At 49.9% G+C, this 115,343-nt stretch carries 102 protein-coding genes, 2 pseudogenes, 1 riboswitch and 1 other annotated feature (1 of these 106 cut by a window edge); of the genes and pseudogenes, 92 read left to right on the top strand and 12 right to left on the bottom strand.

Annotation, left to right across the window (positions count from 1 at the left end; translation table 11 throughout):
• The first annotated feature begins 1,016 nt into the window (after positions 1-1,016).
• From pflB to WH45_RS13640, 9 genes are all read left to right on the top strand, one after another.
• Positions 1,017-3,284: a formate C-acetyltransferase gene (gene pflB / locus WH45_RS13600; protein ID WP_046214929.1), complete on the top strand. Its 2,268-nt coding sequence runs from the start codon at positions 1,017-1,019 to the stop codon at positions 3,282-3,284.
• Positions 3,285-3,568: 284 nt separating this feature from the next.
• Positions 3,569-4,306: a pyruvate formate-lyase-activating protein gene (gene pflA, locus WH45_RS13605; RefSeq protein ID WP_046214930.1), complete on the top strand. Its 738-nt coding sequence runs from the start codon at positions 3,569-3,571 to the stop codon at positions 4,304-4,306.
• A gap of 424 nt (positions 4,307-4,730) precedes the next feature.
• Positions 4,731-6,353, top strand: coding sequence for a glycoside hydrolase family 3 protein (locus WH45_RS13610; protein ID WP_046214931.1), 1,623 nt, complete (start codon positions 4,731-4,733; stop codon positions 6,351-6,353).
• A 430-nt stretch (positions 6,354-6,783) separates the two neighbouring features.
• Positions 6,784-9,009, top strand: a complete 2,226-nt coding sequence (locus WH45_RS13615; RefSeq protein WP_046214932.1) for a stalk domain-containing protein — start codon at positions 6,784-6,786, stop codon at positions 9,007-9,009.
• Positions 9,010-9,289: 280 nt separating this feature from the next.
• Positions 9,290-9,835, top strand: a complete 546-nt coding sequence (locus WH45_RS13620) for a Fur family transcriptional regulator (RefSeq protein ID WP_046214933.1) — start codon at positions 9,290-9,292, stop codon at positions 9,833-9,835.
• On the top strand, positions 9,832-10,152 hold the full coding sequence (gene yidD, locus WH45_RS13625) for a membrane protein insertion efficiency factor YidD (protein ID WP_046214934.1): 321 nt from the start codon (positions 9,832-9,834) through the stop codon (positions 10,150-10,152). The genes WH45_RS13620 and yidD overlap by 4 nt, the downstream gene beginning before the upstream one ends.
• 434 nt (positions 10,153-10,586) lie before the next feature.
• A complete protein-coding gene (metG, locus tag WH45_RS13630; RefSeq protein ID WP_046214935.1) occupies positions 10,587-12,614 on the top strand; it encodes a methionine--tRNA ligase in 2,028 nt (675 codons plus the stop codon).
• Positions 12,615-12,834: 220 nt separating this feature from the next.
• Positions 12,835-13,260 carry a transcriptional regulator MntR gene (mntR, locus tag WH45_RS13635; RefSeq protein ID WP_017815291.1) on the top strand — a complete coding sequence of 142 codons (426 nt, stop codon included), beginning with the start codon at positions 12,835-12,837 and terminating at the stop codon, positions 13,258-13,260.
• A 179-nt stretch (positions 13,261-13,439) separates the two neighbouring features.
• Positions 13,440-15,068: a family 10 glycosylhydrolase gene (locus tag WH45_RS13640; protein WP_046214936.1), complete on the top strand. Its 1,629-nt coding sequence runs from the start codon at positions 13,440-13,442 to the stop codon at positions 15,066-15,068.
• A 244-nt stretch (positions 15,069-15,312) separates the two neighbouring features.
• Here WH45_RS13640 and WH45_RS13645 read toward each other — a convergent pair whose 3' ends face one another.
• Positions 15,313-15,732 (bottom strand): hypothetical protein, encoded by a 420-nt coding sequence (locus tag WH45_RS13645; RefSeq protein ID WP_046214937.1) that lies wholly within the window; start codon positions 15,730-15,732, stop codon positions 15,313-15,315.
• A 5-nt stretch (positions 15,733-15,737) separates the two neighbouring features.
• On the bottom strand, positions 15,738-16,730 hold the full coding sequence (locus tag WH45_RS13650; protein WP_046214938.1) for a DUF1385 domain-containing protein: 993 nt from the start codon (positions 16,728-16,730) through the stop codon (positions 15,738-15,740).
• Positions 16,731-17,006: 276 nt separating this feature from the next.
• Between WH45_RS13650 and WH45_RS13655 the strand changes: the two genes are divergently transcribed.
• The 20 genes from WH45_RS13655 to WH45_RS13750 all read left to right on the top strand — a co-directional run bounded on the left by WH45_RS13655 (position 17,007) and on the right by WH45_RS13750 (position 37,240).
• Positions 17,007-18,083, top strand: a complete 1,077-nt coding sequence (locus WH45_RS13655; RefSeq protein ID WP_046214939.1) for a M24 family metallopeptidase — start codon at positions 17,007-17,009, stop codon at positions 18,081-18,083.
• A gap of 293 nt (positions 18,084-18,376) precedes the next feature.
• Positions 18,377-18,934 (top strand): elongation factor P, encoded by a 558-nt coding sequence (efp, locus tag WH45_RS13660; protein WP_046214940.1) that lies wholly within the window; start codon positions 18,377-18,379, stop codon positions 18,932-18,934.
• A gap of 254 nt (positions 18,935-19,188) precedes the next feature.
• Positions 19,189-20,442, top strand: a complete 1,254-nt coding sequence (locus WH45_RS13665) for an aspartate kinase (RefSeq protein ID WP_046215189.1) — start codon at positions 19,189-19,191, stop codon at positions 20,440-20,442.
• Between the two features lie 184 nt (positions 20,443-20,626).
• Entirely contained in the window at positions 20,627-21,109 is a 483-nt protein-coding gene (accB, locus tag WH45_RS13670) for an acetyl-CoA carboxylase biotin carboxyl carrier protein (RefSeq protein WP_046214941.1), read from the top strand.
• A 41-nt stretch (positions 21,110-21,150) separates the two neighbouring features.
• Positions 21,151-22,494, top strand: coding sequence for an acetyl-CoA carboxylase biotin carboxylase subunit (gene accC / locus WH45_RS13675; protein ID WP_046214942.1), 1,344 nt, complete (start codon positions 21,151-21,153; stop codon positions 22,492-22,494).
• 62 nt (positions 22,495-22,556) lie between these two features.
• Positions 22,557-22,964: an Asp23/Gls24 family envelope stress response protein gene (locus WH45_RS13680; RefSeq protein ID WP_017815282.1), complete on the top strand. Its 408-nt coding sequence runs from the start codon at positions 22,557-22,559 to the stop codon at positions 22,962-22,964.
• Positions 22,965-23,046: 82 nt separating this feature from the next.
• Entirely contained in the window at positions 23,047-23,586 is a 540-nt protein-coding gene (gene amaP / locus WH45_RS13685; protein ID WP_046214943.1) for an alkaline shock response membrane anchor protein AmaP, read from the top strand.
• A gap of 15 nt (positions 23,587-23,601) precedes the next feature.
• Positions 23,602-23,835: a DUF2273 domain-containing protein gene (locus WH45_RS13690; RefSeq protein ID WP_046214944.1), complete on the top strand. Its 234-nt coding sequence runs from the start codon at positions 23,602-23,604 to the stop codon at positions 23,833-23,835.
• Between the two features lie 262 nt (positions 23,836-24,097).
• On the top strand, positions 24,098-24,550 hold the full coding sequence (gene nusB, locus WH45_RS13695; protein WP_046214945.1) for a transcription antitermination factor NusB: 453 nt from the start codon (positions 24,098-24,100) through the stop codon (positions 24,548-24,550).
• 130 nt (positions 24,551-24,680) lie between these two features.
• Positions 24,681-25,538 (top strand): bifunctional methylenetetrahydrofolate dehydrogenase/methenyltetrahydrofolate cyclohydrolase FolD, encoded by an 858-nt coding sequence (gene folD, locus WH45_RS13700; protein WP_046214946.1) that lies wholly within the window; start codon positions 24,681-24,683, stop codon positions 25,536-25,538.
• Positions 25,539-25,551: 13 nt separating this feature from the next.
• The gene (gene xseA / locus WH45_RS13705; protein WP_046214947.1) at positions 25,552-26,937 is read left to right on the top strand and encodes an exodeoxyribonuclease VII large subunit; all 1,386 of its coding nucleotides are present in this window, start codon (positions 25,552-25,554) and stop codon (positions 26,935-26,937) included.
• Complete coding sequence (xseB, locus tag WH45_RS13710; protein ID WP_046214948.1) at positions 26,906-27,166, top strand: exodeoxyribonuclease VII small subunit; 261 nt, start codon at positions 26,906-26,908, stop codon at positions 27,164-27,166. Before xseA ends, xseB begins: the two co-directional genes overlap by 32 nt.
• Entirely contained in the window at positions 27,135-28,061 is a 927-nt protein-coding gene (locus WH45_RS13715; RefSeq protein WP_200897697.1) for a polyprenyl synthetase family protein, read from the top strand. Before xseB ends, WH45_RS13715 begins: the two co-directional genes overlap by 32 nt.
• Before the next feature lie 184 nt (positions 28,062-28,245).
• The gene (dxs, locus tag WH45_RS13720; RefSeq protein ID WP_046215191.1) at positions 28,246-30,147 is read left to right on the top strand and encodes a 1-deoxy-D-xylulose-5-phosphate synthase; all 1,902 of its coding nucleotides are present in this window, start codon (positions 28,246-28,248) and stop codon (positions 30,145-30,147) included.
• Between the two features lie 362 nt (positions 30,148-30,509).
• Positions 30,510-31,370 carry a TlyA family RNA methyltransferase gene (locus WH45_RS13725; protein ID WP_046214949.1) on the top strand — a complete coding sequence of 287 codons (861 nt, stop codon included), beginning with the start codon at positions 30,510-30,512 and terminating at the stop codon, positions 31,368-31,370.
• Between the two features lie 489 nt (positions 31,371-31,859).
• A complete protein-coding gene (ahrC, locus tag WH45_RS13730; protein ID WP_046214950.1) occupies positions 31,860-32,309 on the top strand; it encodes a transcriptional regulator AhrC/ArgR in 450 nt (149 codons plus the stop codon).
• A 141-nt stretch (positions 32,310-32,450) separates the two neighbouring features.
• Positions 32,451-34,190, top strand: a complete 1,740-nt coding sequence (gene recN / locus WH45_RS13735) for a DNA repair protein RecN (protein ID WP_046214951.1) — start codon at positions 32,451-32,453, stop codon at positions 34,188-34,190.
• Between the two features lie 449 nt (positions 34,191-34,639).
• A complete protein-coding gene (gene spo0A, locus WH45_RS13740) occupies positions 34,640-35,464 on the top strand; it encodes a sporulation transcription factor Spo0A (RefSeq protein ID WP_046214952.1) in 825 nt (274 codons plus the stop codon).
• 389 nt (positions 35,465-35,853) lie between these two features.
• A complete protein-coding gene (locus tag WH45_RS13745) occupies positions 35,854-36,717 on the top strand; it encodes a pentapeptide repeat-containing protein (RefSeq protein ID WP_046215192.1) in 864 nt (287 codons plus the stop codon).
• 1 nt (position 36,718) lies between these two features.
• Complete coding sequence (locus WH45_RS13750; RefSeq protein WP_046214953.1) at positions 36,719-37,240, top strand: GNAT family N-acetyltransferase; 522 nt, start codon at positions 36,719-36,721, stop codon at positions 37,238-37,240.
• 506 nt (positions 37,241-37,746) lie between these two features.
• Here the strand turns inward: WH45_RS13750 and WH45_RS13755 are convergent.
• The gene (locus tag WH45_RS13755; protein ID WP_052723778.1) at positions 37,747-38,613 is read right to left on the bottom strand and encodes an AraC family transcriptional regulator; all 867 of its coding nucleotides are present in this window, start codon (positions 38,611-38,613) and stop codon (positions 37,747-37,749) included.
• Positions 38,614-38,957: 344 nt separating this feature from the next.
• Positions 38,958-39,425, bottom strand: coding sequence for a hypothetical protein (locus WH45_RS13760; protein ID WP_046214954.1), 468 nt, complete (start codon positions 39,423-39,425; stop codon positions 38,958-38,960).
• An 854-nt stretch (positions 39,426-40,279) separates the two neighbouring features.
• Between WH45_RS13760 and WH45_RS13765 the strand changes: the two genes are divergently transcribed.
• The 14 genes from WH45_RS13765 (at position 40,280) to lipB (ending at position 56,254) form a co-directional block, all read left to right on the top strand.
• Positions 40,280-40,744: an HNH endonuclease gene (locus WH45_RS13765; RefSeq protein ID WP_046214955.1), complete on the top strand. Its 465-nt coding sequence runs from the start codon at positions 40,280-40,282 to the stop codon at positions 40,742-40,744.
• Between the two features lie 368 nt (positions 40,745-41,112).
• Complete coding sequence (locus WH45_RS13775; protein ID WP_046214957.1) at positions 41,113-41,598, top strand: hypothetical protein; 486 nt, start codon at positions 41,113-41,115, stop codon at positions 41,596-41,598.
• A gap of 447 nt (positions 41,599-42,045) precedes the next feature.
• Positions 42,046-42,585 carry a VanZ family protein gene (locus WH45_RS13780; protein WP_052723779.1) on the top strand — a complete coding sequence of 180 codons (540 nt, stop codon included), beginning with the start codon at positions 42,046-42,048 and terminating at the stop codon, positions 42,583-42,585.
• A gap of 186 nt (positions 42,586-42,771) precedes the next feature.
• On the top strand, positions 42,772-44,970 hold the full coding sequence (locus tag WH45_RS13785; protein ID WP_052723780.1) for a heparinase II/III domain-containing protein: 2,199 nt from the start codon (positions 42,772-42,774) through the stop codon (positions 44,968-44,970).
• 141 nt (positions 44,971-45,111) lie between these two features.
• Positions 45,112-47,142: a hypothetical protein gene (locus tag WH45_RS13790; RefSeq protein WP_052723781.1), complete on the top strand. Its 2,031-nt coding sequence runs from the start codon at positions 45,112-45,114 to the stop codon at positions 47,140-47,142.
• A complete protein-coding gene (locus tag WH45_RS24095) occupies positions 47,139-47,270 on the top strand; it encodes a hypothetical protein (RefSeq protein WP_268748572.1) in 132 nt (43 codons plus the stop codon). Before WH45_RS13790 ends, WH45_RS24095 begins: the two co-directional genes overlap by 4 nt.
• Positions 47,267-48,559 carry a glycoside hydrolase family protein gene (locus tag WH45_RS13795; RefSeq protein ID WP_046214958.1) on the top strand — a complete coding sequence of 431 codons (1,293 nt, stop codon included), beginning with the start codon at positions 47,267-47,269 and terminating at the stop codon, positions 48,557-48,559. The genes WH45_RS24095 and WH45_RS13795 overlap by 4 nt, the downstream gene beginning before the upstream one ends.
• A 323-nt stretch (positions 48,560-48,882) precedes the next feature.
• A complete protein-coding gene (locus WH45_RS13800) occupies positions 48,883-49,098 on the top strand; it encodes a hypothetical protein (RefSeq protein WP_046214959.1) in 216 nt (71 codons plus the stop codon).
• Positions 49,099-49,247: 149 nt separating this feature from the next.
• On the top strand, positions 49,248-50,039 hold the full coding sequence (locus WH45_RS13805) for a class I SAM-dependent methyltransferase (RefSeq protein WP_052723782.1): 792 nt from the start codon (positions 49,248-49,250) through the stop codon (positions 50,037-50,039).
• Between the two features lie 49 nt (positions 50,040-50,088).
• Positions 50,089-51,507 carry a dihydrolipoyl dehydrogenase gene (gene lpdA / locus WH45_RS13810; protein WP_046214960.1) on the top strand — a complete coding sequence of 473 codons (1,419 nt, stop codon included), beginning with the start codon at positions 50,089-50,091 and terminating at the stop codon, positions 51,505-51,507.
• A gap of 343 nt (positions 51,508-51,850) precedes the next feature.
• Entirely contained in the window at positions 51,851-52,879 is a 1,029-nt protein-coding gene (locus WH45_RS13815) for a thiamine pyrophosphate-dependent dehydrogenase E1 component subunit alpha (RefSeq protein ID WP_046214961.1), read from the top strand.
• Positions 52,879-53,862 carry an alpha-ketoacid dehydrogenase subunit beta gene (locus tag WH45_RS13820; RefSeq protein ID WP_046214962.1) on the top strand — a complete coding sequence of 328 codons (984 nt, stop codon included), beginning with the start codon at positions 52,879-52,881 and terminating at the stop codon, positions 53,860-53,862. Before WH45_RS13815 ends, WH45_RS13820 begins: the two co-directional genes overlap by 1 nt.
• 72 nt (positions 53,863-53,934) lie before the next feature.
• Positions 53,935-55,350 carry a dihydrolipoamide acetyltransferase family protein gene (locus WH45_RS13825; protein ID WP_046214963.1) on the top strand — a complete coding sequence of 472 codons (1,416 nt, stop codon included), beginning with the start codon at positions 53,935-53,937 and terminating at the stop codon, positions 55,348-55,350.
• Positions 55,351-55,543: 193 nt separating this feature from the next.
• Positions 55,544-56,254 (top strand): lipoyl(octanoyl) transferase LipB, encoded by a 711-nt coding sequence (gene lipB, locus WH45_RS13830; RefSeq protein WP_046214964.1) that lies wholly within the window; start codon positions 55,544-55,546, stop codon positions 56,252-56,254.
• On the opposite strand, the gene prli42 is transcribed toward lipB, so the two are convergent.
• Entirely contained in the window at positions 56,231-56,326 is a 96-nt protein-coding gene (gene prli42, locus WH45_RS23440; protein ID WP_152663557.1) for a stressosome-associated protein Prli42, read from the bottom strand. The genes lipB and prli42 overlap by 24 nt on opposite strands.
• 166 nt (positions 56,327-56,492) lie before the next feature.
• On the opposite strand from prli42, the gene WH45_RS13835 reads away from it, so the two are divergent.
• From WH45_RS13835 to WH45_RS13865, 7 genes are all read left to right on the top strand, one after another.
• Positions 56,493-57,620, top strand: coding sequence for a M20/M25/M40 family metallo-hydrolase (locus tag WH45_RS13835; RefSeq protein ID WP_046214965.1), 1,128 nt, complete (start codon positions 56,493-56,495; stop codon positions 57,618-57,620).
• Between the two features lie 217 nt (positions 57,621-57,837).
• Positions 57,838-58,404 (top strand): NUDIX domain-containing protein, encoded by a 567-nt coding sequence (locus WH45_RS13840; protein ID WP_046214966.1) that lies wholly within the window; start codon positions 57,838-57,840, stop codon positions 58,402-58,404.
• Complete coding sequence (locus tag WH45_RS13845; RefSeq protein WP_046214967.1) at positions 58,401-59,585, top strand: endonuclease Q family protein; 1,185 nt, start codon at positions 58,401-58,403, stop codon at positions 59,583-59,585. Before WH45_RS13840 ends, WH45_RS13845 begins: the two co-directional genes overlap by 4 nt.
• Positions 59,586-59,854: 269 nt before the next feature.
• Positions 59,855-60,319 carry a ferric iron uptake transcriptional regulator gene (gene fur / locus WH45_RS13850; RefSeq protein WP_046214968.1) on the top strand — a complete coding sequence of 155 codons (465 nt, stop codon included), beginning with the start codon at positions 59,855-59,857 and terminating at the stop codon, positions 60,317-60,319.
• 122 nt (positions 60,320-60,441) lie between these two features.
• A complete protein-coding gene (gene xerD / locus WH45_RS13855) occupies positions 60,442-61,341 on the top strand; it encodes a site-specific tyrosine recombinase XerD (RefSeq protein ID WP_046214969.1) in 900 nt (299 codons plus the stop codon).
• Between the two features lie 28 nt (positions 61,342-61,369).
• Positions 61,370-62,566, top strand: coding sequence for a phosphopentomutase (deoB, locus tag WH45_RS13860; protein WP_046214970.1), 1,197 nt, complete (start codon positions 61,370-61,372; stop codon positions 62,564-62,566).
• Between the two features lie 33 nt (positions 62,567-62,599).
• On the top strand, positions 62,600-63,424 hold the full coding sequence (locus tag WH45_RS13865; protein ID WP_046214971.1) for a purine-nucleoside phosphorylase: 825 nt from the start codon (positions 62,600-62,602) through the stop codon (positions 63,422-63,424).
• A 244-nt stretch (positions 63,425-63,668) separates the two neighbouring features.
• Here WH45_RS13865 and WH45_RS13870 read toward each other — a convergent pair whose 3' ends face one another.
• Together WH45_RS13870 and WH45_RS23190 are read right to left on the bottom strand one after the other, a co-directional pair.
• On the bottom strand, positions 63,669-64,544 hold the full coding sequence (locus WH45_RS13870; RefSeq protein ID WP_046214972.1) for a DNA/RNA non-specific endonuclease: 876 nt from the start codon (positions 64,542-64,544) through the stop codon (positions 63,669-63,671).
• Positions 64,545-64,630: 86 nt separating this feature from the next.
• Complete coding sequence (locus tag WH45_RS23190) at positions 64,631-66,139, bottom strand: M14 family zinc carboxypeptidase (RefSeq protein ID WP_082096786.1); 1,509 nt, start codon at positions 66,137-66,139, stop codon at positions 64,631-64,633.
• Positions 66,140-66,360: 221 nt separating this feature from the next.
• On the opposite strand from WH45_RS23190, the pseudogene WH45_RS23940 reads away from it, so the two are divergent.
• The 8 genes and pseudogenes from WH45_RS23940 to WH45_RS13910 all read left to right on the top strand — a co-directional run.
• Positions 66,361-66,504 (top strand): annotated as a pseudogene (locus WH45_RS23940) (transcriptional regulator); the annotation flags it as partial.
• 279 nt (positions 66,505-66,783) lie between these two features.
• On the top strand, positions 66,784-68,181 hold the full coding sequence (locus WH45_RS13880) for a TldD/PmbA family protein (RefSeq protein WP_046214973.1): 1,398 nt from the start codon (positions 66,784-66,786) through the stop codon (positions 68,179-68,181).
• Positions 68,178-69,521, top strand: a complete 1,344-nt coding sequence (locus tag WH45_RS13885) for a TldD/PmbA family protein (RefSeq protein ID WP_046214974.1) — start codon at positions 68,178-68,180, stop codon at positions 69,519-69,521. The genes WH45_RS13880 and WH45_RS13885 overlap by 4 nt, the downstream gene beginning before the upstream one ends.
• 405 nt (positions 69,522-69,926) lie before the next feature.
• Positions 69,927-70,262: a PadR family transcriptional regulator gene (locus tag WH45_RS13890; protein ID WP_046214975.1), complete on the top strand. Its 336-nt coding sequence runs from the start codon at positions 69,927-69,929 to the stop codon at positions 70,260-70,262.
• Positions 70,259-71,617, top strand: coding sequence for an FtsW/RodA/SpoVE family cell cycle protein (locus WH45_RS13895; RefSeq protein WP_046214976.1), 1,359 nt, complete (start codon positions 70,259-70,261; stop codon positions 71,615-71,617). Before WH45_RS13890 ends, WH45_RS13895 begins: the two co-directional genes overlap by 4 nt.
• A 319-nt stretch (positions 71,618-71,936) precedes the next feature.
• Positions 71,937-73,271: a diaminopimelate decarboxylase gene (gene lysA / locus WH45_RS13900; RefSeq protein WP_046214977.1), complete on the top strand. Its 1,335-nt coding sequence runs from the start codon at positions 71,937-71,939 to the stop codon at positions 73,269-73,271.
• Between the two features lie 187 nt (positions 73,272-73,458).
• Positions 73,459-73,890 carry a peptidylprolyl isomerase gene (locus WH45_RS13905; RefSeq protein ID WP_046214978.1) on the top strand — a complete coding sequence of 144 codons (432 nt, stop codon included), beginning with the start codon at positions 73,459-73,461 and terminating at the stop codon, positions 73,888-73,890.
• A gap of 146 nt (positions 73,891-74,036) precedes the next feature.
• Complete coding sequence (locus WH45_RS13910; protein WP_082096788.1) at positions 74,037-75,209, top strand: PTS transporter subunit EIIC; 1,173 nt, start codon at positions 74,037-74,039, stop codon at positions 75,207-75,209.
• A gap of 98 nt (positions 75,210-75,307) precedes the next feature.
• Here WH45_RS13910 and WH45_RS13915 read toward each other — a convergent pair whose 3' ends face one another.
• Together WH45_RS13915 and WH45_RS13920 are read right to left on the bottom strand one after the other, a co-directional pair.
• The gene (locus WH45_RS13915) at positions 75,308-75,748 is read right to left on the bottom strand and encodes a hypothetical protein (protein ID WP_046214979.1); all 441 of its coding nucleotides are present in this window, start codon (positions 75,746-75,748) and stop codon (positions 75,308-75,310) included.
• A 3-nt stretch (positions 75,749-75,751) separates the two neighbouring features.
• Positions 75,752-75,952, bottom strand: coding sequence for a helix-turn-helix transcriptional regulator (locus WH45_RS13920; protein ID WP_046214980.1), 201 nt, complete (start codon positions 75,950-75,952; stop codon positions 75,752-75,754).
• A gap of 209 nt (positions 75,953-76,161) precedes the next feature.
• Between WH45_RS13920 and WH45_RS13925 the strand changes: the two genes are divergently transcribed.
• The 5 genes from WH45_RS13925 to WH45_RS13945 are packed head-to-tail and all read left to right on the top strand — an operon-like array spanning position 76,162 to position 80,921.
• A complete protein-coding gene (locus tag WH45_RS13925) occupies positions 76,162-77,322 on the top strand; it encodes an amidohydrolase/deacetylase family metallohydrolase (RefSeq protein WP_046214981.1) in 1,161 nt (386 codons plus the stop codon).
• Positions 77,276-78,379 carry a DgaE family pyridoxal phosphate-dependent ammonia lyase gene (locus WH45_RS13930; RefSeq protein WP_046214982.1) on the top strand — a complete coding sequence of 368 codons (1,104 nt, stop codon included), beginning with the start codon at positions 77,276-77,278 and terminating at the stop codon, positions 78,377-78,379. The genes WH45_RS13925 and WH45_RS13930 overlap by 47 nt, the downstream gene beginning before the upstream one ends.
• A 3-nt stretch (positions 78,380-78,382) precedes the next feature.
• Positions 78,383-79,138: a 2-dehydro-3-deoxy-phosphogluconate aldolase gene (gene dagF / locus WH45_RS13935; protein ID WP_046214983.1), complete on the top strand. Its 756-nt coding sequence runs from the start codon at positions 78,383-78,385 to the stop codon at positions 79,136-79,138.
• Positions 79,131-80,180 (top strand): sugar kinase, encoded by a 1,050-nt coding sequence (locus WH45_RS13940; protein WP_082096790.1) that lies wholly within the window; start codon positions 79,131-79,133, stop codon positions 80,178-80,180. Before dagF ends, WH45_RS13940 begins: the two co-directional genes overlap by 8 nt.
• A gap of 24 nt (positions 80,181-80,204) precedes the next feature.
• Complete coding sequence (locus WH45_RS13945) at positions 80,205-80,921, top strand: GntR family transcriptional regulator (RefSeq protein WP_046214984.1); 717 nt, start codon at positions 80,205-80,207, stop codon at positions 80,919-80,921.
• 161 nt (positions 80,922-81,082) lie between these two features.
• On the opposite strand, the gene WH45_RS13950 is transcribed toward WH45_RS13945, so the two are convergent.
• Positions 81,083-82,678, bottom strand: coding sequence for a choice-of-anchor I domain-containing protein (locus WH45_RS13950; RefSeq protein ID WP_046214985.1), 1,596 nt, complete (start codon positions 82,676-82,678; stop codon positions 81,083-81,085).
• A 458-nt stretch (positions 82,679-83,136) separates the two neighbouring features.
• Here WH45_RS13950 and WH45_RS13960 point away from each other — a divergent pair, with 458 nt between their 5' ends.
• The 11 genes and pseudogenes from WH45_RS13960 to WH45_RS14010 all read left to right on the top strand — a co-directional run bounded on the left by WH45_RS13960 (position 83,137) and on the right by WH45_RS14010 (position 97,353).
• Positions 83,137-84,738: an amidohydrolase gene (locus WH45_RS13960; protein ID WP_046214987.1), complete on the top strand. Its 1,602-nt coding sequence runs from the start codon at positions 83,137-83,139 to the stop codon at positions 84,736-84,738.
• Positions 84,739-85,229: 491 nt separating this feature from the next.
• Positions 85,230-85,424: riboswitch (FMN riboswitch) on the top strand.
• 496 nt (positions 85,425-85,920) lie between these two features.
• Positions 85,921-87,024, top strand: a complete 1,104-nt coding sequence (gene ribD / locus WH45_RS13965) for a bifunctional diaminohydroxyphosphoribosylaminopyrimidine deaminase/5-amino-6-(5-phosphoribosylamino)uracil reductase RibD (protein ID WP_046214988.1) — start codon at positions 85,921-85,923, stop codon at positions 87,022-87,024.
• A 50-nt stretch (positions 87,025-87,074) separates the two neighbouring features.
• Entirely contained in the window at positions 87,075-87,746 is a 672-nt protein-coding gene (gene ribE, locus WH45_RS13970) for a riboflavin synthase (RefSeq protein WP_046214989.1), read from the top strand.
• Between the two features lie 57 nt (positions 87,747-87,803).
• Positions 87,804-88,421 (top strand): annotated as a pseudogene (gene ribB, locus WH45_RS13975) (3,4-dihydroxy-2-butanone-4-phosphate synthase); the annotation flags it as partial.
• A 435-nt stretch (positions 88,422-88,856) separates the two neighbouring features.
• Positions 88,857-89,324: a 6,7-dimethyl-8-ribityllumazine synthase gene (ribH, locus tag WH45_RS13980; protein ID WP_046214991.1), complete on the top strand. Its 468-nt coding sequence runs from the start codon at positions 88,857-88,859 to the stop codon at positions 89,322-89,324.
• Positions 89,325-89,545: 221 nt separating this feature from the next.
• A complete protein-coding gene (locus WH45_RS13985) occupies positions 89,546-90,337 on the top strand; it encodes a segregation and condensation protein A (protein ID WP_046214992.1) in 792 nt (263 codons plus the stop codon).
• Complete coding sequence (gene scpB, locus WH45_RS13990; RefSeq protein WP_046214993.1) at positions 90,306-91,010, top strand: SMC-Scp complex subunit ScpB; 705 nt, start codon at positions 90,306-90,308, stop codon at positions 91,008-91,010. Before WH45_RS13985 ends, scpB begins: the two co-directional genes overlap by 32 nt.
• A gap of 319 nt (positions 91,011-91,329) precedes the next feature.
• Positions 91,330-93,939, top strand: a complete 2,610-nt coding sequence (locus WH45_RS13995; protein ID WP_052723784.1) for a beta-mannosidase — start codon at positions 91,330-91,332, stop codon at positions 93,937-93,939.
• A gap of 389 nt (positions 93,940-94,328) precedes the next feature.
• A complete protein-coding gene (locus WH45_RS14000) occupies positions 94,329-95,048 on the top strand; it encodes a pseudouridine synthase (protein ID WP_046214994.1) in 720 nt (239 codons plus the stop codon).
• A 166-nt stretch (positions 95,049-95,214) separates the two neighbouring features.
• Positions 95,215-95,931 (top strand): response regulator transcription factor, encoded by a 717-nt coding sequence (locus tag WH45_RS14005; protein WP_046214995.1) that lies wholly within the window; start codon positions 95,215-95,217, stop codon positions 95,929-95,931.
• Complete coding sequence (locus WH45_RS14010; RefSeq protein ID WP_046214996.1) at positions 95,932-97,353, top strand: HAMP domain-containing sensor histidine kinase; 1,422 nt, start codon at positions 95,932-95,934, stop codon at positions 97,351-97,353. It abuts the gene before it with no gap.
• A gap of 95 nt (positions 97,354-97,448) precedes the next feature.
• Here the strand turns inward: WH45_RS14010 and serA are convergent, their stop codons facing one another.
• The gene (serA, locus tag WH45_RS14015) at positions 97,449-99,041 is read right to left on the bottom strand and encodes a phosphoglycerate dehydrogenase (RefSeq protein WP_046214997.1); all 1,593 of its coding nucleotides are present in this window, start codon (positions 99,039-99,041) and stop codon (positions 97,449-97,451) included.
• A gap of 232 nt (positions 99,042-99,273) precedes the next feature.
• Positions 99,274-99,505, bottom strand: a binding site (T-box leader).
• A 342-nt stretch (positions 99,506-99,847) separates the two neighbouring features.
• Between serA and WH45_RS14020 the strand changes: the two genes are divergently transcribed.
• Together WH45_RS14020 and WH45_RS22885 are read left to right on the top strand one after the other, a co-directional pair.
• Complete coding sequence (locus tag WH45_RS14020; protein ID WP_046214998.1) at positions 99,848-100,441, top strand: CPBP family intramembrane glutamic endopeptidase; 594 nt, start codon at positions 99,848-99,850, stop codon at positions 100,439-100,441.
• Positions 100,438-100,854, top strand: a complete 417-nt coding sequence (locus tag WH45_RS22885; protein WP_052723785.1) for a hypothetical protein — start codon at positions 100,438-100,440, stop codon at positions 100,852-100,854. Before WH45_RS14020 ends, WH45_RS22885 begins: the two co-directional genes overlap by 4 nt.
• 116 nt (positions 100,855-100,970) lie before the next feature.
• Here the strand turns inward: WH45_RS22885 and WH45_RS14030 are convergent, their stop codons facing one another.
• A complete protein-coding gene (locus WH45_RS14030) occupies positions 100,971-101,864 on the bottom strand; it encodes a polysaccharide deacetylase family protein (protein ID WP_046214999.1) in 894 nt (297 codons plus the stop codon).
• A 398-nt stretch (positions 101,865-102,262) separates the two neighbouring features.
• Between WH45_RS14030 and WH45_RS14035 the strand changes: the two genes are divergently transcribed.
• From WH45_RS14035 to WH45_RS14110, 16 genes are all read left to right on the top strand, one after another.
• Entirely contained in the window at positions 102,263-102,874 is a 612-nt protein-coding gene (locus WH45_RS14035; protein WP_046215000.1) for a genetic competence negative regulator, read from the top strand.
• 137 nt (positions 102,875-103,011) lie between these two features.
• The gene (gene prsW, locus WH45_RS14040) at positions 103,012-103,710 is read left to right on the top strand and encodes a glutamic-type intramembrane protease PrsW (RefSeq protein ID WP_046215001.1); all 699 of its coding nucleotides are present in this window, start codon (positions 103,012-103,014) and stop codon (positions 103,708-103,710) included.
• 425 nt (positions 103,711-104,135) lie between these two features.
• Positions 104,136-104,840: a (d)CMP kinase gene (gene cmk, locus WH45_RS14045; RefSeq protein ID WP_407668027.1), complete on the top strand. Its 705-nt coding sequence runs from the start codon at positions 104,136-104,138 to the stop codon at positions 104,838-104,840.
• A complete protein-coding gene (locus tag WH45_RS14050; RefSeq protein WP_046215002.1) occupies positions 104,840-105,418 on the top strand; it encodes a lysophospholipid acyltransferase family protein in 579 nt (192 codons plus the stop codon). Before cmk ends, WH45_RS14050 begins: the two co-directional genes overlap by 1 nt.
• Positions 105,419-105,485: 67 nt before the next feature.
• Positions 105,486-106,724 carry a 30S ribosomal protein S1 gene (gene rpsA, locus WH45_RS14055; RefSeq protein WP_046215003.1) on the top strand — a complete coding sequence of 413 codons (1,239 nt, stop codon included), beginning with the start codon at positions 105,486-105,488 and terminating at the stop codon, positions 106,722-106,724.
• Positions 106,725-107,207: 483 nt separating this feature from the next.
• Positions 107,208-108,530, top strand: a complete 1,323-nt coding sequence (gene der, locus WH45_RS14060; protein WP_046215004.1) for a ribosome biogenesis GTPase Der — start codon at positions 107,208-107,210, stop codon at positions 108,528-108,530.
• A 12-nt stretch (positions 108,531-108,542) separates the two neighbouring features.
• A complete protein-coding gene (gene plsY / locus WH45_RS14065; RefSeq protein ID WP_046215005.1) occupies positions 108,543-109,166 on the top strand; it encodes a glycerol-3-phosphate 1-O-acyltransferase PlsY in 624 nt (207 codons plus the stop codon).
• On the top strand, positions 109,159-110,202 hold the full coding sequence (locus tag WH45_RS14070) for an NAD(P)H-dependent glycerol-3-phosphate dehydrogenase (RefSeq protein ID WP_046215006.1): 1,044 nt from the start codon (positions 109,159-109,161) through the stop codon (positions 110,200-110,202). The genes plsY and WH45_RS14070 overlap by 8 nt, the downstream gene beginning before the upstream one ends.
• Before the next feature lie 88 nt (positions 110,203-110,290).
• On the top strand, positions 110,291-110,908 hold the full coding sequence (locus WH45_RS14075; protein ID WP_046215007.1) for a hypothetical protein: 618 nt from the start codon (positions 110,291-110,293) through the stop codon (positions 110,906-110,908).
• A 14-nt stretch (positions 110,909-110,922) separates the two neighbouring features.
• The gene (locus WH45_RS14080) at positions 110,923-111,297 is read left to right on the top strand and encodes a 2Fe-2S iron-sulfur cluster-binding protein (protein ID WP_046215008.1); all 375 of its coding nucleotides are present in this window, start codon (positions 110,923-110,925) and stop codon (positions 111,295-111,297) included.
• Positions 111,298-111,508: 211 nt separating this feature from the next.
• Positions 111,509-111,781 carry an HU family DNA-binding protein gene (locus WH45_RS14085; protein WP_017814387.1) on the top strand — a complete coding sequence of 91 codons (273 nt, stop codon included), beginning with the start codon at positions 111,509-111,511 and terminating at the stop codon, positions 111,779-111,781.
• 111 nt (positions 111,782-111,892) lie between these two features.
• A complete protein-coding gene (gene mtrB / locus WH45_RS14090; protein ID WP_017814388.1) occupies positions 111,893-112,129 on the top strand; it encodes a trp RNA-binding attenuation protein MtrB in 237 nt (78 codons plus the stop codon).
• A gap of 247 nt (positions 112,130-112,376) precedes the next feature.
• Positions 112,377-113,228, top strand: coding sequence for a heptaprenyl diphosphate synthase component 1 (locus WH45_RS14095; RefSeq protein WP_046215009.1), 852 nt, complete (start codon positions 112,377-112,379; stop codon positions 113,226-113,228).
• A 38-nt stretch (positions 113,229-113,266) separates the two neighbouring features.
• The gene (locus tag WH45_RS14100; RefSeq protein WP_046215010.1) at positions 113,267-113,989 is read left to right on the top strand and encodes a demethylmenaquinone methyltransferase; all 723 of its coding nucleotides are present in this window, start codon (positions 113,267-113,269) and stop codon (positions 113,987-113,989) included.
• Position 113,990: 1 nt separating this feature from the next.
• Complete coding sequence (locus WH45_RS14105) at positions 113,991-114,866, top strand: UbiA-like polyprenyltransferase (RefSeq protein WP_046215011.1); 876 nt, start codon at positions 113,991-113,993, stop codon at positions 114,864-114,866.
• On the top strand, positions 114,857-115,343 hold the 5' portion of the coding sequence (locus tag WH45_RS14110) for a UbiX family flavin prenyltransferase (protein WP_235338376.1). Its footprint extends 188 nt past the window's final position; the window shows 487 of its 675 coding nt (coding positions 1-487); the start codon lies at positions 114,857-114,859; its stop codon lies off the right edge, out of view. Before WH45_RS14105 ends, WH45_RS14110 begins: the two co-directional genes overlap by 10 nt.

Here is a 115,343-nt window from a genome sequence, read left to right on the forward strand (position 1 = left end):
TTTTAATTAGACATAGTGGAAGGCAATGGGATAAATATAAGTACCGATGAGTGGAAGAGTGCGAGCATAACAAGTTAAGAATAGAAGTATGGAGGAATACAGGAGTATAGGAATGCAGAAGTGGAAGAAGATTAGCAATAATTTTGGATTTGCTTGATTAATGTTTAGCATGGCTGATTACAATTAAAAAGCAGTAAGCAGTAAGCAGTAAGCAGTAAGCAGTAAGCAGTAAGCAGTAAGCAGTAAGCAGTAAGCAGTAAGCAGTAAGCAGTAAGCAGTAAGCAGTAAGCAGTAAGCAGTAAGCAGTAAGCAGTAAGCAGTAAGCAGTAAGCAGTAAGCAGTAAGCAGTAAGCAGTAAGCAAATCGTTGGAGAAACAACTACTTGTACGCTGATCAAGCCCAAGCTTTAACAAAGTAATATTCAACTTACGAATTACACGAGAACAAAGCGCTGCATACAAAATTGGCTAATTGCATGCAATATGAAATGATGCACCCTGCATGGAACGCAAGAAAGGAAATAAGGGCAACCGACGATATTTAAGCCTGGAGATTCTCTGCTTCTCCCAACAATTCAGAATCTCCAGGCTTAACCGGAGGAGGGGCCCTTATTCCTTTCTGGAGTGGTTGATGCCCCAATCCGCAAATCATCATTTGCTTTAAATTGGATTCACATCAATTTGAACAGTCCAAACTTACAGCAACTGTATCTTTAATCCATTGTCATCTGTATTGATAATCGGAAGAAGCTTGGAATAAAACATAACTGTATTGTCCTGAACCCGCTTAATTCGACTGGTAAACTGTTATACATTTTGATGAATGCTGTATCAATGACAGAAAGTGATAAAAATCATAATTAGCATCTTATTTTGTGATATATATCACATCTTGAAACAGCTCTGTCCGTCATAATAAAGACATAGCCGGAGCACAAGTAACCGGCGCCATGTTTAGTCAAGGCATAGCCACAAAATCATTTGTGATTAAATTCACAAATATTGGAGGGATTATCAATGTCGGTAATCGAAAGAAACGTAATGGACCAGTCACAACAGGATGCATGGAGAGGTTTTAACAAAGGCAAATGGACCAACCATGTTGACACTAAGAACTTTATTGATGAGAATATCAACCCTTACCTTGGAAATGAATCGTTCCTGGCAGGCCCTACTCAAAATACAAATGATCTCTGGAAAATCGTATCCCAGCTCTCCAAAGAAGAACGTGAAAGAGGCGGCGTATGGGACGTTGACGTAAATACACCAGGTTCGATCACATCGCACGGTCCTGGTTATCTGGACAAAGATAAAGAACAGATCGTCGGTGTACAAACAGACGAACCGTTCAAACGCTCCATTCAGCCTTATGGCGGTATCCGGATGGTTATTGATGCTTGTAAAGCTTATGGCTTTGAAGTTCCACAATCGATCGTCGATACATTCACCAACATCCGCAAAACACATAATCAGGGTGTATTTGATGCCTACACAGCCGAGATTCGCGCAGCCCGCAAATCCGGTATTGTAACCGGTCTGCCGGATGCTTATGGCCGCGGCCGTATCATTGGTGACTATCGCCGGGTAGCACTGTACGGTGTAGACTTCCTGATGAAACAAAAACAAAAAGAGCATGATGAGACAATTGGCGAAGGCATGGATGAATCCACAATCCGCCTGCGCGAAGAAATCAGCGAACAGTATCGTGCACTGAACGAACTGAAACAAATGGCTGCTGCTCACGGTATGGACATTTCCAAACCGGCTCAAAATGCCAAAGAAGCTTTCCAATGGTTGTACTTCGGTTATCTAGCTGCTGTCAAAGAACAAAACGGTGCAGCAATGTCTCTGGGACGCGTATCTTCTTTCTTGGATATTTACATCCAGCGCGACCTGCAGGAAGGTACTCTGACTGAAGAGCAAGCTCAAGAACTGGTTGACCATTTTGTAATGAAACTGCGTATTGTCAAATTCCTGCGTACACCGGATTACAACGAATTGTTCAGTGGTGACCCAACATGGGTAACCGAGTCCATCGGTGGTATGGCTGTAGACGGAACAACAAGAGTAACGAAGAGCAGTTTCCGCTTCCTGCACACCCTGTACAATCTGGGACCTGCACCGGAACCGAACCTGACTGTTCTCTGGTCCGAAAAACTGCCGGAGGGCTTCAAAAAATACTGTGCCAAAGTATCGATTGAGACCAGCTCTATCCAGTATGAAAATGATGATCTGATGCGTCCATTCTACGGCGATGATTATGGTATTGCCTGCTGTGTATCCGCAATGCGTATCGGTAAGCAAATGCAGTTCTTCGGTGCCCGTGCCAACCTGGCCAAAACACTGTTGTATGCAATCAACGGTGGTAAAGACGAGAAATCCGGTGCTCAGGTAGGTCCTGAATTCCCGGCCATCACTTCCGAATATCTGGACTATGATGAAGTCATCGCACGCTACAAACCAATGATGCAGTGGCTGTCCAAAGTGTATATGGATGCACTGAACATCATTCACTATATGCATGACAAATACAGCTATGAACGTATCGAGATGGCGCTGCATGACCGTGACATTCTGCGTACAATGGCTTGCGGTATCGCCGGTCTGTCGGTAGCAGCTGACTCCCTGAGCGCAATCAAATATGCCAAAGTCAAACCAATCCGCAACGAACAGGGTATTGCTGTAGACTTTGAAATCGAAGGCGACTTCCCTTGCTACGGTAACAACGATGACCGTGTTGACCAGATCGCTGTTGAGCTGGTAGAGACATTCATGGGCATGATTCGCCAGCACAAAACGTATCGTGAAGCTGTACCGACTCAATCCGTACTGACTATTACTTCCAACGTGGTATATGGCAAGAAAACAGGTACTACACCAGACGGACGTAAAGCCGGCGAACCATTTGCACCTGGTGCGAACCCAATGCATGGTCGCGACAAAAAAGGTGCCCTGGCATCCCTGAGCTCTGTTGCCAAACTGCCTTATGAACACAGCCTGGATGGTATCTCCAACACCTTCTCCATCGTGCCAAAAGCACTCGGCAAAGAAGAAGAGATCCGCAAAGCCAATCTGGTAGCCATGCTGGACGGATACTTCGGTAGCGACGCTCACCATCTGAACGTCAACGTCTTCGATCGTGAACAACTGATCGACGCTATGGATCATCCGGAAAACTATCCACAACTGACCATCCGCGTATCCGGATATGCCGTTAACTTCATCAAGCTGACCCGCGAACAACAGCTCGATGTCATCAACCGCACATTCCACAACGCAATGTAATAGAAAGTACAAAATGTATTCAAATTACCGCACCAATGCTTGCCAACCGCATTTCTTTTAGAAATTAAATGGTCTCTTTGCACAGAGCGAAGAAGGAGATGGATTGCTCTGACGCCGCCTTTGTGCCAGGATATCGACTGCTTCAGCAGTCATTCCAGATATCCTGCCACAACAAGCGGCAGAAGAGCAATCCACTCCTTCTGAGCGGTGCATCTACAGAGCAGATTTAATTTCTAACATAAAAGCAGTGGCAAATCACACCAAAAGAAAGGGGCTGAATGATCATGGTAACAGGCCGTGTTCACTCGCTGGAAACATTCGGTACTGTCGATGGTCCAGGTATTCGTTTCGTACTATTTATGCAGGGGTGTCTGATGAAATGCCAGTATTGTCATAATCCCGATACCTGGAATCTGGACGGAGGCAAGGTGATGCAGCTGGAAGAAGTACTGGCTGAGATTGAGCCTTACCTGAATTACTACCGCAGCTCTGGCGGTGGACTCACCGTATCGGGCGGCGAACCGACACTTCAGGCTCCTTTTGTCAAAGCATTGTTCAAAGCGGTAAAAGAACGCTGGAATCTGCATACTACTCTTGATAGCAACGGCTACAATGATGGGGAAAAGATTCACGAACTGCTGGAAGTTACGGATCTGGTTATGCTGGATCTGAAGCATATCAATAATGAAAAGCACAAAAAACTGACCGGAGTATCCAATGAGCGTACGCTGAAACTGGCACAGTGGTTATCGGATCATGATCGCAAAATGTGGATACGACATGTATTTGTACCCGGCATTCATGATGCTGAAGAAGATCTGATTGCACTGGGAGAATTTATCGGAACTCTCAAAGGGGTAGAGAAATTCGAGATCCTTCCTTATCATCAGATGGGCATTTATAAATGGCAGTCGCTGGGCCGCATCTATCCGCTGGATGGCGTGCCTTCACCGACTGATGAAGAAGTGGAACGTGCCTATCGCCTGATCGAACAAGGACGCCGCCAGGCGACCTGCGTATAATCCATATATACTTCAATATACTTCAATATACGCACAAGAGTAGTACAATTAATATACATGGTCATACTGCAGAGATCTTGAAAAAGACTATCTGCCGCAGATGATTGGGTCGGAACGCATTCGGGGGGATGCGGGATGAGAATCATCATAATGAACATGTATCTGAATCAGCCTTTCTGTCCATTGCGACAGGAGGGCTTTTTCACGTTTTTAGCAAATATAAGAATTGTGTTAGGAATAATTATACGAAGAAGTATAGAAGTGTATCGAGAGAAATGTATTCTGCGGGTAAGCTATTTGGAAAGTTTAGTGATGAGGGAGATATCGAAACCGGAAGAGATGGTTAGGGTTGATCCTTGTTGTCATTATGGCTGGCTCGTATACTGAAGGGGTATGATACATCCAACACACAGGGAGGATACACATGCATCGTATTCAGTTATCGGATCTGACGCTTGAACAGAAAATCGGACAATTATTTATAGGCGGTTTTCATAATGTTACGCCGGATGAGCAGGTGCGGATATTGATCGAACAGTACCACACAGGTGGAGTGATTTACTTTCGCCGCAACATTGGTACTCCGCGCCAGATTACAGAGCTGTCTGCTCAGCTGCAGCAGGTGGCGAAGCACAGCGGGCTGCCGCCTTTATTCATTGCGATTGACCAGGAAGGCGGGATGGTCAGCAGGATTGACCGCGAAGAGCTTAGTCTGATTCCCGGGAATATGTCTCTTGGAGCTGCAGACGATCCTGATCTGACCGGGCAAGTGGCTGCGATCAGTGCACGTGAGCTTCGTGCGCTGGGCATTAATCTGAATCTGGCTCCCTGTATAGATGTGAATAATAATCCCCGCAATCCGGTTATCGGGGTGCGCTCCTATTCCGAGAAGCCGGATAAGGTGGCTGAGCATGGAGCAGCCGCGATTATTGCCATGCAGACCGAACAGGTAGCTGCGACGGCCAAGCATTTTCCGGGACATGGCGATACGGAGGTTGATTCACATTATGGACTGGCATCAATACCTCATGACCGGACCAGACTGGAGCTGGTGGAGCTGCTTCCTTTCCGGCGGGCAATTGAAGCTGAAGTGGATCTGATCATGTCGGCTCATGTGATATTTCCTGCATTTGAACCAGAGTCGATTCCGGCTACGCTGTCTCATGCAGTGCTGACCGGTCTGCTGCGGGAGCAGATGGGATTTGAAGGTCTGATTATTACGGATTGTCTGGAGATGCATGCGATTGCCCGGCATTTTCCGATTCCCGAAGCAGCGGTTAGGTCGCTGCAGGCAGGTGCCGATTTGCTGCTGGTTAGTCATACGCTGAAAGACCAGATCGCTGCAATAAAGGCTGTACGTACAGCGGTAGCGGAAGGACGTCTGACAGAAGAACGTATTAATGAATCGGTTGAACGCATACTGGCCCTCAAAGCCAAACGCGCAATGGAGCAGAGTGTTTTGGAGTGGCAAGATGAGAGACTTCATCTGCATATTGCTGAGTCGGGAGCTGTACTACGTGAAGCTGCAATACGCAGCATTACGGTTGTCAAGGATACCGGGCAGCTGCCGCTGAAGCCGGGACAGCATGGGCTGGTCGTCTGGCCACATGTGACTCGTGAGACGGAGGTTGATGAACCTGCCGCTCATCGGGTGAGTCTGGCACAGGCTATTCGTCATTACAGTATAGAAGCAGATGAGGCAGTGGTTGATGCTGAGCCAGGACAGTCTGAGATCGAGCAGGTGATGCAGCGTGCACATACAGCAGATTTTATCGTGATGGCGACCTATACATCGGCAGGTGAACTTCCGGCAGGACAGGCCCGACTGACTGCTGCGCTTGCAGCCCTCCCCAATAGTCCATTGATCGTTGCCTCTGTACGCAATCCTTATGATATTAATCATCTGCCTGAAGTAGATACGTATATTTGCTGTTATGAGAATCGTAAATATGCGATTGAGGCACTGGCAGGCGTTCTGGCAGGACAGCATCCTGCTGCAGGCAAGCTGCCGGTCAGCCTGAATGAACGGTATAGTGTAGAAGTATAAATGTATGATTCCCCTACAAATATAAATGAAGATCCTGCAGCTTGTGCTGCTCGATTGTTTTATTCGGAAACATGCTTAGACGAAAAATATGCGATACAGCAGGATATCAGGAAATATAATCAGACCTGTCTATTCGTACAGACAGGTCTTTCGTCTATATCATACTGTGCAAATTGGAATTATCGATTTGTTTTCTACACTTCCAGAAGAATAAAGAAAATATATCCATTCTCATCCACTAAAACCAATTTATATCATATTTGCTGATCCGTTTGTGTCCAAAATGTGAATGAGAAAAAAACCGGCAAGCTTTCCTTGAGAAGAGAGAAACTTTTTAGAAAGTGCTGCGTCTTAATAATGTGTCATTTCGGGGGGATTCTGTTTTTTGACATTTAAATTACAGTAGATTGCTACAAGAAGGAGTCGAATAATGAAATTCAAGAAGAGTTTTCTAGTGGCTGTACTCGCTTCTACTCAGATTGCTGCAGCATTTCCTGCCAGTCAGGCATTTGCAGCCGAGGGCGATGCAGAAACGGGTATTGTGCAGGATGTGTATGATAATGCCCCAAATACCTATACGGTTCCATCCATTAATCCTGATCCAGCAGCAGCGGGTACAGAGGATCAGACTGGAGCAGATGATGCAGCGGTAGACGGAACTACTCCATCTGCAGATCCAGCAGCAACACCAACTACACCGGCACCAGCAGCGCCTGCTAAGCCAGCAGCGCCAACTGCCAGTCAGCCATCTGTAGTAGCAGATGTGTATTCTGCAGGACCTGACAAACTGATTTTCATGATGAATTCCAATCAGATTTACCGTGATGGTAAATTGTATTATTCCAACCAGCCGATGACGGTTAAAAATGGAGTATCCTATGTATCTGTGCGTGCACTGGTAGAGCGTGTGGGACTGACGCTTACATATGATTCCAAGACCAAAGAAACCGTCATGAAAAAGGACGGCAAAGAACTGCGCTTCACAACAGACAGCAAGTATTACACAGTAGATGGTGTGCGCACGCTGATGAAAGGCCCTGCTTACCAGCAGAAAAATGTATTCATGGTGCCGCTGACTTCCATCACGGCAGCACTGAATATTCCTTATACAGTACAGGGCAAAATGGTCATCATGGATCTGCAGGTCAAACCTACAGCTTCATTTACCGTATCGCCTACTGCCATCTATGCTACACAGACCACAGTACAATACACAACCAAAACAAAAACATCTGATGGTGGTCCCGTTGCTGATGAGCGCTGGACAGGACGCGAAGATGTTTTCGCTGAAGCCGGAGCTCATGTAGTGACCTATCAGATTATGGATTCCAAAGGTCAATGGAGTGATCCATACACAGTAACGATCAATGTACTGCCTCCAAACCAGCCGCCGGTAGCGATGTTCACGACAAACAGTGAATCATACCGTATGGGTGAAGCTATCGGTTATACCGATATGAGTACGGATGATGAGAATGCTATCGATGCATCCAAAACACAGTGGGTCAACAAGGAACTGGCTTTCTTTACACCGGGGCCACAGACGATCACACTGACAGTAACGGACAAGCACGGTGCAACAGGCACGTACAGCAAAACTATCAATATTACCAATGAGACATTGTACACAGCAGAGCAGTTCTACCCGCTGTTCACACCAATTGGTGATTCTTTCAATATTAATGGTGCCGAGATTCCAACATGGCAGACGATGACTTCCGAAGTTTCTTCGGAGCCGGTACGCCTGATCCGCAGTAACAGCCCGGAAAGAACACTGTCCGAAGGTATCGTTTATCAGGAAACTGCGAATGGTCCAACACGTATTATGGTTCATCATCTCAATGAGACGGGCAAGCGTGTGAAAATGTATGTTATTGCGACCAATACAAATGCGACACCAGCAACACTGAATATTCAAGATGTAGGTTTTGGTGGTCCAAACCCTTATGCAACGGCTGCGGGTAAGGTATCTATCGACCGTTACTACAAGTCCATTCAATCCGGTACCGATGCACAGACTATTGTTGTTCAACCGGGACAGAGCCAGATTATTTTCAATCAGCTGAATGCAACCACCATCAAGCCGGATAATGTTATCTCCCTGTATGGTGATCTGGTCAGCGATTCCAATATTCAATACACCGTGATGATGGTTGATGAGAATGCCGATCCGATCGCTTCCATGGCTACCCTGCCTAAGCTGGATCGTGACGGTATCCACAACCGCGGTACGTATGACAATGCAACACGCATTATGCATGTACCAGGTCTGATCGGCAACTCGAATGTACGTATTCCACTGGGTGACAACAACAGTGATCCGAACCTGACAGGTACAGATCCAATGTCCATGACCGAAGCATCCAATGCCGGTAACTTTGGTGTACTGTACAAAATCAAGCTGGATATGGTAGCTCCAAACACGCTGATTTCCTTTAATGCGCGTGGTGGACGTTACTCCGGTTATATCTTCGTGAATGGCGTAAGCACAGCAATCAAAAATAACGGTGCAGCAACTTCTGCCAACGATAACGTAGTACTTTATCGTACCAGAGCTTTGGATACAGAATCCGTAGAGATCTGGTTCACAGCAGCACCGGGCAGCAATCTGCCGGTTAACCTGCTGTTCAGTCAGCTGCCGGCCAAAAAGCAATAATTTCCACTACCCTTACGATTTGTTCCATCCGAAATGAAGAGGCGGCGTTGCAGCCGTAACCATTTAGACCGGAGTCTGCATTGCAGCTCCGGTTTTTTTATTTGTTCAGGCCGGGTTGCATGAAATCAGAATCACCTTTAGAATCAGAATGATCGACTCAAAATAGGGTGAGAATAATTCGGCAATATCCCTGTTTTGGTGTATAATAGTTATTATTACGAATAAAATAAACGATGGTTAGAATATAAAATAGCTGTAACCATGACAGGAGGAACAACTCATGCTGTCTACTGAGGAAATTATTAATATTATGTCAAAACAGGGACTGCGGATTACCGATCAGCGCCGTACGCTCGCCAAATTGTTTGCGGAAGCGCCCGGGTATCTGACAGCCAAGGATGTCTACGAATATATGGGACAAAAATACAGCGGGCTCAGTTTTGATACGGTATACCGCAATCTGCGGGTGATGCAGGAGCTGGGTGTGCTTGAGCAGATTGTATTCGAAGATGGCGTTAAATTCAAAAGCCATTGCAGCCAGGATCATCATCACCATCATATGATCTGCCTGCAGTGCGAGAAAACGTATCCGATCGCTTTTTGCCCGATGGATATGACAGATATGCCGGACCAGTTCGAAGTGATTCGCCACAAGTTCGAAGTATTTGGTTATTGCAAGGACTGTCGGATGCAGCTGGGCAATCTGCCCACAGATGCACAGTCTGCTGACGGCAAGGGTGGAGATGGTAAAGAAGGACCTGCACTGCATCTGAAAACAAGCGCGCCTGCTTTGGAGACGGAATATGCGGCAGGAAAAAGCCAGTGAATAAGCCACAAAAATGGAGCCGCCGCGCAGTGCAGGTGCCGATCCATATCTACCGCAAATTTATCTCTCCGCTCAAGCCGCCGAGCTGCCGCTTTTATCCGACCTGCTCCCAGTATGCGCTGGAAGCGATAGAGATTCACGGAGTGCTCAAGGGCAGCCTGCTGGCAGCGATACGGATCGGCAAATGCCATCCGTTTCATCCGGGAGGAATCGATATGGTGCCTCCTGCCAGAGAGCGCAGGAAGCGAACGACTGAATCGACAGCAGTCTCTTCCTCACAGGAGCCGGAGCTAATGCAGAACCGCCGTAATGCTTGACAGCTTCCGTGAGAATTAGGTATATTCAATTACACAAGTCATATATACGTTTCCAGTGAATGGATAAGTATACGGGTTAGGCCCAGTACAGAGAGCCGGAGCAGCTGTGAACCGGTCTGGGAGCCGCTGTAGAAGATGGTCCGGGAGGAACTGTAGTCGAGCGGATGACACTCGGTAAGAGTGTGGTGCGTAAGGCTGCAGCGTGAGCCAGCGTTAATGGCCGGCCTGCAAAGGCTGCTGAGCCTGCTGATGCAAATGAGCAGGGAAGTTGGGTGGTAACACGTGAGTACAAGCTCTCGTCCCATTAGGGACGGGGGCTTTTTGCTGTGCCTTTAACATCAGAATCCTCATTAGATTTATCGTATCCGGCTGTATATGCCGTTATGCCTATGCCCACTGCTGTTTTCGTTGATTCTAACCAAGGAGGAATAATAATGTCTGACAACAAAACATTTTACATTACAACACCGATCTACTATCCGAGTGACAAGCTGCATATCGGTCACGCGTACACGACAGTAGCCGGGGACGCCATGGCCCGTTACAAGCGCATGAGAGGGTATGAGGTTCGTTATCTGACCGGAACCGATGAGCATGGACAGAAGATCGAACGCAAGGCAGAGGAAAAGGGACAGACACCGCAGCAGTTCATTGATGGCATCGTAGAAGGCATCAAGAGCCTGTGGGATAAACTGGATATTTCCTATGATGACTTTATCCGTACGACAGAAGATCGCCACAAAAAAGTCGTGCAGGAAATCTTCGACCGTCTGCTGAAGCAGGGCGACATTTACAAAGGCGAGTATGAAGGCTGGTACAGTATTCCGGATGAGACCTACTACACCGAGACCCAGCTGGTCGATGTGATCCGCAACGACAAGGGCGAAGTAACCGGTGGTAAAAGCCCGGATAGCGGCCACCCGGTAGAGCTGGTCAAGGAAGAATCGTACTTCTTCCGCATGAGCAAGTATGCGGAGCGTCTGCTGCAATATTATCAGGATCATCCCGACTTCATTCAACCGGAGTCCCGCAAAAATGAAATGATCAACAACTTTATCAAACCTGGTCTGGAAGATCTGGCGGTATCCCGTACAACCTTCGACTGGGGCGTCAAAGTCAAGGATGATCCAAAACATGTTGTCTACGTCTGGATCGATGCGCTGTCCAACTATATTACAGCACTGGGCTACGGTACCGACAATCCGGAGCTGTTCAACAAGTTCTGGCCGGCTGATATTCATCTGGTAGGCAAAGAGATCGTCCGTTTCCATACGATCTACTGGCCGATCATGCTGATGGCGCTGGATATCCCGCTCCCCAAAAAAGTATTTGGTCACGGCTGGCTGCTGATGAAAGACGGCAAAATGTCCAAGTCCAAAGGTAACGTCGTTGACCCGGTAACACTGATCGACCGTTATGGTCTGGATGCACTGCGTTACTATCTGCTGCGTGAAGTGCCGTTCGGCTCGGATGGTACCTTTACGCCGGAGAGCTTTGTAGATCGTGTGAATTCCGATCTGGCCAACGATCTGGGCAATCTGCTCAACCGTTCGGTAGCCATGATCGATAAATATTGTGACAGCACGATCCCCGCCTATGCCGGTCGTGTGCTGGAAGTGGATGGACTGCTGGAAGAGACAGTACAGCAGACAATTGACAAAGTGGAGCAGGCGATGGAGAAGCTGGAATTCTCGGTAGCCCTGACAGCGATCAGCCAGCTGATCAGCCGTACAAATAAATATATTGATGAGACCCAGCCATGGGTACTGGCCAAGGATGAAGCCAATCGTGCCCAGCTCGATTCCGTAATGTACCATCTGGCTGAATCTCTGCGCATTATCTCTGTATTGCTGCAGCCGTTCCTGACACGCGCACCAAAGCAGATCCGTGAGCAGATCGGTGCGACGAGCGACGAACTGAATGTATGGGACAGTATTCGTACGTACGGCCAGCTGCCTGCAGGTACCCGTGTTGTCAAAGGCGATCCGATCTTCCCGAGACTGGATGCCAAGGAAGAAGTCGCTTATATCGTGGAAGCGATGGGCGGTGTACTCAAAGCGGCAGACGATACAAGCGATCAGGCAGCGACCGAGCAGCAGACCGTAACAGCACCCGCTGCAGAACCGATCGAGCAAAAAGAAGAAATCAGCATTGATGATTTTGCCAAAGTCGAACTGCGCGTGGCACAGGTCATCTCCGCCGAACCGGTGAAAAAAGCGGACAAGCTGCTTAAGCTGCAGCTGGACCTCGGCACCGAGCAGCGTCAGGTCGTATCCGGTATCGCCAAGTTCTATACGCCGGAAGAGCTGGTCGGCCGCAAGGTCATCTGCGTGACCAACCTGAAGCCGGTCAAACTGCGTGGTGAAGAATCACGCGGCATGATACTGGCTGCTTCCCACGGCGATCAGTTAACGCTGGCTACCGTGCCGGAAGGCATGCCAAATGGAGCCGTTGTAAAGTAAAATCGATGGGCCGATAAACAGGCAGTTATCATAACCGGAGAACCTTCAATGCATAGGCTTTGCGGCAGCATTGAAGGTTCTTTTTATGGTGAAAAAGTCTGTTAAAACTTGCCAAGCTGTCTACATTCCATGTATGATTATTGAATGAATTATGTGCCAGATACGTATTATGCGGCACCTGTATGACAAATAAGAACGTGTAGGTTAAAGGGGGAGCAAGATGCCAACGCCCAGTATGGAAGACTATTTGGAGCGCATCTATAAGCTGATTGATCAGAAGGGGTATGCGCGTGTATCGGACATTGCGGAGGGATTGGAAGTTCATCCTTCATCCGTAACGAAGATGATCCAGAAGCTGGATAAGGATGAATACCTGATTTATGAGAAATACCGCGGACTGGTACTGACCAGCAAAGGAAAAAAGATGGGCAAGCGTTTGGTGGACCGCCATCAGCTGCTGGAAGATTTTCTCGGAATTATTGGTGTAAATCCTGACTATATATATAAGGACGTTGAAGGCATCGAGCATCATCTGAGCTGGGACTCCATTACCCAGATCGAGACGCTGGTGGAATATTTCCGCCGCGATCCGGAACGGGTAGCTGAGCTGCAAAGACTGCAAAATGAGCTGATTAGCGATTCATAGGGCAGACATCTGTCGATTATCTGGCAGATGTCTTTTATTTTGTCCGCAACTTTTGGATACAGAATCGGTCTAATGAAGTAGGGTTATTTAGCCGATCAGAACATATAGAAGCATAGTCGTTGAAGAAGCATGGAAGCCAAGTCAAAGGAAAAGTTAAAAGATTTACTGGAGGTACATGAATGAAACTTTATCGGTATTTATCATTATTTCTTGCTATGGTCGTTGTTTTTCCTCTGGTGAGCAGTACATTGTACGCCGCTGATACCAACATCAAAATCGTGCTGGATGGCAAAACGATTCAGGGAGATGCTGCTCCGTATATCACCAAGGACACCAATGTTACCATGGTCCCGCTGCGTCTGATCAGTGAAAATCTGGGCGCAGGCATCGCCTGGGATCAGCAAAAAAGTGAAGTCACAATCACTCATGGTGAAGACAAGCTGGTATTAACAGCCGGGCAGCCTACTGCTGAAGTGAACAACAAGCAGGTGGCACTGGATACTTCGGTACAGATCAAGGGCGGTCGTGTGATGGTTCCGCTGCGCTTTATCGGTGAAGGTCTTGGTCTGGGAGTCAACTGGAACCAATCCACACAGACCGTAACGCTGACAAGTGCAGGCGGCGCAAATTCCACTACAGGCAGCACAAGCGGCAAAGGAAGCACGCTCAATGCTTCGCCTTCCGGCACCACATCCGGCAGCCCATCGGCTGCCAAAGAACTGCGCGGTGCCTGGATCTCCACCGTATTCAATCTGGACTGGCCAAGCAGCTCCAATGCAGCCAAGCAAAAGCAGGAATTCTCCAAAGAGTTGGATGATCTGAAAGCGATGGGTATGAATGCAGTATTCGTACAGGTTCGCCCTTCCGGCGATGCGCTGTATCAATCAGCAACTATGCCATGGTCGAAGTTTCTGACTGGCACACAGGGCAAAAATCCGGGTTACGATCCGCTGGAATACATGGTAGCCGAAGCGCACAAGCGCGGCATGGAGCTGCACGCCTGGTTTAATCCTTTCCGCGCGACTACCGATTCCAAGACGGCTACACTGGCATCCAATCATGTGGTACGTCAGCATCCCGACTGGGTCATTTACTTTGACGGCAAATATTATATCAATCCGGGTGTCCCGGCAGCCCGTCAATCAATTATCGATACCATTATGGAAGCTGTTAATAATTATGATATTGATGGTGTTCATCTGGATGATTATTTCTACCCGTCATCCGAGACATCTGCCAAGAAATTTAACGATGACAAAGCATATACAGCTTATAAAGGCAGCTACACAAGCAAGAGTGAATGGAGACGCGCCAATATTAACAGCTTTGTCCGTGATCTGGGCAAATCCATTCATGCGTCCAAGCCTTCTGTACGCTTCGGGATCAGCCCGTTCGGCGTATGGCGCAACAAATCCAATGACGTGACCGGCTCCGATACCAAAGCTGGCGTAACCGCGTATGACAGCATGTATGCCGATACACGTACATGGATCAAAAATGGCTGGATCGATTATATCGCTCCACAGGTATACTGGAGCTTCTCCCTGCCAGCCGCTCATTACGACAAAGTCGTAGACTGGTGGGTTAATGAGACCAAGAACACTGGCGTAGATCTGTATATCGGCCATGCCATCTACAAGATCAATACACCGGAAATTGGCTGGAATATATCCAACGAGATTATTAACCAGCTAAAGTATAATGCCAAATACAGCAACATCAAAGGCAGCATTTTCTTCAGCTACAAAGACCTGAAAAAGAATCCGCTCGATATTGTCAGCAAGCTGCGTTCTTATTGGGGACAGTAAGGACTGCATACAGAGATAGACAGAAGATATGAAAAGATAACCAAAGAGCATTTTCAGAGATAGAGAAGATTTAATCAAAATCCCCGCTGCATCTACAGCGGGGATTTTGATTTGGAGACAGCCGGCATGCAAGACTTATAGACAATAAAAGAAACTCCAGCAATCATTTGCAGCAGGTGAACTGCTTCCATGTGATCGCTGGAGTTTTATTTAACAGAATTCATAGTTTCGCTGCCGTTTCCAACTAGTGATACTTTGGCAGTTCCTCATCATCCTTGCCTTTGTTGCCCTGAATGACCTGAAATGGATAATTCTTTTTCGGTTTGCTGCTGCCGGAGCCTGTTGTGCTGCGGCCCGTTGGACCGGTTTTGGCAAAAGGAGAAGGTTTGGATACATTTTTGTAATTGCCTTGCTGTGCTTTGACTTTTGCCATAGTGCGGGCAGAAGGCTTGATTTTCGGCTGTTTGCGTCCAGCGCCGCTGTAAGCGGGAGAGGAACGCAGCAGCATAATTGCAATAACCAGAATGACTACCGTCACAATCAGTCCGCCCCAGTTAAAGGTAGCAGGCATAAATATCATTTGGTAGATGTTCTTGACCAACCCAATCACCGCCAACAGTATCGCAACGACAAAAACAATAATTTGAGCAGGTGACTTTCTCATGTTTATCATCCTTTCACAGGGTCAGGAGCAGCTTCAGGTACTACCGATGGTGAAGACGCACGGGCGAGCTGCGTATCCAGCTCGCGCATCCGGTTAAAGGAAGCGATCGAGACTTCCAGCTGATCCAGCGTTGGTTCTTTGGTGGTCAGCAGCTGCAGCCACAGACCCGGGTAACCGAGATAGCGCAGCACCGGAATATCACGCAGACTGTTGGTGAATTTGAGGAATTCAAACGAGACGCCGATCACAACAGGCAGCAGGACAATCCGCTGGAGAATCCGTTCGCCCAGTCCGTCCCAATGGAAAAAGGAATAAATAATTACGCCGATAATGACCGTCAGGATAATGAAGCTGCTGCCGCAGCGGTAATGCAGACGGCTGAACTTTTGCACACTTTCCGGTGTCAGTTCCGCTCCATTTTCGAAAGCGGTGATCACTTTGTGTTCGGCTCCATGATACTGGAACAGGCGCTTGATCATCGGCGTCTGGGAGATTGCCCACAAATAGACGAGCAGCAATATGATTTTAATAACACCTTCCAGCAGATTGTGCAGGAAAAGGTTATGGAACAGATTTTTGAATAGCAGGCTTTCCAGTACAGCAGGTACAAGGGTAAAGATCAGCTTGCCGACCACAAGCGACAGGACGCCGACAACCGCTACACCGAGAATCATGCTGAGACTTGTTTTGGACTCTTCTTTTTTCTTTTGCTGCGCGTATTCTTCCGGGTCCATCTGATCTTCGGAATAGGCATCTGCAGCATAATTGAGATGTTTGGAGCCTTTGGCGCTGGAATCAATCAGACTGATAATACCGCGCAGAAGCGGAATGCGGCGCAGTGTACGCACCCAGGGTTTGTCTTCTCTGGGAACTTCCAGATAGGTGATCTCACTATCTTTGCGTCTTACGGCGGTTACGTTGACGTGCTTTCCGCCAAACATGACGCCTTCGATTACAGCCTGGCCGCCATAGCTGACTGGAGTGGATTGTTTTGGCAAGTAAGGTCACCCTTCCGTTATTCTTCATCATTCGCATGATGATTTCGCGTATTCCGATACCAGTATAAAGTAAAAAATGAACTGGTACAGCAGCCTTTGCAGAACAGAAATGCTGCTACTCATATTGTAGCGGATTTTACGTATCTTTACCAGAATATGCATGGCGGGAGCTGTAAAAGTGAATTATTTAACTGACTATTCTCAAAAATGTGCAGGGTATGGTAAAATAATCTCTGGCTATTTGCAAGACAGAACGGAGCGAAGGGGAGAGGTTCAATGAGTACAGCACGTTTAAACAAATTGCGTCAGGCCATGAAGGAACGCCAGCTTGAAGCGATGTTCATCACAAGCAGTGTCAATCGCAGGTATTTGACCGGATTTACCGGTTCGGCAGGCTATGTTATTGTGACGGCAGAACAGGCTTACCTGTTAACAGATTTTCGTTACATGACACAGGCACCTGAACAGGCGGCAGCGTTCACTGTGGCCGAGCATGCTCCAAACGTAGTGGATACTATCAAAGAACTGCTTTCCAACTGGGGCATACGTTCTATCGGATTTGAACAGGATCAGGTACCTTACAGCAGATATGCCGCCTACAAACAGCATCTGGCTCCGGTGGAACTCGTTCCGGTCTCCGGCATGCTTGAAACCATCCGTAACTTTAAGGATGCTGAAGAAATTGCCATTATCGAACAGGCAACCGCTATCGCTGACCGTACGTACGACCATATCCTGAGCTACATCAAGCCAGGCGTTACCGAGAAAGAGCTGGAGCTTGAAATGGAATTTTTCATGCGTCGTCAGGGAGCTTCCGGTCCTTCGTTTGAGACAATTGTCGCCTCCGGTGTACGTTCGGCTCTGCCGCACGGAGTGGCCAGCGATAAGCCGATCGGTCATGATGAATTTATTACGTTTGATTTTGGTGCCATCTATAACGGATATGTATCCGATCTCACACGGACGGTATTTGTCGGCACACCTTCCGACAGACACCGTGAAATCTATAATGTAGTGCTGGAATCCCAGCTGCATACGCTGCAGCATCTCAAACCGGGAATGACCGGCAGGGAAGCGGATGCTCTTTCCCGCGACATTATTACAGCACATGGTTATGGAGACGCCTACGGTCACAGCGCTGGTCACGGCATTGGTCTGGAAGTCCATGAAGAGCCCCGCCTGTCCAAGCTGAGTGATACCGTACTGCAGCCGGGTATGGTCGTTACCGTAGAACCAGGCATTTACATACCTGGATTTGGCGGCGTACGTATTGAGGACGATGTGCTGATTACCGAAGACGGTATCCGCATCCTGACTCATTCCAGCAAACAGTTCACGATTTTACCGGTCTAAGCAGCTTCTTCCTGTTATTAGCAGGATCATGAGGAATGCTTGCCGAATAAAATAAACTGGGATCAACGAGATGAACAGGCTGCATGGATCAAGCTTGCATAAGCAGATTCCGTGCAGCCTAAAGTGTCCGGTGGTCACAGAGTTTAACCCTTAACAGAATATCCTGTAGATTATAGGGTATAGTACAATATATAGGCAGTCTGCCGGACAGGCCTTTTTTGGAACCGTTCGGCTCTACAGATAGGCATATATTGTATCGAACTTGGCTTTACCATATATGAGGAGGCGTTATTTTGATTTCAGTTAACGATTTTAAAACAGGTTTGACCGTAGAAGTGGAAGGCAACATCTACTCCGTTATTGAATTCCAGCACGTAAAACCAGGTAAAGGTGCTGCATTCGTGCGCTCCAAGCTCAAAAACCTGCGTAACGGTAATATCGTTGAACGTACATTCCGTGCAGGTGAGACGATTGCCCGTGCACAAATCGAAAACCGCGGCGTACAATACCTGTATGCAAGCGGCAGCGAGCACGTATTCATGGATAACGAGACTTACGATCAATTTGAGCTGAACGAAAGCCAGCTGGAATGGGAACTCAAATTCCTCAAAGAAAACATGACTGTTAACATTGTTAGCTACCAGGGCGAAATCCTCGGAATCAACCTGCCAACATCCGTTGAGCTGGAAGTTACTGAGACAGAGCCAGGTATCAAAGGAAATACTGCTACAGGTGCGACGAAGAGTGCAACAATGGAGACTGGCCACACGGTTCAGGTTCCTCTGTTCATCAACCAGGGCGACAAACTGATTATTGATACCCGCGAAGGTAAATACGTATCCCGCGCGTAATGATCTGCAAATCGGCGACTTCGCCATAATAGATAAAGGCTGTTCCTTCCTCCTCCAGCAGGGGGACAGGGACAGCTTTTTCTCTATCAATCAATGGATGTCTAAAATTTGCGGTAGTACTTAGTGCGTTGTCGTATTATACTGGTAAAGACTAAGCATTTTCATGCATTAAAATGCATAACATGCTGGATACGCTGTTCAATCCGGGCTGCGGCCTTGCTGTATGCCTGTATCAAGTAGGGAGTGAAGAGGTCTTGGCTTTGTACGTGATGAAGTTCGGCGGGAGCTCCGTCGGTGATATTGAGCGCATGCAACGTGTAGCAAAGCGCATTATTGAAAAGCAGGATGAAGGTCATCAGTGCGTCGTTGTCGTCTCGGCAATGGGCGATACAACCGATGATCTGATCGATCAGGCACGGCTGCTGAATCCGAATCCACCTGCACGGGAAATGGATATGCTGATGACAGTTGGCGAGCAGATTTCCATTGCCATGCTGTCGATGGCGATTCATCAGCAGGGACGTGAAGCCGTATCCTTTACCGGGTGGCAGGCAGGCTTTGAGACGGAAGCGGAACATGGCCGGGCGAGAATTACAGCCATTCGTCCCGAACGGGTGCTGAATGCGCTGGATGCCGGAAAAGTCGTTGTCGTAGCCGGTTTTCAGGGGACGACGGCAGACGGAGAGATTACTACATTCGGACGCGGCGGCTCCGATACGACGGCCGTTGCTCTGGCAGCAGCGATTCAGGCAGATACGTGCGAGATCTATACGGATGTCGATGGCATCTACTCGACCGACCCGCGTATCGTCAAATGCGCACGCAAGCTGAGCGAAATCTCTTATGATGAAATGCTGGAACTGGCTAATCTCGGCGCAGCCGTATTGCATCCGCGCGCAGTGGAATATGCCAAACACAACAACGTGCGCCTCGTCGTACGGTCCAGCTTTAACTATAATGAAGGAACTGTGGTGAAGGAGGAAGCAAGCATGGAACAGGGAGCGGTAGTCAGTGGAATCGCTTACGATAAAAATGTGGCGCGGATTACAATCAGAGGGGTCAACGACCTGCCTGGTGTACTCGCCAAAATGTTCGGTGAACTGGCATCCGCCAAAATCGACGTGGATATTATCGTACAGAGCGGTGTCATGAACGGCAAAGCGGACTTTTCCTTTACCGTCAGCCTCGAAGACCGTCTTGGCGCGCTGAATGTAATTGAAAACATCGGCGGTGAGCTTCCTTACGATGAAGTGACTTCCGAAGTTGATCTGGTCAAAGTGTCCATTGTCGGTGCAGGCATGGTCAGTCATCCGGGTGTTGCCGCGCAGATGTTCAAAGCGATTTCCGATCAGGGTGTCAGCATCAAGATGGTCAGCACTTCCGAAATCAAGGTATCCTGCGTTATTGAAGCAGGCAGGCTGAACGATGTTGTATCTGCGCTGCATACGGCATACGGTCTGGATACCGAGGAACAGGCATTTGTCGGCGGACCGCAGGATCGTCGCTAATTTCTGGATATAAAGCCAATATTATATAGGTTTATTCAAGGCGGGAACATCATTTTAAAGAAGATCTTCCCGCCTTTTTCATGAATATGCTATAATACATAGCGTTATGTGAAACTACCCCTAACTGAGTGTTTTACATTATACTCAGCTTACAGGCAACGAAGCCAAAGGAGTGAATTAATAGATGTTTAAATTAAATGAGATTAAAGAACTGATTCAACTGGTGGATGAGACATCCGTACAGGAAGTTGAAATCGAAAATGAAGGTTCCCGTCTGGTCATTCGCAAGCCAGGCAAAGCAGAGACGGTCTATGTACAGGCTCCAACTGCTGCACCTGTCATGCAGCCTGCAAGCCAGCCGGCGGCGGCTCCACAAGCAGCACCTGCGGCTCCAGCTGCCACTGCTGCACCGGAAGTTGACCCGACTCTACATACCATTGCATCTCCAATGGTCGGAACTTTCTACCGTTCCCCTTCTCCAGAAGCGGGTGCATTTACAGGTGTAGGTGAGAAAGTAAACCACAAATCCGTGGTATGTATCATCGAAGCCATGAAACTGATGAACGAACTGGAAGCCGAAGTGAACGGAACCATTGTGGAAGTGCTCGCTGAAAACGGACAGCTCGTTGAATATGGACAGCCATTGTTCCGGGTAAAACCGGAATAATCAGTGCTGTTCGTGTATAAGGCCGGAGGAGGAAAGGCAAAATGAAATTTCAGAAAATATTAATCGCGAACCGCGGTGAAATAGCGGTTCGTATTATCCGCGCATGCCGTGAACTCGGCATCTCTACAGTAGCAATCTATTCCGAAGCGGACCGTGATTCACTGCATGTCCGTCTTGCGGATGAAGCTTATTGTGTAGGACCTACCCTGTCCAAGGACAGTTATCTGAATCTGACCAACCTGATGAGTGTGGCCACATTGACCGAATGTGATGCGGTTCACCCGGGTTACGGATTCCTCGCAGAAAATGCGGATTTTGCAGAAATCTGTGAATCCTGCAATATTACGTTTATCGGACCATCCCCGGATGCGATCAACCGCATGGGTGACAAGTCCGAAGCGAAGCGTACGATGCTGGAAGCTGGCGTACCGGTTATCCCGGGTTCCGACGGTATCGTCGAAGATCTGGATGAAGCGGTAAAAATCGCACGAGGTATCGGTTATCCGGTCATCATCAAGGCAACAGCCGGTGGTGGCGGTAAAGGGATTCGTCTTGCAGAAGATGAAGAATCCCTTGTCAAACAAATTACAAATGCTCAGCAGGAAGCGGAAAAGGCATTCGGTAACGGCGGCGTCTATCTGGAGAAATACCTGACCGGTATGAAGCACGTGGAAGTGCAGATTATCGCTGACCGTCACGGCAATGCCGTGCATCTGGGTGAACGCGATTGCTCCGTGCAGCGTCGCCGCCAGAAGCTGGTAGAAGAAGCGCCTTGTCCGGTACTGTCTCCGGAACTTCGTGCGGAAATGGGAGCTGCAGCAGTGCGTGCAGCACAGGCGGTTAACTACTCCGGTGCAGGTACGCTGGAATTCCTGCTTGGCCAGGATGGCCAGTTCTACTTCATGGAGATGAATACCCGTATTCAGGTGGAACATCCGGTAACGGAAATGGTTACAGGAGTGGACCTGATTCAGGAAATGATCCGTGTGGCCGAAGGCAATCCCCTTTCCTTTACCCAGGAAGATGTGAAAATCAACGGTTGGTCGATCGAATGCCGTGTTAATGCGGAAGACCCTGAGCGTAACTTTATGCCAAGTCCGGGTAAAATCGGATTCTACCTCCCGCCGGGAGGCCCTGGTGTGCGTGTCGATAGCGGCGCCTACCCGGGTTACACGATCTCACCTTATTATGATTCAATGATCGCCAAGCTTATCGTATGGGCGCCAACACGTAATGAGGCGATTGCCAAAATGAAGCGTGCGCTCGATGAATTTGCGATTGAAGGCATTCATACAACAATCCCGTTCCATATGCGTCTGCTGAGCCATGAGACGTTTATCCGCGGCGATTTTGATATCAAGTTCCTCGAAGAGAATGAGGTGTAATCCGGTTTGTCAATAAACCGGGTACGTGTTATATTTAGTTTACCTGGCAGGAGGTGTAGAAAATGAGTACATTACCGACTGAATTCGAACGGACCGATATCGGAGAAATCCAGATTGCCCCGGAAGTCATCGAAGTGATTGCAGGACTGGCTACGATTGAAGTGAACGGTGTAGCAGGAATGAGCGGAGGCTTTGCCGGCGGTATCGCTGAGCTGCTCGGCCGCAAAAATCTGTCCCGCGGTGTAAAAGTGGAAGTGGGACAGCGTGAAGCGGCTGTGGATGTATCCGTCATTATCAAGTACGGACACCGTCTGCCTGAAGTGGCGGCTGAGATTCAGCGCAACGTCAAGCGTTCGATCGAGACGATGACCGGATTGAATGTGGTGGAAGTGAACGTACAGATTCACGATGTTCATCTGGAGACCGTTGAACGGATCGAAGAGACCGAGTTTACACAACGCGTAAAATAAATGAGCGGCATACACCTGCTCAATACTGAACCCCCGACGTCACTGTCAGGGGTTTACTATAATGTAAGGAGGCTGCACATTCTTGGCTAAAATCATGGATCGGCTGTTATTGTTTATTTACAGCCTGAGTATTGGAATTTTATCTGTGCTGGCTATCCTGCTGCTCAGTGGACAGGTGCCGATGGAGCTTGATTACCGGAATGAGCAGGTCCTTTATATAACTGTCATTGTGGTGGCAGTTATCCTATTCCTGCTGAGTATCCGTTTTTTCTATGTATCTATCCGTACTGAACGTGGTCATCTGAATTCCGTTCATCAGCGTACGGAATTTGGGGATGTGCAGATTTCACTGGAGACGATCGAGAACATGGCGCTCAAAGTGGCCGAGCGTACACGTGGTGTACGTGATGTCAAAACACGCGTACGTGTGGTAGAATCAGGTCTTGAGATTATGATCCGGGCCATTGTGGATGGAGAACATTCCATTCCCGGGCTGTCGGAAGAAATGCAGAAAAGTATTCAGACACAGGTAGAGGATATTACCGGTATCCCGGTCTCTTCTGTCGCTGTGTATATTGCCAATATCGTTCAGTCCCCTGCCTTCAAAAGCAGAGTGGAGTAGAAGGGAGTTCTCCTGATGATGTGGAAAGCGATCTGGGACACTCACGGTGGACGAATCCTTGGCGTACTGGCCGGTATCGGCTGCGGTATACTGTATCTAACCATTGGTTTTTGGGATATGTTGTTCTTTGCATTGTTAGTGTTCATAGGTTATATCGTCGGTCGTAACCGGGATCTCCGGTTAGGTCCAACCATTCCCTGGCAGCGGATCAGTGAATGGCTGGCGGACCGCTGGCGTCCATTTCGTTGAACCCTGTCATACATCATTCCCGGATTGCAATCTTATTTATAGCAGGCAGTACCGGGAATGAAAGATGACAGGTTTTTTTGTTGCTATGGACAGGTTTGAGAATCATATGGGACATGAAAACAACTGATGCTTTTTCTAAAAAGGCAGCAGATTTGATAAACCGGCAGGTGCTGGCCGCCTGATCGGAAAAATACAAGGTGTGCGTTCATACGAGGATGTTGCAATATATCCCATCACGCAATCACCAGGAGGATAAACTGTAATGAAAAGAAGATTAGCGCGGGAACTTACCGTACAAAGCCTGTACCAGATGGAAATGAATGAAGTTAAGGCCGAAGAGGCGATCATGATGCTGCTGGAAGAAGCAGCATCCGACAATGAGTCCGAAGTTGAACTGCGTGATGAATCCCAGCTCAAAACGTATGTGATCGATGTGATTGGCGGCATCTGGGAGAACAAGGAAGCGATTGACCAGCTGTTGGTAGATTATTTGCAAAACTGGCAGGTAAGCCGTCTGTCCCGTGTAGACCGTCAGATTCTGCGTTTGGCAGTATATGAAATGGTATTTGCCGAAGGCGTACCGGCCAAAGTTGCCGTCAACGAAGCAATTGAACTGTCCAAGCATTTTGGAACCGAAGAATCCGGCAAGTTTGTCAACGGTGTACTCGGCAAGATGATTCATGATCTGGATAAACTCAAATCCCAAAAAGGCTGATTAACTGCAGCTACCCAGAAGCTTTTGCAACTTAGAATAGCCCGCTGCTTGAAAATAAATGATGGTAAGATTGACCCTATAAGGTACCTATCAACAATTAATTTTCCGAACAGACAAAGGAGCGATTATCATGGCAGCAACAATCATTAGCGGTAAACAGATTTCCGAGGAGATTCGTCAGGACATCAAGCAGGAAGTGGATAAAATGAAAGCACAGGGCTTCCAGCCAGGTCTGGCGGTTGTCCTCGTCGGCGATGATCCGGCTTCACACGTTTATGTGCGCAATAAAGAAAAGGCCTGCCATGATTTGGGCTATTATTCCGAAGTACACCGTCTGTCCGCAGATACTTCGCAGGAAGAACTGCTGGCGATGGTCCACAAGCTGAACAACCAGGACAATATTCACGGCATTCTCGTGCAACTGCCGCTACCGAAGCAGATTGCGGAGAAAGCGATCATTGATGCCATTTCCCCGGAAAAGGATGTGGATGGATTCCATCCGATCAATGTGGGCAATCTGGTGATCGGCGACGATAGCCTGCTGCCATGTACACCGGCGGGTGTGATCGAGATGATCAAGCGTACCGGTATCGAAATGTCCGGCAAGCACGCCGTCGTAATCGGCCGCAGCAATATTGTCGGCAAACCGGTCTCCCTGCTGCTGCAGCGCGAAAATGCTACGGTAACAATGTGTCATTCCCGTACAACCAATATGAAAGAACTCGCCCGCCAGGCGGATATCCTCGTGGTGGCGATCGGTCGTGCCAATTTTGTGGATGCCAGCTATATCAAGCCGGGTGCAGTAGTCATTGATGTGGGCATGAATCGTCTGGACAACGGCAAGCTCGCAGGTGACGTGGACTTTGAAAGTGTGAAGGCAGTATCCGGTCCGATTACTCCGGTTCCGGGCGGCGTAGGTCCGATGACGATCACCATGCTGATGCAGAACACGCTGGTAGCGGCCAGACGTGCCCATGGTCTGAACTGAGAAAGGGGATCTTATGCAGCAACAGCAGCGTATATACTCCATCAAGGAGATTAACAAATATATCCGGATGAAAATGGAGTCCGATTCGCTGCTCTCCGAAGTATGGCTGAGAGGCGAAATCTCGAACTTCACTCACCATTCCAGCGGACATATGTATTTCACCCTCAAGGATGAAAGCAGCCGCATCAAGTCGATTATGTTTTCTTCGTATAATCAGCGGCTTCCGTTTATTCCCAAAGAAGGCGCCCGTGTTATTGCCAAAGGCTATATCTCGGTATATGAACGCGATGGACAATACCAGTTCTATGCGACACAGATGCAGCCCGACGGGATCGGCAGTCTTTATCTGGCATATGAACAGCTCAAGCAAAAGCTGGAGCATGAAGGCTTATTTGATTCTGCACGCAAACGTCCGCTGCCCCAGTATCCGCGTACGATCGGTGTGATCACTTCACCAACCGGAGCCGCGGTACGGGATATCGTAACTACGATCCGCAGACGCTATCCGGTCGTACGGATTGTCGTCTATCCGGTACTCGTTCAAGGTAAAGGAGCGGCTCCATCCGTCGTCAAGGCGATTCGCAATCTGAACCGAATGGATGAAGCGGATGTGCTGATCGTCGGCCGCGGCGGCGGATCGCTGGAGGAATTGTGGGCGTTTAACGAAGAGATGGTAGCGCGAGCAATTGCCGAGTCGAAGATTCCGGTGATCTCGGCTGTCGGTCATGAGACCGACTTTACGATCGCCGATTTTGCAGCTGATCTGCGTGCAGCCACTCCCACGGCTGCGGCCGAACTGGCTGTACCGAATATTATCGAACTGCGCGCACAGCTGCAGCAGGTGCGTCGTCAGCTTAAGCAGGGACTGCTGCGTCTGTCCCAGCGTCAGCGTGACCGACTGAACCGTCTCAAGCGTTCACCGGCACTGCTGCATCCACAGCGTCAGCTGGTGCAGCACATGACCCGGCTCGATATGCTGGAGCGGCGTCTGACGAGCAGCCTTCAGCGGCGTGCCCATATTCAGCGCGACCGTCTGGGACGCTACAATCAGCGTCTGGCCGGGCACAACCCGCAGGAACAGCTGATCTATGCACGCAGACGTACCGATACGGCTCGTCGTCAGCTGGAGCTGAGAATGCAGCAGATCCTGCGACAAAAACAACAAAAACTCGGCTTCGGCCTCAAACAGCTGGATGCCCTAAGCCCGCTCAAAGTAATGGCGCGGGGATACAGCCTTGTATACGATGAACAGCAGGAACAGCTCGTCAAATCAGTCTCCCAGGTAGTAACCGGGGACAGAATTACTGTCAAGCTGGAAGATGGACAACTGAATTGTCAGGTACAAAATATTGAGGAGGCGGACAACAATGGCAAAGGCAGCGAAGGAACAGGAGCTTAATTTTGAGCAGGCAATGGACCGGCTGGAAGAGATCGTCTCCGAACTGGAACATGGTGATGTACCGCTGGAAAAAGCGATCGATCTTTTCCAACAGGGAATGAAGCTGTCCCAGGTATGCGGCTCCAAACTGGAAGAAGTGGAACGCAAAATCGAAATGATCGTGGAGGAAGACGGCGAACTGCGTAAAAAGCCTTTTGATGCAGCGGAAAGCGGTGAAAATATTGAGTAACCGTCCGGAACTGAAACAGTATATTCAAGACATTTCCACCTACATGGAATCGCGTCTGAAAAACGCTCTGCCTGAAAGCTGGCAGGTGCCGGATACATTACAGCAATCCATGCTCTATTCCCTGATGGCCGGCGGCAAAAGACTGCGTCCGGTATTTGTTATCGCCGCAGCCGAAGCGCTGGGCGGCAGCAGGGAAAAAGCGGCTCCGGTTGCCTGTGCCGTGGAGATGGTGCATACGTATTCACTCGTTCATGATGACCTTCCGGCGATGGATGATGATGATTACCGTCGCGGCAAACTGACCAACCACAAAGTGTACGGTGAAGCGATGGCGATTCTCGCAGGAGATGCGCTGCTGACCCATGCTTTTCATAGTGCAGCCGAAGCGCTTCAGGCTGGTGTACCGGCGGAAGCTGTCGTAGCCATCATCAGCGATCTGGCCGAATATGCCGGTCCGCGCGGGATGGTCGGCGGTCAAGTGGCGGATATGCAAGGCGAGCAGGGGATGACCGAGCTAAGTCAGCTGCAGTATATTCATCTGCACAAGACGGCTGATTTGTTCATGTTCTCGCTAACTGCCGGAGCGCGTACAGCTGGAGCGACAGAAGAGCAGCTGACTGCACTGCGTCAGTTCGGTTCGGATATCGGGCTTGCTTTTCAGATTCAGGATGACATCCTCGATGTGATCGGCGACGAAGCCAAGCTGGGCAAGAAGACGCAAAGTGACAGCAAGCTGCAAAAAGTCACCTATCCTTACTTCATCGGTCTGGAGGAATCGCAGCGGGAAGTCGCCCGTCTGACAGCAAGTGCCAAGGCAGCGCTGCAGCAGGCCGGTCTGCAGGATTCCAGTCGGCTGGAGGAAATTGCTGACTATTTGGTGCAACGTGACCATTAAAGGTTACGTATAGCCATGAAGGTTCGTCTATTCTATAGATCACCCACATTCACTCTCTAAAAGTGACAGGATTTCGAATTAAGTCCGGCTTGTGGTATAGTGAATAGTAATAATATATCGAAGAATAGCTGAATAAAATCAATTTGGATGTAAAAATGTGTCCAAAGGAAAGCGGGGAAATGGTGTGCTGCTTCCACAGATTCATCAACCAAGTGATCTAAAAGATCTAACAACAGAACAATTAACCGTACTGGCAGGAGAGATTCGTCAGTTTCTGATCGAAAAATTATCGGCAACCGGCGGTCATCTGGCCTCCAATCTCGGGGTCGTGGAGCTTACCCTGGCACTGCATTATTTGTATGACAGTCCCAAAGACAAGTTTATTTTTGACGTAGGACACCAGGCATATGTGCATAAGGTTCTGACCGGACGGATGGACCGCTTTGATACCCTGCGTAAATACAAAGGATTGTGCGGCTTTGTCAAACGAAATGAAAGCGAACACGATGTGTGGGAAGCTGGTCACAGCAGCACATCGCTGTCTGCTGCCATGGGTATGGCGCTGGCGCGTGATTTCAAAAAAGAAGACAACAAAGTCGTCGCTGTGATCGGTGATGGTGCGCTGACCGGTGGTATGGCGTTCGAAGCACTGAACCATATCGGTCACGAACAGCGCAAGCTGACCGTCGTACTGAACGATAATGAGATGTCCATCGCACCCAACGTTGGTGCCATGCACAAATACCTGGGCAAAATCCGTTCGGATAAAGGGTATCTTCGTGCCAAGGACGAAGTGGAGCAGCTGCTCAGAAAGATTCCGGCGATCGGCGGCAAAATTGCCAAAACGGCGGAAAAACTCAAAGATACCCTCAAATATGCGATGGTATCGGGTGTGCTGTTCGAGGAGCTCGGCTTTACTTACTTTGGTCCGGTAGACGGACATGATCTGCCCAAACTGCTGGAGACTTTCCGTCAGGCGGATAACGTGGACGGTCCTGTACTGATCCATATCGTGACCATCAAAGGCAAAGGCTATCTGCCGGCCGAAGCGGATTCCTACAAATGGCATGGCATTACGCCATACAAAATCGAATCCGGTCAGGTGCTCAAGGCTGCAGGCAATCCAATGTACACCGAAGTATTCGGTCAGACACTGATCGAGCTGGCGGAACAGGATGAGCGTATCGTAGCCGTTACACCGGCGATGCCTGGTGGATCGGGACTGTTCCCATTTGCCAAGCGCTTCCCGGATCGTATGATTGATGTCGGCATTGCCGAGCAGCATGCAGCGACCATGTGTGCAGCACTGGCCATGGAAGGAATGAAGCCGGTCTATGCGGTCTATTCCACGTTCATGCAGCGTGCCTATGATCAGATCGTACATGATATTTGCCGTCATAATGCCAATGTCATGTTTGCGATTGACCGTGCCGGATTTGTCGGAGCGGATGGGGAGACCCATCAGGGCGTATATGATATCGCGTTCATGCGTCATATCCCGAATATGGTCATTATGATGCCCAAGGATGAGAATGAACTGCGCCATATGATGAAAACAGCGCTGGATTACAATGAAGGTCCGATCGCTTACCGTTATCCGCGTATTAACGGTCTTGGCGTAGCGATGGATCAGCAGCTTGTTCCGATTCCGATCGGCACTTGGGAAAAGGTTCGCGAGGGCGATAACTACGCCATCCTCGCATCCGGCCCGATGGTACAAATGGGAATGGAAGTGGCAGAGGAACTCAAGCGCGATGGTATGAACGTAGCGGTAATTAACGCACGATTCATGAAGCCACTGGATGAGAAGATGCTGCTGGAACTGGCGGACAAAGGTACACGCATGCTTGTTGTGGAAGAAGTATCCCAGGCAGGCAGCATGGGCAGCGCAGTGCTGGAATTCTATGCTGCACAGGGACTGCATGAAGTCACAGTAGGTCTGATGGGTGTACCAGATGAATTTATTGAACATGGCAGCATCAAGGATCAGCAGGCTGAAGCCGGATTAACACCGGAAAATATCGCTGCCTCTCTGCGTGCGCTGGCTCCCGGCAAAGCCTGGACGTTTCAGAAAAATTCCGTATAAGCATAAAGTGATCACAGAGAGTGCATCGACTCCCTGTGCATTCCTGTCTTGGGGAGAACAGTAAACGATATGTACTTCTCTGTGAGCAGTAGTTGAATAGATATGCACGAAGCGGGAAGGGTTCTTTCCGCTTCGTTTGCTGTTGGAGTGCCTCGGCTTCAGGTATAATTACTATCAGACTGTAAAAACTGAGTGTAAAAAGCGAATATCACTTTGATCAAATCAACTTCTCTGTCGGCTGTACGAACAGCCAAATCCGCTTTGGCTTTACAATAGACGGAATAGATATTCAGATACGCTAACCATAGCAGGACTGAGCCGGAGGCGATTTATTATTAATATGAATGTAGGAGTTACTCACCATGGCAAGCGATAAGGAACGGGTTGACGTACTGCTCGTAGAGCAGGGATATTATGAGAGCCGTGAAAAGGCCAAAGCAGCCGTTATGGCGGGCCTGGTCTATGCCGGAACCGAACGTTTGGAAAAGCCGGGCATGAAGATTGCACGCGATACAGCGCTGAATGTCAAAGGGGCTGTTCACCCGTATGTCAGCCGCGGCGGACTCAAGCTGGAAAAAGCACTCAAGCATTTTGGCATTGAGATGAACGGCCGTACGATGCTGGATATTGGCTCATCCACCGGTGGATTCACTGACTGTGCCCTGCAAAATGGCGCCGAGTATGTTTATGCTATTGATGTCGGATACAACCAGCTGGACTGGTCGCTGCGCAATCATCCGCAGGTATGTGTGATGGAGCGGACCAATTTCCGCTATATGACACCGGACCAGCTGGAAGGTCCTGTGCCCAATTTTGCCAGTATTGATGTATCGTTCATCTCACTGCGGCTCATGCTGCCTCCGCTCAAGGAACTGCTTGGCAGACCGGCGGATATTGCAGCATTGATCAAGCCGCAGTTCGAGGCAGGCCGCGACAAAGTGGGGAAAACCGGAGTTGTACGCGATCCCAAAGTTCATCAGGAAGTACTGCTGACCGTATTATCCTTTGCCCGTGAACTGGGCTATGTATTAAAAGGCCTGACTTTCTCGCCGATAACAGGGGGAGAGGGGAATATTGAATTCCTCGCGCACTGGTACCTTCCTTCCGGCGAAGGGGACGATACGCTGGAACAGCTGGATACACTGGATATTGAACAGCTTTCAGCCCAGACTGCTGCTGAAGCTTCGCATACATTTAGAGGCGGCGCAGCCAAGCACCAGTAGGAAATGACTGTATAGAAGCAGAATCTGCGGCGTCAGAGCATGCCGGAGCAGAGCTGCAACAATCGGATAGCAGATACAGGAGAAGCCTGCTGCTAAGCGTCAAGCTGGCAAAAGGCTTCTTTTCGCCGCTGCTGCGTGGTCCATGGTACAGATACAGAGTTGTAAAAAGTTTGGCGATTAAAGTTTGATTTGGCTATTGATTTACGAACAGATATTCCTATATAATGAGAACGAACGTTCCTCCCGATAGCAATATTCACCCCGGGTTGGACCTTACCGTTCTGGATGTTACAATAGGATAATGTGCGAAGCTGAATTGAATGTCGTTAAATGGACTACAATATTTTCCATTTATACAAAGGAGTCTACCTTGTTCATAGCGAATAATTATAGGTCTGCCTGCATAAGATTGGCAGCGATATGAACAGGTATTTACGACAATAATCACTTGCATGCTAGCTATAGAGCATACCATTAACGGAGGTCTGTATGAAGGGACAGCGACATATCAAAATTCGAGAAATTATTACGCATCAGGATATTGAGACACAGGATGATCTGGTAGAAGCACTGCGTCAGGCAGGTTTTCAGGTTACCCAGGCTACGGTATCCCGGGACATCAAAGAACTATTGTTAATCAAAATTCCGACAGATGACGGAAGATATAAATATTCTTTACCAACGGATCAACGCTATAACCCGGTGCAAAAGCTCAAACGTGCACTGGTGGACAATTTCCTGCAAATTGACTTTACGAATAATCTGGTAGTCATGAAGTGTCTGCCCGGTACAGCCAATTCCATTGCATCTCTGATCGACAGCATGGAATGGTCTCAGATTATGGGTACCCTTTCCGGCGATGACACAATGCTGATCATTTGCCGTACTGAAGAAGACAGCCAGAAAGTCATCGAGCAGATTATGGGATTCATTTCCTGAGTCACTCATTACTCTGTGCAAGATGACGTCGTAATTCAATACAGCCGGTTGGATCAAACCGCCTGCTGACATGCCGGAGATGTGATCCTGCTCGTTATAAGCGTTGCTCCATAGTCTTGTACACGAAGAGGAGTGAGCTCCATGCTGGTCATGCTGAGCATTAAAAACCTGGCTGTTATTGAAGAAATCGACGTTTACTTTCATAAAGGATTCCACGTACTGAGCGGTGAGACCGGTGCTGGTAAATCCATCATTATCGATGCGCTCGGTCTTATTGCAGGCGGAAGAGGCTCAGCGGATCTTGTTCGCTACGGATGTGACAAAGCGGAGATGGAAGCGCTGTTCGAACTGCGTGCGACCCATCCGGTATGGGATACGTTATCCCGTCTCGGTATCCAGGGTACGGCAGAGGAACATCTGGTTATTCGCCGTGAAGTAACCGTGAATGGCAAGAGTACCGCACGGATTAACGGGCAGCTGGTTAATCTGTCCATGCTGCGTGAAGTGGGCGAACAGCTGGTTAACATTCATGGCCAGCATGAGCATCAGTCCCTGATGAAGCCGGAACGCCATCTTGGATTGCTGGATACATTCGGCGATGTCAAGATTGGCCCGGTCAAAATGAAATATCATGAGCAGTACAATGCCTACATCAAGGTAGAACGTGAACTGCGTGATCTGCAGGAAACAAGCCAGAAAACCTATCAGATGATGGATCTGTACCGCTTCCAGCTGGAAGAAATCTCTTCGGCCAATCTGCAGCCAGGGGAAGATGAAGAACTGCAGGACGAGCGTCTGCGCCTCGCACACAGTGAGAAAATGATGGATGCGGTATCCGGCAGCTATCATAATCTGAATGGTGACGGCAGCATGGGAGCTCTCAGTGTGGCATTGTCCCGTCTGGGCGATGTATCCCGCTACGACTCCAAGAACCTGGACCCGATTGTGGAACAGCTGCAGTCTGCCTATTACCAATTGGAAGATGCCATTTACCAGCTGCGCAGCTATCAGGAGAATATCGAATTCAATCCGGGCCGACTGGAAGAAGTGGAATCCCGTCTGAATCTGATCTCCGGCCTGCGCCGCAAATACGGCGAGAACGTGGAACAGATTCTGGAATACTACGAGAAAATCCAGCATGAGACCGATTTGCTGGAAAATAAGGATGAGCGCCTGCTGGAGCTCACCGACAAACGGGACAAGCTGCGCAACAAGCTGCTGGAGACCGGTGAGAAGCTGAGCAAGCTGCGCCGTGAGTGCGCTCAGGAACTGGCCGAACAGGTAGAAGCGGAACTGAAGGATCTGCAAATGCAGCGTACCTCGCTGCGTGTGAATATCGCTTATATCGAAGATGCCAACGGCGTCTGCTGGAATGGCCGCAATATTCGCATTACCCGTCAGGGTATTGATACAGCAGAATTCCTGATTTCCCCGAACCCGGGTGAGCCGCTTCGTCCGCTGGGCAAAATTGCTTCCGGTGGTGAGCTTTCACGTATTATGCTGGCACTCAAAAGTATCTTTGCCCGTCATGATCAGGTACCTGTACTTGTATTTGACGAAGTGGATACCGGTGTCAGTGGACGTGCAGCCCAATCGATCGCGGAGAAACTGTTCAAGTTATCTTCGGAATGCCAGGTATTCTCGATTACTCACCTTCCTCAGGTAGCATGTATGGCAGACCACCAGTATCTGATCGAGAAACAGATTGTCGGTGATCGTACAGCTACCCGTGTCGTCTCCCTCCACGAAGATGGTCGGGTCGATGAACTGGCACGTATGCTAGGTGGCGTCGAGATTACTGAGAAAACGAATCATCATGCTCACGAGATGCTCAAACTGGCAGAAGCACGCAAAGATGATTCATCCTATGCGGTTCACTGATTGTACAGGCAAACGGTACAGGACGCTGTGTAACCTCGCCTGATAGATTCAGTCCTTTAGACCACTTATTGGATGTCAGACCATATTAACGGCAGGAGAGCTTGGTGCAAGCTCTCCTTTTTGCTTACATATACAAAGACTGATCCCGAAAACGCTGCTTTGCGGTCGAGTGATATACCAGCAAACTATCTCAAAAAGCTGGCAAGAGAAGAGTTGTCTTAAATAAGTATGCAGTATACTTTCTAAATTAGATTTATTTTAGAAAAAATGGTAAAAAACCCCGATTTTTATTTTCGACAGAAGGGATTATAATAAAAATGTCGAAAACTATAAAAGGCATGATAAAAAATTAAACTTTATAACGAAAATAGCTGTATTTATATGTCGATGCACTACAGGTCCTAATAAATGAGGCTGATTTTAACCAATGACCCAGGAGGGATTTTTTGATGTCTAATATTCGAGTATTACTGGCGGATGATAATCGTGAATTTACCAATATGCTGGCTGAGTATATTTCCGGTCAGGAAGATATGGAAGTGGCAGGTGTCGCTTTTAACGGAGAAGAAGTACTGAAGACAATTGAGCAGCTGCCTGAGCTGCCGGATATACTTATTCTGGATATTATTATGCCTCATCTGGATGGACTCGGTGTACTGGAACGTCTGCGTGATATGAATCTGAATCCGGCACCGAAAGTGATTATGTTGACCGCGTTTGGTCAGGAGAATATTACACAGCGTGCGGTACAGCTCGGCGCATCGTATTACATCCTGAAACCGTTTGATATGGAAGTGCTGGTAAGCCGGGTTCGTCAGCTGGTTGGGCAGCCGCTTACAACCGGCGGTGGCGCTATGCAGTCTTCCGGCAATAACAACTCGATGAACAAATCGTCGATGTCGTCACCGCCCAAAACCCGTAATCTGGATGCCAGCATCACGGCAATCATCCACGAAATCGGCGTGCCGGCTCATATTAAAGGATACCAGTATCTGCGTGAAGCGATTACTATGGTATATAATAATATTGAGATTCTCGGCTCGATCACCAAAACACTATATCCGGCCATCGCGGAGAAATTCAAAACGACTCCATCCCGTGTAGAACGGGCCATCCGTCATGCGATTGAAGTGGCCTGGACAAGAGGCAATATTGACAGTATCAGCCATCTGTTCGGCTATACGATCAACATTAGCAAATCCAAGCCGACAAACAGCGAATTTATCGCGATGGTAGCAGATAAACTGCGCATCGAGAATAAAGTAACGAATTAATGCGGAACAGCATGCTGCATTAAGCAGCTATGCAAGTCACCAGATAGGTTGAATCGTTGGCAGGAGCGTTCATCGTTAATGGATGAGCGCTTTTGTTTGTAATAGGCAGACCACCCATGAGATAGTCTATCCATGAAATGTACCTTATTCGATAACCACAGGAGACCGGGTAAACTAGGGCTGTACACTGTAATGCTCCAGGTTATTCTCTTTCTGCTGTATATAGTGTTTCTCATTGCAGTTTGACTATCCAATTTCGCCGAACGTAATAGAGCCACCTCATAGGAGTATTTTCGGAATTCCCAATAGATCATTCAAAAAGTTAAAGGAGGAGACCAATTTTGTCCCAATCCAATAATCGTGTTACCAAGCACTCTACATATCGTGAAATTTCTAGTGCTGCTTCTGCAGAACTGCCTGTCTCGATCAGAGAACATCTGCGGGCAGATTGTGAGCAGTGTGTAGGGCTGTGCTGCACGGCACTTGCTTTTAATGCTTCAGCAGATTTCAGTATCGATAAGGCTGCAGGACAGCCGTGTTATCATTTACAGCAGGATTATCGCTGCGGCATCCATATGGATCTGCGTGAGAGAGGGTTTCGTGGATGTACGGTATATGACTGCTTCGGAGCAGGCCAGCAGGTTGCCCGGTTTACGTTTGATGGACAGTCGTGGCGGCAGGAAGAGACGGCACAGAAGATGTTCGAAGTCTTTCCGGTCATGCTGCATCTGCATGAGCTGATCTGGTATCTGGAGCAGCTCTCTACACTGGAAGCGGCGGCTGCACTGCATCGCGCTGCGGCTGAGCTGATGCAGGAACTGTTGGCATTTACCTATCTGAGTCCTACCGAACTGCTGCAGCTCAACCGGGGAGAACTTCATATGCGTGTGAACCGGCTGCTGACGGAAGGCAGTGAGCAGGTACGTACCGAGGCACGCAGGCGATACCGCACTGCTTCGGGTCAACCACGTAATTATGAACGGGGAGCCGATCTGGTCGGCAAAAATCTGCGTTCTGCCAATCTGATCGGTACCAATCTGCGTGGAGCCTATCTGATTGCTGCTGATCTCCGGCAGGCTGACCTGCGCGGAGCCGACATGATCGGAGCGGATCTGAGAGATACGGATCTGCGTGGAACCGATCTGCGCGAGACGTTATTCCTGACGCAATCCCAGATTAATGCAGCTATCGGCGATATGAATACAATCCTGCCGGATGCACTGCTCCGACCGGCCCATTGGCAGGCGAAATAGTATGACTGCTCATGACTTGGCAGGGTACTCGGTTCTCTCGATCAGCCAGATTCCACGAAAAGATATAGAAGATTTCTTTGTTGAGAACTGGGGAAGTCCGGAGATGGTAATCTCCAGCGGAACCTATAACTGTCTGGAGCTTGAAGGATATGCAGCTTTGGCTGCAGATGGCAGCATTTGCGGACTGGTGACATGGGTAATTGAAATGGAAGATAGGCAAGTGGAACATAAGGTTTGTGAATTGATTTCACTGGATAGTCTTCGACAAGGTAAAGGCATAGGCAGTCAGTTATTGAAACAAGCGGAATACACAGCAGCTGCGGCAGGGTGTACAGAAATGCAGCTGATCACTACCAATGATAATTTGCAGGCTCTTGAGTTTTATCAAAAAAGAGGATATGTACTGACAGCGTTATACCCGGATGCTGTTAGCCACGCACGGCTGTACAAACCGTCCATTCCGCTGGTAGCGGATAATGGTATTCCTATACGGGATGAATTGCTGCTCAGCAAGCGACTTTGACCGTAAGCGGCCTTTGTATGATGCAGTACATAAAGAGACCGATTGAAAAGTTGGGCGTAATTCTTTACAATTTAACAGTATCGTTGGATCGGCAGCAGGCAGTATGCCGAACAGAAGGACGAATGGAGGAAGAGATATGGAGAAAATGAATGCCTGGGTAGTTGTAATTGCTACTTATGTGGTAGCAGTGGGTGTGTTTTTCGGTACATGGAAAATCAGCGATTTGCTGTTCTTCCAATAAGTTAGCCGGAAGATAAATAATCAGCTTCCATGTTAATAGGGAGGGCGTTTATACTGCCCTTATCCATACAGGCTGCAAGAATACCATCAAAAGGGCTATCCGGGTAGGCAACGGATAGCCCTTTTGGTTAACAGGCGTCCTGCCCGGTACTGCCCATAAAGCAGCAATCATTTGGTCTGAAGCCGTTTCTCTGAATCCCGACACGACCCGGATAGCATAGACAGCGATATAACAATAGTTGATCGAAAGCAGAATTAACCGTTATTTAGGTCCATTCTTTTCTGTAGGCGAGCGGGGTGCAATCAACTCGTGCCTTGAACAGATTAATAAAATGGGATACATTGTAAATTCCGACAGCACTGGCAATCTGCTGGATACTTTTATCCGAATAGCGCAGCATGTTTTTGGCTGCATTGATACGGATATTGATCAGATACTCGATCGGTGGCAGCCCGATGTACTGTTTGAAATCTCGGCTGAGCTGGAATTTGTTAGTGTTGTATTTTTGGGCCAGGTCATCCAGCGTGATAGGGTCTGTATAATGATTCTCCAGAAATTTCTGCAAATCGAGAATAGAGGAAGGAATACCGTTATTCTTTTCTCCGGTATAGATGGAAGTGAGCAGAATCTGGGTCAGCAGCTCGACGATCAGTTGAGAACTGATTAATTCTGTTTTATTGTTCCGTGGGACCTGGATCTGAAGCAGCTTGCGAATCAACTCGGGGATTTCGGAAGATTCAGCCGGATGGCAGACAGGCATCTGTCTTTGTCGGAACTGCTCATAATACCCATCCAGTGTAGCTCCCTGTACATGCACCCACAGGAATTCCCAATCTTCTTCCTGAATCGCCTCATACCGCTGATACTCCTTACAACTAATAAAAAACAGATCTCCCTGACCGACCGTGTACTGCTGTCCCTGATAATGCAATCTGCCGCGTCCGGAGAGCGTATACAAAATCAAATAAGAATGCAAATGATCCCGTTCGGTAAAATAGGGAAAGGTTGTCTTGAAATAACCGATTTCCTGTACAAAAAAATAGCTTGCCTGTGCAGTTGAAGACGGGGTAAGAATCAGACGGGTAGACTCATCCGTCCATATATGTGAAGCTCTTTCCTGTTCGCTCATCATCAAATCGTCCTCCTGCATAGATCGCATTTAAAGATAAGTAAGACCCAGCATTTAACTAAGTAAAGGTTAAATCACATTTAAATTGTAAGCGTTATCTTGAGAATTGGCAATTACTTCATGAGTAAAGAGGTATGTATTTTCCATAATAGGCAGGGGTAACGGTAACAATGTATATTTGGCAGCTGTGTCCTCCAATAATAATAAGGAAATCCATGCGGTAGAGCCTCATATCCCAATTATAGGAAAGGAGGCTCCAGGGTATAGTTATGCATGGGAATCATAGGCACAAACTACTTTGCAATAAGAACAAATTACTTTACAGTAAGAACAAATACAAGAACCAGTTACTGTGGCAATGCCTCATGATTCGCCGAATTCTCGTCCCAGCCATTATAGAAAACAACTTCAGTAGCGATATAGCCTCTGCTATCTGTGGTGGAAGCTACGAAGCGAAACGTGCCCCAGTCGGATGTAGAGATAGAGAAATGCTGATACTCGCTGGACGAATCGAGCCGGGTAACTTCAACCGGCTCCCATTTGGCTTTATCATAATTATACTTCTCTGTCGAAAAGATCATATGCTCTCCCGGCGCGATATAGTATCGAACATCAATACTGCTGGTATCCGGCGTATTCCAGGAAAAACTGTAAAACACATCTTTATCCGATACAAACTGGTGAGAATCTGAATAAAAGCTTCCGCCCATAGGGGATACCGTATCATCCGATGCTGCTTGAACAGGGTTGGCATTGGCAACCAGCATACCGACCAGGCTCAAAAACATAATAAATAACATGGAAAACTTTCTCATTATTCTTCCTCCTCAAGGATCAAAATGGGTAGGACAGGATCAACCGACCAGGCAGGCATCTGCAGCAAACGGTAAGGCATCCCTCCAATCACATGAAGTACCCATCCTGGAAGAGGAAAGAAAATACGTATTGGGTCATAATGGGAATTTACCATATAATTCTTATTAGCACTATAGGAAGTAGGGTCAATCATCTGGAATTGCAGCGAAAAGCAACACAAACTAAAAAGGCCACCCGCAGGTGACCTTTCTAACCCAGATGGCGCTATTTAATTCTGACCGCATCCCGCGCCGCCGGTGTTCTGATAATTAAACCAGAACCTCGGTTTGGGTAAAGGACGCGTTCAACATGTGATTATTGATGTTGACGCACCTCCTTTCTGTATGAACTTATCTTAGCATAGGTTTACATAAACTTCTAGTACTATTTGCAAAAAAAGATAAAAATAAACTTTGCTACGTGCACACTTACATATGAAATAGGTTAAATTCGCGATTATTTACTAAAGTGCTGAATTAATAGGTGAAATTTTGCCGAATTCCTGTATAATGCCTTATAAACAGAGTCAAATTATACGGAATCTGCGAATAGTGCGTATAAGCAGATTTCAGTGTTCTGTCTTCATTATAAAGTATGTTCTCTACTAACCACAAATCCGTCATAGCCGAAAGTTTAAACGCATTAACTTGATAAATGCCGTTACTCTGGTAAGATAGTTTTTGTGCTCAGCGTTTGATAGCGTACACGTGACATGCGAGCTTCAATGAAGAGATCATTTTGTAAAGCAAAGTATTTTCCAGTCTTCAGCGATAGGCCTTGGAAACGCGAGATCCAACTAAAAAAGGAACATTCCATGAAATTAGAGATCGAATTAATTCCTGACTCAACGATGACGGTCAATCTTCGCCAGTATATGAGTCCTTACCGCTGGCGTCAGCTGTCCAGGCGCATACAGGAGCGGGATCAATATACCTGTCAGCTCTGCGGACGGGTAAAAGGGCTTGATATCGACAAGCTTCATTGCCATGAAAGTTGGGCATTTGATGAACCCAATCGTATACAGCGTCTGACCGGTCTGCAATCACTGTGCTTTCAGTGTCATATGATCAAGCATATCGGTTTTGCCGAGATGAACGGCTGGGTAGAGAAATACCAACTGATCGAGCATTTTTGCCGGGTAAATGAAGTGACCGCTGCTGACTATGCTGTTCATTTCCAGGAAGCTGTACTATTATGGATGGCCCGCAACCGGATCGACTGGACGGTCGAACTGGGCGATTATATAGCATGTGAGAAGTCCAATCAGGAGACAGAATAAATCGGATAGTGTACGTCTGGCAATCATGATTACATAATCTGCCGGCCAATGACTTGTTCACACATGTATTTACAGGTACGACGGATATTTATGCAAAGGTATGTATGCATTTTGTAGCCCAGGGCGTTTATACCATTTACATCATAATTGTATTCATACTAATCCAAACGCTGATGATTACGCGGACCAGCTGCAAGCTGAATTTCCAGAACATATACAAAACTGGAGAAGCGGACTGGACACCGGATATTCGTAGTTAAATCAAAGCTGATTGCGAATTGCATAACATGGAATTTTAGTTAAATTCACGCTTTGATTAAAACGATATTTTGTAGTACATTAGCTGTTGAAGAAAGAGGAGGTTTCTAATGTACTCAAGCAAACAGAGTGACGCTTTACACATCATGACTTACACCCTGAACAGTGGTATTAAGGGCACTGTGCCTTTATCTAACCAGCAAATCGAAGAATGGCTTGAAAGTTACAGAACCAACACCCGTTTCATCACCAGTATCGGCAAGGAATTTTTCGGTTTGAACCCCGAGCTGGTCGCTGATTTCAAAGTCCAGAATCAATTTTCCGATTATCAGCGGGTGCTGGTACCGAATCAGCCAGAAGAGGCTGTGGACCATCTGAGTTCCGCTTATAAACAAAATGAGATTCTGATTAAAGTGGACTGCAAATGCGGAACTGCTTATACAACAGATTCACCATTTATGCGTACCAAATGGTACTGCACCAAATGCAAGGAAATTGTCTTCCTGGATCCGAAAAAAGGCAAGGTCGAGACATCCCGTGGAGAAGCTTATTATATGACCAATAAGTATTTCGTGGAGCGCGGTCCGATCGAATAGCATACACAGTCTGTTTCCGGCTTTGTTCTCCGTATTACCTATGGAGATGCGGCCGGAAGCAGACTGTTTGTGTGCAGTTTTATTTACTGAATCTCATTTATTGAATCTCCTGTGTATATGCATTGGGCTATAGGTACATAAAGCACCGTAGGTATGTAACCCGGTGCATATCACATTAAGATGTAGGGCCAGGGTAAAATATGGTCTGTTGCTGATTCCGAAAATCATAAGAATATTACAGCAGCGAACTAAATATCATCACGCAGCATACGGTCGGTTTCATACGCATGACAGGATACTGAAAGATCGATAGATATAAACTGCTTGGCCAAGGCGTAGAGCGAGATGACGGAGGCATGCATGAACTGCCGATCGCAGTGTGTTATAATACGGGGCATGTGTCCGGACAGCTGTCCGGGACTCAAGTTACCGAAAGGAGGATGCGATATGCGTTCAACATTGCCGTCATACCGCTCCCGTCGGCTGCCGGTAGTCCGGCTCACGATCTGGATTGTGCTTACGCTATTATGGATGGGACTCATTTTCAACGTATCCAATCAGCCGTACCAGCAGCAGGATATCAAGCCGCTTCTGTCCGACTGGATCGCTGAACCGTCACTTGCCGCTTTTACGCCGTCGATTGAATTTACATATGGAGGGTATACCGTCAGCGGTCATCATCCTTATGATTTCTGGGAATTTTTTATTCGTAAAGCCGGTCATGTCAGTGAATTTGCGCTGCTGACTTTTTTATTGATTCGTGTATTTTCATTGCTGACCGATTCCCGATATGCACCGATGCTGTGGGCTGGACTGGTCGCTTATGCATATGCGATGACCGATGAGTGGCATCAAAAATCGGTTGCAGGCCGGACGGGACATTTCTCCGATACGCTGATTGATGCGATCGGGATCGTGTTGATGCTGGTCATTTACATGCTGATCCGGCGCCGGCGATCACGGAGGAACGGTCTTCGTTTTAACTGAAGGCTGACGCAGTACCCGATTCAGCAGTGAAATCGAAATCAGGTATAACAGGTATAGCAGGAAAAGGGACAGGTGAAGCGAACCTGTTCCTTTTTTTTGTGGATGGGTCTATACATTTTATTGTGAAAGCGTTATCTTATTTACAAATTGTACAACCTGCGGTAGAGCAGAAAGGAGCCATAATGGATGAATTTCAGTTCAGACAGGGTACGGCAAAAGCCGGACTGGTGGCATATCGGTGATATAAGAGAACGCCTGCGGTACACGGCGGAAGAGCCGGAATACGAGACATGGTGGCAGGATATCCGGGAATACGCGGAGCTGGCGGCAGCGGAGCCTCTGCCTGCGCTAACATTTGAAGCTTTTCGCGAATTTGCCGATACGGGCGGTCGTGAGCAGTATGAACGGATTTATTTTGAAAGGCGGGGACGGGTAGGAGCACTGGCAATGATGGTACTGCTTGGTATGTCCGGCACGGATACAGATCATTTACGACAGACATTGGATGAAGCAGCAACGAATGCTGCCTGTATCGATAGAGATCCGGTAATGCAAGAACGGTCTGATGCTACATACGAAGTTGATATGGTTTGTACAACCGCTGCCACGGATGTTGTCTATGTGCGTGCGCTGGAAGAGGCACTCTGGGATCTGTGCGGGGAATATACATGGTGCCTTAACGCGCATCTGCCTGAAGTGCCTGCCTATCCGGTATGGGAAGAAATCGATCTGTTCGCAGCAGAGACTGCCGGTATGCTGGCTGAGCTGGTAGTGCTGATGGATGGAAAAGTGGATAATCGCATCATCCAGCGTATGCGTGATGAAGTACTGCGCCGGGTGCTGGAGCCTGCAGGTGATCTGTCACGTACCTTTGGCTGGGAGACGGCACATCACAATTGGTCCGCAGTATGTGCAGCCGGCTGTGGTATAGCGGCTTTGCTGCTGCTGGAGGATCGTGAGCAGCAGATGGTGGTGATTGAACGCATGAAGCGTGCAGCAGAGCATTTTCTGGCCGGTTATGGCGAGGATGGGGGCTGTGCGGAAGGGCTGGGTTACTGGATATATGGATTCGGCTATTATACATATTGGATGGATATGCTATCGAAGGCTGATCCGGATGGCAACCATCGGATGGATGATCCCAAGATTGCGGAGATAGCCGCTTTTCCGGAGCGTGTTCATCTGTCAGGGGGAAGATTTGTTAATTTCTCGGACAGCGGGGAACAGGAGATTCTGCCGCCAGGGTTACTGTCCCGCCTGGCAGAAATGACCGGGCAATCGTATTCGTTGCCGTTCGCTCTACCGGCTCTCCGGCAAGATCCCTGCCGCCGATGGGGACATCTGCTGCGGAATATATTATGGTCGGAACCATTTTATTTCAGGTCATCCGTAGTAGAGACGGCGAACCGGGAGGATGGATCTGTTAATGCTGCCGGTACAAGTTTGGTGAAAGAGGGGCATAACGCATCTGTATCTGCAGCATCTGCAGAGGAGAAAGCTGCCGGACATCGAAAAGGACTATTTAATCATTACTGGACAGTTCTGTGCTGGCTGGTCAGCCGGGCAGAGCAGGAGACTCAGCAACAACAGCCAATAAAGCAAGGATCGGAAGCGGATCATCCCTTTACCGCTGCTTTTGCTGCGAAAGGAGGGCATAATGATGAGCCGCATAATCATAATGATCTGGGCAGCTTTATCCTGCATGCAGGCGGAGAAAATATCCTCTGTGATCCGGGAGCGGGGATGTATACACAGGCTTATTTTGCTGCGGGAAGGGAACATATTCTGAACATTTCCTCCGCCGGGCATTCGGTTCCGCAGATCAACGGGTATGAACAGCAATCCGGCCTTGATGCAGCAGCGATCGTACAGCATATCCATACTGCCGGTCATGAAGTGCAATTTGTGCTGGATCTGACGGCTGCGTATCCGAATGAAGCAGGTCTGGTGGCGATGCACCGGAATTTTCACTGGATTAGGAGCGAAGCGGAAATGAAGCTGCATTTGCAGGATAGTTTTCAGTTTGTGCAGGCAGCTTATGCAGCAGCCAATGAGACACCCCATGAGACGGCAAAGGGAACACTGCATCCAAGTGGAGTACATCAAAAAAACGATAATCGTGTGATTGAGCGTCTGATCAGCCATGTACAACCAGACATACATGCCGAAGAGGTGATCTGGACAGGCAGCCGGGCACAGGTGCGGATGCAGATTCCAAAACAGCAGTGTCTTATCGAGGTAGAGCGCATCCCGCACCAAGATCATGACGGACAGCCGATTGTGCTGTATCGTACTCTGCTTGCATTTAGAAGCAAATTTACAGAGGATATACCGGAACAGCAGCTGGAATGCAGCCTGGAATTTACGATTTCTCCACTTGTATAGTCGGTCAGCAGGCTCCTTTGAAAGGGATGTTCAAGAGTGTGTTGAAATCAGTCAATTCTATCGAATTTGTGGTCGGGATACCGGTGATACAATAATTTCCGATACGATCAGCATAGGAATGAAGGGAGATTGCTGAACCTCATGGAGCATGTATACGCACAGCGTTATGGATGGGAAAAAGCGATGGAAGACTATTGCAGTCAGTTGGAGGAGACCCATCCACTGGAAGCATCCGACTGGGATCATACGCGGCGGATTCGTCTGCTGTCCCGTATGATCGATCACTACCGTCAGTATCAGACGGAAACCGGAGAAATTACAGATCCTTATTCAGGTGCAGAGCGCTATTATTCCACGCCCTCGTATGCAATGGCAGCTGCACTGCTGGTACAGCAGGGTAGAGAGGATCTGCTGTCATCAGCATCATCTGCACTGACCAGCAGTATCGATTCGCTTGTTGGGCATCAAGCGCCGGATCAACATCCGGATTTCTTTCCGGTCATGATTATGGGAGCCTATCGTCTGCTCCATCGTCTCGTGCCGCAGCAGGCAGTCTACTGGCAGGAGCAGCTATCCCGAATCGTACCTGAAGAAGCCTACGTATTTACGATGAGCAAAATGAATAATCCTAACCGCATGATCAACTGGAATGCGATTATGCTGTCCGGTGAATACATGCGTCATGCGGAGGGACTAACGAATCAAGGAACCGACTGGATGGATACCTATCTGCAGAATTACCACCTGCCCCGGTTCACTTCGCTCGGCTTGTATCAGGATGGCCCGATGAACCTGCCGAACTGCCCTTTTGCCTATGATGTGGTGACACGATATCATCTGACCCTGATGATGTTGTCCGGCTATGACGGTCAGGCAGCAGAGGAACTGCGCCGTCATCTGCAGCACGGGGCGATGAGTTCGCTGCTGTCCCTGTCCCCGCTGGGCGAAATGCCGATTCGTGGGCGCAGTTCCCAGCATCAATGGAATGAAGCGGCGGCAACGTTAATTTTCACCGTGCAGGCGATTCAGTCACACCGACAGGGACAGCTGAAACTGGCGGGAGCTTACCGCCATGCTGCCGATCTGACCTGGCAGGCGATCGAGCAGTGGCAGACACCGGAAGGTTGGCTGCATATCGTTCGTAACTATTATCCACCGGAAGAGCGGCATGGCTATGAGGTATACACAAACCATACCTGCTACAACCTCTGGACAGCTGCTGCACTCGCCTACAGTATTCAGTATGGGGAGGAACTGGAACAGATTGCTCCATATCCGGTACCTGCCGAACTGGGCAGCCGTGTGCTGAAGACAGATGGCTGGTTCCAGACGTTGTTCAGTACGGTGCCCGGACAGCAGTTGGTCATCCATACAGCGCTGAACGATCCATATAATATACCGGGTATGGCGCGCATTCATCATAGCGGTCTGCCGGGGCTGATCGGGCCGTCGGCAGCTGGATACCGGGATCAGGGATTTACCCGGTTTGCCGAAGGAGATGTATTCCCGCTCGCCTATACGCCTGCCTGGCAGGCGAGTGACGGACATTGGCATCATCTGGCCGAGGGCATTGCGGGTGCGGAGCCATTCAACTGCGATGTGGGCGTTGATCCTGCGGATGGCGGCGGATGCTGCACGCTGCTGGAAGATGACTGTACCGGTACATCCAGCCGGTTCGTGCTGCGATGGGAAGGGCCGCTTGGAGCGATTGGGAGTATTCTTGCCAAGTATGAACAGGTTCCCGGAACAATACGTGTTACTTATGAGTTGGAGGAGAGGGAGCCGCTGGAGCAAGGCGACGATATCATGGGGATCGGTGCATGGCTGCCCTTGTTTATGAGCGATGGACAGCATCTCTCCGATATTGAACCATTTTTCCTGGAGCTGCCTGAGCGGGGACAAGAATGGTCCGGAAAGGTAAATACAATCACCTCACAGCTGCTGCAATCCCCGTCTATCCCACCGGCTGACGTGGCTGTCCGCAGACAGGGGATAAGGGTCGGCTACCGTGGCAGTAGACTGGAGATTATACCTTTGACGCCGGACGTGCATATTGCTTTTCCGGAAGAGGCATCGTTCGTAGCCTGCCGCAATGGTCTGCTGCGGGGCGCACGGCTGGAAGCAAGCGGCAAACAGCTGGCTTTTGAGATCAGGCTGGGTGGAAAAGGGTGAAAGTGGAACAGGTGGCCGAGCATCTGCATCTGAATCCGAACTGTTTCAGCTACAAAAGTTATTTCCTGAAGCTGTACAAAATGTATACAGGTCAACCACCTGTCAAAAGCAAAGGAGAGAAATTATGAATACAACCGAACCGGCTGGCTGGATCACGGAAGCATGGGAATGGGCAAGCGAACGGACGCAGAGCAATGCTGCGGTCATTCAGGATCATTTCCCCCATGTGGCAGAGAATGGCAAATACGACCGCTGTGCACCGGAGTGGTGGACAGCCGGCTTCTGGCCGGGACTGCTGTGGCTTGTTCATGGAACAGGTGATGACAATCAGAGCCATCTGCCGGTCCGCAGTCTGCCCACAATAGAAGACGAACAGGAAATGGATCTGGCAAGCGAACTTGGAACGCACCATGAACCGGAGATGGTGGAGCAGACGGCGGAATCGGCAGCGGAAGGAAAACCTGCACATTATCAATTACCGCTGAGCCGCTGGGCCGAGAGCTGCGAACGTCAGCTGGAGCATTGCCTGTACAATCCCGAGCTGGTTGACCATGATCTGGGCTTTATCTGGCTGCTAAGCGGTGTGGCGCGTTATATCCATACCGGTGACCCGGACTCCCGCAGACGCGGGCTGCTCGCTGCGAATCTGCTGGCTGCCCGGTTCAATGTACGGGGCAATTATATCCGCGCCTGGAATTTTGGTTTGCCCTTTATGGATACACGCGGAGTGGCGATCATCGACAGTATGATGAATCTGCCGCTGCTGTACTGGGCTTCGCTAGAGACCGGTGATCCACGCTATCGGTCGCTGGCGATAGAGCATGCGGATACGATTGCCGGGCAGTTTGTCCGGGAAGATCATTCCATCTGCCATATCGTGGAGTTTGACGCCAGTACAGGAGCGAGGCTGAAGGAGCATGGCGGTCAGGGATTCGGACCCGGCTCGGCCTGGGCACGCGGCACAGCCTGGGCATTATATGGATTTGCTCTCTCCTATGCGTATACCGGCAAGCAGTGCTATCTGGAGATCAGCCGCCAGACGGCAGACTTTTTCCTGGGACAGCTTGGTGAACGGATTGTGCCGTACTGGGATTTCCGGGCACCGGAAGAACACCGGGATGCACTGGACTCATCGGCCGCAGCGATCGCCGCCAGTGGACTGCTGGAACTGGCCCGGCATCTTCCGGTCAAGGAGCGGGGAGCCTATGAACAGGCCGGTCAGCGAATCATCAGGGGATTGTATGAGCAATACTCGACCCGGCAGATCGGTGGTGAAGGATTGATCACCCATGGTACGGTTCATTATCCGGAGCGGCGTCATCTGAATGTACCGATCATTTATGGAGATTATTATTTTATGGAAGCATTGATTAAGCTGCGCGGCGGACGGGGACTGTTTACGCCTGGAGCTGTATAAGGTAAGCGCAGTTCATCAGGATGTCGGTCTATCCTGAATTGTTCTGGCAATACAGATGTGGCAAGCACGGCAATCCTCAAAGTGAATTCGGGCTTGTTTTGGCAGCTTCGTGAAGAAGCATAGTGAGCGAAGAATAATGAAGAAGACGAATCCGCCAGCCATATTGACGCCGATCGGCCAAAATGGACTATAATAGAACAGAAGCAAGAATTACCGACGACGAACCGGGCACATTGTGCCTGGTTTATCGCGTTTGGGAGATAGAATAAACCAGCGGCCTGGCATAAGGCGGACACCATGCTGGCGGAAAGGAGACAGGACCGATGAATAAAGAAGAACAGCAGGAGTGGATGGAACAGACCGAGACCCTGCTGCGGCAGGAGAGACTGAGTCCCGAAGATGCGGAGGCGGTGCAGAAGCTGCTTGAGATCGTGAGTGAACTGACCGCAGAGAACAAACGTCTGCGTACCGCTCTCGTCAAAGCCAATTCCAATAAGCCCCGGATGTCCAGTCGTCTCAAAGACGCACTGTATGAGTGATTATGAAGCCATGAATCTCTCTGCATGGACTACCGGCAGACGGACATAGAGAACCATAGAGAGTTATGTTAGAATAAATCTGCATTCCGGTTGCAGCCGGCTATGCATAGATACCCGGCAGTTATGGAGCCGAGAGGAGAATAGATGAGATGAGCGGTTATCAGACTCATACCAACAACACAGAAAACACCGAAGCAGCCGGCCGAATCGGCTATATTAGCCCCAAGGCAGCGGCTTATCTGGCAAGCAAACGTACACAGGGACTATCGCTGGAACGCATTGTGTTCCTTGGTAGAACATTTGAAGAGTACATGTCCATTCTGGGACTGGAAGTGGAAGACTTGAGGGGGCGGCGGATTCTGGATTGTCCGGCAGGCGCCTGTTCTTTTGCAGCGGAAGCTTCCTTGTTTGGAGCCGAAGTGACGGCCGCCGATATGGCTTATCATTTTGGAGTCGAAGAATTATACAACAAGGGTAAGCAGGATATCGGACATATGATCCATTCCATGACGGATGCCCGGGAGCAGTATGACTGGTCGACACTGGGTGGCATTCCCCAGTTGGAGACGCTGCGTACCGAGGCGCTGGACCGGAGCACAGAAGACCGCAGACTTCACCCGGAGCGTTACATACCGGCGGTACTGCCGGATTTGCCATTTGATGATCAGACATTTGATCTGACGGTATCTGCCCATTTTCTGTTTTTGTATGCGGACCGTCTGGACGAGGAGTTCCATATTCGCTGTCTGCGGGAATTGATGCGGGTGACCCGGACGGAGATTCGGATTTTCCCGCTGGTCAATTTGAAAAGTGAACGGGTTGCTTATGTGGAAAAAGTGGTTGCCGCTGCCGGACAGGGCAGCTGGGAGACACAGGAGATTCCTACCGAGTATACATTTCAAAAGGGTGCGGACACGCTGCTTCTGCTGAAGCGTGTATAATATACAACAGATGTTAAGACCATTCAGGAAAAGAGAGTGAATATTCATTATGACGATTAATTGTGATATCGCGGTACTGGGCGGCGGAACTGGAGGGTACGTAGCTGCCATCCGTGCGGCACAGCTGGGCAAGGATGTAGTCATTATCGAGCAGGACAAGCTGGGCGGCACATGCCTGCACCGCGGCTGTATTCCGAGCAAAAGCCTGCTGCGCAGTGCCGAGGTGTACGCACTGATGCAGGATAGCGAACAGTACGGCGTAGCGGCAGAACAGGTATCGCTGCAGTTTGACCGGGTACAGTCCCGCAAACAGGGGATCGTGGATCAGCTGCACAAAGGCGTACAATATCTGATGCGCAAAAACAAAATCAGAATCGTACAGGGACAAGGACGCGTCATCGGTCCGTCGATCTTCTCCCCGCAGAGCGGCGCGGTAGCCGTGGAACTGGAAGATGGCGAAATGGAGACGGTGGTCTCCAAAAATCTGATCATCGCCACCGGCTCCCGTCCACGCTCCCTGCCGGGTCTGGAAGCGGATGGACACCTGATTCTGAACAGCGATCATGCGCTGCAAATGGAGCAGCTGCCTGATTCGATGCTGATCGTCGGTGGCGGCGTTATTGGCATGGAATGGGCTTCCATGCTGCATGACTTTGGCGTACAGGTTACGGTTGTTGAGGCTGCACCACAGATTCTGCCACTGGAAGATGAAGAAGTGGCACGCGAACTGCGCAAGCTGATGGAAAAGCGCGGCATTACCATCTATACAGGCGCGGCCCTGCAGCTGGATTCGTACCAGCCGGGCGAGCAGCAGTTCACCATTCAACTGGTGCATCAGGAGCAGACGATAGAACTGACCGCTTCCCGGATGCTGCTGTCGGTTGGACGTCAGGCGAATGTGGAGACGATTGGTCTCGCGAACACGGATATTCGCGTGGAGAATGGATTTATCAAGGTAAATGGAAACATGCAGACGAGCGAATCGCATATTTATGCAATCGGTGATGTGATCGGCGGTCTGCAGCTGGCTCATGCAGCCAGCCATGAAGGCATTACAGCGGTGAACCATATCTGCGGCGAAGAGACTCATTACAACCCGGCCCAGGTATCCCGCTGTGTGTATACACGTCCGGAAGTGGCAAGTGTCGGTATTACCGAGAAGGAAGCTGCAGCACAGGGACTGGATGTGAAGACCGGCAAGTTTCCTTTCCAGGCGATCGGCAAGGCGCTCGTATACGGCGAAAGCGATGGGTTCGTCAAAGTTATCGCTGACCGCAATACGAATGATCTGCTTGGTGTACAGATCATCGGTCCGCAGGCGACAGACCTGATCAGCGAGGCTGCACTGGCGCAGTTCCTCAACGCCACACCATGGGAGATCGGCCAGGCGGTGCATGCGCATCCGACACTGGCCGAGATTATGGGCGAAGCGATGCTCGCGGTGGATGGCAAAGCGATCGGCATGTAAAAGTGAATAAAAAAGGAAAGATGGACTTCCAATCGTCAGACTGGAGAAATCCATCTTTTCTTTTTCGTGCAGATGTGATTATAATAGGGTTATGCTCAAGTCTTAGTACCAGGTTTTAAGACAAGCAGACATAAGCACTGGATGGTTTGCTGTTCGCTGCTTATGATGAACATGTGGAAGTGGGCAGAGGATGCAGGCGGACAGGCATTTCCGCCGTGAATTTGCGCAATGACTGCATGGGCGTGTAACCTTTACAATATACGGTGTAATACATCGTAATGCTGGTAAACAGTTAAGAGGGAGAACCCTGTTCTCTCCGTCATTTATGAAGGAGGTACCTGTAATGAAAGCAGAAGGTACTATTGACCAACAAACACGGCACGGGAAGCTCGGCTTGTCCGATGCCCAGGCTATTGAAATTTATCGATATATGATGATGGCGCGCAAGTTCGATGAACGTTCATTGCTGCTGCAGCGCGCCGGTAAAATTAATTTCCACGTCTCCGGCGTAGGCCAGGAAGCGGCCCAGGTAGGCGCGGCTTTTGCACTGGACCGGGAAAAGGACTATTTCCTGCCGTATTACCGTGACTATGGATTTGTGCTGTCTGTGGGTATGACTGCACGCGACCTGATGCTGTCGGCATTCGCCAAAGCGGAAGATCCGAACAGTGCCGGCCGCCAGATGCCGGGTCACTTTGGCAGCAAGCGTCTGCGTATCGTGACAGGCTCCAGCCCGGTAACGACGCAGGTTCCTCATGCGGTCGGCGTCGCGCTGGCAGCGAAGATGAAGAAGCAGGAGCTGGTATCGTTCGTTACTTTTGGCGAAGGTTCCAGCAACCAGGGAGACTTCCATGAGGGCTGCAACTTTGCCGGCGTACATAAACTGCCGGTTATTATCATGTGCGAGAATAACCAGTACGCCATCTCCGTACCGGTACACAAGCAGCTCAGCGGCAAGATCAGTGACCGTGCACTCGGTTACGGCTTCCCCGGCATCCGGGTTGATGGCAACGATGTACTGGAAGTATATGCAGCCGTCAAGGAAGCGCGCGAGCGTGCGATTCGTGGCGAAGGACCGACGCTGATCGAGGCTATGGTCTATCGTCTGTCCCCGCACTCCACTTCCGATAATGATCTGGCTTACCGGACCAAGGAAGAAGTCGATGCCAACTGGGAAAAGGATGGTCTGCCGAAATACAAGCAGTATCTAATCGACTGCGGCATCTGGAACGAAGAGCAGGATCAGGCATTGCAAAAAGAATGCACCGAAATTATGAAAGAAGCGACGGAGTATGCGGACAATGCCCCTTATCCGAGCGCGGATGACCTGCTGAAGCACGTATTTGCAGGGGACGGGGAGGATGTTCAGTAATGGCTATGATGGAATATATCGATGCGATTCGCCTGGCGATGAAGGAAGAAATGGCGCTGGACGAGAATGTATTTGTACTCGGTGAAGATGTAGGCGTCAAAGGCGGCGTATTTACAACAACCAAGGGACTGCAGGAAATCTACGGGGAAGACCGCGTTATGGATACTCCGCTGTCCGAGTCTGCGATCGCAGGCGTAGCGATTGGTGCCGCTATGTACGGAATGAAGCCGATTGCCGAAATGCAGTATTCGGACTTCATGCTGCCTGCGACCAACCAGATCATCAGCGAAGCGGCCAAAATCCGTTACCGTTCCAATAACGACTGGAGCTGTCCGATCGTCGTACGTGCGCCAATCGGTGGCGGTATCTTTGGCGGATTGTATCACTCCCAGTGTATGGAATCGGTGTTCTTTGGAACCGCCGGTCTCAAGATCGTAGCGCCGTATTCGGCTTATGATGCCAAGGGACTGCTCAAAGCAGCCATTCGCGACCCGGACCCTGTGCTCTTTTTTGAAAATAAAAAATGCTACAAGCTGATCAAGGGCGATGTGCCAGAAGATGATTATGTCGTACCGCTCGGCAAAGCCAATCTGCTGCGTGAAGGCGATGATATTACGGTCATCAGCTACAGTCTGCCGCTGCACTTTATTATGCAGGCTGCCGAAGAGCTGGAGCAGGAAGGCATTACCAGTCATGTACTGGATCTGCGCACCATTCAGCCGCTGGATCGTCAGGCGATTATCGATGCAGCCCGCCGCACTGGCAAAGTGCTAATCGTGCATGAAGACAATCTGACCGGTGGTGTCGGCGGTGAAGTCGCTGCCATTATCGCGGAAGAATGCCTGTTCGATCTGGATGCTCCGATCCGCCGTCTGGCAGGTCCGGATGCACCGGCGATGCCGATTAACCCGCCGCAGGAAAAAGCGTATATGCTGAACAAGGATAAAGTAAAAGCAGCGATGCGTGATCTGGCCCTGTTTTAATATCCGATCTATTAAAACAGCTGCCGTCAGACCGGTCCAACCGGGGAACGGCAGCTTTTAGGAGTGAATATAATGTCCCAAAAAGGAAATCCGACCGATGTCGTGATGCCGCAGCTCGCCGAGTCGCTGGTATCCGCCACAATCGCCAAATGGCTCAAACAGCCCGGTGAATCTGTCGATCAGTACGAACCGATCTGTGAAGTTATTACGGATAAAGTAAACGCCGAGATTCCTTCCGTGCTGGAGGGGATTATGGGTGAACATCTCGCAGCCGAAGGACAGGAAGTGGCTGTCGGTGAAGTGATCTGCCAGATCTATACGGAAGCCGGCGCTGCAGAGAGCGCTTCTGCTCCTGCCGCTGCCTCCACACCGGCACCAGCCGCTGCACCAGCGCAGCAATCGGAGCCTATCGTATCAACGGCGACTCCCGTGCAGCGTACAGCTGCTCCACAGCAGCAGTCCCAGCCTGCAGCAGCAGCGGGTGCAATGGCCGGTCGTTACTCACCAGCCGTGCAATCCCTTGCTTCCGAGCATGGACTCAATCTGTCCCTGATTCAGGGTACGGGTGCAGGTGGACGCATTACCCGTCGCGATGTACTCAAAGCGCTGGAGAATGGGACAGCTCAAGCTGCTGCCGTTCAGCAGCCTGCTGCACCATCCGCTCCGGCAGCGCAGTCGGAACCTGCTGCGTCCACGACCGACTATGCGGTACGTAATTCCGGAATGCATCTGAGCGAGACACCGGCGATTCAGAAAATCGAGCTGGAGCAGGCCGAGACCGCACCGGCACGTGGAGAGCATCTGATTAATGTCACTCCGCTGCGCAACGCGATCGCCCGCAATATGCGTCAGAGCGTATCCGAGATTCCTCATGCATGGACGATGATCGAAGTGGATGTGACCAATCTGGTCATGCTGCGCAACAAGCTCAAAGAGGAATTCAAGCGCAGTGAAGGCATTACACTGACCTACCTGCCTTTCCTGATCAAAGCGGTCGTCAATGCGATTAAGGATTATCCAATTATGAACTCCGTCTGGGCTGTGGACAAAATTATCGTCAAGCGCGATATCAACGTCTCGCTGGCTGTCGGTACCGAAGATTCGGTGATGACGCCGGTTATCCAGCGTGCCGATCAGAAGAACATCGCCGGTCTGGCACATGAGATCGAAGATCTGGCACGTCGTACCCGAGAAGGCAAGCTCAAACTGGATGATATGCAGGGTGGTACATTTACCGTCAATAATACCGGTTCCTTTGGTTCCGTACTGTCCTATCCGATTATCAACTATCCACAGGCGGCGATTCTGACATTTGAATCGATCGTGAAACGTCCGGTCGTGATCAATGACATGATCGGTGTCCGCTCGATGGTGAACCTGTGTCTGTCCCTGGATCATCGTATTCTCGATGGCGTGATCTGCGGACGTTTCCTGCAGCGGGTGAAGGACAATCTGGAAGGCTACAATATGGAGACCAAGTTGTATTAAGCTCCGGTTTGCGTTACATTGAAATAAAGCAGGCAGCAGGTTGCTGCCTGCCCTTTTGAATGAAATGAATTCATGAATAGGCATAACAGGTATGTAAAGGTTGACAAACGTAACGGTTTTGTCGGCCTTTTGCTTATCATCCGGATAAGCCGATATGACAGGATGAATCATCAGGGAAGGAAGTGCTTTGTTGATGGGGAAAACGATTCAGGTATCCTATACGCCGCTGATGGAATACGCAGCCGCATGGGACAAACAAAAGGAAATTGTACGTGGTATTGACGAAGGTGAACAGGGAGAGCAGCTGCTGATGCTTCAACATCCACCAACGTATACGATCGGTTCGCAGCGTCATCCCGAGCATTTATTATGGAGCGAAGAGGAACTGAGACAGCGGGGAATTGCCCTGTTTCAGATTGACCGCGGAGGAGATATTACATATCATGGCCCCGGTCAGCTGGTCGGTTATCCGATTCTGCTGCTGGACGCGGCCAAAGGCATAGATCCGCATCGTTATTTGCGCACCCTGGAGCAGGTCATTATCGATTATCTGGCCGATCAGGGGATCGTGGCCGGACGCAAGGAAGAATACACCGGTGTATGGGTCGGCGATCTGAAGATCGCTGCGATCGGTATCAAGTTCAACAAATGCCGTAACCGTAAAGGCTTTATTACAAGTCACGGGTTTGCCTTCAATATTGCTTCCGGTATTCAGCAGGAGGGGTTCACAGGAATCATTCCATGCGGGATCGAGCAGTACGGGGTCACTTCACTGGAGGATATTACCGGCCGCCCGTATACGGTGGAGCAGGTGGCACAGGATATTGTGCCGCATTTTATGCGTCATTTTGAATATGAGCAGCCGGAACATGAGGCAAGCTTACAGCAGAGGCTGAATGATTGAGAACAGCACCGATGCGACCATAGCGATCAGCATCAGGTAAATAAAAATACGAAACCATTTTTTCTGTTGCATTTCTGATGACTCCTTTATCTGTTCAATATAGAGTAGGCGTATGTCGGTAAAATAAATAATCATTTTTATCATACCGACTGCACAGTCGTTTTGCAAAGATTTTGGCCAGATAATCACAAGGACAAAGTGAAATTAATGTGACAACCATCCAAAGGAGCGAATCATTGTGGTATCCGAAAGCAGATTAATCGAAGAATTCATGGAACTTGTACAAATCGACAGTGAGACCAAGCAGGAGCGCATTATTGCCGACCGCCTGACCGAGAAGCTGCTGGCGCTTGGCTTTACCGTTATTGAGGACGAATCGTCCCTGCGTACCGGTCATGGAGCAGGCAATCTGATTGCTACTCTGGCTCCGAATACGGACGCGCCGATTCCGAAAATTTTCTTCACTTCCCATATGGATACGGTGAAGCCGGGCATCGGGATCAAGCCGGTCATGGACAGCGAAGGCTGGATCACGAGCGAAGGTGACACTATTCTGGGAGCGGATGACAAAGCCGGCGTGGCTGCGCTGTTCGAGATGATCCGGGTGCTGCAGGAACAGAATATTCCGCACGGCCAGATTCAGCTGGTCATCACAGCAGGCGAAGAGTCCGGACTGATGGGCGCGCGGGCAATGGACCCTGGATTGCTGGACGCGGACTTTGGTTATGCGCTGGATTCCAATGGAGCGGTAGGTACGATCGCAGTAGCGGCACCGACACAGGCACGTATCGTCATGGAGATCTATGGCAAGTCCGCTCATGCCGGAGTGAATCCGGAAGACGGCATCAGTGCGATTCAGGTGGCCGGTAAAGCGATCTCGCGTATGAAGCTGGGCCGCATCGATCACGAGACCACAGCCAATATTGGCAAATTCGAAGGCGGAGGCGCGACGAATGTAGTATGTGACTATGCCCGTCTGGAAGCCGAAGCGCGCAGCCTTGTCCACGAGAAAGTGGAAGCGCAGCTGGCTGCGATGAAGGAATCACTGGAAAATACCTGTGCCGACTTTGGTGCTACTGCCAAGTTCCAGAGTGTGATCGTCTATCCGGGCTTCAAATTCACGGAAGAAGACGCGGTCGTACAGCTGGCTCAGCGTGCAGCGGCAAATCTCGGTCTGCCGAATGACATTTTCCATACCGGCGGCGGCAGTGATGCCAACATATTTAACGGCATGGGCGTACCGACAGCCAATCTGGCGGTTGGCTACGAAGAGATTCATACGACCAGTGAGCGCATTCACCGCAATGAGCTGATTAATGCAGCCCGTCTGGTGATCGAGATCGTACGCGAGACCGCGCGGCAATAGGCCTGTTTTCTCTTTATCGATAATGTTTCGTTCATAATGAAAGTACGGAATTGTCAGCCCTTCTGTCTAAAAAAGCATAAAAATGTGTAAAGAGTTAGAGCTGCACTTTTGCAAGCTGCAGCTGATCCCAAGGAACCAAATCGAAATGTACTGCAGATCCAGATATGATCCATATCGGCAGAACGTTTACTTTTACTCATGCAATGGAGGGAATATAATGGCTGAAAACAAAAATAAACAACTGAATGAAATCACGCTGTCTACGGAATCCATTTACAAAGGCAAAATCATCTCCGTACAGGTCGATACCGTCAAGCTGCCAAACGGCGAGGAAAGCAAGCGCGAAGTGGTCAAGCACTCGGGAGCGGTCGCTGTACTGGCGATCCATAATGATCGCATGATCGTAGTGGAACAGTTCCGCCAGCCGCTGGGACGCACCCAGGTGGAGATTCCTGCCGGCAAGCTCGATCCGGGCGAAAAGCCGGAAGATGCAATCAACCGTGAACTCAAGGAAGAGACCGGCTATACCGCCAAAAGCATGAAGCTGCTGTTCTCCTTTTATACGTCACCGGGATTTGCCGATGAGATCATTCACCTCTATCTAGCGGATGAACTGACTGAGGGCGAAGCGGAGCTGGACGAAGACGAATTCCTGGAAGTAACCGAGATTACGCTGGAAGAAGCATTTGAGCAAATTCGCGACGGACGCATGAGCGATGCCAAGACCATTATGGCCGTACAGGCTTGGCAGCTGCTCAAATTGGGAGCCCAGCCGGGGCAATGAGTTCCCTGCAGCGGGTCTACGCCGATCTGCACATCCATATCGGGCGAAGTGAGGACGGCCAGTCGGTCAAGATCAGCGGCAGCCGCAACCTGACTTTTGCCAATATAGCCAAAGAGTCTTCCCAGCGTAAAGGTATTGGATTGATCGGCATTATCGATTGTCATTCACCGGGAGTGCAGCAGGATATTCGTCGTTATATCGCTTCCGGCGAAATGGTGGAATCTCCCGGCGGCGGAATTGTATATGGGGACACGACAATTCTGCTCGGCTCGGAGATCGAGATTCGGGAGCCCGGGTATCAGGAAGCGCATGTGCTTGTCTATTTCCGTGATCTGGAGCGAATGACTGATTTTAGCCGCTGGATGAGCGGGCATATGAAAAATCTGCAGCTCAGCTCCCAGCGTCTGTACGTCTCGTACCGGGAACTTCAGCAGCAGGTAAGGCAGCGGGATGGACTGTTCATCCCTGCGCATATGTTCACTCCGCATAAAGGCATCTATGGCAGTGTTACGCCGCGGATGAGCGATGTGCTGGATATGGACAAGATCGATGGCGGCGAACTCGGTCTGAGTGCCGACACGACGATGGCCGGCTATCTCAGCGAGCTGGACCCTTATCCGCTGTTGACCAACTCGGACGCCCATTCCCTCGGCAAGATTGGCCGGGAATATAATGTATTCCGAATGCAGGAGGCGAGCTTTGACGAATTCCGCCATGTACTGCAGGGTCATAACGGCAGAGGAATTGAAGCCAACTATGGTCTCGACCCGAGACTGGGCAAGTATCACCGTACCTACTGCAGCAACTGCGAGCATATTATCCATGAAGACGAGTCGGCACTGGAACGCTGCCCGTACTGCGGCAGTACGAAGCTGACAATAGGCGTACTGGACCGGATTCTCGGCATCGCCGACCGGGATGAGCCGCAGCCGCCTGCAAACCGGCCGCCGTATCGGTATCAGGTTCCGCTTGCCTTTATCCCCGGTCTGGGACCTGCCAAAATGAACCGGCTGCTGGAAGCGTTCGGCACCGAGATGAGTATTCTGCATGACACATCCCGCGACGAACTGGAAGCGGTGGTGGGAGCCGAGATTGCCCGTTATATCGAACTGGCCCGCAGCGGTAAGTTGACGCTCAGTGCAGGTGGCGGCGGTACGTACGGCAAAGTCGTTACCGGATAAAAGCTGAATAAGGAGCATTGTTGTACGTCATATCCCGGCAAAGAAGAAGTGCTGTTGCCTTTCTGCATGAGAGGAGACAACAGGCTTTATCTTTGCCGGTTTTGACATTTCGCATTGTGCAGTACAGCAGGGAAATGAACAGGTTTTGCCCAGAGGCAACAATGCTGTGCAAGTGTACTAAAAAGTTTGACTTTGTCTTGGAACTCCCCCTATAATAATTGGAGTGAGCATTCAAGCGATGCAGTGATTTCCACAGGGGGAGGGCAAAAATGGAAGCACGGATCGATAAAATCAAACATCAATTACAATCCAAAGGTTACAAATTAACACCCCAGCGGGAAGCCACCGTCCGAGTGCTCCTTGAGAACGAAGAAGACCATCTGAGTGCCGAGGATGTATTTATGCTCGTGAAGCAAAAGGCTCCCGAAATCGGTCTGGCCACCGTTTACCGTACCCTCGAGCTTCTGAGTGAACTGCATGTCGTGGAGAAAATTAACTTCGGCGACGGTGTCGCACGTTATGACCTGCGTACCGATACAAGCAAGCACCATCATCATCATCTGATTTGCGTGCAATGCGGAAGTATGGACGAGATCCGCGAAGACTGGTTGGGACCGCTCGAGGAGCGACTGGACAAGGAATTCGATTTCTCGGTTCTGGACCACCGGCTCGATTTTTATGGAGTCTGCTATCGCTGCAAGGACAAAGAGCAGCAGGACAATGGAATTGAATAGCTGAATTGGATACCAGAGACTCTCGCCCGATATTTGGCTGTTCGGGAGGGAGTCTTTTTGCCGTAACCATCTGTCCATAGACAGAAGGATCACCAAGTGACTGCAAAGGAGGCTGATTTCCAGTGAGTGATTATTTGGAAAGATTTATCCGTTATCTGACCGAGGAAAAAGGACTGTCCCGAAATACGCTGGAATCGTACCAGCGGGACCTGAATCAGTTTCTGGAGTTTGCCAGGCAGCGTCATCTGACAGAGCCGGATCAGATCCGCAAAACACATATTGCCCTGTTCCTGGGAGAAATGCGCCAGATCGGCAGAGCGTCATCCACCATTACCCGGATGACCGTTTCGCTGCGTTCATTTTGCCAGTATCTCGTTCGGGAAGGGATTATCCAGCAGGACCCGTCTATACATATGGAAGCACCCAAAGCGGAGAAACGGCTGCCTCACGTCATGACAATCGAAGAAATGGAGCGTCTGCTGGATGCCCCGGAAGCGTATACGGCGCAGGGTCGGCGTGACCGCGCCATGCTGGAGCTGCTCTATGCTACGGGCATCCGCGTCTCCGAGCTGATCTCGGTCAATGTGGAGGATGTACGGCTCGATCTGAGGTTCCTGCGCTGTGCGAGCAGCTCGGGCAAAGAGCGGATCATTCCAATTACCGGTGTCACCGTCAAGCGTGTAGGTGAATATATAGAAGAAGGTCGCCCGCAGCTCATCCGGAACCATCCGGAAGAGCAGGCGCTTTTCGTGAATCAGCTCGGCACCCGGCTGACCCGCCAGGGCTTCTGGAAAATCATCAAAAAGTATGCCCGGGAAGCCGGAATTGAGACCGCCATCACTCCGCATACGCTGCGGCATTCTTTTGCCGCCCATCTGCTGGAAAATGGAGCCGATCTGCGTTCGGTACAGGAAATGCTCGGTCATGCCGACATCTCCACGACCCAGATCTACACCCAGGTATCCAGAAAGAATATGAAGGATGTGTATGAGGCTCATCATCCGCGTGCCAATGCGACCTGATTCATCTACCGAATAGGAGGCATGAGTCATGACAGAAATCGAACAGCAATCACGTTTTAGACGAATCTGCGTTATTGTACTGGATAGCGTCGGTATTGGTGAACTGCCCGATGCCGGCAAATTTGGAGATAAGGGTGCCCATACGCTGGCACATATTATGGAGCAGGTACCAGGCACACAGCTGCCGAATCTGCAGCGCCTTGGACTCGCTAATATTACCACGCTTCCGCCGCTGGAGGCTGCCGATCAGCCGCTGGCATACTACGGCAAGATGGCCGAGACTTCGGTCGGCAAGGATACGATGACAGGACACTGGGAATTGATGGGCCTGAATATTGGGACCGCGTTCAATACATACCCGAACGGGTTCCCGCAGGATCTGATCACCCAGTTTGAGAAGCGAACAGGCCGCCGTGTGCTCGGTAACAAGCCGGCCTCCGGTACCGATATACTGGATGAATACGGCGAAGAGCAGATGAGGACCGGTTCCTGGATCGTCTATACGTCGGCAGACAGTGTGTTCCAGATTGCCGCTCACGAGGATGTAATTCCGCTTGAAGAGCTGTATGCTGCCTGCGAGGTGGCCCGTGAACTGACGCTGGAGCCGGAGCATTCGGTGGGACGTGTGATCGCACGTCCGTACAAGGGCGAACCGGGTCATTTCACCCGCACATCGAATCGGCATGATTATGCGGTGAGCCCACCGGAGCCTACGGTACTGAGTCGGCTGGAGAATGCAGGCTGTGATGTGATCGCTGTCGGGAAAATCAATGATATTTTCACCGGCGAAGGCATCACCTCTTCTTATCCGACCAAGAGCAACGAGCATGGCGTACAGGTGACGCTGGAGCAGCTGAAGCAGGATTTCCACGGCCTGCTGTTTACCAATCTGGTGGACTTCGATTCGCTGTATGGACACCGCCGCGATCCGCAAGGGTACGCGCAGGCACTGGAAGCTTTTGACCGCTCGCTGCCGGAGCTGATGGAGCAGATCGGCGAGCAGGATCTGCTGATCATTACCGCCGATCACGGTAACGATCCGGTTCATACCGGCACCGATCATACCCGGGAATATGTGCCGCTGCTCGTCTACAGCCCGGCGCTTGCATCGCCCGGTGATCTGGGTATTCGTGAGACGTTCAGTGATCTGGGTGCCACGATTGCCGACAATTTCAGCGCCGGCAGAGTGATGCACGGGGAGAGCTTCCTAAATCTTTTGAAATAAACAGGTTTTCTATTTGAAGGGGGAAATCAATAAATGACAACGATTAACCAAGCAACCATTAAAGCAGCAGCAGACTACATCCGCAGTCAGAGTGACCTGACTCCGGAAGTGGGACTTATTCTCGGCTCCGGCCTGGGCGTACTCGCCGAGCTGGTCGAGGAGGGAGTATCCATTCCCTACAACAGTATTCCGCATTTCCCGGTGTCCACGGTAGAAGGACATGATGGTGAACTGCTGCTTGGCAAAGTGCAGGGTCGTCCGGTCGTTATGATGAAAGGCCGCTTCCATATGTATGAAGGTTATGGCCCGGAAGTAACAGCGTTCCCGGTACGTGTCATGAAGGAACTGGGCGTATCCAGCCTGCTCGTGACCAATGCGGCAGGCGGCGTGAATACATCGTATGAGCCTGGCGATCTGATGGTACTGAGCGACCATCTGAACATGACCGGCCGCAATCCGCTGATCGGACCGAATGATTCGGCACTGGGCGTACGCTTCCCGGATATGTCCGAAGCCTATAGCCGCCGTCTGCGCCAGGTATTCAAGGACACCGCTGCCCAGCAGGGACTGAAAGTGCAGGAAGGCGTATATGCCGGGCTGCTCGGCCCAACGTACGAGACCCCGGCTGAGATTGTGATGCTGCGCACGCTTGGCGCGGATGCAGTCGGTATGTCGACGGTATCCGAAACAATCGTAGCCCGTCATGCCGGTATCGAAGTGCTGGGAATCTCCTGTATTACCAACATGGCAGCCGGCATTCTCGACCAGCCGCTGTCTCATGATGAAGTCATGGAGACCGCCGATCGTGTACGCGACCAGTTCCTGAAGCTGGTACTGGCTGTTATCCCGCAAATGTAAATTTCCAGATCGGGACTGAGAGAATAATCTGGTAGAAATGATAGCAAAAAGAGCCTGTAGATAATCCGCAGGCTCTTTTTGCTGTTCTGGTTTAGAGTATATCGTATTGGCATTGACTGTAATTATAGTTGTATCTTTATCTGTGATTGTGCATACGCCTATACGCTGCACTGCGATAATTTTGCTATACGTTTATTTGGTTAACATTATATTTATAAATTTTCAATTCTAACTCGTCCATGCTCTATACCCGGATATCCTGCACACTCTCAATCGTAAAGCTTTCGGCCACTGCTTCCGTTGGATAGGCATCATGTTCACGCAGATGGCGAAATTCCAATCCGGTCAGCTGTTCGATATGGGTTACTTTGACTTGATACGTCTTGTACGGACCGAGTTCGTCTTCGGTCTGCATGGTGCGCAGCAGTCCTTTTTGCGAGATCAGATAGGCGGTGACAGACAACTGGCCGTCATCCTTGACGATGGCAGCGACTTTCCAGAATTCCTCCGGCAGCTGGATACCGCGGTAGGCGATATCATTGTCACGGAACACCGGACCTGTGAAAATAGTTGCTTTGCGCTTGTTGCTGCGGGCATGCTCCAAAATATAATCTTCTAGGCCGAGCCAGGTGTCCTGATTGAGATCCTTGTGTTGGGGCGCGCAGTTGGTAAAGTGAAACGTGTCCACATTTGCCCGGTCTGCATCCTTGCCCCAGATCGGATCACGCCGCCGTACGAGATGACCGCGATCCAGATCGTTATCCCGGTAGATTTCATTTCCGCTCTGATACTGCTCATCCATCCGGGAATCATACCGCCATTTATCCGACCGTCCGGCATCCTGGAGCTGGCTGCCATCGATATTCACGACCGTATAGATGGCTAGCCTGCGTGAACGGCTCATTACGATAGAGAAATGGGTATAATCGAGAATGATGGAGCCGTTGTGGAGCGGAGCCACATCCTGTGTCAACTCCGGACTCAGTCCAGGATGCGGAATCTCATATTCCTCGCCCAGAAATTGGCTGTCATAACCGTCCACTTTATCATACCAATCCATACTCAGTGCTTCACCTACACGTAATTTCTCATCTTCATAGCGCTCGTCCTGCGGTGCCATTGTACCAGCCTCCTTGGATTTTAGTAGAGCTCATATATTAAGTATCCAAATTAAGGGAGTTATAACCTGCCGCGTGTCCATTCAGATCATTTTCCGTAGGTGGACGAACCGACCGTGTCGCCAGCTGGAGCAGTATTGCTGTCTGTTCCGGCTTCCTGCTGTAGGCTGCTGTCAACCGGAGCCGGATTCACTTCAGGACTTGTGAAGCGCAGACTGTTATCTGTCGTATCAACATCCAGCATCGCTCCCGTTACCTGGCTGATCAGACGTGCCGGTACATAGATGACATTGTCCGTCATCTTCGGTGGTGCACTGAGCGTAATCGTCTTGCCGTTCAGTTGGGCATATCGGCTGTTCAGCGTAAAGCTGACTGTTCCTCCCGCACTGGAAGTGGCAGTTACGGTCTTCGCCGCTTGATCCCAGAACGGTACGAATCCATAATGGGTCAGCAGCGGCTTGTACGCTACATAAGTAACTCCATTTTCACGGAAAGCCGGGATCGCCTCGGCTGGCTGCTGTCCATCGATCCATACGGCTACTTTCGATGATGCAGCCGGACGTTGAGACGGTGCAGCATTCTTTTTCGCCCAGAGAGAATAGCTCTCCTGTGCGAGCCACAGTCCGACTTTTTTGTTGCGTCGCCATTCTTCGGCAAAGGCGGATACCGGCAGATTTGTCTCCCCCGGCTTGATGCCGATCTCCGGGGTGAAAGCCGGCCGTTTGAACGTTGTGATAAACCAGTCCGTATAACCACCGCCAGACGAATCACTTCGCTGCGGCATCAGCCGATATCCGGTCAGGTCGCTGAAGATCCGCGCCAGCCGCTTATCACGTGGAAGATTGGCCGCCAGCGTATGGAAGCTCCAGTAAATGATGCGTCCGGCCGAATGATATGACACGGCAATCTGCGGATCAATCTCGTACGTGAACGCCACCATCGCTTTATTTTCCAACGTCTGTACCGGAGCGGTTCCTTTGTGATTTCGCCAGAACGGATAAGGGACATTCGCTTCCAGGGTGGACCAGTACGAGTCGTACTGGCGATTCGGGTCGATTCCCTGCAGATTGGCTTTCCAGCGTTTGAAATTTCGACTGCCGCCATTCATGCGTATAAGCGCCTGATGTACAGAAGCGGGAAACGGACTGAGTCCCAGCTGCTGCAGTGTCACACCATCCGGATTGACCATTGGGACGAACCAGATTTTGGTTTTGTCCAGAATGGTGCGTACATCATAACCTTCAAACTTACGGTCGGCACTGTAGGCAGCCGCATACTGTTCGATCATGTACATATTAAGTGTAGTTGTCAGCCACTCGCGGGCATGATGGGAGCCATTGATAAATAGAGTCGCTTCGCCGCGGCCAAGACCGACCGCCCAGATCTCCCGTCCATAACGGGTTTGGCCGATCGAACGATACTCGATAATATCCGGATACTTGCGGGCCAGCGACTCGATATCCCTTGTCAGTCTGGCATATGTATAGGTGGCGGACGGGTCTACCACATTTCCACTGCGTGCTTCTGCTTGACCGGGAACGATGGCACTCAGCAGAACCAGCAGCATGGACAGGGTGAGCAATATACTTTTTTTCAAGACAATCCTCCTTGGTGTTCATGATGTGTGTGCCGGCTGCTGATCACCATGACAAGGTGAAGAGGATAGTAGCATAGAGAGAAAGAAGATGACAGCAGCTTTTAACAATTATATCAATATATGACTGGTAATAATATTTAAAGTTCGTGATTGCTACCATTAAAATAACTATAGATTGTAATACAAACAGGCTATAAATCTGGCGTCGCAGCTGCAATGAAATCGATATTTTCAAGGCCCTTTCCAACAAGATACGTCTCCATATATTAAGATTGCTTGGATAAACTGTAAAAACCCTAAAACAGCAAGCACATTTGCCCAAGGAGGTCAGCATCAAGGGCGGCGTATGTGTAGGTAAACTGGAAAGTATATACTACAATTTTCATTAGTGGAGCGACGGCGACATTTCTGATGACGCGACGTGGTACTGATGTGTATTGCGCTGTATTTTGTATTCCGCGAGAAAACGGATAAAATCAGCGCATCCTCATAAAAGAGAACCGGTTAGGAAGCGGGCAATGTTAATGGTACAATATGGAATCAAGATGGTGAACAGAAAGACAGCGTCTGCCTGAAGGGCGGCCAGTCTGTTTTGTTACATATCAAGCCTGTTCGCCTATCATCACTTATTCAGGAGGGATACTATGCTGCAACCTGCACTTGTAGAGAAAATATTAAATGCTGCGCTGGAAAGTGGGGGTGATTTTGCCGAAGTGTTCGTGGAAGATCGTACCGACCGTGATCTGGGCATGCTCGGCGGCGTGGTGGAACGCGCGCTGTCCGGACGCGATTATGGAGTTGGCATCCGCATCCTGCAGGGTGTGTTCTCGGTGTATGCGTATACGAGCGATCTGCAGGAGGAGCATCTCATAGACACCGCCCGCAAGGCAGCCCGCGCGCTCAAAGGATCTTCCGGTGACCTTGTACTGAATTTTGATAAAGTGCAGTTCGAAGATCGTCACCCTATCCTGCAGCGTCCCTCGGCCTCGCAAAATGCCCGCAAAATCGAGCTGATGCGTCAGGCACATGAAGCGCTCAAGACTTCTCATCCACTGATCGAGCAGACCTCGGTCGGTATCCTGAACTGGGAGCAAAATGTATTGATCGCGAACTCCGATGGACTGTGGGCGGAAGATACCCGCACCTACACCCGGATGCGTATGAGTGCAATTGCCGTGGATGGAACCCAGCGGCAGTCCGGATTCCGCGGACCGGGAGCCTATGCCGGACTGGAGCTGCTGGAGCAGATGGATATCCAGGCCGAAGCACGGGAAGCCGGGCGGATCGCCGGTACGATGGTCCAGGCGGGTTATGCACCAAGCGGGCAGTTCCCTGTCGTAATCGAAAATGGATTTGGCGGTGTTCTGTTCCACGAAGCCTGCGGTCATGGTCTGGAATCGACCGCGGTCGGGATCGGTGCTTCGGTATTCGCCGGCAAGCTCGGCCAGCAGATCGCTTCGCCGCTCGTTACCGCGGTGGACGACGGCACGATTCCGAATGCATGGGGATCGCTCAATATTGACGATGAAGGTATGCCGACCCAGCGCAACGTACTGATCGAGAACGGCATTCTCAAAGGCTATCTGATCGACAAAGTCGGTTCCCGCCGCATGAATATGCCGCCGACCGGTTCCGGTAGACGCCAGTCGTATAAATTCGCTCCGGCATCACGGATGAACAATACCTTTATCTGTGAAGGCAGCTCGACCCGCGAAGAGATGATCGCGAATACGGAATACGGCATCTACGCCAAGTCGCTCGGCGGTGGCTCGGTCAATACAGCGACCAGTGATTTCAACTTTGCCATCAATGAAGCGTACATCATCCGCAACGGCCAGATTGCTGAACCGGTCAAAGGTGCCACCCTGATCGGCAAAGGGCTCGAAGCGCTGCAACATATCGATATGGTCGGCAACAATCTGGATCATGGGCAGGGCATGTGCGGCTCGGTCAGCGGCAGTCTGCCGGTGAACTGCGGTCAGCCGACACTGCGTGTATCCAAAATGACCATTGGCGGCAGAAAGGGGGGAGTAAGCAGATGAATATTACTGAGTTTCAGGAAACGCTGTTCCGCCAGGGACAGGAGTACGGTTACACCGATATGGAAATCTACTACTCCGGCAGCCGCGCCATCTCCACAGCGATACGCAAAGGTGAGGTGGATACGTACCGGATCGCGGAGACGAACGGGCTATCTTTCCGCGGGACGATCGGCGGCAAGCTGGGCTATGCATTTACAGAGAAAATTGCCGCAGACAGCATCCCTTTTCTGCTGGAAGAAGCCGAAGGCAACGCAGCTGTACTGGAATTGGAAGATGAAGCTGACCTGTTCGCCGGTTCAGTAGAGTATCCACAGCTGCAGACCTATTCTGCTGCACTCATGCAGACCGATCCCGAACGACTTATCCAAGCGGCCCAGCAGGTGGAGCGTCTCGTACTGGAAAAGGATAACCGGATCACGATGGTGCGCCAGAGTGCTGCTAGTGTGCGTGAGCATGAACTGCTGATTGCCAATACCAAAGGGCTGCACTGCCATCAACAGGACAGTATCGGCAGTGTAAGTGTGTATCTGCTGGCTGGTGAAGAGCAGGAGACGGTGAGCGGGGGATGGTTCGACTATTCCCTGACCGACTTCTCGGATATCCGGCTGGAAGAGATTGCTGTCCGTGCTGTAGACGAGACTGTGTCCAAGCTGGGTGCATCTTCTGTACCGTCGGATAATTATCCGGTGATCCTGCGCGAAGATGCCGCTTCCAATCTGCTGCAGACCCATGCTTCGGTCTTCTCGGCGGAAAATGTGGAAAAAGGCTTCTCCAGCCTCGTCGGCAAACTCGGTCAGCGCATCGCAGGCAGCAATATTACGCTGATCGACGATCCGCTGATGCCAGGTGTCCCGGGAGCATCGATATTTGATGCCGAAGGTGTGGCTGCGCGCCGCAATGAACTAATCCGGGAAGGAACAATGATGACCTTCCTGCACAACCGCAAAACAGCATCCAAGGCAGGGCTGGAGACGACCGGTAATGCTTCCAAAGGCGGGTACAAAGGCAAAATTGGCGTGTCTTATCATAATCTCTACCTTGCGCCAGGTACGCGCAGTCTGGATGAGCTGATCGCGTCGACCGAACGCGGCATCCTGATCACAGAGCTGCAGGGACTGCACGCGGGTACCAACCCGACAAGCGGCAATTTCTCGCTCGCCTGCCTCGGTTACCTGATCGAAAACGGCAAAATCAGTCGCCCTGTCAATCAGATTACTGTCTCCGGCAACTTTTACGATCTGCTTAGTGAGGTGGAAGAACTGGGCAATGACCTGCGCTTCACCGGCAGCTGCACCTCGCCATCGCTCAAGGTTCGCTCGCTGTCGATTTCGGGAGCGTAAAATGAAGTAGAAAGTAAGAAATGAGCAGTAAGTAGTAAGAAAAAATAAAAGAGCTAAAGCTGCTGTTATGAAGCTTTAGCTCTTTTCGTATGTCCGTGCTTGGATAGAGCTCTATGATGCTGATGAAGAAGGTGCTTTGTTTACTATTATCATTCGTATTCAATAGAATAAACCGATAAACGTTAAATATTTAATGATTTAATCGGTTCATCATTTGAGTGGTTGAGTAAATCTCCTCCTAATACGTCCTGGTAATACATACATCTATTAAACTAATTACTGAACTATCGCGGGGAAAGCACAGGCTTAACAATAAGAAGTTGCTTTACATTCATCTTCTGGTTTATAATACCTCATAATTCTATGCATAGATTTACTAGGTATATTAAAAGAAGGAGGATCAGCATGAAAATCAGCAAAGAGCTGCTCAAAGGCTCTACAGGTACACTTGTACTGACGCTTTTATCACAAAAAGATATGTACGGCTATGAATTGATCAAAGAGTTGGAACAAAGTTCCCAGGGCATATTTTCGCTAAAAGAAGGCACATTGTATCCGATCCTTCATGCCATGGAGTCCGAACGCTGGGTAGAATCTTACTGGCAGGAGAGCAGCGGCAGGAAGCGTAAATACTATTCGATTACAGAGACAGGAATCGCGCAGCTTCAGGAAAAAACACGAGAGTGGAATCTGTTCAAAAATGCAGTCGATAGGGTCATTGGAAAGGAGAGTATGGGATGAGCATACACCAATCTCGGCATACACAGAGTGCTGCCGAATGTTCCCGGCAATTTCTGAATACCGTTGGCAAGGGAATTCGTTCCAAAGCAATGCGTGAGGAAATACGTATGGAAATGCAGTCCCATCTGGATGAACTGGCAGCCAGCAGACAGGAAGAAGGTTACCCGGAGGAGGAAGCGATGCTGTGGGCGATTGATCAAATGGGAGATGCCGATGCATTGAACCGCTCTTTTAGAAATATACATAAACCTGTTCTCAACTGGAAGCTGCTGCTGCTTATCGGAATGGTAGCCGCCATGGGGCTTTTGACTGTTTTCTCCTTTAGTGCAGGTTACAGCGAAGCAGATTACCACAGTGCAATGATCGATTTCCAGCTCTTTTTTAGCATTCTGGGAATGATAGTGTTTATAATCTTTTATTTTCTGGATTATCGTCTGTTCAGTCGATATGCCTGGCATCTCTATGGGTTTACCCTGATCGCGGAGTTACTGTTATTCCACGTCCCTTCGAGAATAAATTTTGAAGGAAAAGGGTGGTATTATGCAGTAATTGGACCTGTTTCACTGGATTGCTGGGCATTGGGGATATACGCTTATCTGATCGCTATAGCGGGTATACTGTCCCGGCAGGATTGGTCAACGGTCGATTGGAAGAGCAGATCCCATCTTGCTGTTCTGGCTGCGATGATTTTGCCTGCAGGCTTATATTTTGCTTTTGGCATGACTCACTGGCTGACACTGATTTTCTATATTGTTGCGGTTGCCATGATGTATGGCCGTGCAGGCGGTAACCGCCGACTGATTGTTGCACTTTCTGCAGCTTTTGCAGCAAGCGTTGGGCTAACCTTGTTCAAAAACAAGCAGGCATGGAATCGAATTACGGAGACATTTTCTTTCGCAGCGCCAGATCCGAATTATGCCTACAATAGATTTCAGATTATGCATTCTGTCCGCAGTGCAGGTTGGTGGGGACAGGGATTTGGCGTACGAGCCGATCATCTTCCGTATTCACCGTCCCAATTGGTGTTCACCTATTTCACCTACGCTTTTGGCTGGATTGCTGCAGGGGTACTGCTGCTTGTCATAGCCATATTCATTACCCGGTGTCTGACGACCGTACGTTTGATTACAGATCCGTACGGACAGCTCGTATTCACTTCATTAGCAGTGATGCTGATCGGGCAATTGCTGTATACACTGGGAGCTTCTATCGGTGTGCTGCCATTTACAACTATGTATATGCCATTCTTTGGTTATGGTGCTACAGCTACCATTCTCAGCTATGCGGCTATCGGGATGATGCTGGGCATCTATCGTCGCAAAAACCTGATTTCTGTGTCCAAGAAGGTTCTATGACTGCGATAGTATCAAATAATTGTACGGAAGAGATGTCTCCAGCGAAAGATTTATACTAAAATTATTTACACTTCATACAAGAAAATATACTCTCTATACAAAAGTTATTGTATTACCGGAATATAAATTGTTAAAAATCACATAATCCAGGTCCATATCTTGTCTCCAAATGTTACAATAAAAGGAACACCCACATTCCATCCGGGGCCATCCACAGTAGCCCCATATAATACAAATGTTCAGTACAATAGTCCATTCTGCACCTGTGGGAACCGTTCTATACTGACTGTACATTCAAATGAACGAACGGAGGACAACGATGTATTTACATGGAACAAGCAAGATCAATGAGCAGGGACATCTTGAAATTGGCGGCTGTGATACGGTTGCTCTGAAAGAGCAGTATGGCACCCCTTTATATATTATGGACGAACAACTCATCCGTCAGCGCTGCCGGGAATATATGAACGCTTTCCGCGCGACGGGGATGCAATTTCAGGTCGCTTATGCGAGCAAGGCATTCTGTACCATGGCGATGTGCCGCATCGTAGAAGAGGAAGGGCTGTCGCTGGATGTGGTCTCTGACGGAGAACTGTACACAGCGATGCAAGCCGGATTCCCGGTGGAACGTATCCATTTCCATGGCAATAACAAGACGCCGGAGGAGCTGGAACTCGCGCTGGATGCAGGTATCGGCTGTTTTGTGGTCGATAACCTGATCGAGCTGCATCTGCTGAATGCGATCGCTGCGGAGAAAGGGCTGCAGCCGAAGATTCTGCTGCGCGTTACTCCTGGTGTCGAAGCGCATACGCATGAATTTATCTCTACCGGACAGGAAGATTCCAAATTCGGATTCGATATCGGCAACGGTTCTGCGTATGAGGCAGTTGTTCAGGCGGATCAGCTGTCCAGTGTTGAACTGCTCGGTTTGCACTCGCATATCGGGTCGCAGATTTTTGAAGTGGATGGGTTTGAAGTGGCAGCTCAGCGTGTATCGGAGTTTGCCCGTCAGCTGCAGGACGAGAAAGATATTTATTTCTCCGTCATCAATCTGGGTGGTGGCTTTGGCATCCGGTATACCGAAGAAGACAGTCCGCTGCAGGTGTCCGATTATGTGCAGGCGATTGCCGAATCGGTCAAAAAGCATTTTGCCGACAGTGAAGGAACTGTGCCGCAGATCTGGATCGAGCCGGGACGCAGTATCGTCGGCGATGCCGGTACGACGCTGTATACGGTAGGAACGAGCAAGGATATCCCCGGCATCCGTAAATACGTATCTGTCGACGGCGGCATGTCGGATAACCCGCGTACAGCCCTCTATGATGCCAAGTATGAAGCGGTGATCGCCAATCGTGCGGCGGATGAAACGTCCGAGCTCGTATCGGTCGCCGGCAAATGCTGTGAGAGCGGCGATATGCTGATCTGGGATATTGAGCTGGCTCATCCGGTATCCGGCGACCTGCTCGCTGTGGCCTGTACCGGTGCCTACAACTACTCGATGGCCAGCAATTATAACCGTCTGCGTCGTCCGGCCGTCGTGCTCGTTCAGGATGGACAGAGTGAGGTAATCGTCAGCCGCGAGAGCTATGAAGATCTGGTCGGCAATGACCAAATTCCGGCCCGTTTGCAGGCATCGGCCGCTTTGCGCAGCTGATCCACAGGTAGAGAATATGCCGGGATGGTTATAATCTTTTGCGTTGAAATGAATTTCATAGTAAACTGATAGGGTGCTGTGCTGATCGCCTTTACGGGTATTCAGCATGGCATCCTGTATGTATTTTTAATATACAGCTTGTTGAATACACTCAATAACGCTGATACACGAGAGGAGATAGATGATTATGGCAAAACAGGCTAAAATCAAATTGGAAAATGGCGGCGAGGTAGTTATCGATCTGTTCGATCAGGATGCTCCTAATACGGTTGCCAACTTTGAGAAACTGGCAAGTGAAGGGTTCTACAACGGTCTGGTCTTCCACCGTGTAATCCCAGGTTTTGTAGCTCAGGGCGGATGCCCGAACGGTACAGGTACTGGTGGTCCAGGTTACATGATCGATTGCGAAATCAACCCGAACAAACACGAGCGCGGTTCCCTGGCTATGGCTCACGCCGGCCGCAACACAGGCGGAAGCCAGTTCTACATCGCTTACCAGCCACAGCCTCACCTGGATGGACAGCACACTGTTTTCGGTAAAGTCGTAAAAGGTATGGAATACGTTGACGCATTCCAGGGCCGCGACAAAATGGAAACTGTAGAAGTGGTAGAAGCATAATTTACAATTACTTATGAAATGATATCGCTTGGCGGTTGTGTAATGCAGTCTGCCAGCGATCAGACAGGCTGTCCGGTGTCATTCCGACATTGGACAGCCTGTTTTTAGTTTGTGATTAGACCTATACATTTTAGAGGAGCAAAGATATGAAAACAGAGGAAATACATAACGAGGTTGCCAGACTGAATAGAAATATGCCCTTATGGCAAAGAAAGATACATCTTATTTTAAATGCCTTGGCGGAAATATTGAGCCCGATCCTTCCCGTTGTAATCGGTGCAGGACTATTAAAAGGAATTGTTGTTTTATTACTCTCTTTGGGATTGATTTCATTTGAAAGTCAGCTTTATCAGCCTCTGATTATCATCTCGGATAGTGTGTTTTATTTCCTGCCTGTTCTTGCTGCATTTAGTTCTGCGCGGCAATTCAGAACCAATCCGTATGCAGCGGCGTTTATTGCAGGTATTTTGTTGTATCCGGGCATGATCGAATTTTGGAACAGTGCGACGAGTACAGATCTATTGGGAATTCCTGTACCTGCTGTCAACTATGCATCCACCATTATTCCTGCAGTACTGGGAGTTTGGTGCATGTCGTATATTGAAAAAGGGCTGAAACGCATTATTCCCAATATACTGCATACCATTTTTCTGCCGATTGCCATGGTATGCGTCACTATACCGTTTGTAGTGATTCTATTTGGACCAATTACAGTCGCAGCCGGCAATCTTGTTGGCCAGGCATTTATTGGGCTGTATGAGGATTACAGCTGGCTGGCCGGGTTTCTGCTGGGAGCCGTCTATCCAATCCTACTGTTAACCGGTATTCATACCGGTCTTCCCCCTATGATGATACGATCGCTGTCTGACTATGGTATGGATTATATGCTGGTTGTGAGTATCGCTGCTTACTCTGCTCAGGCAGGTGCAAGTTTGGCGGTATGTCTGAAATCCAAAAACAAGTCTCTCAAAATGGTAGCGGGTGCGGCCGTATTTACTGCATGTATGGGTATTATGGAACCTGCTGTGTACGGTGTAATTGCCCGGTTAAAAAGACCGCTTATCGCTGCAGTGATTGCAGGAGCAGTCGGCGGCATAATCATGGGCATTTTCCAAGTCGGTGCTATCGGGATCGGTACAGGTCTGATTGGTGGGCTGTCGCTGGTTGTGGAATCATCTTTTATGTATTATGTGATTGGCTGCATCGTTAGCTCTGGTATTGCTGTCATACTGACTTGGGTGATCGGATTTAAAGATATCACTGAATTGGATTTACGTGCAGAATGTATAACTGTAGATACCAATGAGAAGGAACAATAGAGAACAATTTAGCCTGAAATTTTGGGGATTGCATATGAACAAGCAGAAGCTCAATGGAACATTCCGTTTCATTGAGCTTCTGTTATTTAAAGCGAGAATTAATCCTCTTCCTGCTCATCCCGTGCTTTTTTGCGCTGCAAATAATAGACAATCGAATACGGAATCAGCAGACACACAAACACAACTCCTCCTACAATAAGTGCATCCCGCATCGAATTCTCCGGCTGGCTAAACCATACTGCACCACCGGCAATAATCCCGGCTCCTGCCGCCAGAATCAGATTGTACAGGTAAGGCTTGGGTTTGCGGGCAGTCTCGGAACGATCCATATCTACGGAAATTCTAAGATTGGCATAGCCAAGAGTCATCGCCGTCAGCATAAATACGATCCATATCGGCTGCGCTATCATCTCTTCCAGGCCATACTTTACCAGTGTGTACAGCAAAATGATGGCAATCCCAGCGCTTTGCACGCCAAAGGCAAGGCGGATGTTTTTTAGATTCTGCATAACGAGTCGTTCATCCTTGATCGGTCGCATACTTTAGTCCTCCCTGTCTGTCCAGAATAGTTCATCCAACGACTGATTGACCGCATAACAAATCTCCAGACACAGACGCAGTGTAGGATTATAGCTGCCTTTCTCAATCAGACTGATCGTCTGGCGGGTTACACCGGTCCGGTCGGCCAGCTGCTGCTGGGTCAGTCCCGCCTGAATACGGGCATTTCTTACTCTGTTTTCCAACGCAGTCACCTCTACCTATATGTAACATATATATTGCATAATGTAAAATATAGATTACATTTTCGTTAAACATAATAACGTTATGTTTATTTTTATAATGATCTGTGCTAATTTATATAACAAGTAATCATATGCCAGTTGGCTCTGTCCCTATGAAGCGTTGAAGCAGCATCTGAATTATACGTATCCAGGTCAGGAGATGAGGGCAAATGCAACATAATACGGATGTGCCGCATGGTCTGCTGCTGCGCAAGGCGATGCTGCTAAGCGGAGAGCAGGTAGATGTACTGATAACGGAAGGAATCATTTCTTCGATTCGTCCATCCCGTGTAATGCAGCAGGAATCTGTCCAATCAGGAACGCAGCAGATTGATTGTGACGGATGGTATGTCACCAGCGGCTGGATTGATATGCATGTTCACGCTTATTCCGAGCTGTCTCCCTACGGGGATGAGATTGATGAGATTGGTATCCGGCATGGCGTGACGACAATTGTGGATGCCGGCAGCTGTGGCGGCGATGATATTCATCAGCTGGTGCAGCAGAGCATCGATACACGGACATCGCTGCTGGCCTTTCTGAATATTTCAAGAATTGGACTGCACCGGGTAGATGAACTGTCCAATCTGGAATGGATTGATGCAGCTCGGGTACAAAAAGCGGTGCAGCAGTATCCCGGTCATATCGTCGGACTGAAAGCAAGAATCAGCGCCAGTGTGGTACAGAATCTGGGAATTGAACCGCTGCGGCGGGCAAGGCAGTTATCTGCACAGATGAATCTGCCATTGATGGTACATATCGGCTCGGGACCGCCGGATATCCGCGAGGTGCTGAGTCTGTTGGAATCCGGAGACATTGTCACCCATTATCTAAATGGCAAATCCAATAATCTGTTCGATGAGCATGGTCAGCCGCTGCCTGAACTGATCGCTGCCCTGCAGCGGGGGATTCATCTGGATGTGGGTCATGGATCGGCCAGTTTTTCTTTTGCGGTAGCCGAGCAGGCGAGAGATGCCGGCATTCCCCTGCATACGATCAGCACAGATATTTACCGTCGTAACCGGCTGGATGGACCGGTGTATAATATGTCCAACGTACTCAGCAAATTTCTGTATCTGGGCTATGAACTGACCGATATTATGGAAGCGGTAACGACCCATGCGGCGCAGTGGCTGAATCGTCCGGAACTGGCTGGCATGCAGGCTGGCGAACAGGCAGATCTGACCTTGTTTGCCATTGAGCCGGGGCCGATCATACTGACCGACTCGGAGGGAGAACAGCGTACAGCAGACCGACATATCGAAGCGAAAGGGGTCGTCAAAGATGGAACATTCTTTACATGCCAAGTACGGACTCAAGCGGGTCATTAATGCCAGTGGGCGAATGAGCATTCTCGGTGTATCCGCACCGACAGATACGGTGATGGAGGCGATGAAAACAGGCGGCCAGAGCTATGTGGAGATCGCCGATCTGGTTAACAAAGCGGGTGATTATATCGCCCGGCTGATCGGTTCGGAAGCGGCGGTGGTCGTCAACTCGGCATCCAGTGGCATTGCACTCTCGGTCGCGGCGATCGTCACGGAAGGGAATCTTCGTCGCAGTCTGCGGCTTCATCAGGAACCTATTGTCCGGAGCGAGATTCTGATGTTCAAAGGCCACAACGTCCAGTACGGCGCGCCTGTCGAGACAATGGTCTATCTGGGCGGCGGCAGGGTGGTCGAGGTTGGTTATGCCAATGAAGGCCGCGCCGAGCATCTGGAAGAAGCGATTAACGAGCATACCGCAGCCATCCTGTATGTCAAATCCCATCATGCTGTGCAGAAGAATATGATTTCCTTTGAAGAAGCGTGGGAGGTGGCTCATCGTCATCAGATTCCGATGATTATCGATGCGGCAGCCGAAGAAGAGCTGTCCCGGTATATTCCGTATTCCGATCTGGTCATCTTCAGCGGTTCCAAAGCTATCGAAGGGCCGACCTCCGGCATCGTAGCCGGTAAACGGATGTACGTGGAATGGCTGAAGACGCAGCTGCACGGGATCGGACGCAGCATGAAGGTGGGCAAGGAGACGACATTCGGTCTGCTGCAAGCACTGGATGAATATCAGGACAAGCCGGATCGGAGCGAGCAGGAGAAGCAGATCCTTCAGGATATATTGCTGCCGCTGTCGAGTCAGCAGGGCATCACCGTCACGATTGTTCAGGATGAAGCGGGCCGGGCGATTTTCCGGGGCAGGGTACATATTGATCCGGCAGCAGCCAATCTGACCGCGCAGGAAGTGAATGATCGGCTGCGCGAAGGGGAGATCGCCATTTATACACGGGATTATGGAGTGAAGCAGGGCTTTTTTGATATTGATCCGCGGCCGCTGCTGGGCGATGATCTGGAGATCATTGCAAGCCGGATACGGGAAATTACAGGAGGCTGACATATGACCATTTTATCCGCAAGACTGTACCGCGGCCGTGCGGCACTCAATGTGCTGGCAGGCAGTATCGATAATGCAAAGCAGGTATTTGAAGCCGCTCATGGACATGTACTGGTCGGCGTGCTGTCCAAAAACTATCCCGATGTCGAGTCCGCGGTGGAAGCGATGATAACGTATGGTGAAGCGATAGAGGATGCGGTATCGATCGGGCTTGGAGCAGGCGATAATCGTCAGGCGGCAGTCGTCGCCGAGATTGCCCGCAGCTACGCGGGTGCACATATCAATCAGGTATTCCCGGCTGTAGGGGCCACACGTGCGAATCTGGGCAGCAGAGACAGCTGGATCAACAGCCTGGTCTCACCGAGCGGGAAGCCGGGATATGTGAATATCTCTACGGGTCCTGTCAGTGCCGCATGTGCCGATCAGGCTGTCGTCCCGGTCAAGGCAGCGATTGCGCTGATTCGTGATATGGGTGGCAATGCGATCAAGTATTTTCCGATGAAAGGGCTGGAGCTGGAAGAGGAGTACCGCGCGGTCGCAGCCGCCTGTGCGCAGGAGCAGTTTGCCCTGGAACCGACCGGAGGCATTGATCTGCATAATTTTGAGCGAATTGTGCAGATTGCACTGGAAGCGGGAGTGCCGCAGGTGATTCCGCATGTGTACTCTTCCATTATCGACTCCGGCAGCGGGGATACGATAGTGGAGCATGTACGGACACTGCACCATACGATGACCGAACTGGTGGATCGTTATGCATGAGACCTCTGTAGATGTACAGATGGGAGCAGGCTGCCGTGTAGCGGCTTTTGGCGAAGTGATGATGCGGCTGCAGGTGCCGGGCTACGAGACACTGGCGCAGGGCAGTGAGCTGAAATATACATTTTCCGGTACAGGCGTCAATATTACCTCGGCGCTGTCCCGGTTCGGTCATGACGGCTATCTGATCACCACGCTGCCGTCCAATCCACTGGGTGAAGCAGCGATCGCCTATCTGCGTCGGCTGGGCATCTCGACCTCACTGATCCAGCGCAGCGGCAAATATATCGGTATGTACTTTCTGGAGAATGGATTCGGTCCGCGGCCCGGACGGGTGACCTATACGGATCGTCTGGGCAGCAGCTTCAATACAGCCGATCCGGACAACTATCCGTATGAACAGATCGCTCAACGGGTGCAGCTGATCCATTTCTGCGGTATTACACTGGCAATGAACGAAAGTGTGCGCCAGCAGATGAAGCGGCTGGCAGCAGCGGTACGAGAGCAGGGCGGGCAGGTTGTGCTGGACTGCAATTACCGCCCATCACTATGGGGTCCTGACAGCTATGAGATGGCCCGTCCGCATTATGAAGAAATGCTGGCCCATGCGGACATCGTCATGATGAACGAGCGAGATGCAACAGGCATACTCGGCATGTCTGCAGAATCGACAGATCGCCTGGACCAATTAAAACAATTGATTCCACAGGTCGCCAGGAAGTATGATATTGCTGTAATCGCCGGAACGCACCGGGCGATTCATGAGGATAACACCCATTCACTGCAAGGCTATCTTTACAAGAACGGTTCATTTGTCTTTTCCCGGCTGCTTACGTTTCCGGTGCATGATCGGATCGGCGCAGGTGATGCCTATACCGCCGGTATTATTCATGGTCAATTAACCGGCATGGAACTGCAGCAGACTGCCGATTATGCGGCGACCGCTGCCATGCTGGCCCATACGGTTACCGGAGATACCCCGTTATCGACCGATATGGAGATCCGGCAGGCCATGACAGAGCAGAGCAGGGATGTAGACAGATGACCAGCAGAAAGGCAGGGACATTTCATGTCCATTACGCGAAAAAAAGGACCTCTTTATTTGCAGGTCAAGAAAATTATCAAAGACCGGATTCTGCACGGCGTCTATCCAATGGGAACAACAATCCCTTCCGAGCCGCAGCTGGAAAATGAATTTGGCGTCAGCAAAATGACCGTCCGTAACGCGGTACAGGAGCTGGCCCAGGAGGGATATGTGGAGAAGCGCAGCGGCGTGGGTACGACCGTGATCCGCAACACATCCCTTTCTAGATTGTCCAAGGGCAAACGGTTCACTGAGCTGCTGGTCGAAGAAGGGCACCAGATCCGCAAGCAGCTGCTGCATTCGGTCTGGGTGACCAATGAACCCGACAGCGAGATCTATCGGCTGTTCGGTCCGCGCTGTCTCAAGGTGGAGCGCCTGTACTGGCTGGATGAACAGCCGTATATTCATTATGTGAATTATCTGGCACCGGTATTTCCGCTATCACTGGAACTAAAAGGTCTGGAACTGCAGTCGATGTATGATTTGATTGAAGAATATGGAATCGAACTGCATAATTTCCGGGACAGCTTTACAGTGGCGACGGCGGACTTTGCAACCGAGGTGCTGCTGCGGGTAAAAGAAGATACAGCGCTGCTGCAGCGGCTGCGGTATTCCTATGATACGGACGGCAATCTGATCGAATACAGCAAAGGCTTTTACAATACAGAGCTTCAGCATTATCTCGTTAATTACGATGTGTAATATTTAATCAAGGTGCAGGCTGCATGGAGATATCGATATAGCAGATTCGCTGTACGGCTGATTCCGGAATCAACCGCATAACGAAAAAGGACAGGTTTCCTGAGAGAGGCCTGTCTTTTTTCGTTATTTTTATTTATTTGTTGGCGAATTCGATCATTCGTTTATTTAGCCGGGGCGTAAAAGCTGATCGTACCCGTACTCTCATCCGCGCTGACGAACAGATTGCGTCCGTTGACCCGGTGGATGCCTTCCGGTGATTCGCCTGCCGTTGGAATCAAGCCTTTGTATACCGGCTGGGCCGGATTCCCGATGTCAAAAAATAAAACTGCATCCGCGCGCTCGGAGGCTGCGGCGAGAACCGGTTTGCCATTTACAGTGGATACCGTCAGATTCTCGACTTCACTGCCTTTGTTGGGACTGCGATCGTCCGGATACAGTCCGGCCTGTGCTGCTGCGCGGTCGATCAGATTGCCGCTGTCATAGATGCGGTTGCCCTGCAGATCCCAGACGGCAATATTGCGGCCTCCTGCTTTGACGCCATCTTTGAATTCGTTTTTGCCCAGATCGCCTTCGTTGGCGGTGATTACATATTGACCGTCCGGGGTAAAGGCAATGCCATCCGGTTCATAACGCCCGGTCATCGTATCGGCAAAAGATACGTTGCCATCGTCTTTGAGATCCGCTGCATGGCGGGTCGTTCCGAGAGCGAACATGCGGGTAATCTGCTTGCTGTCCAGATCAACGAGGGCAATGACGTTGTTTTCCTGCAGCGTTACAGCCGCTGTAGTGCCTGCTTCATTGATGGCAACATACTCGGGCTGCGGCTCATGCGGATAGATGGCTCCTTTTACACCGCTCAGATCGACAGGAAGATCGGTCACCGTGCCGTCCAGCGCATTGGCCTGGTTGAACTGGACAATTGTAATGCTGCCGGGACGCTTAGCATTTGGATAATCGAATTCTTCCGTAGCCGGGTCCAGCTCCTCATCTTCAATCGCGATGACCGCATAGGTGCCGTCTTTGGAAATGGCGATCGAATCGGGTCCAATACCAAGCGGATATGTTTTGGCTATCTTGTAGCTGGACAGATCAACGACCGCGAGTATACCCGGGTTGGCTTCATTTTTGTTGTCACCGGTACGAATGACAGCCAGCGCATATTTGCCATCCGGCATCACCGCTACGCTGGTAACTTCCGCTTTGGCAGAAAGAGAATGGAAGCTGACTGTTTTGGCGACTTTGGTTTTGTGGATATTGGCAATATCCAGAATCGTAATGCTGCCTTCATCCGCTTCGGTCACGACCAGACGCTTGCCATCCGGTGTGGAAGAAGCAATCTCGGCTTTGTCCGAAGGCATCTGAAAAGAAGCAGCCAGCGTATAGCCCGTCTGATTCTGCTTGGCCAGCACAGCCTGCTGCAGCTGCCCGGTCGTATGTTCTGATACATACAATGTGCCGTTACGGAAGACCGGCGCCTGATCCAGCCGAATTGGCTTGCCTGCGAGCATGGCCATCGTACTGCCCGAACGAAGGGAGAGCGTCACACCGCCAGCGGTCACGACCGCTTTTTGGGAAGCCCCATTCCAGCTAATCTTGCCCTGCATATTCTGCACCGCAGTCCGCAGTGAAATATCCGCCTTGGCTGCAGCAGCCGAATGCCCACCGCTCACCAGACTGCCTCCAAGTACTGCCACCGTCGTCAGCAAAGCCAGACGCTTTGCCAGTTTCTTGCTATGTATACTATTCCACTGAATCATCAACAAACTCCCCTTTTATTTATAATGAGTACAGCACACAAAATGGATATGCATATATATAAACAAAGCACGTACAAATGTTGTATCCGCACGGAACGAAAGAAAGGAAATAAGGGCAAAGGACGACCTTTAAGCCTGGAGATCTTCATTTACCCCATTACAATAAAAGATCTCCAGGCTTAACCGGAGGACGTGCCCTTATTCCTTTCTGTAGTGATTGATGCTAACAACACATAATATTAAAACAAGCGATATCAAAAAATATATGCTGCAACATTTCATCCGTACAATCATACACCTGAAGGTGCACAAAATCTTTACTGTAAGCAGTCTAGCAACCAACCATATCCCCGGCGTTAAAGCAAATCAGCTGGTTTGTAAAACTTGGATTATGCTAAAATGACAGGGTATCACACTACATTACACGCGGACATATATCCGTGATAAGGAGAATACATATGCCGGGAACCTTATTTGTAAATGGCCGCTTCAACCCGCATACCGGTCTGCCTGCCGGCGCGGATGCAATCTATACCGAGGATGGAATGATCCGGGCCATAGGAAGCACCCGTGAGCTGCAGCTGCAGCTAACCGGTTCGCAGTACAGTACTGTGGACTGGGAAGGTGCTTCCGTGCTGCCTGGACTGGTCGATTCGCATATGCATTTGTCGATGCATGGAATGAAGCTGTCCATGCTGGACTTTTCCGATGTGCGATCCAGGGAAGAGATGCTGCATATGATCCGCGAACGGGTCCGTATTACGCCTGCCGGTGAATGGATTCTGGGCCTGAACTGGAATGAAAATGCCTTCACTCCAGCTGTGCCGCCGCTGCGCCGGGAGCTGGATGAGATCACGACCGATCATCCGGTCTATCTGACACGGACCTGTTTTCATGCGTATCTGGCGAACAGTGAAGCATTTCGCCGTGCCGGTGTAACGGCAGCCACCCCTGATCCTCCATCCGGCGCTTACGGGCGCGACGAAGCGGGCGAACTGAACGGCTGGGTGTATGAGGAAGCCAATATGGCTTTTACCGCTGTCCAGCCAGAACCCGATTACATCACCCGCAAAAATGCGATTCGCCGCGCCTGTGAAGATGGACTGCGGCTCGGACTGACCGGCGCACATACCGAAGATTTGCGCTTTCTCGGCAGTATCGACAATATGCTGCGGATTTACCGGGAGCTGCGCGAAGAGGGGCTGCATTTCCGCAGCCATCAGCTAATTTATTATACGCATCTGCAGGAAGCTGAGGCGCTGGGACTGCGTGCTGGAGATGGCGACGAATGGATGCGGATCGGCGCAGCCAAGATTTTCTCGGATGGAGCGATCGGCGGCCGGACTGCGCTGCTGCAGCAGCCTTACAGCGATGCACCGGCGACCAAAGGCATGGCGATTCATCCACAGGAGCGACTGAACGAGATTACCGCCTATGCGCGGCGCCTCGGATTCCCAATTGCGGTTCATGCGATCGGAGACGGTGCAGCAGATATGACGCTATCCGCCATGGAAGCCTATCCGCTGCAGGGCATCAGCCATCTGCCGGACCGCTTTATCCATGCCCAGGTACTGGACGCTTCTCTGCTGGAGCGAATGACCCGGCTGCAAATGATCGCCGATATTCAGCCAAGATTCGTTGCCAGCGATTTCCCATGGGTAATGGACCGGGTAGGCCCGGAACGTACAGATTACCTGTACGCCTGGAAAAAGATGCTCACCGCCGGCGTCGTCTGCGCCGGAGGCAGTGATGCCCCTATCGAACCGCTGAACCCACTGCTCGGCCTGCACGCCGCTGTCACCCGGCGCAGACCCGATATGATGGAACCCGCTGAAGGCTATCTGCCCGAAGAACGACTGAGTATCCATGAGGCCGTACAGCTGTTTACAACCGGCAGCGCCGCCGCGGTTGCCGAACAAAACCAGCGAGGCTCCATCCAGATCGGCAAAGCCGCCGACTTCACTGCCCTGGACCGCGATATCTACCAAGGAGCCGACACCCTGCTGCAAGCACAGGTGCGCATGACTGTTGTAAACGGTGAAATCGGCTACCGCGCGTAGTACAAGAACTGTTACCGGTTAATGTACGCAAGTGATACAAAATGAACACAAATAAAAGCCCGCCAATTCCGTTTTATAACGAACTGGCGGGCTTGTTACATAATGATGCCTCACAGACAACTGCGCACATAACGAAAGAAAGGAAATAAGGGCAAAAGACGATTTTTAAGCGTTTGGCAATAAAAACGGGAGGTTCAAGTAAGAAGTGATTTTTGCAGAGCAAAATATCTTACTGCTTTAAGCCTGGAGATCTTCATTTATCCAAGTACAACAAAAGATTTCCAGGCTTAACCGGAGGACGTGCCCTTATTCCTTTCTGGAGTAATTGAAGCAAAAAGCACCAATTTTTCATGCTCCCCTCATCACAGAAAAAAGCAAATTCTCCACCTCAAAATGTACTTTCTTGATTTTCACCAAGTAAGATGGTATGATTTCACCAGCACGCTGCAGACAAATGCAGACGTGAGAAGTGACCATACAATTCGATAATATTTTATCCTCGGGGCGGGGCGAAATTCCCCACCGGCGGTGTTGAGACAGTATTCGGATGCGACTCCATTCATGGAGTCGGCTGCTGAATATGAAGCTCTAAGTCCGTGACCCGTCATCTGTGCCTGCTGGCCGGATGCGGTGGATCTGGTGAGAATCCGGAGCCGACAGTATAGTCTGGATGGGAGAGGAAAAAGGGTGCCACCGTTATCATAACGGTCGTACTAGGTTTGTCATTTATTTCACATATACTCATCAGTTTATTTCTGGCAGGCATTTTTAATATGTCGTGTTATACCAGAGAGCGAGCTGTAAGATTATCTTGCAGCTGTACAGCCGTATGAGTTATGTCGATAATGCACAGGGATGTCGAGACCTTTTTGCAGGTTTGCGTGTATTTGCCGTATCGGTCTGTCGTACATTGTACAGCTGAGGGCCATTTCGCAGATCCAAGGTTTTTTTGACGACCATGTCTGCTGGAATCCATAAATGACAATCATGATTTCCTGTCTGATACACAGCCCCGTTGACCCGGTTATATACCGAGTCGCGGGGCTTTTTGTATATGCATCAGGTGAGATTGTTAGAACGATATATTTTTGTTACTATATTATTAATAGTAACTATGTGTGTTTCGTGCTGGACAGCAGCTGACCTAATACGAAACGCGACTCACCCAAAGGAGCCTTGAATATGAACGTATTAAACGATGAATTTTATATGTCACTTGCACTGGATATGGCAGAGAGAGCTCAGGGGCAGACGGATATTAACCCGGTGGTCGGCTGTGTCGTTGTCAAGGATGGACGGATTGTCGGCATGGGTGCCCATCTCAAGCGAGGTACCGGTCATGCGGAAGTTCATGCGCTCAATATGGCTGGCGCCGACGCGGAGGGAGCAACGGCTTATGTGACTCTCGAACCGTGCAGCCACTATGGCAAGACGCCACCATGCAGCGACCGTCTGATCCAGGAAAAGGTCAAGCGTGTCGTTGTCGCCGCAGTAGATCCGAATCCTCAGGTAGCCGGTTCAGGCATTGAGCGGCTTCGCAGTCATGGTATAGAAGTCGTTACCGGTGTACTGGCGGAGCGTTCGGAGCGGCTGAACGAGACATTTAACAAATACATCACGACCAGGATGCCATTCGTTACGCTCAAGACCGCCAGTACGCTCGATGGACGTCTCGCTTCACGCACAGGCGACAGCAAATGGATCTCCAATGGCGATGCCCGCGAACGTGTCCATGGGATGCGTCACCGTCACCAGGGCATCATGGTCGGTATCGGAACGGTACTGGCAGATGATCCCGAACTGACGACCCGTACCACCGTGCCCGGTATCCATCCGGTACGGATTGTAATTGACTCCAGACTGAGTATTCCGGATGGAGCCCGGCTGCTGAATACGGAAGAAGCCGATACGATCATTATTACAACGTCACAGGCTGACCCTGATCGAATGCGGCAGCTGGAGCAGCAAAAGGGTGTACGTATACTGATCTGCGGCGATGGACCACAGGTGGATCTGCCACTGGCGATGCGTACACTGGGTGAGCAGGAGCTATCCTCCATTTTGCTCGAAGGAGGCGGCCGGCTGAACGGAGCGATGCTCGAAGCCGGTCTGGTCGATCGCGTGACGCTCTTCTTCGCTCCCAAGCTGATTGGCGGCGGAATGTCCACTTTTACCTTTGACGGATTCGAGAAGATGAATCAGGCGGTGACGCTGGATCAGATGGAAGTGCAGCAACTGGACGATAACGTCTGTATCAGCGGACGTGCGGTCTACCATCATCTGTAAACGTAAAAAATCTCAATATTCAGCATATCCTGAACCAAAGGAGGAAGCCCATGTTTACCGGATTGATTGAAGAAATCGGCACCCTGAAGCGCAGTGAACGCCGCGGCGAGACGATGGTGCTCAGTATTACTGCCTCCCGCATCATGCCCGGTCTGGCGATCGGTGACAGTGTATCATGCAATGGTGTCTGTCTGACGGTCACCTCGATTGCCGGTTCGCTGTTCACCGTGGATGTCATGCCGGAGACCCACCGTCTGTCCAGTCTCAAGGATCTTCACTCCAGCAGCCCAATTAACCTGGAGCGGGCGATGGCGGCCAATAGCCGATTCGGCGGTCATATTGTGCAGGGTCATGTCGACGGAACAGCTGTCATCGAGCAGGTGGAGCATAACCAGAATGCGGTCGTTTTCCGGATCAAGCCGCAGGATACTTCCCTGTTCCGCTATATTATTCCCAAAGGCTCTATCGCTGTCGACGGCATTAGCCTGACCGTAGTGGCAGTTATGAACGATAGCTTCACCATCTCGATCATTCCGCATACGCTCAAGGAAACGGTGCTTGCCCATCGTAAGCCCGGAGATACCGTAAATCTGGAATGTGATGTACTCGGCAAGTATGTAGAGCATATGCTGCAGTACCGCTCCGCTTCACCAAATGATGCACAATCCAACCACCAATCGGCACTGACCGCCAACTTTTTGCAGGAAAACGGATATATGTAGTGCATCATTGGAGCATTTTCGTCAGCAGCCCATTTTTATACCAAGGAGGGACCTACCATGGATAACGAACCTTCCGGTTTGCACCGGATTGAGGAAGCATTACACGATTTGCAGCAGGGTAAAGTTATCATCGTCGTGGATGATGAAGACCGGGAAAATGAAGGCGACTTTATTGCGCTCGCCGATCATGCCACCCCGCAGGTAATCAACTTTATGGTTACCGAAGGACGCGGTCTTGTCTGCCTGCCGATCACGGCAGAACGCGCCGAACAGCTGCAATTGCAGCCGATGGTATCCCAGAATACGGATTACCACGGCACAGCCTTTACCGTATCGGTCGACCATGTGAGCACATCGACAGGCATCTCTGCCCACGAGCGCTCCATGACCGCCCAGGCGATCACCGACCCGGCAGCCGGCCCCGAACATTTCCGCCGCCCGGGCCACATGTTCCCGCTGATCGCCAATCCCGGCGGCGTCCTGTCCAGACCCGGTCACACCGAAGCGGCCATTGACCTGGCCCGCCTCTGCGGAGCATCTCCCGCAGGCGTTATCTGCGAAATCATGAACGAAGACGGCACCATGGCCCGCCTGGACCAACTGCGGACCATCGCCACCAAACACAACCTGCAGCTCATCAGCATCCAGGCCTTGATCACCTATCTACAAACCAAAACCAGCTCCACCCCAAGCAACCCGGCAACTTAAGCAAAAAAATGTATTTTCCAGGGATAGATACCAACATGTCACTCCAGTCATCCTATCCCACCAGCACCACCAAACCATCATCCCAGAACCAAGCTAAGCATCACTCCTATCACCTAACCAGCACCACCAGCAACCCCAGGCAAGCAGCGCAGCGCCCTTGCCCACCTTACTGTCCGACCATCTTTTTTCGGGAGGCAGACAGCTGATCTTGATGCACGGAGCGAGGGGAAAGGAATGATCCACAAGGCCGACATTTAAGAATGGATATCGACTGCGAGAGCAGTCATTCCAGATATCCATTCTTAACCGGAGGCCGGTGGATCATCCTTTCCCCGAGCGGACCCATCACAGCAGCAGCTGTTCGCCTCCCCACTAACCCTACTTGAAATGAGGAAACTAACCATGGCTAACATTTTTGAAGGACATTTAGTCTCGCAGGATCTGAAATTCGGCATTGTCGTTGCCCGTTTTAATGAGTTCATCACCAACAAGCTGCTCAGCGGCGCACTCGACGCTCTCCAGCGTCACGGCACACCGCAGGACAATATCGACGTCGCCTGGGTACCCGGAGCGTTTGAAATTCCGCTGATCGCCCAGAAAATGGCTGAATCCGGCAAATATGATGCCGTTATCACCCTCGGCACCGTGATCCGCGGATCGACCAGTCATTATGACTATGTCTGCAACGAAGTCGCCAAAGGCGTATCCGCGATTAACCTGAAAACAGGCGTACCGGTCATCTTCGGTGTGGTAACCACCGAAAATATCGAACAGGCCATCGAACGTGCCGGCACCAAAGCAGGCAACAAAGGCTGGGATTCCGCAAATGCAGCAATTGAAATGGCGAACCTGACCAGACAGATGAAATAATTACTGAATAGTAGCGATTTTCCCGAAAAGAGGCTATCCTGAAAAGGAATGAGCCTCTTTTTTGCTGAATATGTATGGTCATAGCTATGCATTAAGGATAAAATAAGGTTTGTATGTTAAGCTTGTCGATGCTGCGACTGCCTGAATATAGAGGAGATGTGCGTTATGCATTTCCGGAGAACAGGGCCGCATCGAATGAATCCCATTAAAGGAGTGTGCCTGTGACTGTACTGTACAAACTGGAAACGTTTGAAGGGCCGCTCGATTTGCTGCTTCATTTAATTGACGAATCGGAAATTGACATCCAGAATATTCCGATCAGTGAAATCACGGAACAGTATCTGGAGTATCTTCATAGTATGAAGGAACTTGAGCTCGAAGTGACGAGCGAGTTTCTCGTTATGGCGGCGACGCTGCTGTCGATCAAGAGCAAGCTGCTGCTGCCCAGACCGCCGGTCATGGAGATGGATGATTTTGATTATTATGAGGAAGAAGATCTGGACCCGCGCGCAGAGCTGGTGCGCAAGCTCGTCGAATATCGCAAGTACAAGGGCATTGCCGGACATCTGCGTGAGCGGGAAGAAGAGCGGAGTCTGATTTTTACCAAGGAACCGGAAGACCTCAAGCCCTTTACCGCCAAAGTCAATTACAATCCGGTCGAAGGACTGCATACGATGGATCTGGTAGAAGCTTTCCGCAAGGCGCTTCGCCGGGCGAGCCGGAGAACACAGATTACCCGCATCCAGCGTGATGAGATCTCGGTCAAGGACCGGATTCGTGAAGTGGCCAATCGTTTTCTGGCCCTGGAACGAGGAGAGAACCTGCTGTTCTCCAAACTGCTGGATCAGGCCATGTATCGCCACGAGATTGTGGTAACGTTTTTGGCCGTACTGGAAATGATGAAAATGAAGCAGATTTCGTGTTATCAGAGCCAGTTGTTTGATGACATTGTGATGGAGTGGAGAGGAGAAATAAGCATTAATGAAGTCCCAGAAGTTGAAAGCAGTTATTGAAGGCATGCTGTTCCTTTCCGGTGAGGAAGGACTGAATATCAAGCAGATCGCCGAAGTGACCGATCAGCCTGTACAGACGGTCCAGATCGCGATTGAAGAGCTGCAGGCCGATCTCAAAAAAGCTCGCCGCGGCATTCAGATTATTCATATCGCAGGCAGCTATCAGCTGTCTACCCTGCCGGCACATGCATCCTATTATGAAAAGCTGGCGGAATCGCCCAACCGTTCTTCTCTGTCCCAGGCTGCGCTGGAGACACTGTCGATCGTGGCCTACCGGCAGCCGATTACGAGAGTGGAGATCGAAGAGATTCGCGGAGTCAAATCGGAACGTCCGATCTACACGCTGGTCAACAAAGACCTGATTCAGGAAGTGGGCCGTGCCGAAGCGATCGGTCGTCCTATTTTATATGGAACAACCAAGGCGTTTCTCGATTATTTCGGTCTCAGCGGACTGCGGGAACTGCCGGATGCCGCTTTGTTCGAGGATGCCGGAGATCTCGAAGAAGAGACCCAGCTGCTGTTTCACCGTCTCGAGGAACAGACCTATAATGAAGATATTCCTGCACTGCAAGAACTCGGTGAGGAACTGATCGAGGCGGCACAAGAAGTGCTGACTGAACAACCGGCCGCAGAATCTTCGCAGCAACAGGATGATGAAGAACACAAAGCCTGAGCAGGCATTACTGTACGGGAAGTGAATATTCTATCTGACGAGGATGGGAAATATATATTCCCGATCCGCAGTTCAATAAAAAGCAGACCGACGGGAGGCTATCCGGCAGGTCTGCTTTTTTTGGTAAAAGCGTAACCGCTGCTGCCCTGCCGTACCATCCGTTCCGCTTTCCTTTAAATGGGTAACGTTATTGCCGCAAACAGCGGGCTGCCGGTTTATCCATTTTTGGCATAATTCGTAATCTCAATTTAATTTGATTATTGGTTCCAGTCATAGTAAGGTGTAGGCATAACCCAATAGCGAAAGGATGAATGAAGCGATGAGCAATCTGCAAATCACGCCTTACCGCCTTACCCTGCAAGAGTGGAAGTTCAAGGCAGCCGATGAGAATGAATGGCTGTCCGCTCAGGTACCGGGTACTGTACATACCGATCTGCTGGCGCACGATCTGATTCCCGATCCATTTTATGGTACAAATGAAAAAGAAGTACAATGGGTCGACAAAAAGGATTGGGAATACATAACGACTATCCAGCTGGATCAATCCGCTCTGAAGCATTCCCATGTGGAACTGCTGTTCCATGGACTCGATACGTATGCGGATGTATATTTGAACGATCAGCTGGTGCTGTCCGCAGATAATATGTTCCGTACCTGGAGAGCCGATGTGAAAGGATATGTCAAAGAAGGAGAGAACACGGTACGCATCTATTTCCGTTCTCCGATTCAGGAAGATCTGCCCAAACTGGAAGCACTTGGTTACGCGCTGCCGGCGAGCAATGATCAGTCGGACGTAGGCGAGCTGGGCGAGCAGCGTGTCAGCATCTTTGCCCGCAAAGCGCCTTATCATTATGGCTGGGACTGGGGTCCGCGCTTTGTAACGAGTGGAATCTGGCGTGAAGCCGAGCTGGTCGCCTGGTCAGACGTGCGAATTGAAGACGTATACATTCGTCAAAATCAGGTAACGGCGGAATCCGCTGATCTCACAGCTGTTATCCAGGTGTACTCCGAGCTGGAGCGCAAAGGCTATCTGCATATCCACACAGAAGATCAGAACTGGGAACAGCAGGTGACGCTGCAGGAAGGTACCGATATCATCGAGATTCCATTGACGCTGGAAAACCCCAAGTTATGGTGGTCAAGAGGCCTTGGCGAAGCAAATATGTATACGTTTACAATATCTGTGACCGATGCAGCCGACCAGCAAAATCAGCTGGCCGAGCAGAGTATCCGTACCGGTATTCGTTCGGTACGTCTGGTAAGGGAAAAGCATGGCGATTACCCGGGAACTTCGTTCTACTTTGAGCTCAACGGGGTGCCGGTCTTTGCCAAAGGAGCCAACCATATTCCGAATGACAGCTTCCTGCCAAGAGTCACTTATGAGCGATACCGGCATGAGATCGTATCGGCTGCTGAGGCCAATATGAATATGCTGCGCGTATGGGGCGGCGGCATTTACGAGAATGACGAATTCTATGAACTATGTGATGAATACGGCATTATGGTATGGCAGGACTTTATGTTCGCCTGCAGCATGTATCCGGGAGATGAAAAGTTTTTGGACAGTGTACAGGCTGAAGCGGAAGACAATGTACGCCGTCTGCGCAATCATCCATCGGTGGTCCTCTGGTGTGGTAATAATGAGATGGATTCCGCATGGGCGCATTATATCGAAGATGGCGGTTGGGGCTGGAAAAAGAATTATACGGCAGAGCAGCGCGAACAGATTTGGAACGACTACAAAGCCATTTTCCATGAACTGCTGCCGGACGTGGTAGCCAGTGAATCTCCGGGTATCGACTACTGGGCATCTTCCCCGATGGTCGACATGACCGATACGGTAGAGCAGCATACCCAGGGACTGACAGACAGCGGGGATATTCACTATTGGGGTGTATGGCATGCCAGTGAGCCGTTTGAACGGTACAACGAATATGTTGGTCGCTTTATGAGCGAATATGGTTTCCAGTCCTTCCCGGAATACCGTTCTGTTCGTACCTATGCCGAAGAGTCGGACATGGAACTGGAATCCGAGGTGATGCTGCGTCATCAGAAGAATGGTGCCGGTAACCGTCTGATCAAGGAATACATGGATAAATATTTGCCGGAACCCAAAAACTTCCCGTCCTTCCTGTACATGAGTCAGGTGCTGCAGGCCGAAGCGATGCAGATGGCGATTGAAGCTCACCGCCGCAACAAGCCGTACTGCATGGGTACGCTGTACTGGCAGATGAATGACTGCTGGCCGGTCGCTTCCTGGGCAGGCATGGATTACTTTGGCCGCTGGAAAGCGATGCACTATTACGCCAAACGCAGCTTCCGTGATATTGCCGTATCGGTAGACGGTTCGAGCGGAGAGCAGTTTGATATCTATGCCATCTCCGATGTGCTGGCTCCAGCCGCACTGATGATCCGGGTCAAAGTACTCGGCACGGATGGTGAACTGTACAAGGAGATTCCGCAATCGTTCAGCCTGGCAGGCAATGAATGTCTGAAGCTGATGTCCCTGTCCAGAGATCATCTGCTGGATGGCGTCGATCCGAATCAGGCGGTGCTGCTCGTTGAGCTGGAGCATGATGGAGAACTGATTGATTCCCAGCTGAGCTACTTTGTCTCGTACAAGGATATTTCGATGAGCCCACCGAATATCATGGTCACGGAAAAGGAAGAAGACGGTGCAACCGTAATCGAACTGACCACAGACAAGCTGGCCCGCCAGGTATGGCTGTCTGCGGATAATGCAGGGGAGTTCAGTGATAACTTCTTTGACCTGCTGCCGGGACAGACGTATCGTGTCCATTTCTGCCAGCTGACCGATGTGGTACAAAGCGGATCACGTAAACCGCAGTATGGTCTGTCATCCGCAGCCATGGTGCCGTCCCGTGCAGAGGGACTGAAAGTAACATCAATGGCCGACTATATCAAATAAGCAGCCATACGATTAGGGATCTGTTCGGCTGAGATGTCGATATGACAAGTGTAGAGATAACAACAGTAATTACCGGAGCCGGATCGGTTCCTGAACCATCCTATAATTTATGATCAGGACGATCGCCTATCTACAAAAATCCTCAACCGCTGCTGTACGGGCAGGTTGAGGATTTTTTGTAATATCGATCGTTATTTTTCTTTCTTTACTATATAGTATTCAACCGACTGCCGGATGACCGGTATGCTTTCTGCGCAGGAATAGCAGCTGTACCTTCTTATGAGTGCCTGATTTCTCCAAATTGCAATGAAGAAGAGCGTTAACTTTATCCTTTATCTTGTGATTTTGTTCGCATATGAGTATCATTAACATGAGGTGAAATGACTATTATGGAACGATTGCAGAAAATATTGGCTCAAGCGGGTGTAGCTTCACGCCGTAAAAGTGAAGAACTGATTCTGGCGGGAAAAGTAACCGTCAATGGTGAGGTAGTCACTGAGTTGGGAACCAAAGCGGATCCGACTGTCGATGAGATTACGGTAAACGGAAGATCCATCGCAGCTGAGAAGAAAGTATACTATATGTTTAATAAGCCCAAGGGAGTCATCACGAGTGTAACTGATCCGGAAGGACGGAAAACTGTACAGGACTATCTCAAAGGCGTTAATGAACGCGTATTCCCGGTTGGACGTCTGGACTATGACTCCGAAGGGTTATTGATTCTGACCAATGATGGTGAACTGGCCAACAGACTGACCCATCCCAAGCACCACGTACCCAAAACGTATCTCGTTACGGTAGAAGGTGTACCGCACGGCGATTCTCTGGACAAATTCCGCAGAGGTATCCAGTTGGAAGATGGTATGACCCAGCCGGCAGAAGCTGAGTATTACGATATCGATACCGACAAGAAGCAGGCTACCATCCGTGTAACGATCTATGAAGGCAAGAACCGTCAGATCCGCCGCATGTTTGATGCCCTGTCCCACAAAGTTATCCGTCTGAAACGGATCGCTTTTGGCGAACTGCTGATTGGCAATCTCAAGCGCGGCCTTCATCGTCCGCTGAGCAAACAGGAACTGGACGCTCTGCAAAGAGGCTCCAAATAAGCATTGCCGGATCATCGGCTTCAGGCAGGCACGACCATTATGGTTCGCCTGCCTGAAGCTGTACGCCGGAGGTCATTTGCAGGCAGCACAGCCTGCCGGTGACTATCAAAAACTACAGAAATCATTAATTCTGATATTCCGTCGCACAGCTGGGGGGCTTTAGGAAATGAGTGAACAATTGAACCGTATTCTCGTAGTGGATGATGAAGAACGCATTCGCCGTCTGCTGCGCATGTATCTGGAAAAAGAAGGTTATGAAATCGAAGAAGCCGAAGATGGTGAAACCGCGCTGCGCAAAGCTCTTGCTGACGACTATGGTCTGATCATGCTGGATCTGATGCTGCCGGGAATCGACGGAATTGAAGTCTGCAACCGTCTGCGTCAATCCAAGTCCACACCGGTATTGATGCTGACAGCCAAAGGCGAAGAGGTGAACCGCGTGCAGGGCTTCGAAGTGGGTGCTGACGACTATGTGGTGAAGCCGTTCAGTCCGCGTGAAGTCATCTACCGGGTCAAGGCGATCATGCGTCGTTCATCGGCGACCGCCTATCTGTCTCAGGAAAACAATTCAAGCAACAATATCGTGTTCCCGAACCTGATTATTGAGCACGACGCACACCGGGTGACGGCAAGCGGCCATGAGATCAGTCTGACGCCAAAGGAATATGAACTGCTGCACTTCCTTGCTTCGTCGCCGGACAAAGTATTTTCCCGGGAAGAACTGCTCAAGGATGTATGGAACTATGAATTTTTCGGTGATCTGCGTACCGTTGACACCCATGTTAAGCGCTTGCGTGAAAAACTGAATAAAGTCTCTCCCGATTCTGCCGCGATGATCACGACCGTCTGGGGGGTAGGCTACAAGTTAGAGGTGCCTAAATAAGTGGACTTCTGGAGAACGCTTGTCGGTAAATTGTGGCTAACGATCAGTGGACTGGTTGCCTGTGTCCTGCTGACACTGGGGTTGTTTTTACTGCCTTATATTGATACCAACTTTACCAATTCAGACGCGATCAAAAGGCTGTTTACGTATGTATCGATTATCGGATTTGCGCTGACCACTTTTTTTGCGCTGTTCCTGCTGACCAAGATAACGCAGCCGATGCAGCAGCTGATTCAGGCGACAGACGGCATCCGCAAAGGGAAGTACAATACACGCCTGGCGCTGCGTACTGGTGACGAGATTGGTCAGCTGGCAAGCGCCTTTAACCATATGGCCGAGGAACTGGAAAAGAATATCCAGAATCTGCAGCTGGAAAAGGAACAGATGGCGAGCGTACTGCGCAGCATGGGTGATGGTGTAATTACCTTTGACAAGAAGGGCAATATGATCCTGCATAACCCGCTCGGCGAAATGATCATGGACAGCTGGCACAAAGCCGGCTGGGAAGGTCAGGAGGATGGCAGCGGTGCGGCCGCTTCCAAAGTGCCGGAACCGCTGTATCCGATGTTCGAGCGGGTCATCCGGGAACGTCAGGATCAGAGCTCCAATATCCATGTCAAGCAGCAGGTATGGGCCGTCAATATGACGCCGCTGTACTCGGGCGAGGATGTGCGCGGTACCGTATCCGTGCTGCGCGATGTGACCGAAGAGGTCAAGGCAGAGAAAATGCGCCGCGACTTTGTCGCCAATGTATCGCACGAGATTCGAACGCCGCTGCAGATGATTCAGGGTTACAGTGAAGCACTGCTCGATGGCATGGCTTCCTCACCGGAGGAAAGCAATGAACTGGTGCAGGTGATTTACGATGAATCCCTGCGCATGAGCAGGCTGGTACAGGATCTGCTGGATCTGTCGCGAATGGAGGCCGGGCACACGGACATGAATTTCGGGCAGATGAATCTAAATGAATTGATGGACCGGGTGTACCGCAAGTTCTCCGTACGTGCCAAGGAACGCGAGCTGGAGCTGGATTTTGTTCGTGATGAAACGCCGTTGATGCTGGAAGCGGATGCCGATCGGCTGGAGCAGGTATTTACCAATCTGCTGGACAATGCATTCCGCCACACACAGGCTGGTGGCACCATTACCGTTACCGCTGCGGTGGAAGACAGCAATGTTCGTGTGTCCTTCCAGGATACGGGTGCAGGCATTCCGCTGGAAGATCTGCCGTTTATTTTTGAGCGGTTCTACAAGGCGGACAAGGCAAGAGTCCGTGGAGAATCCGGTGGTACCGGGCTTGGACTGGCGATCGTGCGCAATATTATCGAAGCCCATCAGGGTAGCATTACGGCAGACAGCCAGGTAGGCAAGGGAACTGTATTTACCCTGCGGCTGCCTGTGCATCATGAAGACCGGGATTGAATATATAAAAAAGCTCCTGCCGATTATCCGGTGCAGGAGCTTTTTTAGTATGTTTATTTGTAAAAGTACATGTTATAGGCAGAGTCCATGATCTGTTAGGCCAGCACGACTTCCTGCGCAGTGTTCAGGTTTGGCAGGCTGGTCAGCTCGACGAGTACCTGCTTCGGTACATCTTTGTCCACAGTCAGGATCATGATCGCTTCGCCGCCTTCAATTTTCCGTCCAACCTGCATGGAGGCGATATTGACATCTTTTTGACCGAGCAGGGAGCCCACATTACCGATGATGCCGGGTTTGTCCGTATGGGATACGAGAATCTGGTGACCGGCAGGCAGTACATCCACCGAATAATCATTGATGCGGACAATACGCTCCCCATAACCGCTCAGCAGGGTACCGGAGATTCGCTGATCACTGCCATCCTGGCCTTTCAGGCTCACCGTGATCAGATTGGTAAAGCCTTTGGTCGATGGAGCACTGGTAACAATCACATTTAGATCACGCACTTTGGCCAGATGAAGCGAGTTGACGATATTCGCTTCCGAACCGAGATGACGGGAGAGAATGCCTTTCAGAATATAACGGGTCAGCGGCTGGGTATCCACTTCGGACAGATCGCCCGCATAGTCGATACGGATCTCCTGGATCGCCTGTACGGAGATTTGAGCGGCAAAGCTGCCCAGCTTCTCTCCCAGTCCAAAGTACGGCTGCAGCTTGTTCATGACGCTTGCAGCGACAGGAGGCATGTTGACCGCATTTTTGAACGGCTCGTCACGCAGAATATGCAGTACCTGCTCGGATACATCGATCGCTACGTTTTCCTGGGCTTCCACCGTGGAAGCGCCGAGGTGAGGCGTTACGATAATGCTTGGATGATTCAGGAAAGGGTGATCCGCCTGCGGTGGCTCGCTCTCGAATACATCAAAGGCCGCTCCGGCCACAATGCCTTCATCAATCGCCGCTACCAGTGCCAGCTCATCGATGACGCCGCCGCGGGCACAGTTGATGATACGCATTCCTTTTTTCATGATCTGGAATTGCGGTGTCGAGATCATATGCTTGGTCTCCGGCGTAAGTGGTGTATGCACTGTCATAAAGTCGGCATGCTGCAGAATATCATCCACACTGGCCAGCTTGACACCCATCTTGTCGGCACGCTCCTGAGTCAGGAATGGATCGTAGCCGAGAATATCCATACCAAATGCTTTGGCACGCTTGGCGACTTCACTGCCGATGCGGCCCATACCGAGTACGCCCAGTGTTTTGTTACGCAGTTCGACCCCGAGGAAAGATTTGCGGTCCCAGGTACCGTTAATGGTTTTGGCATAGGCCTGTGGAATATGGCGTGCCAGAGCCATCATCATGGCAAAGGTATGCTCACAGGTTGTAATCGTGTTACCGTCCGGTGCGTTGATGACGATAATGCCGCGCTGGGTAGCGGCTTCCAGATCGATATTGTCGACGCCGACACCTGCACGTCCCACGACTTTAAGCTTGGTTGCAGCTTCCATGATTTTGGCTGTAACCGTCGTCTGGCTGCGTACGAGCAGTGCATCGTATTCGCTGATAATAGCAGTCAATTCGTCTTCGCTCAGTCCTGTCTTTTTGTCTACCGTGATGTCCGAAACATCCATCAGTTGTTGAATCCCCAGATCGCTAATTGGATCAGATACCAGTACCTTAAACATTATTTCTTTCCTCCTCCAAAATGGTCATTCTTTGTTTTTTTGTCATTCTCCTTGTTGGCTGTACAGGTTGTGCTTTATATAAACATTTGCCTCTGTCACGGACGCTGACAGACAGCTGCAAATGTTAATATCCCGGATGATCCTGACTCCATTTAATTACCGAACAAACGCACTAACGCACAAAAGCAAAAATTATACAAAAAAAGCACTCATCCGCACACTACGATTGTAGTCAAGGGACGAGAGCTGTCGTGGTACCACCCTAATTCGCTGTTCTCTCACAAGAAACAGCCTTATGGTCAAATCAATTGACCCGATTCATAACGGAATCACCCGACTGTACCTACTCCAATTTCAATACAGTGACTCAGGAACGCTCAAAATATACAATCGGTTTACCGGTTTGCACCAACCACCGGCTCTCTGAAAACCAGAGTGCAATTTTTTTCCTTCACAGACGTTAAAGTAATTTAATTTTTCATAATGTACCATGGGTTACATACCATGTCAATAACGTATTTTGGAATCAAACACGAATATTAAATGTGAAAAGTGATTGAATATACGTATTATGCTCTGTTGAATCCTATTGTATCCCAGAAGCGTAATCAAATACAGCATAATTATATCTGACTGCCTAAAATAGGTTCAGCGGTCTATATATCAACCCGATCACGCCGGATAGCTGGGAACAGCGAACGAAACCGGCAAGAGGATTATTTGCTTTGGTGAATATCATGCTATAATGAATTTTATTAATGGAAAGCGGGCATCCGGCTCAATGCTTGACCAAGAGGATTGTGATTATGAAAAAAGGCAAGTTTCGATCATTTAAATTAAAACGTGTACAGCCCGAACAGCTGACTGACAAGCTGCTGCTCGCCAATCTGTATCTGACCCAGGGACTTACATTGCTCGTTGGCCTGATCTGGATATGGCTGCAGGGACGCAATCCGTTTCTGCTGCTTCAGCTGCCGACCAATCTGCAGTTTGTATGGTGGGGGCTTGGACTCGCTGGAGCGATGCTGCTGGCCGATCTGTTCATTTCCAGAGTAATTCCGGAGAGCAGTATGGATGACGGCGGGATTAACGAAATGATTTTCAAAAACCGGCCGATCTGGCATATCGTGATTATTACCCTGATCGTCGGCATCTGTGAAGAAATTTTGTTTCGTGGAGCCATTCAGCACGCCTTTGGACCGTACTGGACCAGCATCATTTTCGCAGCTATTCACTTTCGGTATCTGCGCCACTGGATTCCGACTGGCTGGGTGTTTGTCAGCAGCTACGCTCTTGGGTATATTTATATTGAATCCGGTACATTATGGGCACCCATTTTATGTCATTTTATGATTGACCTGATATCCGGTCTGATTATTTCGTTGCGGAGGGAAAAATGAGCGAACGTCTAAGCAGGTTGGAACGTTACAGCACAACTAGGGATACAAGCAGAATAGAACGTTTTGGCAGCAATCGGGATGAAGGTTTGCTGATCGGCGGACGAATCAAGTTACCTGCCGGTCGCAGCAAGCGTTCAGCACGAACCGTACGGCAGTCAGCGTATCAGCCAGTGAATCCATCTGTTGAGGCAGAAGGCAAAGAGCAGGGCGAAGGAGAAGAGGAAGAGGGCGAAAAGGAATATGCGCCACGCAGCACCATCTATCCGGCTCGCAAAATCAGGTTAGCCAAGTTCTTTTATGGCTATCTGATCTTCATGTTTGTGGTACTGACCGGTATGCTGCTCTGGTGGGGTTTCAAGCTTTCCGGCTTTATGCTGAGCTGGGACAAATTCAAAAGTCTGTTTCTGCAATAATTGGTAATACATTTGAACAGCCAACAGCTGCTTGATCCACAATATTGAAAATACAAAAACGCAGAGTGCGGATGTTTCCGCAGCTCTGCGTTTTTATATGTCGATATGTTGTTTGCTTAGCGCATTTCCGGCTCGATTGTATCGGGATCGACAAAAGTGTATCCTTTGGCTTCCAGCTTGGTCAGCAGCTCATCCAGTGCTTCCACTGTCCATGGCAGTTCATGCATCAGAATGGTACTGCCGGAATGCAGCTGATCCATCACGTTGGTAATGACAGCCTGGGGATCATCCTGGTTGACCCAATCCAGTGAGCCTACAGACCAGTTCATGTACATCAGATTGTTTTTGGCAGCGACTTCATGCACGGCATCATTGCCTGCTCCATTAGGCGGACGCAGGAAACGTGGAGTGATATTAATCGTTTCTTCAATGATTTTCTGGGTGTCTTCAATTTGCTGCTTTACTTTGGCGGCTGATTCATTTTTGAGTACGATATGATCATACGTATGGTTGCCGATCACGCCTCCGCGATCATGAATCAGTTTGAGCAGCTCCGGATGCTGCTTGACACGGCTGCCGTTTACATAGAAAATGGCACGGGCATGATGCTTGTCGAGCGTATCCATCATGCTGTTGATCATTTTCGCTTCTTTTGGACCATCGTCAAAAGTCAGCAGAACGACTTTTTTTGGCGTTTTGTCCGATTCTTTATTCGGCACAATATCATAGTTTTTGTTCATATGATATGTATAGCTTGCAGGTGCTTCGGCCTTGACATCTTCAGCCGGCTTACTGCTGCCTTCCTGCGCTTTGGCTTCCGTTGAATCGGTGGCAGTCGTACCTTTGGCTGTGCTCTGTGGTGTCGTGCCGGATTCGGCGCTTTGTTCTGTAGTGACGGTTGGTGTGGCAGGAGCCTGATTTGCACCCGTATCGCCGGCAGTAGTCTGGTTGCTGCATGCGGATAACATCAGCACGGATAGGAGCAGCCAGCCCGCAGTTTTCTTACCCATTCATTTCACGCTCTTTTCTGTCTGTATTTTCGGTAACCAAGCCGCTGAGGTCCGTGAAAATGACTTTTGCAGAGCCAATGTATTTATTCAGCGGACAACAGTACGCCTATGTAAATTAAATCCCTAATCGGCATAAAAAATCAACTCTTGTATAAATTTTCTATGTGATTTGGGCATACAAATGCCTAATAACCCAAAAAGCAGACAAATGAATCAGCCGCATAATGATAAAACGCTTACAATCATAATTATGTGCAAAGCGTTTTATTACGTGCATTTAAGGATAATAAATGGTAACATATATAATATAGCCTTGCTATATTTAAACCATATGAATAGGGAATGGATGACACGCATTATGCGTGATCACAACCTATGTTTTCAAGGGGGATCCTATCATGAAAATAGAAAGATTGAGCTCAGACAAAATACGGATTTTCCTTACTTTTGATGATCTCACTGAGCGCGGGATTCAAAAAGAAGATATGTGGCAGGAGATTCCAAAAGTGCACGACCTGTTCACTGAAATGATGGACCAGGCTTATACGGAGCTTGGGTTTGATGCTACCGGTCCACTGGCGGTCGAAGTATTCGCGCTTCCTGCACAGGGTATGGTAGTGATAGTAACTCGCGGTAAATACGATCAGCATCTGGGTACCATGAACGAAGATGATCTGGCTGATGAGATATACGAGATGGAAGTTACTCTGGAAGAGACCGATTTTATCGCCTATGCCTTCAAGGACTTCGAGACATTGATCGAAGCGGCGCATACGCTTTCCCAGAACGTAACGGAGGCTGGAAGACTGTATCATTACAAAGATCAGTGGGTGTTCACCCTTGATCCTGCTGAAGTGGATATGTCCAAGCACGCAGCCCTGATTGCTGTACTGGCTGAGTTTGGTGATGCTACTTCGGTTACCGAAGCTATGCTGGAAGAATACGGTAAAGTGGTTATGCCGGAAAATGCGGTAGAGATTATCTGCAACCATTTCAAGCGTAATGACTGAATGAAATCAAGACATCCAGGTATTTCCTTCGCTTAATAAATAGTCCGAACCGGCCGGAAGGAGTTCCTATTTCGTATGTTGCACATAACGGCACATCAACCGGTGGTCAGGCTATAAATCGATGAGGGGGAATCTGGGTGTCTTTATTTTCAATTCTGATGGCTGCAATAGCTCCGGGTATTGCACTGCTTGTATATGTCTATCTCAAGGATAAATATGACACCGAACCGCTTCATCTGGTGATCAAATTTTTTCTACTCGGAATTGCTATTGTATTTCCGATCATGATTATTCAGCGGGCAATGGTACTCGGTCTTGGAGAAAGTCCGTATGTTTTCTCATTTCTGATTTCTGCGGGTGTAGAGGAAGCAGCCAAGTGGTTTATCATTTATCATATTTTGTACAACCATACGGAATTTGATGAGCCTTATGATGGAATTGTCTATGCTGTTGCTCTTTCACTCGGATTTGCCACACTGGAAAATGTGCTTTATGCGCTCTATAATTCGATGTCGGTGGTGTCGCTGCTGGCACGCGGTCTGCTGCCGGTATCCGGACATGCATTGTTCGGTGTCATCATGGGATACTATGTAGGCAAAGCCAAATTCACCGCCACCTCGCGCAAACGGCGCTTGTTTCTCGCCTGTGCGCTGGTGTTGCCACTATTCTGGCATGGTGTATATGACTTTATCCTCCAGACGGTTACCCAGCACTGGATGTGGTACATTATACCGCTGATGCTGTTCCTCTGGTACGGCGGCATGATCAAGATTGCACGTGCGAATAACCGTTCACCTTTCCGGTTTGTCAAAAGGGAAGAGGAAATGAATACGTAAATAGACGCATCAATAAAACCCGCAGTCGGACAATAGATCCGGACGGCGGGTTTTATTTATAATAAATATAGTTGGCGGTGCTGGGAACGGAATACAGCTGCATATTGATTTGAGTACTATCAATCAGAGAAAGATATCATTTGGGGAGTAGTTCTGCAGGATACAACGCGCTTAGGCAGTATGCTCTGGTTGTCAGCCCTTGGGAACAGCCAATTGAAGGTGGACACAAGCGCTGAAGTGCCGTATCGGATACCAATCGCCCAAAACGGATTGCTTGTTGTTGTAAGCAGTAAATCGATTTTCGAACCCTCTGGGTGACTGTACGCTTTTGCATGTTCTAGGGGACTGTGTTATAATTTGCTTGACGCAGGCAATGCCTGCTTTTTTATTGAGTTGGAGTATGATGGTTGAGGGGGAGTTCCCGGTTGGAACGCCAAATGTTAGAACATAACGGGAAAATCAACATTGCGATTGATGGACCTGCCGGCGCAGGGAAAAGTACAATTGCACGTATGGTCGCGAAGCGGCTTGGCTATGTATATGTCGATACGGGAGCAATGTACCGCGCCGTCACATGGCATATGCTTCAATTAAATATTGAACCTGAAAATGCCGAAAAGGTGCTTCAAGAAGCACAAAATCTGGTGATTGAATTAATACCTGATGAACAGGGACAGAAGGTCCTGGCTAATGGAGCGGATGTAACTGCAGATATTCGTAGTCTGACCGTGAACCGGATTGTGTCACGATATGCGCAAATCGAGGGGCTGAGAGTAAAGCTATCGTCTTTACAGCGGCAAATGGCTTTGCGTAAAGGCGTTGTGATGGATGGACGCGATATCGGTACTCATGTGCTTCCAGATGCAGAGTTGAAGATCTTTATGACAGCAACTGTGCAGGAACGTGCCAGACGCAGGTATGCAGAAATGGATGCTTCGGAGGGTATTACACTGGAGCAGCTTGAACGCGAGATTGCAGAACGGGATCAGCTGGATGAGCAACGTGAATTTTCTCCGCTGGTATGTGCAGATGATGCGGTGGTACTGGATACAACGTCGATGTCTATCGATCAAGTATCCGATCACATATTGATGCTGGCCCATACTACAATGGCAGGGAGAGTCCAATGATGTTCTATCGATTCATTCGCGCTCTTATACGCTTTTTTTATCGCATTCTGTTCCGCATCAAGGCTGAAGGATTGGAGCATATCCCACAGGAAGGTGGCGTGCTGCTCTGTTCCAACCACATCAGTAATCTGGATCCTCCCATGGTAGGCATCCTGATTAAACGCCAGGTTCGCTTTATGGCCAAGGAAGAACTGTTCCATGCTCCTGTACTGGGACCGATTATTGCAAGACTTGGCGCTTTTCCGGTCAAACGGGGCGGCATCAGCAAGGAATCGATCCGTACTGCGCTCACCATTTTGCGTGAAGGCGGTATAATGGGGATTTTCCCTGAAGGTACGCGCAATTCTCAGGCAGCAGCTGCCAAGCGTGGCGCTGCAACTTTTGCATTGCGGAGTGATGCGGCAGTAATTCCGGCTGCGATTATTGGAAACTATAAGCTTTTTCGTACAACCAAGGTTGTATATGGTCCACCGGTCGACCTTTCCGCTTACAAAGGCAAAGATGCGACAGGTACGGCTGAAGAAGCAACGGAGAAAATTATGGAAGCTATCCGTAAAATTATCCGTGAAAATCAATGAATGTGTTTTGAACTCAGCATTACTGCGAGTTTAAATAAATGGGGTTTGAATCGAGGAGGGTATTGACATGTCGGAAGAAAATAATAACCAAGAAACTACCGAAGTTACAAACCAGGAGGCAATGGATCAGATCGTCTCCGTGAAGAAAGGTGACACTGTCACAGGAACAATCGTCAAAATTGATGATAATCAAGCTTATGTAAGTATTGGATATAAATATGACGGTGTTATTCCAGTCCGTGAACTTTCTTCAGTACACGTAGACAGCGCTTCTGAAGCTGTAGAAGTGGGCCAGGAAGTGGAATGCAAAGTTGTAAGCATCAACGACGAGAAAGAAACTCTCGTTCTGTCCAAGCGTGCGATCGACAGTGAGAACGCATGGGAAACACTGGAACAGCGCTTTGAATCCGGTGAAGTATTCGAAGTTACTGTATCCGATGTTGTAAAAGGCGGACTGGTAGCTGACGTGGGCGCACGCGGATTTATCCCTGCATCCATGGTAGAGCGTCACTTTGTAGAAGATTTCAGCGATTACAAAGGCCGCACACTTCGCGTTAAAGTAAAAGAACTGGATCGCGAAAACAACAAAGTAATCCTGTCCCAAAAAGAAGTGCTGGAAGCGGAATACGAGTCCAACAAGCACAAAATTATGGAAAGCCTGCAAGAAGGCCAGGAGCTGACAGGTACTGTACAGCGTCTGACTCAATTCGGTGCATTCGTTGATGTAGGCGGCGTAGATGGTCTGGTACACGTATCCGAGATCGCTTGGACACATGTAGACAAGCCAGCTGACGTACTGTCCGAAGGCGACGAAGTAAAAGTAAAAGTTCTGCGCGTTGATCCTGAAAAAGGCAAAATCAGCCTCAGTATCAAAGCAGCTCAACCAGGTCCTTGGGAGACTGCAGCAGAGAAATTCCATACTGGCGATGTAGTAACCGGTGAAGTAAAACGCCTGGTGAACTTCGGCGCATTCGTTGAAATCGCTCCAGGAGTGGAAGGTCTGGTTCACATTTCCCAAATCTCCCACAAACACATCGGTACTCCGCAAGAAGTACTGGAAGAAGGCCAAACCGTTTCCGTTAAAGTACTGGATGTAAATCCTAGCGAAAAACGCGTTAGCCTGAGCATCAAAGAAACCGAAGAAGCTCCTGCAGATGAGCCAAAAGCTCCTAGAGAACACAGCAACAAGGGTAACAGAGCTCCGAAACAAGAAGAGCTGAACAACCCTAACGTATCTCTGAGCAACCAGGGCATGAACGTAACCCTGGGCGACCTCTTCGGCGATAAACTAAGCAAATTTAAGTAATAAGGAGCAAGCGCCCTCCTTGCTCCCTAAACGGCAACGTTTCAATGCCGTTTAGATTGGATGCAAGAGCAAGCGCCCTCCTTGCTCCCTAAACGGCAACGCTTCAATGCCGTTTAGACGTATGACCACTACGCATAGACAATAACTTTAACCCACCATCTCTTACAGCAAATCCGAAATGCAAATTTCATTCGCTCCAGAGAAACCACGGTTCAAGGTTACTGTCTAGCAGGGTGGTTCCGAGCAAGCGCTAGCGTTGCTACTTTCACTTAACCAGCATAAATATTTCAGGGCTTAACCCGTACAGTCCACCAGATTATTGCGGAGGATTCAACGGCTAAGTTCACCAGATAATCGGCGAATCCGTAATGGGTTCGCCGATTATTGCTTTTCACTGACGTTAAAATTCATCATAATGTTAGCCAAGGCAATGGTTTTTTGCTATGATGATTAACGGAAAGATAGAACAGGAGGAAAAAACCTATGGCAAGACCCGTAGTAGCAATCGTTGGACGCCCGAATGTGGGTAAATCAACGGTATTTAACCGGATGATCGGTGACCGGTTGGCAATTGTAGAAGACCGCCCGGGGGTAACCCGTGACCGGATATATGGAACTTCAGAATGGAATGGCAAGCCTTTCAGCGTAATTGATACCGGTGGTATTGAACTGGATGGCGAAGATATGATGCTCAAATCGATCCGGATGCAGGCGGAGCTCGCTATCGCTGAAGCGGATGTGATCGTATTTATGTGTGACGTTAAAAGTGGTTTGACCCAGTCCGATGAGGAAGTGGCACAGATTCTGTATCGCTCCCGCAAGCCTGTTGTCGTAGCTGTCAACAAAGTCGATAACATGAACCGGATGGATGATATTTATGAATTTTATAATGTAGGTTTCGGTGATCCAATCGGTATCTCCGGCAGCCATGGCAGCGGTATGGGTGATCTGATGGATGCCATCGTGGCCAATCTGCCTGAGCTGGAAGAAGATGAGTACGGCGACGATGTGATTCGTGTTGCTCTGATCGGGCGTCCTAACGTGGGTAAATCTTCACTCGTTAACGCCATTCTGGGCGAAGAGCGCGTTATCGTCAGCAATGTAGCCGGTACGACACGCGATGCGATTGATACTCCGTTTGAACGGGATGGACAGCGTTATGTACTGATCGATACGGCAGGTATGCGCAAACGCGGTAAAGTGTACGAGAATACCGAGAAATACAGCGTCATGCGTGCGATGAAAGCGATTGAGCGTGCGGACGTAGTCCTGATGGTTATCAACGGTGAAGAAGGCATCATCGACCAGGATAAACACGTTGCCGGTTATGCACATGATGCGGGTAAAGCCGCCATTATCGTTGTAAACAAATGGGATGTTGTCGAGAAAGATGATAAAACGATGCAGCATTTCGAGAACAATATCCGTGATCACTTCCTGTTTATGCAGTATGCTCCGGTTGTGTTCCTGTCTGCACTGACCAAACAGCGTATTCACAAGCTTCTGCCTGTTGTACAGCAGGTAGCCGAGCAGCATTCACTGCGTATTCCGACGCATTTGCTCAATGATGTCATTTCGGATGCGATTGCGATCAATCCGCCTCCAACCGATAAAGGGAAACGTCTGCGCATTAACTATGTGACCCAGGTAGCGGTAAAACCACCTACCATTATCGTATTTGTCAATGAGCCGGAAATGATGCACTTTTCCTATGAGCGTTATCTGGAAAATAAAATCCGGGCGGCTTTTGATTTCGTAGGAACGCCGATCCGTATCTTTACACGTCGCAAATCATCGGACGATTAAGGAGAGAAGCTTGTGATTGTATCGGTTTTAGCCATCATAGTGAGTTATCTTCTCGGTTCCATCAGTTTTAGTGTGCTGATTGCCAAAGGCATGAAAGGAATCGATATTCGTGATCATGGCAGCGGTAACGCAGGCGCAACAAATACGCTGCGTGTGCTCGGTAAAGGCCCGGCAGTTACGGTACTACTGCTGGATGCACTCAAAGGCGTAGGAGCGGTATGGCTGGGAGTATGGCTATCATCCTCTCCTACCTACTGGGTTCCGGCATTGTGCGGAATTGCAGCGATTCTGGGCCACAACTGGCCGATTTATTTCCGCTTTCGCGGAGGTAAGGGAATCGCTACCACGATTGGTGTACTGGCTACCCTGTGTCTGCTGCCATCTCTGGCCGCTGGTGTGGTGGCCATCCTGGCTATCGTGTTCACACGCTATGTATCGCTGGGCTCTCTGATCTTCGTTACGCTGACGCCGATCATATTGCTGTTCCTGGGATATTCGACGCCAATTATAACAGTTAGTGTCATCATCTGGGCGCTGGCAGTCTGGCGTCACCGGGCGAATCTGTCCCGGATCTTCAAGGGTACGGAAAATAAAATCGGAGCAAAAGCGGACAAGGGAGGAAGCGAAGTTGTCTGATAAGGTAACGGTTCTGGTAGCGGGAAGCTGGGGCACAGCGCTTGCCTGTGTCCTGGCAGATAACGGGCTGCAGGTATCTTTGTGGACGCGCAGCGAGGAGCAGGCGAGCGAGATCAACGGACAGCATACGAACCGCAAATACTTGCCGGAGGCAGTGCTGCCGGATAATATCACCGCTGCATCCAGTCTGGCCGAAGCGATGAGAGACACCCAGGCGGTCATTATCGTAGCGCCTTCCAAAGCGATGCGTGAAGTGTGCCGTCAGCTCAAACCTTTTTATCATGAAGATATGCTGTGTGTTCATGCAACCAAAGGATTTGAGACCGAATCGCTCAAACGCATGTCCACTGTGATCAGCGAGGAGCTCGGTGCCAAGGAATCTAATATTGTGGTTCTTTCGGGACCGAGTCATGCTGAAGAAGTGGTCAAACGGATGCCGACGACCGTAGTGGTCGCTTCGCGTAATGAGAGAGCGGCTGCAGCTGCCCAGACTCTTTTCATGAATGAGGAATACTTCAGGGTGTATACGAATCTGGATATGATTGGTGTAGAGCTGGCAGGTGCACTCAAAAACATTATCGCGCTTGGCGCAGGCATGTCCGATGGACTGGGCTATGGGGATAATGCCAAAGCGGCACTCTTAACACGTGGTATCGCTGAGATGGTCCGGGTCGGCAGTGAAATGGGGGCGAACCCGCTGACTTTTGCCGGTCTCGCGGGTATCGGTGATCTGATGGTAACCGGTACGAGCCGTCACAGCCGGAACTGGAGAGCAGGTTATATGCTGGGTCAGGGCAAGTCACTGGAAGAAGTGATGAATTCCATGAACATGGTGGTGGAAGGCATACGTACGACGCAGGTGGCGCACGATATGTCCCGCAAGTACAATGTCCAGATGCCGATTGCCGAGCAGCTGTACCGTGTTCTGTTTGAACAAAGCGATCCGCGTGAAGCGGTCGAAGCCTTAATGGGAAGAGATCCCAAAAATGAGATGGAATCCATGAAGCTGGAAATCTGGCAACAGTGGCATTCCTGATCTGACATGGAGTCAGACGTACAGAGAACGAGGGGGAATCCTGTCGTTCTTTTTGTACAGGTCTGAATGCAGAGGGGGCATATTCACAATGTATAATCCTGAACACTATTTGCAGCCGCATTCGAAGCTGCAGCAGTCACTTACGGATATCGCACGTTGGCTCGATCAGGGCAGTACGGATACACACTGGCTGCTGGGCGGGAGCTGCGGACTGCTGCTGCAGGGAATCCCACTGGATGAGGCGCCCCGTGATATTGATCTGTATGCAGATGGCAGCACGATACAGAGGCTCCATGAGCAGCTGCAGGTCCATACTCTGGTACTGGATGGTCCGGAATTGAACGAGACGAGAATGTATCGCTCTGTTCTGAGCCATTATCAGGCGGGAGACTATAAAGTCGAGCTGGTCGGAGACTTTGAAGTACGGGCGCGGGAATCGTATTATCGGGTACATATTGATAAAAGTCTGTATGATCATGCGCAGATGATTACACTCGGCAGCCATGAGATAGCAATTATGCCTCTGGCACATGAATTGGTCTTTAACCTGCTGAGAGATCGGCGGGACCGCTACGAACGAATCGCCGAGCAGATGACTGCCGAGCCAGAGCGCCATGCTGCGCTGGTGAAGCAGATTATTGCTGCAAATGGTTTTCATCCGCAGATGATTCAGCGCATTCACAAGTTGGCCGGAATCAATAACTAAGAGGAGGAATCCCAATGTCTGGACGACAGCAAGGTCAGGTGGAATTTTGGCCTGCCGGCAAATCGGTGCTCGTGCCGGAAGGAGCAACGCTGCTGGCGGCTGCCAGGCGTGCAGGGGTACATCTTCCCGTGCGTTGTGACGGCAGAGCTGCCTGTCTTATGTGCAAGGTGACCGTTTTACCGGAAGATCAGCCAGTCGAAGGAATCTCGCTTTCCCCGCCGGGAGCAGTGGAGAGCCGGAAGCTGGGAGCCTCTCTGGAGGAGCACATACGTTTGGGATGTCAGGCCAGGGTGACAGGCCACTGCGTTGTTCGTATACCGGAAGATCGCCTCAAAGCCGCTATCCGCAAACAAATGGAGCAGCAAAATGACGATTTGAGCGACTGGTAGTATTTAGCAGTTCGGTGGTATCCGATAAAAAAAGCGTAAAACGCTTGAAATTACGGGGTAGCTGTATTACTATAGGTGTGTTCTGTGTCCCGGCGATAGCTGGTACAGTCCATATTCCGAAAATTCCGCGGCGTTTACCTATATTTTCGTTAATGCGAAAACCAAAGTAGCAAGTGGAGAAGCTTATATTTGCATTAGGAGGTGAATACACATGAACAAAACTGATCTGATCGCACAGGTTGTTGAAAAAACAGAACTGCAAAAGAAAGATGCTACAAAAGCGGTTGACGCTGTTTTCGAAGCAATCTCCAGCGCCCTGCAAAGTGGTGATAAAGTCCAACTGGTTGGATTTGGTAACTTCGAAGTTCGTGAGCGTTCCGCACGTATGGGACGTAACCCGCAAACTGGGGAGCAAATGGAAATCCCAGCGAGCAAAATCCCGGCTTTCAAGCCTGGTAAAGCACTGAAAGATGGAATTAAATAAGCTGTACATATTCCATGTTCAGGAAAGGACCGTGATCTTCATGTTCACGGTCCTTTCCGCATCTGCCAGCATACTTAATGTAACAGCGATGACAAGCAAAAGGAGGAAATGATGGAGCCATCAAAAGACGGTATTGTAAATGGTGATTATGTAGTGATCAAGGCCAAGGAAAACGGAGTGCAGGTTATCGGTCTGACCCGCGGACGGGATACTCGTTTTCATCATACGGAAAAGCTGGACAAAGGTGAGCTGCTGATCGTGCAGTTTACGGAAAATACATCCGCCATCAAAATCAGGGGCGATGCTGAAGTGCATACCAAGCATGGTACCGTGAAAACGGAAGATTAATATGGCTGCTGCACAACACTGTCGCAGCCTGCAGCACCTATACTGGCTTCCTCATTATTAAGCTGGACTTAATTGTGGGAAAGCCAGTATTTTATTGTTTATACAACCCAATCATAATGGACTTACAAATATTCACTTGCCCTGTCTTGTCGAAAAAACATATGTTATAATGAACTGAAATGTTTAAATCTAAAACATTATAGTTTGTGAAAATATAGACTTGCCAAACGAAGGCATGGAGGCTGAGATGAAACCGTATCGCTTATTGGAAACATCCCAAAAATATACAGAATACGATATGATTCAAGAGCATACCGAGATCCCCGATTTTCCGGACATAAGAGCTCGGCTGCTGCTGGCTTTTTTGAATGAGGCGGCAGATACGGAACAGGAAACATCCCGGGGGCAGCTGTTTTCCCTCGTTACAGGGCTGGTACAGATGGCTCTGGATACGCATGATCTGATCGATACTTCCCCATTGCATCAGGAAGAAGATAAAATGCGCTCCCGCCAGCTGAATGTACTGGCAGGCGATTATTTCAGCAGCCGCTTCTACGAGCTGCTGGCCAAAGCGGGCGAGATTGAGATGGTAGCCCGTCTCAGCGAAGCCATTTGTGAGAACAACCGTCTGAAAATGAATCTGTATCAGCAGGTCCAGAAAACGCCGCTTACCTCCGAACAGTATATCGAGGCGATTACACAGCTGAAGATGCAGCTGTTTCTTTCATTTACAGCCTATCTTCCGGCCTCCCGCACCACGTTGTGGGAAGAGCTGCTGTATGAATTCAGCCGCTGCGAGGTACTGGCCGAGGATATGCAGCTGGAGGAGGCTTCCCTGCTGCAGCGTCCATTCGGACATTACAGCTTGTATTATGCCTTGGAGCAGGCAGCCGAACAGGATCAGGCTGCCATGATGACCGAGCCGACAGACAGTCCGCGCTGGGCGCAGTGGTATGAGCAGTATGGAACAGCCGGGCAGATCAGCCGACTGCTGGAGCAATCCCTGTCTGCGATTGAGACACATCTGCAGCAGCCTGGCAATGAGCGCCTGCGTGCAGACATCTCCCGTTTGACGGAAGGATATGCCACTCTGCGTTAACCGCATAATCCAAGTAATTCAGAAGAGGTGGTAACACTATGAGCAAACCGGAAAGTGTCAAACCCAAAGAACAATTTGTCCAGTCGGTGTTTGAATCGATTGCGCCACAATACGATATGATGAATGATCTGCTCAGCTTCCGCATGCACAAGACATGGCGTAAGTTTACGATGAAAAAAATGAACGTCCAGCGCGGCGATTCTGCACTGGATGTATGCTGTGGTACATGTGACTGGACGCTCAGTTTGGCCGAAGCCAGCGGTACCGGTCAGGTATGCGGCCTGGACTTCAGCCCGAATATGCTGCAGTTTGGACAGAAAAAGATTGACCGTGACGGGTGGAGCGATAATATTACGCTGACCCAGGGCAACGCGATGGATCTGCCTTATGCGGATAATTCATTCGACTATGTGACGATCGGATTCGGACTGCGCAATGTGCCGGATCTGGTACAGACGCTCAAAGAAATGCAGCGTGTCGTCAAACCTGGCGGTATGGTCGTTTGTCTGGAATTATCCAAGCCGACCTGGCAGCCGTTTAAAGGCATTTATTATTTTTATTTTCAGAATTTGCTGCCGCTGATGGGCAAGCTGGTCGCCAAGCGTTACGAACAGTACAAATGGCTTCCGGACTCGCTCAAAGCTTTCCCTGGACGCGAGGAGCTGGCCGATGTGTTCCGTGAAATCGGACTTCAGCAGGTTCAGGCTTATCCGCTAACCGGTGGGATTGCGGCACTTCATATTGGGATCAAGGAGAAGTAGGATGTTTAAGAAGATTAAGATATTTTTGGAAATGATTAAAATTGAGCATACCCTGTTTGCCCTGCCATTTGCCTTTATGGGCGCGATGCTGGGATCTTATGTAGTCAAAGGGCATCTGCCAACCTGGGAGCAGATCGTCTGGATTCTGGTTGCCATGGTCGGTGCACGCAGTGCAGCGATGGGACTGAATCGTCTGATTGACCGTACCTTTGATGGCAAAAATCCGCGTACGATGATGCGGGCCATTCCGGCCGGGCTGCTTCGCTCTGGTGAGGTCGTTATCTTTATTGTAATTTCACTCGTTGTCTTTTTCTGGGCGGTGACCCAGTTATCACCGCTGGCACTCAAGCTGCTGCCAATCGCGGTGTTTATGCTGATTTTCTATTCCTTTACCAAACGATTTACCTGGCTGTGCCATGTTGTGCTCGGGATGACGATTGCGCTTGCTCCGCTGGGCGGATGGGTCGCTGTCGCCGGCCGGCTCGACTGGGCAGCTATTGTCTTCTATATTGCGATCACGTTCTGGACAGCCGGATTTGACGTTATCTATGCGTGTGATGATGCGGAATTTGACCGCAAAGAAGGATTGCATTCCATCCCGAGCCGCTTCGGTATTCCGCGCGCACTCAAAATCGCTCAGGGATTCCACGTTATTACAGCAGCCGGTCTGATCAGTCTATTGTTCATTACGGATCTGGGTGGATGGTATATCGCCGGCGTGATTATTGCCTGTGCGATTCTGTTCTATGAGCACTATATCGTAACGCCAAAAGATCTGAGTCGTCTGCAAACGGCATTCTTTACGATGAATGGAGCGCTCAGCATCATTATGTTCGTGTTTACACTGGTTGATCTGGCGGTTAAACAATGGTGGTAAACCGTCCGGAACACGCACGGTCCGAGTCTGACGCCCTTTTTCCTGCCGGTTATCATCCGGATCATGTCAGCAAGCGTTATGTGATTGGCATTACCGGAGCCAGCGGCTCTGTATACGGCGTTCGTCTGATCGAAGTACTGTTATCGATGGGCTACAGTGTCCACCTGGTGATCTCAAATGCCGGGTGGAGAGTGCTCAAGGAAGAACTGGACTGGACAGCTTCCAGCAGGGAAGAGATGCTTAGCGAGCATTTCGGTTCCCTGCCGGGCAAGCTGGTGTATCATTCCTTTTCGGATATCGGTGCATCGATTGCGAGCGGCTCTTTCCGGGTCAAAGCAATGATCATTATTCCCTGCTCCATGGGGACACTGGCGAATATTGCCGGAGGCACTTCCTCCAATCTGATGACCCGTGCAGCGGATGTAATGATTAAAGAAGAACGGAAACTGGTTATAGTTCCAAGAGAAACACCTTTGC

Source organism: Paenibacillus wulumuqiensis (assembly GCF_000971965.1).
GTDB lineage: Bacteria > Bacillota > Bacilli > Paenibacillales > Paenibacillaceae > Saccharibacillus > Saccharibacillus wulumuqiensis.

What these genes read in the sequence shown, in the direction of transcription:
- xseA (WP_046214947.1), top strand. Translation starts at nt 25,552, where the DNA reads ATGCAGCAACAGCAGCGTATATACTCCATCAAGGAGATTAACAAATAT.
- WH45_RS13775 (WP_046214957.1), top strand. Translation starts at nt 41,113, where the DNA reads ATGTACTCAAGCAAACAGAGTGACGCTTTACACATCATGACTTACACC.
- WH45_RS13815 (WP_046214961.1), top strand. Translation starts at nt 51,851, where the DNA reads ATGAAAGCAGAAGGTACTATTGACCAACAAACACGGCACGGGAAGCTC.
- WH45_RS13640 (WP_046214936.1), top strand. Translation starts at nt 13,440, where the DNA reads ATGAAACTTTATCGGTATTTATCATTATTTCTTGCTATGGTCGTTGTT.
- WH45_RS13790 (WP_052723781.1), top strand. Translation starts at nt 45,112, where the DNA reads ATGGAGCATGTATACGCACAGCGTTATGGATGGGAAAAAGCGATGGAA.
- WH45_RS13905 (WP_046214978.1), top strand. Translation starts at nt 73,459, where the DNA reads ATGGCAAAACAGGCTAAAATCAAATTGGAAAATGGCGGCGAGGTAGTT.
- WH45_RS13895 (WP_046214976.1), top strand. Translation starts at nt 70,259, where the DNA reads ATGAGCATACACCAATCTCGGCATACACAGAGTGCTGCCGAATGTTCC.
- WH45_RS13780 (WP_052723779.1), top strand. Translation starts at nt 42,046, where the DNA reads ATGCGTTCAACATTGCCGTCATACCGCTCCCGTCGGCTGCCGGTAGTC.
- WH45_RS14050 (WP_046215002.1), top strand. Translation starts at nt 104,840, where the DNA reads ATGTTCTATCGATTCATTCGCGCTCTTATACGCTTTTTTTATCGCATT.
- der (WP_046215004.1), top strand. Translation starts at nt 107,208, where the DNA reads ATGGCAAGACCCGTAGTAGCAATCGTTGGACGCCCGAATGTGGGTAAA.
- WH45_RS13680 (WP_017815282.1), top strand. Translation starts at nt 22,557, where the DNA reads ATGAGTACATTACCGACTGAATTCGAACGGACCGATATCGGAGAAATC.
- prli42 (WP_152663557.1), bottom strand. Translation starts at nt 56,326, where the DNA reads ATGCAACAGAAAAAATGGTTTCGTATTTTTATTTACCTGATGCTGATC.
- WH45_RS14105 (WP_046215011.1), top strand. Translation starts at nt 113,991, where the DNA reads ATGTTTAAGAAGATTAAGATATTTTTGGAAATGATTAAAATTGAGCAT.
- mntR (WP_017815291.1), top strand. Translation starts at nt 12,835, where the DNA reads ATGCCAACGCCCAGTATGGAAGACTATTTGGAGCGCATCTATAAGCTG.
- lpdA (WP_046214960.1), top strand. Translation starts at nt 50,089, where the DNA reads ATGACGATTAATTGTGATATCGCGGTACTGGGCGGCGGAACTGGAGGG.
- WH45_RS13820 (WP_046214962.1), top strand. Translation starts at nt 52,879, where the DNA reads ATGGCTATGATGGAATATATCGATGCGATTCGCCTGGCGATGAAGGAA.
- WH45_RS14000 (WP_046214994.1), top strand. Translation starts at nt 94,329, where the DNA reads ATGGAACGATTGCAGAAAATATTGGCTCAAGCGGGTGTAGCTTCACGC.
- WH45_RS13940 (WP_082096790.1), top strand. Translation starts at nt 79,131, where the DNA reads ATGCATGAGACCTCTGTAGATGTACAGATGGGAGCAGGCTGCCGTGTA.
- WH45_RS14030 (WP_046214999.1), bottom strand. Translation starts at nt 101,864, where the DNA reads ATGGGTAAGAAAACTGCGGGCTGGCTGCTCCTATCCGTGCTGATGTTA.
- WH45_RS13755 (WP_052723778.1), bottom strand. Translation starts at nt 38,613, where the DNA reads ATGATGAGCGAACAGGAAAGAGCTTCACATATATGGACGGATGAGTCT.
- WH45_RS13645 (WP_046214937.1), bottom strand. Translation starts at nt 15,732, where the DNA reads ATGAGAAAGTCACCTGCTCAAATTATTGTTTTTGTCGTTGCGATACTG.
- serA (WP_046214997.1), bottom strand. Translation starts at nt 99,041, where the DNA reads ATGTTTAAGGTACTGGTATCTGATCCAATTAGCGATCTGGGGATTCAA.
- ahrC (WP_046214950.1), top strand. Translation starts at nt 31,860, where the DNA reads ATGAAGGGACAGCGACATATCAAAATTCGAGAAATTATTACGCATCAG.
- WH45_RS13715 (WP_200897697.1), top strand. Translation starts at nt 27,135, where the DNA reads ATGCAGCGGAAAGCGGTGAAAATATTGAGTAACCGTCCGGAACTGAAA.
- WH45_RS14005 (WP_046214995.1), top strand. Translation starts at nt 95,215, where the DNA reads ATGAGTGAACAATTGAACCGTATTCTCGTAGTGGATGATGAAGAACGC.
- mtrB (WP_017814388.1), top strand. Translation starts at nt 111,893, where the DNA reads ATGGAGCCATCAAAAGACGGTATTGTAAATGGTGATTATGTAGTGATC.
- WH45_RS13865 (WP_046214971.1), top strand. Translation starts at nt 62,600, where the DNA reads ATGACAACGATTAACCAAGCAACCATTAAAGCAGCAGCAGACTACATC.
- WH45_RS13825 (WP_046214963.1), top strand. Translation starts at nt 53,935, where the DNA reads ATGTCCCAAAAAGGAAATCCGACCGATGTCGTGATGCCGCAGCTCGCC.
- WH45_RS13620 (WP_046214933.1), top strand. Translation starts at nt 9,290, where the DNA reads ATGCTGTCTACTGAGGAAATTATTAATATTATGTCAAAACAGGGACTG.
- WH45_RS14100 (WP_046215010.1), top strand. Translation starts at nt 113,267, where the DNA reads ATGAGCAAACCGGAAAGTGTCAAACCCAAAGAACAATTTGTCCAGTCG.
- metG (WP_046214935.1), top strand. Translation starts at nt 10,587, where the DNA reads ATGTCTGACAACAAAACATTTTACATTACAACACCGATCTACTATCCG.
- ribH (WP_046214991.1), top strand. Translation starts at nt 88,857, where the DNA reads ATGGCTAACATTTTTGAAGGACATTTAGTCTCGCAGGATCTGAAATTC.
- xseB (WP_046214948.1), top strand. Translation starts at nt 26,906, where the DNA reads ATGGCAAAGGCAGCGAAGGAACAGGAGCTTAATTTTGAGCAGGCAATG.
- WH45_RS13930 (WP_046214982.1), top strand. Translation starts at nt 77,276, where the DNA reads ATGGAACATTCTTTACATGCCAAGTACGGACTCAAGCGGGTCATTAAT.
- WH45_RS13910 (WP_082096788.1), top strand. Translation starts at nt 74,037, where the DNA reads ATGAAAACAGAGGAAATACATAACGAGGTTGCCAGACTGAATAGAAAT.
- dagF (WP_046214983.1), top strand. Translation starts at nt 78,383, where the DNA reads ATGACCATTTTATCCGCAAGACTGTACCGCGGCCGTGCGGCACTCAAT.
- folD (WP_046214946.1), top strand. Translation starts at nt 24,681, where the DNA reads ATGGCAGCAACAATCATTAGCGGTAAACAGATTTCCGAGGAGATTCGT.
- WH45_RS13800 (WP_046214959.1), top strand. Translation starts at nt 48,883, where the DNA reads ATGAATAAAGAAGAACAGCAGGAGTGGATGGAACAGACCGAGACCCTG.
- WH45_RS14085 (WP_017814387.1), top strand. Translation starts at nt 111,509, where the DNA reads ATGAACAAAACTGATCTGATCGCACAGGTTGTTGAAAAAACAGAACTG.
- WH45_RS13785 (WP_052723780.1), top strand. Translation starts at nt 42,772, where the DNA reads ATGAATTTCAGTTCAGACAGGGTACGGCAAAAGCCGGACTGGTGGCAT.
- WH45_RS14075 (WP_046215007.1), top strand. Translation starts at nt 110,291, where the DNA reads ATGTATAATCCTGAACACTATTTGCAGCCGCATTCGAAGCTGCAGCAG.
- rpsA (WP_046215003.1), top strand. Translation starts at nt 105,486, where the DNA reads ATGTCGGAAGAAAATAATAACCAAGAAACTACCGAAGTTACAAACCAG.
- lipB (WP_046214964.1), top strand. Translation starts at nt 55,544, where the DNA reads ATGGGGAAAACGATTCAGGTATCCTATACGCCGCTGATGGAATACGCA.
- WH45_RS13615 (WP_046214932.1), top strand. Translation starts at nt 6,784, where the DNA reads ATGAAATTCAAGAAGAGTTTTCTAGTGGCTGTACTCGCTTCTACTCAG.
- WH45_RS13885 (WP_046214974.1), top strand. Translation starts at nt 68,178, where the DNA reads ATGAATATTACTGAGTTTCAGGAAACGCTGTTCCGCCAGGGACAGGAG.
- recN (WP_046214951.1), top strand. Translation starts at nt 32,451, where the DNA reads ATGCTGGTCATGCTGAGCATTAAAAACCTGGCTGTTATTGAAGAAATC.
- accC (WP_046214942.1), top strand. Translation starts at nt 21,151, where the DNA reads ATGAAATTTCAGAAAATATTAATCGCGAACCGCGGTGAAATAGCGGTT.
- scpB (WP_046214993.1), top strand. Translation starts at nt 90,306, where the DNA reads ATGAAGTCCCAGAAGTTGAAAGCAGTTATTGAAGGCATGCTGTTCCTT.
- WH45_RS13795 (WP_046214958.1), top strand. Translation starts at nt 47,267, where the DNA reads ATGAATACAACCGAACCGGCTGGCTGGATCACGGAAGCATGGGAATGG.
- ribD (WP_046214988.1), top strand. Translation starts at nt 85,921, where the DNA reads ATGAACGTATTAAACGATGAATTTTATATGTCACTTGCACTGGATATG.
- lysA (WP_046214977.1), top strand. Translation starts at nt 71,937, where the DNA reads ATGTATTTACATGGAACAAGCAAGATCAATGAGCAGGGACATCTTGAA.
- spo0A (WP_046214952.1), top strand. Translation starts at nt 34,640, where the DNA reads ATGTCTAATATTCGAGTATTACTGGCGGATGATAATCGTGAATTTACC.
- WH45_RS13805 (WP_052723782.1), top strand. Translation starts at nt 49,248, where the DNA reads ATGAGCGGTTATCAGACTCATACCAACAACACAGAAAACACCGAAGCA.
- fur (WP_046214968.1), top strand. Translation starts at nt 59,855, where the DNA reads ATGGAAGCACGGATCGATAAAATCAAACATCAATTACAATCCAAAGGT.
- WH45_RS14020 (WP_046214998.1), top strand. Translation starts at nt 99,848, where the DNA reads ATGAAAAAAGGCAAGTTTCGATCATTTAAATTAAAACGTGTACAGCCC.
- pflA (WP_046214930.1), top strand. Translation starts at nt 3,569, where the DNA reads ATGGTAACAGGCCGTGTTCACTCGCTGGAAACATTCGGTACTGTCGAT.
- pflB (WP_046214929.1), top strand. Translation starts at nt 1,017, where the DNA reads ATGTCGGTAATCGAAAGAAACGTAATGGACCAGTCACAACAGGATGCA.
- WH45_RS13915 (WP_046214979.1), bottom strand. Translation starts at nt 75,748, where the DNA reads ATGCGACCGATCAAGGATGAACGACTCGTTATGCAGAATCTAAAAAAC.
- WH45_RS13655 (WP_046214939.1), top strand. Translation starts at nt 17,007, where the DNA reads ATGAGTACAGCACGTTTAAACAAATTGCGTCAGGCCATGAAGGAACGC.
- WH45_RS22885 (WP_052723785.1), top strand. Translation starts at nt 100,438, where the DNA reads ATGAGCGAACGTCTAAGCAGGTTGGAACGTTACAGCACAACTAGGGAT.
- accB (WP_046214941.1), top strand. Translation starts at nt 20,627, where the DNA reads ATGTTTAAATTAAATGAGATTAAAGAACTGATTCAACTGGTGGATGAG.
- WH45_RS13950 (WP_046214985.1), bottom strand. Translation starts at nt 82,678, where the DNA reads ATGATTCAGTGGAATAGTATACATAGCAAGAAACTGGCAAAGCGTCTG.
- WH45_RS13890 (WP_046214975.1), top strand. Translation starts at nt 69,927, where the DNA reads ATGAAAATCAGCAAAGAGCTGCTCAAAGGCTCTACAGGTACACTTGTA.
- WH45_RS14035 (WP_046215000.1), top strand. Translation starts at nt 102,263, where the DNA reads ATGAAAATAGAAAGATTGAGCTCAGACAAAATACGGATTTTCCTTACT.
- WH45_RS13870 (WP_046214972.1), bottom strand. Translation starts at nt 64,544, where the DNA reads ATGGCACCGCAGGACGAGCGCTATGAAGATGAGAAATTACGTGTAGGT.
- ribE (WP_046214989.1), top strand. Translation starts at nt 87,075, where the DNA reads ATGTTTACCGGATTGATTGAAGAAATCGGCACCCTGAAGCGCAGTGAA.
- WH45_RS13690 (WP_046214944.1), top strand. Translation starts at nt 23,602, where the DNA reads ATGATGTGGAAAGCGATCTGGGACACTCACGGTGGACGAATCCTTGGC.
- WH45_RS13960 (WP_046214987.1), top strand. Translation starts at nt 83,137, where the DNA reads ATGCCGGGAACCTTATTTGTAAATGGCCGCTTCAACCCGCATACCGGT.
- nusB (WP_046214945.1), top strand. Translation starts at nt 24,098, where the DNA reads ATGAAAAGAAGATTAGCGCGGGAACTTACCGTACAAAGCCTGTACCAG.
- deoB (WP_046214970.1), top strand. Translation starts at nt 61,370, where the DNA reads ATGACAGAAATCGAACAGCAATCACGTTTTAGACGAATCTGCGTTATT.
- WH45_RS14095 (WP_046215009.1), top strand. Translation starts at nt 112,377, where the DNA reads ATGAAACCGTATCGCTTATTGGAAACATCCCAAAAATATACAGAATAC.
- WH45_RS13880 (WP_046214973.1), top strand. Translation starts at nt 66,784, where the DNA reads ATGCTGCAACCTGCACTTGTAGAGAAAATATTAAATGCTGCGCTGGAA.
- WH45_RS13840 (WP_046214966.1), top strand. Translation starts at nt 57,838, where the DNA reads ATGGCTGAAAACAAAAATAAACAACTGAATGAAATCACGCTGTCTACG.
- WH45_RS13750 (WP_046214953.1), top strand. Translation starts at nt 36,719, where the DNA reads ATGACTGCTCATGACTTGGCAGGGTACTCGGTTCTCTCGATCAGCCAG.
- WH45_RS13845 (WP_046214967.1), top strand. Translation starts at nt 58,401, where the DNA reads ATGAGTTCCCTGCAGCGGGTCTACGCCGATCTGCACATCCATATCGGG.
- WH45_RS13765 (WP_046214955.1), top strand. Translation starts at nt 40,280, where the DNA reads ATGAAATTAGAGATCGAATTAATTCCTGACTCAACGATGACGGTCAAT.
- WH45_RS13760 (WP_046214954.1), bottom strand. Translation starts at nt 39,425, where the DNA reads ATGAGAAAGTTTTCCATGTTATTTATTATGTTTTTGAGCCTGGTCGGT.
- WH45_RS13995 (WP_052723784.1), top strand. Translation starts at nt 91,330, where the DNA reads ATGAGCAATCTGCAAATCACGCCTTACCGCCTTACCCTGCAAGAGTGG.
- WH45_RS14080 (WP_046215008.1), top strand. Translation starts at nt 110,923, where the DNA reads ATGTCTGGACGACAGCAAGGTCAGGTGGAATTTTGGCCTGCCGGCAAA.
- WH45_RS13945 (WP_046214984.1), top strand. Translation starts at nt 80,205, where the DNA reads ATGTCCATTACGCGAAAAAAAGGACCTCTTTATTTGCAGGTCAAGAAA.
- WH45_RS13725 (WP_046214949.1), top strand. Translation starts at nt 30,510, where the DNA reads ATGGCAAGCGATAAGGAACGGGTTGACGTACTGCTCGTAGAGCAGGGA.
- WH45_RS13925 (WP_046214981.1), top strand. Translation starts at nt 76,162, where the DNA reads ATGCAACATAATACGGATGTGCCGCATGGTCTGCTGCTGCGCAAGGCG.
- WH45_RS13610 (WP_046214931.1), top strand. Translation starts at nt 4,731, where the DNA reads ATGCATCGTATTCAGTTATCGGATCTGACGCTTGAACAGAAAATCGGA.